Genomic DNA, 105627 nt, shown 5'->3' with positions numbered 1-105627 from the left:
CGGCGGACTCGCTGGCCAGCGGTGTCTCGGTGGCGTCCCAGACACAGACGGCGCCCCGCGCCTGGGCGTCGGTGAACGTCTCCAGCGGTGAGAGGTCGAGCAACTCGCATACGGAAGGCGGGATCTCATGGATGAGGGCGCTCATCAGCCCGCCTCTCGGGGCGGCTGGGCGATAACGCGGTGCATGTCGGCGCTCCTTCGCAGCGTTGTCCACACCCCGGGGCCGTTCACGGCCCGTGGGCACTCCGGGTGGTCATTTAGAGAGTTCCAGCGCCGGCACCCACCGTCACGGGCTGCCCTGACCAACTTTCATGGACACACACCAACTCGCTGAACAGGCACGACAATCACTTTTGGGCACGGCCGTGGGCGCCTGCGTACGCCGCGCTTCGGCAGCCATCACCCGGTTCATCGACACCGCGGCTACGGTAAGTTCACGCCACCGCGCAGGGAGCCTGCCCATGACCGCCCGCCCCAAGCCCGGTTCCAAAGCAGACCGGCAAGCCCTCCGCCACGACATGACCGACGCAGGGTGCACCATTGCGGACATCGCCATAGAAATGCGCGCCCGTTTCCGGATGCGCCCCCGCGAAGCATGGCGTCACGCCCACGGGTGGACCCTCCAGGAAGCCGCAGATCGATTCACCCAAGCGAGCGCCGCGCGGGACGCCCAGTTCGTAGCCGCCGACGCCTCCTTGGTGGGCAAATGGGAGAAGTGGCCCGGCCCTTCCTCCCGGCGCCCCACCCTGCCGGTACTGGTCGCCATGTCGGACGCCTTCGGGTGCCGCGTGGATGACCTCCTGGATCTGGAGGACCGACGCGAACTCCCTGAGTCCGACCGGCTCGTGCTCAGGCGCCCAGAGCCTGCCCGTGGTCCGACTCCTGCCGCGCCAGCGCCAGCTACGGCAGCACCGACCGGCCGCGAACTCGTGCGGTTGGCCGCAGACGAATCCGCGACGTGGGCACAGTGGGCGGAAGCCTCCAACGTCGGTGACATGGCCCTGGAGCAGATCCTGGCGGACACCCGCGCGCTCGCCTCCGACTATCTCACCGCGGACCCCGTCCCGCTGTTCGTGCGCACCCGCACCCTCCGGGACCAGGTGTTCGCACTGCTCGAAGGGCAGCAGTACCCACGCCAGTCCGCAGACCTGTATCAGGCGGCTGGATATCTGTGCGGACTGCTGGCATGGATGTCGTCCGACCTCGGGCATCTCCGTGATGCCGACACCCAGGGCCGAACGGCGTGGTTGTGCGCCGAGCTCTCCGGGCACAACGACCTGCGCGCCTGGGTCTTGTCCACCCGGTCCAAGGTCGCGTTCTGGGACGGGCGCCTGCGCGACGCCATCAACTACGCCCGGCACGGCGCCACATACCGGCCCACAGGGACGGTCTCCGTGCTCTTGGCCTGCCAGGAGGCCGACGCATGGTCCGGGCTCGGCGCCGAGGACGAGGCTCTGGCGGCACTCGCCCGCGCCCGCGATGCCCGCGACGCTTCGAGCGGTGTGGACCAGATCGGCGGCATCTTCGCCTGCGCGCCGGCTCGTCAGGAGAACTACGCGGCAGCGGTCTACCTACGCATCGGCCACTTATCTGATGCGCTGACCTCCGCCGTACACGCCAGGACTCTGCTCTCCTCGCAGCCGGTCCGGGCCTATGGAACGGAGGCGCAGATCCACATCAGCGAGGCCACCGCCCATCTCAGGGCCCGTGAGGTCGAAGGCGCCTTCGAGGCCCTCGCGCCCGTGCTCGCGTTGCCCCCCGACCAGCGACTCGCGCCGGTGATCCGGCGACTCGGCGAGCTGCCGCTCACCTCAGGGCACCCCTCTGACTCCCGATACGCCGCCACGCTGCGCGCTACCGTCGAAGACTTCTGCCTGGACTCAGCGCCCCGCCACCTCGCCCTCTCGTCAGGGGAAGGCAGGGCCTGATTTGATCTCGGGCATGACGACTCATCCCGAGACGATGCGGAACCACTGGTGGTGGCGGCCCGGTTGGAGTGCGGGCCGCCGCTTCTACACCTGGCATCTCACCTTCGAGGGCCAGGATGACGTGCACCGCCTGGCCGCCGAGTACCGAGCCGCGCTCGCCCCGCTCGGAGACAGCCTCACCCCCATCCCCGACGAGTGGCTGCATCTCACCATGCAAGGCATCGGCTTCGTGGGCGAGATCGAGGAAGCCGACGTCCGCGCGATCACCGATCGGGCGCGCACAAGTCTGTCGCAGTTGCCTGCACTGGACCTGGAGATCGGGCTGGCAGTGCTCGACCCTGAGGCCGTGCTCCTGCCCGTCCGCCCTGACGGCCCGGTGCGGGCAGTGCGGGCCGCCATCCGCGAAGCCATCGGCGATGTACTCAGCGAAGTACCGGAGAGAGCCGACGGGTTCACCCCCCATCTGTCCGTCGCCTACAGCGCGGGCGACGGCCCCGCGGCCCCCGTCATCCGCGCACTGGACACAGCCGACGTGACACCCGCCCGCGCCCGCATCACCGCAGCCGAACTCATCGTGATCAATCGCGACAACTACATGTACGAGTGGGAGTCTTTCGCCAAAGTGCTGCTCGGATAGCCCCACACCGGACAACGAAACGTCCTCCCGCCCGGAGGCGAGAGGAGTGAGTTACGCAGAGCTGCACCGCAAGCTCCCAGGCCACCACGCTGCCCGGTCAGCCAGCCGCCAGAAGCAACACCCGGTCCCGCCGATCAGCCCAGGTCGGCACAGGCCATGGCGACCGCGACCACCATGTCAGGGACACTGCTCAGGCAGAGCGCCACCGCCGTGATCACATCAGATACATCGCGCGCGCCTCGCGCGCACCGGCACACCAGTCACCACCGCAGAGTCTCGTCCGCAGCACGGGAACACCCCCGCGTACGCAGGGCCGACAGAACACCGTCAGGCCCTAGTTGCCGGGGCGCTCGGCCTCGCGGGTAGTCCACCTCTCGACGCGTCCGATCTCTGAGAATTCGGCCTGTCGATGCATCGACGCATCGACGTTTGCCCGGTCGACCCGCGTACGAAATCGGATCGGCCAGGTCTACCCGTACTCGGTAGGCCGGTCGGCGTCACGTACGGTCGGCGACGTGCCGAGCCGAATCCGTGAAGTGCTCTCCAGCTGAGGAGTTTCATGACCACGATCGCCGTGACGGGGCATATGGATCTCACCGACGCCAGCGTCCTCCTGGTGCGTGACGCGCTGCGCGAAGTGCTCAAGCCGTACGCCGACGAGCTCACCGGGATCTCGTGCATCGCCAAGGGGGCCGACTCGCTGTTCGCGGACGTTGTGCTGGAACTCGGCGGGCGCCTGGTGGCCGTCATCCCCTCGCAGGACTACCGGCAGACCAAGGTCAAGCCCGGCCACGTTGAAACCTTCGACCGCCTCACCGCCGCAGCCGACGAGACGCTCGTGCTCCCGCACGAGACCGCGAACCGGGGCGCCTACGCCGACGCCAACCGGACGCTGCTCCAACGGGCCGAGCGTCTCGTTGCCATCTGGGACGGCACGCCCCCGAGCGGCAAGGGCGGTGGTACCGCCGACACCGTTCTGGAAGCGCGGGACATTGGCGTACCCGTCGACGTTGTGTGGCCTCGGGGCGCGGTGCGAGGCCACGCTGTGTAGAGGCATTCGACTGCGCTACGGCGAGAACCGGCATGATGAAGCACTCCCTTGCACGGCCCGGGTGGGGCTGCGCAAGGAGCGTGGTGGTTCGGCGCGCGAGTGCCTGCCACACGGTCAGGCTGGTCAGGCCCAGCGCGCCAACGGCTGTGAGCGCGGTGACAGCCTGCCTCGCCCAACGACTCCGCTCCAGCACGCCGAGCCGCTGCTCGTGGTCGGCGAGCTGCTCGTCGCTCCGGTCACCGCGCTGCACCAGGAGCGCAGGCTGCCCGGCCTGACACTCGAATCCGACCTCCTCGCACCCGGTGCGCCCGACAGAGACCATCCCTGCGCAGGGGCCCACAGGAGCCGACCCGCAACCGGAACACCCCCGCATGCGCGGGGCCGACTCACTCGGCGACGGCGTCGCCGACCGGTGGCTCGGCAAGCGGGGCGTGGTGCACCTCGGCTTCGCCCCGGCACACCCGGGGCCGGGCCCGGATCGAGGTGAGGATCAACGTAGGGATCGGAGCCCGGATCAGGGCCCGGATCGAGGTGAGGAACGGCCTGCGCATCAGGGTGTCGCCCGCCCCGGGACGGGGGCCGCCCAGGATGCGCCCCCACCCGATCCATGGTCGACTGATCGCGTGAGTGTCACCCGACCAGGTGAGCCCTCCGCGGAAGCCGACCCGCGCCGCTGGTGGGGCCTGGTGATCATCGGTCTGGCCCAGCTGATGGTGGTCCTGGACGCGACCATCGTGAACATCGCGCTCCCCTCCGCACAGCAGGACCTGGGCATCTCGAACGGCAACCGGCAATGGGTGATCACCGCCTACACGCTCGCCTTCGGCGGACTGCTCCTGCTCGGTGGCCGGATCGCCGACCTGGTGGGCCGCAAACGCACCTTCATCATCGGCCTGATCGGCTTCGCCGCCGCCTCCGCGCTGGGCGGCGCGGCCACCAGTTCCGGGATGCTCTTCGGCGCCCGTGCCCTCCAGGGCGCCTTCGCCGCCGTACTGGCCCCCTCCGCGCTGTCCCTGCTGACCACGAACTTCACCGACCCCAGAGAACGCGGTAAAGCCTTCGGTATCTACGGCGCCATCGCGGGCAGCGGGTCGGCGATCGGCTTCATCGTCGGCGGGGTGCTCACCGAGTACCTCGACTGGCGCTGGTGCCTGTACGTCAACGTCCCGATCGCGATCATCGCGGTGTTCGGCGCGCTCTCCCTGCTGCACGACAGCGAACGGCACCCCGGCGCCCGCCTGGACATCCCCGGCGTCGTGCTGGGCTGCGGCGGCCTGGTCGCCCTCGTCTACGGCTTCAGCGAGGCGGAGTCGCGCGGCTGGACCGACTCGCTGGTCCTCGGCCTCTTCGCGTTCGGCGTCGCCCTGCTGGCGGCGTTCGTCTGGTGGCAGAACAGGGCCCCCCAGCCCCTGCTCCCGCTGCACATCATCAAGGACCGCAACCGCGCCGGCTGCTTCCTGACCATGGCCCTGGCCACCATCGGGCTGTTCGGCCTGTTCCTCTTCCTGACGTACTACCTCCAGGGCATCCTCGGCTACTCGCCCGTACGGACCGGCCTCGGCTTCCTGCCGCTGACCGTCGCCATCATCATCGGCTCGACCCAGATCTCGGCCCGGCTGCTCCAGCATGTCTCGCCGCGCACCCTGATGGTGCCCGGCATGCTGCTGGCGGCGGGCGGCATGCTGCTGCTGACCCGGATCACGATCCGCTCCGACTACGCCACCGAGGTCCTCCCGGCGCTGCTGCTGATGGGCCTCGGCATGGGCCTGACCTTCATGCCGGTGTTCGCCACCGCCACTGCGGGCGTCGCCCCGCAGGACTCCGGCGTGACCTCGGCGACCGTCAACACCTCACAGCAGGTGGGCGGCTCCATCGGCACGGCCCTGCTCAACACCATCGCCACGACCAGCACCGCCGCCTACCTCACGGCGAACCTCACCAACCCCGCCGACCGCGCCCGCGTCGTCGCCGAGGGCACCGTCCACGGCTACACCGTCGCCATCTGGTGGGCGGCCGGCGTCATGGTCCTGGGCGCCCTGGTGGCCGGCCTGATGGTCACGGCGAAGCCCCCGAACTACACGCCGAGGTCCAGCGGCCGGGTCGCGGAGTCGGTCGCCTCACCGGAGGGACGACGCCCGTAGCACGGCGAGACCGCGAAGGCGGGCGCCCCGGCCCCTGCCCCCTGCCCCCTGCCACCCTGTCCCCCTGTCCCCCTGCCCCCCGAAGGGCCCTAGCTCCGCCCCGCCACCCGGTCCGCCGCCCGCGCCAGCAGCGAGGACCGCGCCCCCGGTGCCGTGAACTCCCGCCGGTCGGCGGCCCGGTAGGTGGCGTACATCCCCTGGACGCCGAGCCAGCGCAGCGGCTCCGGCTCCCACTTGCGGACCTTGTGGCCGACCCACGGCAGCTCGGTCAGGTCGGTGCTCCCGCCCTGCCCGGAGTCCTGCTGGACCAGATCCCGCAGGGTGCGCGCGGCGAGGTTGGCGGTGGCGACGCCCGAACCGACGTAGCCGCCCGCCCAGCCGAGCCCCGTCGACCGGTCCAGGGTGACGGTCGCGCACCAGTCGCGGGGCACGCCCAGCACGCCCGACCAGGCGTGCGCGACCCGGACCGGCGCCAGCGCGGGGAACATCCGTACGAGGATCTCGCGCAGTGCCTCGACGGTCGCCGCCTGCGTACGGCCGTCGTTGTCGGTGCGCGAGCCGAAGCGGTACGGGACTCCGCGACCGCCGAGCGCGATCCGTCCGTCGGCTGTGCGCTGGGCGTACATATAGGCATGGGCCATGTCGCCGAGGGTCTCGCGCCCGGCCCAGCCGACGGCCTCCCACTGCTCGTCGGTGAGCGGCTCGGTGGCGATCATCGAGGAGTTCATGGGCAGCCAGGTGCGCCGCTGGCCCTTGAGGGAGGCGGTGAAGCCCTCGGTGCAGCGCAGGACGTAGGAGGCGCGGACGGTGCCGTACGGGGTGACCGCGTGCCGCGGGCGGATCTCGGTGACCGGCGTCGACTCGTGGACGGTCACGCCGAGCGCCTCGACGGCCGCCGCGAGCCCGGTCACCAGCTTCACCGGGTGGATCCGCGCCCCGTGCGGGGTCCAGGACGACCCGACGGCGTCGCTGACCCGGACCCGGGCGGCGGTCTCCCGGGCGCCGTACAGCTCCAGGCCCTTCCCGCCGTACGACGTCTCGTGCTCGTGCTCGGCCTTGAGGCGGGTGAGCTGGGCGGGGGTGCGGGCGACGGTCAGCACACCGCCCTTGTGGATGTCGGCGTCGATGCCCTCCACTCCGGCCGCCCGGATGACCTCGTCCACGGTGTCGTCCATGGCCCGCTGGAGCCGTACGGCGGCGTCCTTGCCGCGCAGCTTCGCGTACCGGTCCCGTCCCGCGATGCCGTTGTAGAGCCAGCCACCGTTACGCCCGGAGGCCCCGTACCCGCAGAACTTCTGCTCCAGCACCACGACCCGCAGAAACGGCGCGGCCTTCTTCAGGTAGTAGGCGGTCCACAGCCCCGTGTACCCGCCGCCGACGATCACCACGTCCGCGTCGGTGTCACCGGACAGGGGCTCCCGGGGCGTGGGAAAGCCGTCCTGCGCGTACCAGAAGGAGACACCGCCGTTCACGACACTGCTGCTCATGGGCCGGACGGTAACCCGTGGACACGCCCCCTGTCTCCTACGGATTCAGTGGTTCTGCACGACGAAAACCGAAGGGATCGAAGGAATCGAAGGGATTGACGGGGGCGAAGGGATTGACGGGGTCGAAGGGGGAATCGCGGGCAGGCACCGGTCGTACATCCGTAGGGTCCCCTGGTGATCGAGATCCCGAAGACGTTCGCGGCGGCCCAGGCGAAGTACAACGGCGAGAGCGGCCGGGCCTTCATCGCCCGACTGCCGACCCTGGTGGCTGACTTCCTGGACCGCTGGAGCCTGCGCCCCGACGGCCGTCCGATGAGCGGTACGGCCGCGCTGGTGGTCCCCGTCGTCCGCGCGGACGGCTCGGGCGCGGTCCTCAAACTCCAGCTCGTGGACGAGGAGACGGAGGGCGAACCGCCGGCCCTGCGCACCTGGAACGGCGACGGCGCGGTCCGCCTCCTGGACCACGACCCGGCCACCGGCACGATGCTCCTGGAACGCCTGGACCCCACCCGCATGCTCGCCCATCACCCCGACACCCACGAGGCGGTCCTGATCATCGCCCGCCTGCTGTCCCACCTCACGGCCACCCCCGCGCCGGACGGTCTACGGTCCCTGGGCCCGCTCGCCGCCGCCCTGGTCGACCGCACCCCCGAGGCCCTCCCCCACGTCCCCGACCCGGCGACCCGCCGTCTCCTCGCCGACTGCGCCGCCGCCGTACGCGAGGTCATGGACACCCCCGGCGACCGGCTCCTGCACTGGGACCTGCACTACGAGAACGTCCTCGCCGCCGACCGCGCCCCCTGGCTCGCCATCGACCCCAAGCCCCTCTCCGGCGACCCCGCCTTCGACCTCCTCCCCGCCCTCACCAACCGCTACGACCCCACCGACATCCAGTGGCGCTTCGACGCCCTGACCGACACCCTCGCCCTCGACCGCGACCGGTCCCGCGCGTGGACTCTCGCCCGCGTCCTCCAGAACTGCCTCTGGGACATCGAGGCGGGGAGGGGGGTGGGGGTGAAGGAGGTGGAGATCGGGTGGCGGGTGCGGGGGTGAGGCTGCTCGACGCCGGGACGGACCCGTCACCCGTCCGCCCCACCGGGAGCGACAGCGCACCGCCCGCCCACGGATGCTGAGTACCCGCGCAGAGGACAGCAGGGGACAGCAGGGGACGCACAGGACAGCAGAGTGACGGGTGGCCGCGTATGTCACACCACACCACGGTGACGCTGGAGCGCAGTTGGGCGGCCAGGTGCATGGGGGCCCTGCTGTGCCTGGCGGTGGCGGTCATCCATGTCGTGGACCAGGGCGGGGTCACGGCGACGCGGGATCCGCACTACGTCGGCGTCGCGTATCACGTCCTGGAGATCGCGGCCCTGGTCGCCGCCGTGCTGCTGCTCCTCGGCCTCGTGCGGGCGGGCTGGCTGCTGGCGGTGGGTGTCGCCGTCGGGCCGCTGCTGGGGTACGTCCTGTCCCGGGGGCCGGGGCTGCCCGACTACCACGACGACGTCGGCAACTGGACGGAGCCGCTCGGGCTGGTCAGCCTGGCCGTCGAGGCGGCCCTCTTGCTGCTGTCGCTGCCGCTCTTCCTACGGAGTGGGCGCCGCCGTCCCTGAGACCACGCCGGTCTGCGGGGCGGGGTGGTCGCGGACGCCCAGGCGCAGGTGTTCGACGTGGTAGAGGGCCTGGTCGAGGAGTTCGGCCACGTGGTTGTCGTAGAGGGCGTAGATGATCGAGCGGCCCCGGCGTTCACCGGCGACCAGACCGAGGTTGCGCAGGAGCCGGAGCTGGTGGGAGCAGGCGGAGGGTTCCATGCCGACGGCGGTGGCGAGTTCACCGACCGCGCACGGGCCCTCCTGGAGCCGGGCCAGGATGTGCAGGCGCGAGGGCGTGGCCAGGGCCTGGAGGGTGGCGGCGACATCGGAGGCGCCGACGGCGTCGAGGCGTTCGCGGGTGGTGGCGTTGCCGGCGGCGTCGTTTCCATGACCCATGGGGCCATCGTAGACAATTACATGTGAAGATATGTTCAGGTGTTCCTGTATGGTGGCTGGCGGTGGCGCCGGGTGGCTCGGTGCGCCTCTCCGCCTCTGCGTCTCAGTACCTGCGCGGCTGCGCTGCCGTGCTGCCATCCCGTCGCCGTCCGCCCGTGAAGGGTTGCCTGTCATGTCTTCTGTGCTGGAGGAGCGTTCGGCGTCGGACGTCGTCGGGGCGCGGTCCGGGCCGCCGCGTCGGCGGACCCGGGTGCTGGCAGTGCCGGAGGCCCGCTGGGCGCTCGCGGCGCTGACGCTGTTCCTGCTCGCGCTCCCGCTCCAGTTGTTCGGGCTCTCCGCCTGGCTGTGGGGTCCGCTGCTCGCGGCGACGTATGTCACCGGCGGCTGGGAGCCCGGCTGGGAGGGGCTGAGAGCCCTCAAGGACCGGACTCTCGACGTCGACCTGCTGATGGTGGTGGCCGCGCTCGGCGCCGCCGCGATCGGGCAGGTGCTCGACGGCGCGCTGCTCATCGTCATCTTCGCGACCTCCGGCGCGCTGGAGGCCATCGCCACCGCCCGTACCGCCGACTCCGTGCGCGGGCTGCTCGACCTGGCGCCGGAGACCGCGACCCGGCTGCGCCCCGACGGCGGCGAGGAGTCCGTGCCCGCCGCCCTGCTCACGGTCGGCGAGGTGATCCTCGTACGGCCGGGCGAGCGGATCGGTGCCGACGGCCGGGTGCTGCACGGCGCGAGCGACGTCGACCAGGCCACCATCACCGGCGAACCCCTCCCCGTGGCCCGGCGGACCGGCGACGAGGTCTTCGCGGGCACGCTCAACGGCACGGGCGTGCTGCGCGTCCGCGTCGAGCGGGACCCGGCCGAGTTGGTGATCGCCCGGATCGTGGCGATGGTGGAGGAGGCCGCCGCCACCAAGGCGCCCACGCAGCTCTTCATCGAGAAGGTGGAACAGCGCTACAGCCTGGGCATGGTCGCCGCCACCGTCCTGGTCTTCGCGCTCCCCCTGCTGCTCGGCTCCGACCTGCGGTCCGCGCTGCTGCGGGCCATGACGTTCATGATCGTGGCCTCGCCCTGCGCGGTGGTCCTGGCGACGATGCCGCCCCTGCTCTCGGCGATGGCCAACGCCGGGCGGCACGGCGTCCTGGTCAAGTCCGCGGTCGTCATGGAACGCCTCGGCCGGATCGACGCCGTCGCCCTCGACAAGACCGGCACCCTGACCGAAGGCACCCCGCAGGTCACCGACGTACACCCGCTGGACGGCTCCGGTCTCGACGCCGGGGCCCTGCTGCGGCTCGCGGCGGCGGCCGAGCATCCCAGCGAGCACCCGCTGGGCCGGGCGGTGGTGGACGCGGCCCGGGAGCGCGAGCTGGACCTGCCGCCCGTGACGGACTTCGGCTCCACCCCCGGTACGGGCGTGACGGCGACCGTGGAGGGCCGCACGGTGACGGTCGGCAGCCCCGCGCGGCTGCTCGGATCGGCCGAGGCGGATATCGCGGCGGAGTGGGCCGAGTGGGAGGAGTGGGCCGAGTGGGAGGCGGACGGCCGTACGGTCGTGGCGGTGCTGGTCGACGGGCGGCTCGCCGGAGTACTGGGCCTGTCCGACCGGCTCCGGCCCGAGGCCGCCGCCGCCACCCGCGCGCTGCACCGGCTGACCGGCCGGACCCCGGTCCTGCTGACCGGCGACAACCCGCGCGCCGCCGCCCGGCTCGCCGAGCGGGTCGGGATCACCGATGTCCGGGCCGGACTCCTGCCCCAGGACAAGGTCACCGCGGTCAAGGCCCTCCAGGCCACCGGCGCACACGTCCTGGTCGTCGGCGACGGCGTCAACGACGCCCCCGCCCTGGCCACCGCCCACACCGGCATCGCCATGGGCCGGGCCGGCTCGGACCTGACCCTGGAGAGCGCCGACGCGGTGGTCGTCCGCGACGAACTCGCCACCATCCCGACGGTCGTCAACCTGTCCCGGCGAGCCCGGAAGCTGGTCGTCCAGAACCTGGTCATCGCGGGTGTGTTCATCGCCGTACTCGCCGCCTGGGATCTGTTCGGCACCCTTCCGCTGCCGCTCGGCGTGGCCGGCCACGAGGGCTCGACGGTCCTCGTCGGCCTCAACGGGCTGCGGCTGCTGGCCGACCGGGCCTGGCGGGGGGCCCGTCCGGAGGAGATGGGGTGAGCCGACGCGTGTGCCTGGCGCCTTGCCGCCCGACTGGCTGCCCAGATAGCAACAGAGCCAGCTATCTGGCGGGCCAGCCTCGGTCCCTCCGAACGGCCCGTCGCCACCCGCTACTTCCCGCCTCCGTGACCCCCGCCGTGACCCGCCGCCTCGCGGATCTTCTCCACGACGACGTCCGGGTGGGACATCATCGCGACGTGTGAGGAGTCGATCTCGATGACGTGCGACTTGGCCCGCTTGGCCTCGAAGCGTTCCAGGTTCGGGGCGATGGCCTTGTCGTTCTTCGAGACGATGAACCACGAGGGGATCGTCTTCCAGGCCGCCTTGGTCGCGTTCTGCGCGAACCCGGCCTGGGCCACCGGCCGCTGAGCGACCGCCATCACCCGGGCCTGCGCCTTGGTGAGGTCCGCGGCGAACACCGAGTGGAACTTGTCTTCCTTGATGTACAGATCGGTGCCGGTGGCCGTGCCGTCGGAGTAGGGGACGGGGCGGATGGCGGGGCCCAGCTCACTGCCGGTGAACTTCCCGGACAGCGCGGCCGGGTTCTCGCCCACGTCCGGCATGAACGCCGCCACGTACACCAGGGCCTTCACGTTCGGGTTCCCGGCCGCGGCCTGGCTGATGACCGCGCCGCCGTAGGAGTGCCCGGCCAGCACGATCGGCCCCTTGACCGACTTGAGGACGCTGGCGACGTACGCGGAGTCGCTGAGCACCCCGCGCAGCGGGTTCGGCGGGGCCAGCACCGGATAGCCCTGGGCCTGGAGGCGGTCGACGACGGCGTTCCAGCCGGACGCGTCCGCGAAGGCGCCGTGCACGAGGACGACGGTCGGCTTCACCTTGCTCTTCGCCGACGCGGCGTTGTCCGCCCCGGACGAGTCGCCGCCCGCCACCGCGTAACCGGCGACGGCGACCACGGCCGTCGCCGCCAGCGACACCGCGCCCACCCGCACGAGGCGGTGACGTATCGGACCGGGAGTACGGGACGGGGTACGGGATGACACAGCCATGGGGGGTCTCATTTCCGGAGAAGGGGGGCTGTCGCTCCGAGCCTTCACCCGGCCTCCGCACCTCCGCCCGCCCAGCGGGGCGGGAGAGTGAACGGGTCCCACTCGTACGGGTGCGTCCGTCGTTTACGGGTACGTCCGCTGCCCGCGAGGGCGTCTGTGGCCCCCGGCGTCACCCGGCGGCATGGCTCTCGGCGGCGTACCCGCCGATGAAGTCCGGACAGTCCTGGACCCGCCCGATTCCGGTCGCGGAACTCGACGCCGGAGTGGCCACCCACCCGAACGGACCGCACATCACCACCCCCGGAACACAAGCTCCGGACACCGGGAGGTGAGCCCGTCGAGCAGCGGCGCGGGCCGGTCCCGCAGATGCAGGTCGAAGAAGGCACGAAAGCTCCGTTGTGTCGCCATGATGCGAGTCTGGTGACCGACGTACGCCCTCACCACTGCCGTCTGTCACCGGCATACCTGAGGGATGTCACGTACGTACTTCCACCTGGGCACGCGCCCGGTACCCGCACCGGAACTCACACCGCGGCGGAACGAGAAGAGCCCGCGGCGGAGCGGCGAAGCAGCGCCTCCAACTCCCGTGCGGCCGGGAGCGGGACGGCGGGCCGGGCCACGTGGATGGTCCGGCGCAGGGCCGGGTCGGTGAGGCGGCGCAGGACGATGTCGCCGGGAACCGCCCAGGCGGCCAGTGAGGGCACCAGTGCCACGCCGAGCCCGGCGGCCACGTAGCCGAACTTCCCGGTCCACTCGGCGATCCGGATGATCTTCCTGGGGGCACCGCCGACCCGGGCCCAGGCGTCGGCGAGCAGCGTGGGCCGGTCGCCGTACGCGTGCTGGAGCCATGCCTCGCCGCTGAGTTCGAGCAGGTCGACCGGCCCGCCCGAGGCGAGCCGGTGCCCGGCCGGGAGGGCGACGAGCAGTTCGTCGTCGCACAGCACGGCCGTCGTCACCCCGTCGGCGGAGGGCAGCCCGTACGGGTAGTCGCTGATGACGGCGAGATCCAGCGCCCCGTCCGCGAGGCGCTCCATCAGCCCGGCGCTCGGGGCCTCGACCACGACGGTCTCGACCTCCGGTCTGGCCTCCCCCAACGCCCGCAGGGCAGCGGGCAGCAGGGAGATATTGGCCGTGGCGAACGCCCCCACGTGCAGCAACCCGCCTTGCCCGGCATGGAGTACGGCGAGTTCCCGCTCGGCCCGCGCCAGCCGACCGAGCACCTCCAGGGCGTGCCGGTGCAGCACCCGCCCGGCCGGGCTGAGCCGCACGCCACGCGGCAGCCGCTCGAACAGCGCCCCGCCCGCCCGCTGTTCGAGGGCGGCGATACGCCGTGACACGGCGGACTGGGTGTAGTTGAGCCGGACGGCCGCTCTGGTGAACGACCCGGTATCGGCGACAGCCACCAGCACCCGCAAAGCCTCGGTCTCCATGGCCCCTCCCCACCCTCCCATCCCTCACCGCCCCATCGTGCCGCAACCCATGCTGCTGGCGCATGGATCCCATGCAATCCCTTCGCTGGTGACATGCCGGGGACGGCCCTACCGTCGTTGGGACGGCGACGGCACCCCCGCGACAAGCGGAACGCCCACCCCCTCCACCCCACCACCCCACGAGACCCCAGGGAAACGCATGTCCCGGACACCGAACCAACCACTGCGGGAAGTTGAGGAGCGATGAGCCGGAGTGGTGGGCCCTCACTGCCCACGATGCTGGCCGATCTGGAGGAACTGGTCGGCTGCGAATCCTTCTCCGCGGATCACGCGGCGCTGGCCCGTAGCGCCGAGGTGGTCGGGACCCTCGGCACCCGGCTGACCGGGGCCGGACCCGACCTGATCGTGCTCGACGGGGTGAGCCATCTGCGCTGGACCTTCGGCGCCCCGCGGGTACTGCTGCTTGGCCATCACGACACGGTGTGGCCGACCGGCTCACTGCGCACCCACCCCTGGTCGGTGACGGCGGGGGCCGCGCGGGGCCCCGGGGTGCTGGACATGAAGGCGGGCCTGGTGATGCTCTTCCACGCGCTGGCGTCCCTGCCCTCCCTGGACGGGGTGTGCGTGCTGATCAACGGGGACGAGGAGGTCGGCTCCCCGACCTCACGCCGGTTGATCGAGGACACCGCGCGGAGCTGCGCCGCCACCCTCGTACTGGAACCGGCCGCGGACGACCGGGGCACGCTCAAGACGGCCCGCAAGGGCGCCTCCCGCTACGACATCGAGATCCACGGCAGGGCAGCGCACGCGGGCCTGGAACCGCACCGCGGAATCAACGCGTCGGTGGAGGCGGCGCACCAGATCCTGGCCCTGGCCTCGATCAACGCCTCAGCACAAGCGGAGGCCGCCGACTCCGCGCTGGGCGCCACCACCGTGACCCCGACGCTGCTGTCGGCGGGCACCTCGCGCAATACGGTGCCGGCCCGCGCGAGGGTGTCGGTGGACGTACGCACACCGACCAGGTCCGCGCAGGACCGGATCGACACCCTCATAAGACAACTGACGCCGAAAACACCAGGCGCCCGCCTGCACATCACGGGCGGCGCCCGCCGACCCCCCATGGAGCCCAACTCCTCCGCCGCACTCTTCGCCCTGGCCACCGAAATCGCCGCGGAACTGGGCCAGGCCCCCCTGCACGGCCAGGCCGTGGGCGGCGCCTCGGACGGCAACCACACGGCGGCGACGGGCTGTCCGACCCTGGACGGCCTGGGCGCGGTGGGCGAGGGCGCACACGCGGACAACGAGTACGCGGACATCGACCAACTGATCCCACGCACCCGCCTCATCGCGGAACTCATCAAGCGGACAACATCATGACGAGTCGCCGAATACGAAGCCTCACCACCCGACACCACCGAAAGCAACCAGCCCCCGGCCCCGACGGCCATCCCGTGGTCGGCCTGCCAGGCGCCCTCACCCAATTCGCCCTGCGCTCCCTCACCCTCCTGGCCACCGCCCTGCTCACCGCGCTGGCCTTCCTCCGCCCCGAGGCGGCCCTCCTCAAGGCCACGCTGACCATCACCGTCGTACTGATCCCGTACGCCCTGCGCAGGGCATGGCGCGCTCTCCTGACCCGCCACGGAGGCGGCAGATGCATCGTCCACCCGGACGGCCTGACCATCACCACGATCTTCGGCGGAGTCCGGTCCACGGTGACCTGGCAGCACGCCCTCACCCTGAAACGCATGACCCACGTGTCCCTGCTCATGGCCATCCACCGAGTCGAAATCACCCGCCAGGGCCACCGCCCCCTGACCTTCATCGCCCTGGGCACACAGCCCCCACTGATCACGGAACTGGAGACGGAGGCGGCACGGAGGGGCTTGCGTTACTGAGAACGCCGAGGACACCGAGGACCCAGGGAAGAAACCGCAGGTCAGCAAGGGTATAAACGGAGCCCCCTGTCGGATTCGAACCGACGACCTTCGCTTTACAAGAGCGGCGCTCTGACCAGCTGAGCTAAGGAGGCGTGCGCGGGCGCGTGCCGCGCGTGTCCGTGCAGTGTACCCAGCTCCCCCGCCGGTCCCGTCGAAAATTTCCGCGAAGTTCACAGCCCCCGGGCTACTGACAGAACAGGTGAACGGAGGGTACCGTCCAGATTCGGTCCGCGTGTCGCGGATCTTTCCACCTTCCACAACGGATCGTCCGGCACGTTCCTGCCGGTAGAAGGGGGCCTCTCACCATGGCCACAGTTACGTTCGACAAGGCGACCCGGATCTACCCGGGTTCCACGAAGCCCGCCGTGGACGCGCTTGAGATCGCGATCGAGGACGGCGAGTTCCTCGTCCTCGTCGGCCCGTCCGGCTGCGGCAAGTCCACCTCGCTCCGCATGCTCGCGGGGCTCGAGGACGTCAACGGCGGCACCATCCGCATCGGCGACCGCGACGTCACCCACCTGCCGCCGAAGGACCGGGACATCGCCATGGTGTTCCAGAACTACGCGCTGTACCCGCACATGACCGTCGCCGACAACATGGGCTTCGCCCTGAAGATCGCCGGCGTCAACAAGGCGGAGATCCGGCAGAAGGTCGAAGAGGCCGCGAAGATCCTCGACCTCACCGACTACCTGGACCGCAAGCCGAAGGCGCTCTCCGGCGGTCAGCGCCAGCGCGTCGCCATGGGCCGCGCGATCGTCCGTGAGCCCCAGGTCTTCCTCATGGACGAGCCGCTGTCCAACCTGGACGCCAAGCTCCGCGTCTCCACCCGTACGCAGATCGCCTCCCTCCAGCGCCGCCTCGGCATCACCACGGTCTACGTCACCCACGACCAGGTCGAGGCCCTGACCATGGGCGACCGCGTCGCCGTCCTCAAGGACGGACTGCTCCAGCAGGTCGACACCCCGCGCAACATGTACGACAAGCCCGAGAACCTCTTCGTCGCCGGCTTCATCGGCTCCCCGGCCATGAACCTGGTCGAGGTCCCGATCACCGACGGCGGCGTGAAGTTCGGCAACAGCATCGTGCCGATCGACCGCGAGGCGCTCTCCGCCACCACCGACAAGACGGTCACCGTCGGCATCCGCCCCGAGCACTTCGACGTGGCCGGCCCCGACTCCGACAAGGGCCTCGCGGTCACCGTGAACGTCGTCGAGGAACTCGGCGCCGACGCCTACGTCTACGGCACCGCCCAGCTCGACGACACCTCCAAGGACCTCGTCGTCCGGGTCAACGGCCGTGAGGTCCCGGAGAAGGGCAGCCGCCTGCACGTCGTGCCCCGCGCCGGCGAGACCCACGTCTTCTCCACCTCGACCGGCGCCCGCCTGTCCGACTGATCCCGGCCCCCGGTCGGCTCCGGCCGGCCCCGCCGCGTGACCCGGCAACCCGGCGCCTCCCCGCCATCCGAACCGGTACCACCCCACGCGGCGTGTTCCACGGAAACGGCCCCGCGGCCCCGCACACCTTCGTGCGGGGCCGTTTCGCGTCAACCCCTTACCCAAAAAAAGGCACCACTTCGTCCCCCGAACAGGTGACTAAATGTCGCCAAATCATCACCGGGCGCTACCCTCACTCGCGTGAAGCACTCCGTGAAGCACTCCACCACAGAAGCGACGCGCCGCAGCCGGGGACCCGCCCGCCGGATCGGCCGCTCCCTCGCCCTTGTCCTGCCCGTCCTCCTGGTGCTCTCCGGGACACTCGCGGTCACCCGCGTCAGCTGGTCGGGCAGCCCCGACGGCTCGATGCTCACCGCCGCCGACACCGCCGTGTCCGACGCCAAGCCGGCCGCCCCCCGCGCCCCCCACGAGGTACTGCGCGACAAACTGCTCGCCGAGGTCCAGGACAAGGACCCGGGCGTCGCCCTCACCCACCTCCAGGAGGCGGTGAACGCCCGTCCGTCGCTCGCCGAGCACTGCACGTCCATCGCCCGCTCCCTCGGCCACGCCGCGGTCCGTATCTACGGCTCCACCCGCGCCCAGGCCTTCGCCCGCCCCGTCTGCGACACCTCGTACGCCACCGGCGTCGTCGCCGCCACCGGCTGACCCCGGGGACAGCCTCCGGTACGGGCCCCCGGTACGGGCCCCCGGTACGGGCCTCCGGTACGGCGTCACAGCCCCGTCGCTGTGACGCCTGCCCGTGCCCCAGCACCCCGCCACCGCCCGCCTGCCCGCGCCCAGGCGGCCCCGTACAGTGCGGGCATGACCGATCCGCACGCCGCCGCCTCCCGCCCTGTCCAGGCCGTCGTTCTCGCCGGGGGCCAGGGGTCCCGGCTGCGCCCCTACACCGACGACCGGCCCAAGCCGATGGTCGAGATCCCCGGCACGGGGACGCCGATCATCGGCCATCAGCTCACCTGGCTCGCCGAGGAGGGCGTCACCGATGTGGTGATCAGCTGCGGTCACCTCGCCGACGTCCTCCAGACCTGGCTGGAGAGCGCCGAACTGCCCGTCCGGGTCACCACCGCCGTGGAGACCGAGCCGCTCGGCCGCGGCGGCGGCCTGAAGTTCGCCGCCACCCGGCTCCCCCACCCCGACCGGCCCTGGTACGCCACCAACGGCGACATCTGGACCCGCTTCTCCCTGCGGGACATGGCCGACTTCCACGCCGAACGGGACGCCGTCGCCACCCTCGCGCTCGCCCGCCCGCGCATCCCCTGGGGCGCCGTACAGACCGACGGCTTCGGCCACATCACCGACTTCATCGAGGCGCCGCCCACCCAGTACGAGATCAATGCGGGCGTCTACGTCTTCGCGCCCGAGTTCGCCGGGTTGTTGCCGGAGCGGGGGGATCACGAGCGGACCACGTTTCCGCATCTCGCCCGGGAACGGCGGCTGGCCGGGTTCACCATTCCGCACGGGGCGTACTGGCGGGCCATCGACACGGCGAAGGATTTGAGCGAGGCCGCGAAGGAATTGGCGGCGCTGGGGCGTTGACGGCACGCCGGATCAGGGTTGCCGTCTTCGCCAACTGTCCTATCGGGCCGGGCAGTTCGGCGGCTTTCCCAGCGTTGTGGTTGCTCGCGCAGTTCCCCGCGCCCCTTTAGGGCATCGCCCAACCCTCACACGAAATCCCGCCCCCAAACCCACAATCCCCAACACGCAAGCCCACCCACACCATCCCCAAGCAAGAAAGCAGCCCCGCGCCCCCGCTACCAGCCGGGAATTCACGGGACTGACTTTTTCGCTCACGCCAAACAAACACCATCGCCATATTGGTCAGCCGGTGGGCGCGTTCAGCAGGTCGCCCACCGGCCCCTCTACCCCAACAGGCCGCCCACCAGTCCGGGCTGGCCGGACGAGGAAGAGCCGTTCTCGGGGGCGCCGCCGGGGGCGCCGTCGGAGCCGCCGGTCGAGCCGCCGGCCGGGTCGCTCGCGGGGCCGCCCGAGGCCGGGCCCGTGGTGGAGCTGGGCGCCTGCTGCTCCGGCACCGGCTGCTGCGGCGGAGCCTGTCCACCCCCCGTGCCCTGCGTCTGGCTCGGGGCGCCGCCCGTCACCGTCTCCGCCTCCTGCGTGGCACCCGGCGTCGTCGCCGCGCCCGCGGTGGGCGCCGCCGACGTGGCACCCTGCGTGGGCGCCGACGTGGACGCCGACGGCGAGCCGCTCGCCCGGCGTTCGTCGGGCTCCCCGGGCAGCGGGGAACCCGGCAGTTCGTTGCGCGGGGCCTCGCCGGGGCCGGGGACGACCACCCGGTCGGCGTCCCGGACCGCGCCGCCGAGCAGCGAGCCGATCAGCAGGGTGAGGCCGGTGACGATCACCGTGATCAGCGCGCCCCGCCGCAGCACATAGCGGCGCAGATCCCACAGGTCGGCGCGGGGACCGAGGCGGCGCCAGGCACTGCCCGCGAGCCGGCCGTCCACGGAGTAGACGGGCGCGCCCGCGATGATCAGCGGCGACCAGGCGGCGAGATAGATGATGTCGGGGGTGTCATAGGCGGGGACGGTCTTCCAGCTGACGGTGACGAGCAGCGCCGCGGAGAGCAGCGCGCCGACCACCGCGGCGACCCGCTGCCAGCAGCCCAGGACCGTGAGCACGCCCACGATGACCTGGAGGAAGGCGATCACCAGACCGGCGCCGACCGGGTGCTCCAGGGCGAACTGGCGCAGTGGCTCGGCGACTTCCCACGGGTGCAGGGTGTTGAGCCACTTCACCATGGAGCCGCGCTCGCCGCCGTCGAAGTACACGGGGTCGCAGAGCTTGCCCATCCCGGCGTAGATGGAGATGAAGCCGAGGAAGATGCGCAGCGGGAGCAGGACGACGCCGAGGTTCATCCGGCGGCCGGGGTAGTAGGCGTGCCGCGCGGGGTCGTCGCCGGTCCGCTTGGTGCGGGTGCCGGCGGTGGACCGCGGGTCGGTTCCGTCGTCCGTGAACTCCTCGTCGTCGTAGGGGGAGTGACGGTAGAGGCGGTCGTCGTAGGGGGATTCGTCGTCGACGCTGCCGACGGTGCGCATGTTCGGCAGCAACCGGGTGCCGTCGCCGTGGCTGCGCTGGGCGCCGACGACCGGCGTCTCGACGGTCTGCGTCAGCTCGTCCTCGCCGTAACCCTCGTAGCCCTCGTAGCCCACGTGGCCCACGTGGGTCTCGTAGCCCTCGCGTCCGGCCGGGGCCTGGACGCGTGGGATGACCTGGGTCGAGCCGGTGTCGGTGAGGGATTCGTCGGGGTGGCGGACGCCCGCGCTGCGCACGGCCTGGAGCAGACGGTGGGCGCCGGTGTCGTCGGGGGCCGAACGGCCGCTCCAGACGACCGGGCGGCGCCGGGCCGCGGCGCCCGCCTCGGCGGTTCCGCCCATGGCCGACGCGGCGTTCGCGGCATTCGCGGCGCTCATCCGGGCGGGGGCCTCACCGGCGGGCGAGTACCGTGCCGGGCGCGGCGGCTGGGAGCGCCGCGAGGAGGCGCCCAACTGCACCCGGAAGCTGGCGTGATTGACGATGACCTGCGCCGGATCGCTCGGCACCTTCACCATGCTCAACGCGGGAACGTCGTCGACCCCGGAGCCGAATCCGGGGCCGGTGCCGAATCCGGAGCTGAACCCCGACGCGCGGTCCCCCGTGGGTGTGCGGGGTGTTCTGGTGTCCACACTCATCTAACCGAGTGACGTGCGCTGAGGACACTGCTTTGACCTGCCGGATGTGTCCGGACCCCGTCAAGCTTGTCGCGGACGCCGGAATTAACCCGTACGGGTGGTCCGGCGCACGCACGTTCAGCTCCGGCGGCGTGCCGCCTCGTACAGCACGATCCCGGCCGCCACCCCGGCGTTGAGCGACTCCGCGCCGCCGGGCATCGGGATCCGCACCCGGACGTCGCAGGTCTCGCCGACCAGCCGCGACAGCCCCTTGCCCTCGCTGCCGATGACGATCACGACCGGCCCGCCCAGCGCCGCCACCTCGCCGATCTCCGCCTCACCGTCGGCGGCCAGCCCCACGACCACCATCCCGGCCTTCTTGTACGACTCCAGCGCGCGCGTCAGATTCGTGGCACGGGCGACGGGCGTACGGGCCGCCGCCCCCGCCGAGGTCTTCCACGCGCCGGCCGTCATCCCGGCCGCGCGCCGCTCGGGCACGACCACCCCGTGACCGCCGAAGGCCGACACGGACCGGACGACGGCACCGAGGTTGCGCGGGTCGGTCACCCCGTCGAGGGCGACGATCAGCGGGTCGTGGCCCTCCGCTGCGGCCTCGGCGGCGAGGTCCTCGGGGTGCGCGTATTCGTACGGCGGCACCTGGAGCACCAGGCCCTGGTGGTTGAGGCCGTTGGTCATCCGGTCCAGCTCGGGGCGCGGGGCCTCCATGAGGTTGATCCCGCCGCGCTCGGCGGCCAGCTGGAGCGCCTCGCGCACCCGCTCGTCGTTGTCGACGAACTGCTGGACGTACAGCGTCGACGCGGGCACGCCCTCGCGCAGCGCCTCGACCACGGAGTTGCGCCCGACGACCAGTTCGGAGGTGGTCCGGCCGCCGCCCTTGCGCTGCGGGGTACGGGTGGTGGTGCGCCGGGTCTTCGCCTGCGCGGCCCGCTGCTTGGCGTGCCCCTTGCGCATCTCGGCGGGCGGCGTCGGCCCCTTGCCCTCCAGACCCCGGCGTCGCTGGCCGCCACTGCCGACCTGCGCGCCCTTCTTGCCGGACATGCGGCGGTTGTTCGCGGCCATGATCTACCTGCCTAGGGGATTGAGTACTGCGTACGTCTGTGCAGTGTGCCGCCCGCGGGGGCGGACGGCACCTGCGGGGTACCGGGAGTTCCGGGTCGCTCGTGCGGGTCGGGTCGGGTCGGTCGTGCGGGTCAGCGCGGGCCGAGGCTCCAGCGTGGTCCCTGCGGGCTGTCCTCGATCGCCAGTCCCGCCTGTCCCAGCTGGTCCCGGATGGCATCGGCGGTGGCCCAGTCCTTACGGGCGCGCGCCGCCTCCCGCTGGTCCAGCACCAGCCGTACGAGACTGTCCACGACGCCGTGCAGATCCTCGCCCTGGTCGCCCTCCCCGGCCCACTGGGGGTCCAGCGGGTCCAGGCCGAGCACCCCGAGCATGGCGCGGACCTCGGAGAGCCGGGCGACCGCGCTCTCCTTGTCGTCGGCGGCCAGCGCGCTGTTGCCCTGACGGACCGTGTTGTGCACGACGGCCAGCGCCTGCGGCACGCCCAGGTCGTCGTCCATCGCCTCGGCGAACGCGGGCGGCACCTCGGCGGCGGGCTCGACCGGACCGCCGGACAGCTCCACCACGCGCTGCACGAAGCCCTCGATCCGCGCGAACGCGGACTCGGCCTCGCGCAGGGCCTCCTCGCTGTACTCGATGGTGGAGCGGTAGTGCGGGGTGCCCAGGTAGTAGCGGAGGATGATCGGGCGCCAGGCCTTGACCATCTCGCTCACCAGCACGGAGTTGCCGAGCGACTTCGACATCTTCTCGCCGCTCATGGTGACCCAGGCGTTGTGCACCCAGTAGGCGGCGAAGTCGTCGCCGTAGCCGCGGGCCTGGGCGATCTCGTTCTCGTGGTGCGGGAAGATCAGGTCGATGCCGCCGCCGTGGATGTCGAAGGCCGGGCCCAGGTATTTGTGGGCCATCGCCGAGCACTCCAGGTGCCAGCCGGGACGGCCCCGGCCCCACGGCGTCTCCCAGCTGGGCTCGCCCGGCTTGGCCGCCTTCCACATGGCGAAGTCGCGCGGGTCCCGCTTGCCGGTCTCGCCGTCCTCCGCGGGCTGGCGCAGTCCGTCCAGATCCTGCCGGGACAGGGAGAGATAGCCGGGCAGCGACCGTACGTCGAAGTAGACGTTGCCGTCGGCCTCGTAGGCGTGGCCGCGCTCGATCAGGCCGCGCATCATCTCGGTCATCTCGGTGATGTGGCCGGTGGCCCGGGGCTCGTACGTGGGCGGCAGGCAGCCGAGGGCGCGGTAGCCGTCGTTGAACGCGCGCTCGTTCTCGTACCCGATGGACCACCAGGGGCGGCGCTGCTCGGCGGCCTTCCGGATGATCTTGTCGTCGATGTCGGTGACGTTGCGGATGAACGTCACCTCATAGCCGCGGTACTCGAACCAGCGGCGCAGGATGTCGAAGTTCAGCCCCGATCGGATGTGGCCGATGTGCGGGGCCGCCTGCACGGTGGCACCGCACAGGTAGATCGAGACACAGCCCGGCGTGAGCGGGGTGAAGTCACGGATCTGCCGGGCGTTGGTGTCGTACAGGCGAATGGTCACGCGTCCAGGGTAGTGGGCGGTGGGATGTGCGGAGCGCCGTAGGGGGTTTTGCGCGGTGGGCCCGGTGGGTGCGGGTGGGGGGAGCGGTCGCGCCCGCGCGGCACGGGCGCGCATCGGTCCGTCCTCGCGCCCCTGCCGCCGGCTCCGGGACCCGAGTGCCGTCTACGAAGCCGGGCCGCTCGGCGGTCTCCGCACGACCAGGGCCGTCGCCATCGCCATCAGGCCCTCCTCCCGGCCGGGGAAGCCGAGACCGTCGGTCGTCGCACCCGACACCGACACCGGCGCTCCCGCCGCGTCCGACAGCACCTTCTGGGCCTCGTCCCGCCGCTTGCCGATCTTCGGACGGGGTCCCACCACCTGTACGGCGATGTTGCCGATGGTGAAGCCCGCCTCGCGGACGATCCGGGCGGCCTCGGTGAGCAGGGCGACGCCGGAGGCGCCGGACCACTCGGGGCGGCCGGTGCCGAAGTGCCGGCCCAGGTCACCGAGCCCGGCGGCGGAGAAGAGGGCGTTGCAGGCGGCGTGGGCGACGACGTCGGCGTCGGAGTGGCCGGCCAGACCCGGGCCCTCGCCCTCCCACTTCAGGCCGGCGCACCACAGCTCGCGGCCCTCCTCGAAGGCGTGGATGTCGGTGCCGATGCCGACCTGGGGCAGTACGGGCGGCTCAGAAGCCATCGTTGAGCCTCCTGCGGGCCAGGACCGCCTCGGCGAGGACCAGGTCCAGGGGACGGGTGACCTTGAACGCCTCCTCGTGGCCGGGGACGACCACGACCTTCAGGCCCAGCCGCTCGATCAGGCCGGCGTCGTCGGTGACGTCCCCGGTCACGGTCTCGTGGGCAAGGATCAGCGCGTCCCGGTCGAAGCCCTGCGGGGTCTGCACCGCGCGCAGCCGGGCCCGCTCGGGGGTGGCGACGACCGGCTCGGGCTCGCCGGGGGCCTGGGCGGGCACGACCTCCTTGACGGTGTCGGCCAGCGGCAGGGCGGGGACGACGGCGACCGCACCGGCGCGTACCGCCTCGATCACGGCGTCCACGGTGTCCACGGGGACCAGCGGGCGGGCGGCGTCATGGACGAGGACCACGTCGTAGCCGGGGGGCAGGGCGTCCAGGCCCCGCTTGACCGACTCCTGGCGGCTGGCACCGCCGGGGACCACGAGGAATTCCGTCCGCTCGGGCAGGGCGTGCGCGTCGAGCATCGACCTGACCTCGGCGGTGCCCTCGGGCGGGGCCACGACGACCACCAGGGCCACATGGCGGGACGCGGCCATCGCGCGCACCGCGTGGATCAGCATGGGCGTGCCGTTGAGTGCGCGGAGCGCCTTGGGGACACCCGGACCGAGCCGGACGCCCCGGCCGGCGGCCGGGATGACCGCGGCGGTACGGACTCCTGCGGGCGAAGGGCGCGAAACGTCAGACATCGGTTCCTGTCAGGTTTGTGTGCTCGGCCTACTTGGGTATGGCCACATCGTGCCGGGCACGTGCCCCTGACCGGACCCTTCCGTGACCCTGGTCGAGGCGGTTGCCCGAGCCCGGCACGCACAGTACCGGGGGAGATATTCCCCCGGCGTATGGCGCTGATCGGTTGGTCGATCTTGATGGATTTTTGATTGATGACCGACCTGATGACTGACTGATGATCGATCTGTACTGACTGATGATTGATCTGTAAGGTGATCATCGATCAGCGGATACTCGTCCGGGTACGGACATGCCGCAGCGCCCGGCGACGGCAAAGACGTCATCGGGCACCGCGGCATTTCAGTGTGAGGGCTGGCTGATCGGGTTCGGCGCCCGGGTCAGGAGGCGAGGACCTCGTCGAGCAGCGCCTCGGCCTTGTCCTCGTTGGTGTTCTCCGCGAGAGCCAGCTCGCTCACCAGGATCTGGCGGGCCTTGGCGAGCATGCGCTTCTCACCGGCGGACAGTCCACGCTCACGCTCACGACGCCACAGGTCACGCACGACTTCCGCGACCTTGATGACATCGCCGGAGGCGAGCTTCTCCAGGTTTGCCTTGTAACGACGGGACCAGTTCGTGGGCTCCTCGGCATACGGCGCGCGCAGCACCTCGAAGACCCGGTCCAGCCCGTCCTGACCGACCACATCACGTACGCCGACGAACTCCGCATTGTCCGCTGGCACACGTACCGTCAGGTCACCCTGGGCGACCTTCAGCACCAAGTAGGTCTTGTCCACGCCTTTGATCTGGCGAGTTTCGATGGCCTCGATCAGCGCGGCCCCGTGATGGGGATAGACCACGGTGTCGCCAACCTTGAACGTCATGTGACAGGTACCCCTTCCGTGGCTATCCAGGGTAACACGGAAACGGCGGGTTCTGAATGGCGTTTTCGCAGGTCAGGGCATATCTCGGGGCTTGACAACAGCGACCGGAACGTGCTTCGCCGGGCCTCGGGAACCAGGTAATCGCAGGTCGGAGCGGCTGTCCGGGGCGAGAGAAACGCGCACGTTACACACATCCGGCAGCCCCGCCAACCGGTTGAACGTCCATATATGTCCGCTTTCAAGTGCTCGACTTCCGCTACTCCGTTCGGCCCGGCGGGTCGCCCGCGAGACGAATCCGGAATTGATCACAGGACTCCGATCAAGACACTCCGTGATCAATTTTCGGCGTGATCCGTCAGTTGATCCGTTGGTTGATCTGTCCGTTGATCTTTCTGTTGATCCGCCGGGTGATCCACCGCGCGGCCCATCGCGTGATCCGTCGATATTCCTTCACCCGGAATTAGTGGGCGGGCCGCCCGATAATGCACTGCGGTATGCCCGGATGACTTATGTGAATGGCGGGGCCACGGGTCGCTCCGGGGCTCTCCTCCACGGGGGCGGGGTACCCCCTGCCGGGCGACCCGGGCCGGTTGGGGGAGGGTCGGGTGCGGCGGCGCGGGAACGGCTCGGTAACCTAAGGCCGCTGACAGATCCTTAGGGTGGCTTTGAAGAGGAATGCCGCCCCTGTGTTCAAGGAGTTGCCGCCGCCGTGAGCAGCAGCCTTCGACGCGGCGTCCTCGCCGCCTCCGCCCTCGCGTTCTCGATCGCCACGCTCGCCGCCTGCGGCGCCGGAAACAATGCGCAGACCTTGCAGATCGTGCCCGACAACGCCGCCACCACGGTCGGTGACATCAAGATCCAGAACGCGACCGTGATCACCCAGCCGGAGGCCGACGCCAGCGGCCCGGCCGCCGTCTCCGCGACGCTGTTCAACACCAGCCGGACGGCGCAGACCCTGGACTCCATCAACGTGGACGGGGTGGGCACCGCCAAGATCTCGCCGGCGGGCGGCAGCGGTCCGCTGACCGTGCCGGCCAATGGCACGGTGATCATCGGCGGCGAGGGCAACGCCTCCGCGGTGCTCGCCGACGGCCAGGGGGTGACCGACGGCGATGTCCAGAAGGTCACGTTCACTTTCAGCCGTACCGGTGCGGTGACCCTCCAGGCGTTCGTCTGGCCGGCCGAGAGCTACTTCAGCAGCTGGGGCCCGACCGCGGTGCCGTCGCCGTCCACCACGCCGAGCGGGGAGGCGAGCGGTACGGCGAGCGGTGAGCCCTCCGGGGAGGCGACCTCCACCGAGTCCGGCTCCACCGGCACCCCGACCGACGCCGCCTCGGGTTCCGCGACGCCCGGTGAGTAGGCGGCGCGGCGGGCGCTGGATGTCGTAGCAGCGGAGGAAGAACGTGCAGAGGGCGGGGCTCCCTGGTGGAGTCCCGCCCTCTCGCGTGTCCGGCCGGGTGGGTTTACGGCTCGAACTTGTAGCCGAGGCCGCGGACCGTGACCAGGTAGCGCGGGGCGCCCGGGTCCGGCTCGATCTTGGCGCGCAGGCGCTTGACGTGGACGTCGAGGGTCTTGGTGTCACCGACGTAGTCGGCGCCCCAGACGCGGTCGATGAGCTGCATCCGGGTCAGGACGCGGCCCGCGTTGCGCAGCAGCATCTCCAGGAGGTCGAACTCCTTGAGCGGGAGGTCGACCTTGGAGCCGGCGACGGTGACCACATGGCGGTCGACGTCCATCCGGACCGGGCCCGCCTCCAGGGCGGCCGGGGCCACCTCCTCCGGCTCACCGCGGCGGCGCAGGACGGCCCGGATACGGGCGACCAGTTCGCGCGAGGAGAACGGCTTGGTGACGTAGTCATCGGCTCCTATTTCGAGCCCGACCACCTTGTCGATCTCGCTGTCCTTGGCCGTCACCATGATGACGGGAACGTTGGATCGGCCGCGCAGCTGGCGGCAGACCTCGGTGCCGGGCAGGCCGGGCAGCATCAGGTCGAGGAGGACGAGGTCGGCGCCGTTGCGCTCGAACTCGTCGAGTCCGTCGGGGCCGGTGGTCGCGACGGCGACCTCGAAGCCCTCTTTGCGGAGCATGTACGACAGGGCGTCGGAGAAGGACTCCTCGTCCTCGACGACGAGCACTCGGGTCACGGAAGGACCTCCGGGGCGGAAAGCGTCTGGTACGCGGTTGAGTCGGGGGATGTGTGGGGCGTGTGGGATGTGTGGGGTGTGGGGTGTGGGTGGGATCGGGTGGCGGGGTGGGGCGAGCCCGTGGGCCGCGCCGCCGCCTCCTCCTCGGGAGCGGAGTGCCGGTGCTGCTGTGCCCGCTCCCGGGCGGCTCCCGCCTCCGGCAGCCGCAGGGTGAAGGTGGAGCCCTGTCCCTCGGAGCTCCACACCGTGACCTCCCCGCCGTGCGAGGCGGCCACGTGCTTGACGATCGCGAGTCCGAGGCCCGTGCCGCCCGTGGCACGGGAGCGGGCCGGATCGACGCGGTAGAAGCGTTCGAAAATACGCTCCTTGTCCTTGCCGGAGATGCCGATGCCCTGGTCGGTGACGGCGATCTCGATGGCATCGCCGCCGGAGGCGCTCACCCGGCGGGCGGCGATACCGACGCGGGTGCGGGCCGGTGAGTAGTTGACGGCGTTCTCGACCAGGTTGCCGAGGGCGGCGGCGAGCTGGCCGCGGTTGCCCCAGACATGCAGGTCGGCGGCGCCTGCGGCGGCCATGGTGATCTGCTTGGTGCCGGCCGCGTGGCGGCAGCGGTCGATGGCCTCGGCGACCAGTTCGTCCACGCGGACGGGTTCGGCGTCCTCCAGGGGGTCGTCGTTCTGTACCCGGGAGAGGTCGATCAGCTCCTGGACCAGGTTGGTCAGCCGGGTGGCCTCGATCTGCATGCGCCCGGCGAACCGCTGGACGGCCTCCGGGTCGTCGGAGGCGTCCATGACCGCCTCGGACAGCAGGGAGAGGGCGCCGACCGGGGTCTTCAGTTCATGGCTGACGTTGGCGACGAAATCGCGCCGGACCGCCTCTATGCGGCGGGCCTCGGTGAGGTCCTCGACCAGCAGCAGCACCAGGCGGGAGCCGAGCGGGGCGACGCGGGCGGAGACGGCGAGAGCCTCGCCGCGGCCGGTGCCACGACGAGGCAGGTCCAGTTCGACCTGGCGTATCTCGCCGTCGCGGCGGGTGTCCCGGGCCATCTGGAGCATGGGTTCGACGGCGAGTTTGCCGCCGCGCACCAGTCCGAGGGCGTAGGCCGCCGAACTGGCCTTGACCACGGCGTCGCCCTCGTCCAGGACGACGGCCGAGGAGCGGAGCACCGACAGGACGGTGTCGACGCCCGGTGGGAGCACCGGGTCGGTGTGCAGGGAGGTACGGGTGGGGCGTTTCAGGTCGCGCTCGCTCCAGCGGAACGCCAGCATGGCGATGACGCCGGTGAGCACACCGGCGATCGCTGCCGCTGCGGCGACCGCCGCGTTCACGTCCATGCACCCAGGTTAGGCATGGGACGCGTCGTGGCCACAGCCATCGGTGGGCGACCTCGAACACTCGTCGCCCAGAGTTCACCTTGGAGCCAGTATCGGTTCATTTGGGGTGGCGGATTTTGACGCGTACGGAGCTGAGGGTGACAGCGTGGGGTCCGCGGTGTCCGATGCGCCACAGAAACGGAACACGCGCCACGGGAACACGGCCGAGGACGCCCTCCCGGGCGGCTCCGCACGACCCCCAAACGACGTGGAACGACGTCGTAAGGCAAGGTCGGAACCCTGACCCTGAGCACCCTGGAACGACGTACGAGAGGGAACCCAGATGCGGGACGCGTACCACGAGGAACTCGACTCGATCAGTGACAGCCTGGTCGAGATGGCCCGGCTGGTCGGGTCGGCGATCGGACGCGCCACGACGGCGATCCTCGACGCCGATCTGAAGCTGGCCGAGAGCGTCATCGAGAACGACAAGAAGATCGACGAACTCCAGCACGACCTGGAGGCCCGCGCGATAGACCTGCTGGCGCGGCAGCAGCCGGTGGCGACGGATCTGCGGATCGTGGTGACCTCGCTGCGGATGTCCGCCGACCTGGAGCGCTCCGGCGACCTCGCCCAGCATGTGGCGAAGCTCACCCGGCTGCGGTTCCCGGAGCGGGCGATCCCGCACGACCTGCACGCCACCATCCTGGAGATGGGCCAGCTCGCGCAGCGGCTGATGGCCAAGGCGGCGGAGGTGATCATCACCAAGGACGTCGACCTGGCGATGCAGATGGAGACCGACGACGACGCGATGGACCTGCTCCACCGCACCCTCTTCCAGCACCTGATGGACGACCGCTGGAAGCACGGCATCGAGACCGCGGTCGACGTCACCCTGCTGGGCCGCTACTACGAGCGCTTCGCCGACCACGCCGTGGCCGTGGCCAAGCGGGTCGTCTTCCTGGTCACCGGCGAGCACGCGGACGAACTCCAGCCGGACGCGCAGGCGGTGCCGGGGGTGGAGGGCGCGTAGCGGCCCGGGACCCGGCATAGGCACCCGGCATCTCCCACCTTGCCGGGGGCGCGGATGAGCATCGATGCGCCGTTGATGCGACCTGTGGGCCGGGCATCCAATGGGCACAGGCACATGCCTAGAGGAGGGACCCATGGCTGTATCCCCCAGCACCCCCAGCACCCCCGACCCCACCCAGGACCGCCCGACCGAACAGCCCGCCCGGCCCCTGAGCCTCCCGCTGATCGCCGCCTGCGGCTGCGGCTCGGGCTGCACCTGCGGCTGTCAGCAGGGCAACCCCTGCCAGTGCGGCTGACAGCGCCGCCCGTACGTCACGAAGGGCCCCGTGCTCCGGAACTTCCGGTGCAGGGGCCCTTCGTGATGTACGCCTACTTCTTCTTGCCCTGGTTCCTGACCGCCTCGATCGCCGCCGCCGCCGCGTCCGGGTCGAGGTAGGTGCCGCCCGGGTTCAGGGGGCGGAAGTCGTGGTCCAGGTGGTAGGAGAGGGGGATGCCGGTCGGGATGTTGAGGCCCGCGATGTCGGCGTCGGAGATGTTGTCCAGGTGCTTGACCAGGGCGCGGAGGCTGTTCCCATGGGCCGCGACCAGGACCGTGCGGCCGGTCAGCAGGTCGGGGACGACGGCGTCGAACCAGTACGGGAGCATGCGGGCGACGACATCCTTCAGGCACTCCGTGCGCGGGCGCAGCTCCGGCGGGAGGGCCGCGTAGCAGTCGTCGGCGTACTGGGAGTACTCGGCGTCGACGGGCAGCGGCGGGGGCGGGGTGTCGTAGGAGCGGCGCCAGAGCATGAACTGCTCCTCGCCGTACTCGGCGAGGGTCTGGGCCTTGTCCTTGCCCTGGAGGGCGCCGTAGTGGCGCTCGTTCAGGCGCCAGCTGCGGTGGACCGGGATCCACAGACGGTCGGCGGCTTCGAGGGACAGCTGTGCCGTGCGGATCGCGCGCTTCTGGAGGGACGTGTGGACCACGTCGGGGAGCAGGTCGGCGTCTTTGAGCAGCTCCCCGCCGCGGACTGCCTCCTTCTCACCCTTCTCGGTGAGATTCACGTCCACCCAGCCGGTGAACAGGTTCTTCGCGTTCCACTCGCTCTCGCCATGGCGGAGGAGGATCAGCTTGTACGGTGCGTCGGCCATGGGGTCGAGCGTAGTAGAAGGGTTCGGTGGCCCGCGCGGGCCGCCCGCACCCCGGACAGTTGACGGGAATCGTTAACTGGCTCGATTGCGGCCACGGCGAATGCGTAAGGTCTGCCCGCCGCCAGTGACTCTTACAAGCTCCGCCGTGCCGACCGCCCGGACCGCCGACCGGTTGTCGCGGTCGTTGCCCGTCGTGAACAGGTCGGCCGTGAAGACGGCTCGCGGCAGCGCCCGGGACAGGGCCCGCGCGTGGGCCGTCCTGAGCGTCTCCCCGGTGGCCTCGAAGACCAGCACCGGCTGCCGGAACATCGGCAGGCAGCGGACCCCGTCGCCGTCCTCGTACGGCTCCCCGATCACCTCCGGGATCTCCGTGCCCAGGCCGCTGACCAGGAACGCGGTGACGTTGAGCCGCTGCCACGGCGCCAGGTCCGCGCGCAGCAGGACGGCGATCTTCGTGTCGAATTTCGTGCCGGACCTGGTGTCGGACTTGTTGTCGGACTTGTTGTCGAAGCGGGCGGGGGGCAGGGCGTCGGTGGCTGTCATGGGAGCAGGGTCGCCGTCCGGTCTCCGCCGGGTCTTGTACGTTCTTTGCATGGCTGCGTCGCGGCAGGACACCACCGTCTCCGCCTGGCGCCCCGCGATCCCGGGCGTCGTGGAGGTGTTCCACGCGCACTTCACCGAGTACGCCTATCCGATGCACGTCCATGAGTCCTGGACGCTGCTGATCGTGGACGCCGGGGCCGTACGGTACGACCTGGAGCGGCACCGGCACGGCACCCCGCACGACACCGTGTCCCTGCTGCCGCCGCACATCCCGCACAACGGCGCCCCGGCCACCCCGCACGGCTTCCGCAAACGCGTGCTGTACCTGGACTCCTCACGGCTGGCCCACGATCTGATCGGGGCCGCCGTCGACACCCCCGACCTGCGCGATCCGCTGCTGCGCCACCGCGTCGGGCAGCTGCACACCGCGCTCGCCCGGCCCGGCGAGGAGCTGGCGGCGGAGAGCCGGCTGACCTTCGTCGCCGAGCGGCTCGGCGCTCTGCTGCGCCCCCGGCTCACCGACGCCGCCCCACGCGTCGCCGACCCCGCACTGGCCCGCCGGCTGCGTGAGCTGCTCGACGCGCGGATGGTGGAAGGGGTGTCGCTGGAGGAGGCGGGGCGGCTGCTCGGCGCCCATCCCGCCCATCTCGTACGGGCGTTCAGCGCCGCCTACGACATCGCCCCGCACCAGTATCTGACCTCGCGGCGGGTCGCCCGCGCCCGTGCGCTGCTGCTCGCGGGGGCGCGCCCGGCCGAGGCGGCGGCCGGGACCGGCTTCTACGACCAGGCCCACCTCACCCGCCATTTCCGGCGGCTGGTGGGGGTGACGCCGGGGCGCTACCGATCGGGGGCGCGCTGAGCGTCGTACGGATGGAGCGGTGGTACGGCGTCCGTGGTGGCGGACGGCTCCGGGTGGGAACGGGGTCAGTCGGACGGGCGTTGGATCAGGTGGGTGAACGCGTCCAGGTTCCGGGTCGGCTCGCCGCGCTCCACCCGCCAGGCGTACTCCTTGCGGATGGCGGTGGCGAAGCCCAGTTCCAGGAGGGTGTTGAAGCCGCCGTCGGCGGCCTCCAGGACCTGGCCCAGGAGCAGGTCCGTGCTGTCCGGGGTGACGGCGGCGAGCGGCAGCCGGCCGGTGACGTAGATGTCGCCGAGCGGGTCGACGGCGTAACTCACGCCGTAGAGCTTGAGGTTGCGCTCCAGGAGCCAGCGGTGGACGGCGGGTTCGTTCTCGTCGGGGTGGCGGACGACGAAGGCGTTGAGGGATAGGGAGTGGCGGCCGACGATCAGGGAGAGCGTCGTGAACAGCTTGCGGGTGCCGGGCAGCTTGACCACGTAGTGGCCGGGCTCGGGGCACTCCCACTCGATGTCGTCGTCCCCCAGCACACCCTCGATGACCTGTGCCGCCTGCCGCTGCGCGTCCGCCATGGGGGGAGCGTACGACAGGGGGTTCAGGCGTGCCGGTCGCGGGCGCGGCGGCGGTGGGCGTGCACGGCGGCGGTGTAGACCTCGGCGGTGGCGGCAGCGGCGGCGTCCCAGCCGAAGGAGCGGGCGTGGCGTGCGGCGGCGTCGCCCATGCGGCCGGCGAGCGCGGGGTCGTCGGCGAACCGGGCGAGCAGCCGGGCGTATCCGGCGGGTTCGTGGCCCCGCACCAGGAAGCCGGTCTCGCCGTCGCGCACGGCCACCGGCAGCCCGCCCACCTCGGCGGCCAGTACGGGTGTCCCGGCGGCCTGCGCCTCTATGGCGACCAACCCGAAGGACTCGCTGTAGGAGGGCATGACCAGCACGGACGCGGCCCGGAACCAGTCGGCGAGCCGGTCCTGGCCGACGGGTGGCCGAAACCGTACGACATCGGCGATCCCGAGTCGCGCGGCGAGCTTCTGCAACCCCTCCGGCTTGGCGAGGCCGCTGCCGCTGGGGCCGCCGACCACCGGCACGACGATCCGGGAGCGCAGTTCGGGCCGCTCGTCCAGGAGCACGGCGACCGCGCGCAGCAGCACGTCCGGGGCCTTGAGGGGCTGGATGCGGCCCGCGAAGAGGGGGATCAGGGCGTCCTGGGGCAGGCCGAGACGGGCGCGGGCGGCGGCGCGGCCCGCGCCGGGGTGGAAGCGGGCGAGGTTGACGCCGGGGTGGACGACGGCGACCTTGCCGGGGTCGGCGCCGTAGTGCCGGACGAGTTCCTCGGCCTCCTCGGCGGTGTTGGCGATCAGGCGGTCGGCGGCGTCGACGATCTGGGTCTCGCCGATGACCCGGGCGGCGGGCTCGGGGGTGTCGCCGTCGGCGAGGTTGGCGTTCTTGACCTTGGCCATGGTGTGCATGGCGTGCACCAGGGGGACGCCCCAGCGCTGGGCGGCGAGCCAGCCGACGTGGCCGGAGAGCCAGTAGTGCGAGTGGACGAGGTCGTAGTGGCCGGGGCGGTGTTCGGCCCACGCCTGCATCACGCCGTGGGTGAAGGCGCAGAGCTGGGCGGGCAGCTCCTCCTTGGCGAGGCCCTCGTAGGGTCCGGCGTCGATGTGCCGGACGAGGACGCCGGGGGCGAGTTCGACGGTGGGCGGGAGGGCGGCGGAGGTGGCGCGGGTGAAGATCTCGACCTCGATGTCGATCGCGGCGAGGCGCTGGGCCAGCTCCACGATGTAGACGTTCATGCCGCCGGCGTCGCCGGTGCCGGGCTGGTGGAGGGGGGAGGTGTGCACGGAGAGCATCGCGACGCGGCGCGGCCTGCGGTGGCCGAGGCGGATGCCGCTCAAGCGGGAGGCCGTCGCCGGGGAGCGCCGACCGAGCCTGCCGACGTATTGGCTCACGTGCGGTTCCTCCCTGCCGCGGGCATGCCTGAGGAGGGCGTCCCGCGCCCTCCACGGGGGTGCAACGCCGGAAGGGGGTGCTCCATTTCCTTCGGGTTTCGGAGGGGGGTTTCTTTGCCTAATCATTACTGGGGGTCGGTCAACCGTTCGAGTGGGGGGGTGGGGGCCGCGTGGGTGGGGGTGCCGCGTGGGTGGGGGCGTGCGTGGGTGGGGGCGGGTGCCCGTGCGGGCGGATGCCTGGTGGGGGGCTGGGCCCGTGCGGGCGGGTGCTCGGCTGGGAGTGGGTGCCGGTACGGGCGGCGGATGCCCGGCCAGGAGTGGGTGCCGGTACGGGCGGCGGATGCCCGGCGGGGACCAGGGGTCCGGCGCGGGCCGCTTACCCTCGTAGCCATGGCATCCCGTGCGACCTCCCGCCCCGTGGGCACGGTCACGCGGGGGACCACCAACCCCAACCGGCTGCGCCGCATGGACCGCTGGATCGCGGCGACGCACGGCCGTGAGCTGCGCCGGGCCACCGATCCGGTGGCCGTCGACCTCGGGTACGGCGCCGCCCCCTGGACCGCCGTGGAACTCCTCGCCCGGCTCCGCGCGGTGGCGCCCCGCACCCGGGTGGTCGGGGTGGAGATCGACCCGGCGCGGGTCGCGGCGGCCCAGCCGTACGCGCGGGACGGGCTGGTCTTCCGGCACGGCGGCTTCGAGGTGCCGGTCCCCCGGCCGCCGCTGCTGATCCGGGCGGCGAACGTGCTGCGCCAGTACGACGAGGGGGAGGTCGGCGCGGTCTGGGAGCGCCTGTGCGCGCGGCTCGCGCCGGGGGACGCGGTGACCGGGTCGGCCGGGGGGCTGCTGGTCGAGGGGACGTGCGACGAGATCGGGCGGCGGCATGTGTGGGTCGCGCTCGGGCCGGAGGGGCCGCGCACGGTCACCTTCGCGGCCCGCCTCGCCGTCCTGGACCACCCCTCCGACCTGGCCGAACGCCTGCCGAAGGCGCTGATCCACCGCAATGTCCCCGGCGAGCCGGTGCACGCGTTCCTGCGCGACTTCGACCGCGCCTGGGCCGCCGCCGCGCCCTACGCCTCGTACGGCGCCCGGCAGCGCTGGATCCGCGCGGTGCGCGCGCTGGCCGCCGACTGGCCGGTCACCGACGGTCCGGGGCGCTGGCGGCAGGGCGAGATCACTGTCCGCTGGGACGCGTTGGCGCCCCGTACGTGACGGTTTTCCCCCTCGTTTCCCCGGCGGGCCGAACCGCACGGAACGATCTCAGTGAGTCGTTCGTCACCAAGTCGGGGAGATCGTCGTACGGCGCGTGCATCGGGGGGAGGGAGTCAGGGCCTCCGTCGGATCGCGCCGCGTCACGCGCGATGCCTCGGGCGCCGCGGGTTACTGACGGTCAATCGGTTGGGGGGCAGGGTTATGGCACCGGCAGCAGCACCATCGCCGGCACTGGTACGGGTATCGACACCGGGCAAGCGTGGGCTGATCGCGGCGGCGGTCTCCGTCGTCTGCGCGGTGACGATGCTGGCGGTGCCGGGCACGGCAGCCGCCGCGCCGACCCCGGAGCCGACCACGAGCACCCCGTCGGCCTCGGGCCCGGCCTCGAACTCGGGCCCGGCCACAACCGCGGAGCTGGAGATCGTACGCATACAGCTGGACGACCTCTACCACGACGCGGCGGTGGCCACGGACGCCTACAACGCGGCCGAGGAGCTGGCCGACCGCCAGTCCGCGGAGATCGTCGACCTGGCGGGGCGGATCGTGGCGGGCGAGGAGAAGCTCGCGGAGCTGAAGGCGCAGGCGGGCGCCGCGGCCCGCGCCCAGTACCGCACGGGCGGGCTGCCGCCCGAGGCGCAGCTGATGCTGAGCGACGATCCGCGCCAGTTCCTGGACGGCGCCGGGCGCATCCTCCAGGGCGAGCGGGCCACCGACCAGACCCTCGCCGAACTGGAGCAGACCCAGGACGACTTGGAGCTGTACGCCAAGGACGCCGCCGCCGGCTGGGAGCAGCTGGAGGCCAACCGCGAGGCCAAGGACAAGGCGAAGAAGGAGATCACGGAGCAGATCGCCGCCGCCGAGCAGCTCGAATCCCAGCTGGAGCAGGACGAGAAGGAGCGCCTCGCCGAGCTGGAGCGGCAGGCCGCCGCCCGCGCCCAGACGGCCTGGGTCGACACCGGGATACTCGACGAGATAGACGAAACAACCGGGACGGACGAGACGAGCGGGACAGCGGGCGGCACGACCACCGAGGGCGAGCAGGCGGTGGCGTGGGCGAAGGACCAATTGGGCAAGGCGTACGAATGGGGCGCGGAGGGCCCGGACACCTTCGACTGCTCCGGACTCACCTCCGAGGCATGGGCCGCGGCCGGTACGCCGATTCCGCGCACCTCTCAGGAACAGTGGCGCCAGCTGACCCGCGTCGACGTCGCGGACATGCGCCCCGGCGACCTGATCATCTACAACTCCGACGCCAGCCATGTGGCGATGTACGTGGGCGACGGCTCCATGGTGCACTCCCCGCGCCCCGGGCGGACGGTGACCATCGCCGGGGCCGGTTCGATGCCGATCCTGGGGGTTGTGCGGCCGGGGGCGTGAGCCAGGAGTGGGGCGGGGTGGGGCGGGGTGGGGGTGGCGGCACGCGTACTGGTGACGGTGCCGCCAGGCGAAGGCTGAGCGTGACAGGTGACAGGTGACGGGTGACGGGTCGCCCCATGTGGGGTGGCCGATGAGGGGCGTCATGTGACCCGGCACACGCCGTCTCGGGGCCAAACCCCGCACCGACGTGACCTTCGTCATTCCAGGCCAGGGGCGGGGTGCCCAACTGCGGTACGGATCGCGGCATATGACAATGGCCGCCTGCCTAGCGACCTGCCACGCCCCATTCCAATCGGGCGCCACCACCCGCTATGGTCCCGGTCGGTAGGCCGAGCACCCTCGGCCTGCCGTGCCCTCGGGGGGAGGGAAGGAACCCAGGACCATGCCCGTACCCGTACCGCGGCAGAGAGCGATCCCGGCCGTGGAGAGTGGTCAGGCGCACGCCACGTCCGCGTCGGCGCCCGGCGGCTCCGCCATGGGGTCAGACCCGGCGTCCATCGCCGAGTCGCTTGCCGAGCCGGTCACCGAGCCGACGGTGGGCTCCGTCATGGGGTCCACCATGAGATCCGCCATGAGATCCGCCGTGGGGTCGAGCGAGGGTGATCCGTCCGCGCCCCCGGTCAAGGATCCCGCCGCCGGTGGCGCGCTCACGCTGCTGCTGATCGAGGACGACCCCGGCGGCTCGGCGATCGTGCCGGAGCTGCTGGACTCCGCAGGACAGCCGATCCGGGTCCGTACGGCCCGCAATCTCACCGAGGCCGGACGGCTGCTCACCGACGATGTGCACTGCATCCTGCTGGACCTCGCGCTCTCGGCGCGCGGCGGATCCGGGAGTTCCGCCGCCGGTACGCCAGGTACGCCAGGTGCCTCCGGCACGTCAGGGACGCCAGGGACGTCCGGTACGTCAGGGACTCCCGGCACCCCGGGCCTGTCGGGCCCCTCCACCACCTCCACCACCTCCACCCCCTCCCCCACGGCCCCCGCCCCGGCCGACCCCGACGAGCTGGCCGTACTCCGCCACGTACTGGAGCTGGCGCCCCGGCACGCCGTGCTGGCGCTCACCGCGTCCGGGGACTCCGAGCGCGGCGCCGAGGCGGTACGGGTGGGCGCGCAGGACTATCTCTTCCGCGATGAGCTGGACGGCAGGCTGCTGAGCCGGGCGATCCGGTACGCCGTGGAGAGGAAACGTTCCGACAGCGCCGAGCGGCGGCTCGCCGAGGGCCGGCTGAGGGCGCAGGAGAACGCCCGTCTGGAACGCGGCCTGCTGCCGACGCCACTGCTGGAGGGCTCCTCGCTGCGGTTCGCCGCGCGGTACCGCCCCGGGCGCTCGCGCGCGCTGCTCGGCGGCGACTTCTACGACATCGTGCGCACGCCCGACGGCACGGTGCACGCCATGATCGGCGATGTGTGCGGCCATGGGCCGGACGAGGCCGCGCTGGGCGTGGAGCTGCGGATCGCGTGGCGGGCGCTGACCTTCGCCGGGCTGTGCGGGGACGAGCTGCTGGGGACCTTGCAGCAGGTGCTGGTGCATGAGCGGAACGACGACGAGATCTTCGCGACCCTGTGCACGGTCGACATCGCGCCGGACGCGCGCCGGGCGGGCCTGTGCCTGGCCGGGCATCCGGCCCCGCTGATCGCCCGCGCGGGACTCCCGGCGGCCCTGCTGCCGCAGGACAACAACGGCCCCGCGCTCGGCCTGCTCCCGGGCGCCCGCTGGCCACGGATGCAGGTCGAGCTGGGGCGGGAGTGGAGCCTGATGCTCTACACCGACGGGCTGATCGAGGGACGGATCGGCGCCGGGCGGGAACGGCTGGGCCAGGACGGGATGGTCACGATGGTCCGCCGCCAGCTGACGGAGGGCCTGCGCGGCGAGGCCCTGCTCCGGGCGGCCGTGAGCGAGGTACGGCAGCTCAACGGGGGCGAACTGACGGACGACGTGGCGGTGGTGCTGCTTGAGCGGGGCTGATGGGGGTGACGGGGGTCGAGGGGACGGAAGCGGCTGGACCGCGGGCCCTGGCGCGCACGGCCCTATCGCCCGCCGTCACGGAAACCGCCCCGCTCCGCCCCTCTCCGCCCCTCTCCGCCCCGCCTACCGCCCGCCGTTGTACGGACCGTAAGGACCGTCACTGCTGGAGCCGCCACGCTGGGGGCGACCGCCGCCCGGGAGACCGCGGAGGGCGGGCCGGACATCGACCATGTAGACGATGGTGGCGATGAGGCCGATGATCGGCAGGAACGACAGGACGCCGAAGATCAGATTCACCACCAGCGCGAGAGCGAGAATGATCAGCCAGAACGGCTTGGTCTTCTTGTCCGCCGCGCGATAGGCGTCCTCACGGCGCGTGGCCGCGTCGATCAGCGCGAAGGCACTGAACACGGTCAGCGCCAGGTTCAGCAGCCACAGAAATCCCGTGAACCCCTGCATCAGCACAACGTCCACCACCCGTATCGGATCGTCCCTACCCCGTCACCGTACCCGCAACGGCGTCCTCACTACGAGGAGAACGGGCCGGGCACCCGGGAAGTGCCCGGCCCCTGCCGGAGGCACGCCGCTCACTCGGCGGGCGGCGTGGTCTTCTTCGCGGCGGTCCTGCGGGCGGCCGGGGCCTTCTTGGCCGGAGCCTTCTTGGCAGGGGCGGCGGCCTTGGCCTCGCCGTCCTCCTTGACGTCGACCGGCTCGACCGGCTCGACCGGCGCCGCCTTCGGCTCGACGGCGACGGCGATCTCCTCGATCTCCTCGGCGGCCTCGCCGCGCCAGGTCTTGACGGTCTGCTCGCCGTGCTCGGCGACCTTCTCGTAGGTCTCGCGGGCCTTGACGACGTACTCGGCGGCGACGCCGACACTGCGCAGCGCGAGGTCCGTGGCGCTCTCGCCGAGCTTCTTGAGATCGGTGTCGAGGGTGGTGCCGAGCTTCTTGAGGTCTCCGTCGAGCCCGTTGATGAACTCGTTGACCTTGACCTGGAGGTTCTCCTGGGTCTCCTTGACCCGGGCGCCGGCCTCCTTGGCACGGGTGGCGGCCTTCTCCTGGACGGCCTTGGGGTCGGTGCCGCGCACGGCCTCGATACGTGAAGGTGCCTCGGCCCGCAGCTGCTCGACCAGCCCCGGCACCTTCTTGGCCTGCTGGTAGGCAAGGTCGGCGGTGCCGGCGGCGAAGTAGAGCGGGGTCGGGTCGCTGAAGGTCTTGCGCAGGTCGTCGGTGATGGCCATGGTGAGGGTCCTCCCGTATTCACATTCGGCTGAGGGTCGGTGGTGGTCCGCGGCGGTCTCCGGTGTCTCCCTGGTCAGGTTCACCCGGCACTCCGCCGCGGGCCGGCATCGCCGCGGTCATCAGGTACGGGACCGGTGCCGGGGCCCCGTACGTCGCCCACGAGGTCGTCGCCCCCAGCGGACACGTCCCCGTCCGCCCCGGGCGCCACGAACCCGTTCTCCTTGCGGAACGACTCGTACACCTGGAGCAGCACCTGCTTCTGCCGCTCGTTCAGCGTCGGGTCGGCCAGGATCACGGCCCGCGTCTCGACCTCGACCGGATCACGCTCCGCGTCGAGGATCCCGGCCCGCACGTACAGCGTCTCGGCGGAGATCCGCAGCGCCTTGGCGACCTGCTGCAACACCTCCGCGCTCGGCTTGCGCAGCCCGCGCTCGATCTGGCTCAGATACGGATTCGACACCCCGGCAGCCTCCGCGAGCTGCCGCAACGACAACTGCGCGTTGCGCCGCTGCTCGCGCAGATACTCACCGAGATTGCCGACGTTGAGCGATGCCATGCCTCCACCATGCCCCCCGCTGCTAACTTTTGCAAGCACCCGCTTGCAAAAGTGTGTCGCCAGCTGGGGGGGGTGGCGGGGGCCGTACCGGATTTCGCCGTACCGGATTTCCGCCGTAACGAGATGTCCGCCGCACCGGGCCTATGCCGCACTCGTACTCGACGTCCGCCGCACCCGCGCCCCGCAGCCTTCAGCCCTCGCCCCTCGCCCCGCACCCCGTACGCCCCACACACCCCGCGCTAGCCTCGATCGCATGATCGTATGGCTCAACGGCACCCATGGCGCGGGCAAGACGACGACCAGTGCGCTCGTGCAGCCACTGCTCCCGGACGCACGGGTGTTCGACGCCGAGAAGGTCGGCGAGACGCTCATGGACATCACGCCGGGGCTGCCCGCGACGGACAACTTCCAGCACTGGCCCCCGTGGCGACCGCTCGTGGTCGAGACCGCCCGCCACGTGCTCGACTACGCCGGCGGCACCCTGGTGATACCGATGACCGTCCTGGTCGAGCAGTACTGGCGCGAGATCAGCGCGGGCCTCGCCCGCCACTCCATTCCGGTCCGGCACTTCGTCCTCCACGCCGACCTGGAGACCCTGCGCGAGCGCATCGCGGGCGACACCGTGGTCGGCCCCGATTCCTGGTTCCGGCTCAAGTACCTCGACCCCTACGCCGAGGCGGCCCGCACCTGGCTGCACGCCGAGGCCGAGGTCGTCGACACCACCCGCCTCACCCCCGCCCAGGCCGCCCTGCGGATCGCGGAGGCCGTCAAGAGCTGAGGTCCGTCGGCCGGGGGAGACCTGTGAAAGTGACCTGAGTCACACCTACCCTCTCCCTGTCACAACCGCCGCCGCCCCCTCCGTCCTAACTGCGACACCCCGGCAGATCCGGGAACCGAGGAGGCACCGTGACTCAGCCCACGGAGAAGACCGAGAAGACCGACAACACCGAGGTCGTCGTCATCGGCGGCGGTTACGCGGGCGTCATGGCCGCCAATCGTCTGACGCAGCGCGACGACCTGACCGTGACCCTGATCAACCCGCGCCCCGACTTCGTCGAACGGATCCGGCTGCATCAGCTGATCGGCGGCACCGACGACGCGATCGTCGGCTTCCGCGAGGTCCTCGCCGAGCGCGTCCGGCTCGTCGTCGGCACCGTGACCCGTATCGACGCGGCCGGGCGCACCCTGTCCCTCGCGGACGGCGACCCCGTCGGCTACGACTACCTGGTCTACGCCGTCGGCAGCGGCACCGTGGACCAGCACGTGCCCGGCGCCACCGACTTCGCGTACCCGGTCGCCAGTCTGGAGGAGGCCCGGCGGCTGCGCCCGGTCCTCGACCGCGCGCCCGCCGCCCCGGTGACCGTGATCGGCGCCGGCCCGGCCGGGATCGAGACCGCCACCGAACTCGCGGAGGCCGGACGGCCGGTGACCCTGGTCTGCGGCGGGGTGCTGGGCCCGTATCTGCACCCGCGCGGGCGCCGCTCGGTCGCCCGCCGGATGGCCGCGCTCGGCGTCCACGTGATCGAGGGCCCCGGCACCCGGGTCACCGCCGTCACCCCGGCCGCCGTCCGGCTCGCCGACGGCCGCGAACTTCCCGCCGGGATCACCATCTGGACCACCGGCTTCGGCGTCCCGGACCTCGCCGTACGCAGCGGCCTGACCACCGACACCATCGGCCGGCTGGTCACCGACGAGACGCTGACCAGCGTGGACGACGTACGGATCATCGCCGCCGGCGACTCGGCCGCGCCCTCCGAACTCGCGTACCGGATGGGCTGCCAGTCGGCCGTGCAACTCGGCCCGCAGGCCGCCGAGACCGTCCTCAGCCGCATCGCGGGCAAGACCCCCGCACCGGCCACGGTCGGGTTCGCCGGGCAGTGCATCAGCCTGGGGCGCCGCTCCGGCATCTTCCAGTTCTCCCACCGCGACGACATCGCGCTACGGCTGTACGTCGGCGGCCGGCTGGGCGCCCGCCTCAAGGAACTGGTGTGCCGGAGCACGGTCAAGCAACTCGCCCACGAGGCCCGTAAGCCGGGCGCCCGCAAGTGGTGGGTGAAGGAGGGCAAGCGGGCCCGGCGGCTGAAGGCCGCGCAGGCCACGGAGGCTGCGGAGGCCGCACAGGACCGGACTCCGGCGGTGGCGGAGCGGGCCGCCCAGGCGTAGACAACTGGCGTCCGGCGAGCAGGCGAAAGGCGGCACGCGGCAGGGAGCAGGCGACCGGCCGGGCGGCGCGGCCCACGCGGTACGTCATCGCCCCGGGCCCGCCCCGGCCACACCCGACAGCCACACCCGACAACCACACCCGGTATCCACACCCCGTAGCCACCCCCGTAGCCACCCTCTCGCCCAGCCACCCCTCACCCCCCGACGCCCCTTGGGCAAAGATGGCCCCATGCCCCTCCCCGTGCCCTCCGCGCACTCCACGCCCCTGGAAGACCTCCGTTTCTATCTCCAGTCCGCCCGCGAGGCCCTGCTCTGGAAGCTCGAAGGGCTCTCGGAGTACGACATCCGTAGGCCCCTGACCCCGACCGGCACCAATCTGCTGGGGCTGGTGAAACACGTGGCCGGCGTCGAACTGGGCTACCTCTGCGACACCTTCGGCCGCGCACACGGCGAGGCGCTGCCCTGGCAGAGGGACGCGGGCGAGACCAACGCCGACATGTGGGCCACCGCCGATCAGTCGCGCGAGGACATCGTGGGGCTGTACCGCAGGGCCTGGGCCCACGCCGACGCCACGCTCGACGCCCTGCCGCTGGACACGGTCGGCAGGGTGCCGTGGTGGCCCGGCGACAGGAACAAGGCGACCCTGCACCACCTCACGGTCCGGGTGATCGCCGACACCGACCGCCACGCCGGCCACGCCGACATCCTCCGCGAACTCCTCGACGGCGCGGTCGGCATGAGCAAGACCAACACCAGCCTGGCCACCGACGACAAGGCATGGTGGGCGGAGTACCGGGACCAGGTGGAGCGGTCGGCCAGGGAGGCGGCGGACCGGTCGGAGGCGTAAGCCACATCCAGCCCGCCGGGGTTGGGAGGCGTAAGCCACCTCCCGCCCGCCGGGGGTGGGAGGCGCAAGGCCCCTCCCACCCGGCAGGCCCGACACCCCCACCTCACCCCACCCCGCCCCACCGACACCCACCTTTTTGTACGTACTTGGCATCCGCCCCCACCCGGGCGACGCTGGACGCGTGACGTGATCAGGACGCCGCGAGTCGCTCCAGGCGGCGGTGACCCCAGTCGGAGAGGGGGGCGAGGGCCTCGGACAGTTCCCGGCCGAATTCGGTCAGGGAGTAGACCGTCTTCGGCGGCAGGACGTCGTACACCTCCCGGTGTACCAGACCGTCCTGCGCCATCTCCCGCAGCGCCTGGGTCAGCACCTTCTCGCTGAGCCCGGGTGCCCGGCGGCGCAGTTCGGCGGGCCGCTTCGGGCCGGACTCCAGCAGCCACAGCAGCAACGTCTTCCACTTGCCGTCGATCACGGCGACCGCCGCGGTCACACCGCAGACATCCAGATCACGGGCACGGCCACGTGTCATACGGAACCCTGTTCCTCGTCGATGCACCTTTTATCCATATTTCAGGAGAGTTGACACATGCCCACGCCCCCACCCAGTCTGCCGGGACAACGAGCACGACCACGACCACGAGCACGGCAACGGCCATGACCGCGACCGAGACCATGCCCACGGCCATGACCGTGACCGTCCTCGGCCTTGGCCCCATGGGCCGCGCACTGGCCGGAGCCTTCCTCGCGGCCGGACTCCGTACGACCGTCTGGAACCGCTCCCCCGGCAAGGACACCGACCTCCTCGCCCGGGGCGCCCTCGCCGCCCCCTCCGCCGAGGCGGCCGTCGCCGCGAGTGACCTGATCGTCGTCTGCGTGGTGAACTACGACGCCGTGGACGCCGTCCTGCGCCGCCCCGAGGTCGCCACCGCCCTCAAGGGCCGTACGGTCGCCAACCTCACCGCCGACACCCCCGGACGCGCCCGTGACCTGGGCAGATGGGCGGACGAGCACGGCATCCGCTATCTGGACGGCGCCATCATGACCCCGACGACGACCATCGGCACCCCCGACGCCGTGTTCCTCCACAGCGGACCCGAGGATCTGTACGACGTCCACCGCCCCGCCCTCGGCACGCTCGGCGGCACCCACACCCACCTCGGCACGGACATCGGCCGGGCCTCCGCCTACGACATCGCGCTGCTCGACATCTTCTGGACGGCGATGTCCGGCTACGCGCACGCCCTCGCGGTGGCCCGCGCCGAGGGCATCACCGCCCGGGAACTGGCCCCGTTCGCCCAGGGCATCGGCGCGATCCTGCCGCCGCTGTTCGACCAGATGGCGACGGACGTGGACGACGGCAGCTACTCCGGCGAAACGAACCCGATCACCTCCGCCGCCTCCTCCCTCGCCCACATCATCCACACCTCCGAGTCGCACGGCATCGACGCGAGCGTCCTGCGCGCGACCGAGGGCCTGGCCCGCCGGGTCATCGCCCTGGGCCACGGCGAGGACGGCTTCCTCCGAGTGACGGACCTCCTCAGCCGCCGCTGAGAACCCACCCCCAGCCCCAGCCCCCTCCCCCAGTTCCTCCTCCCCCAGCCCCCTCGCCGAGCACCCTCACCCACCGCCCAGCCACTCCCGTACGACCCCGAAGTCCGCCTCCGTCAGCGCGCGCCGGTGATCCACCCGATGCAGCAGGGCCGGGCCGGGGTGGTGGGCGTCGACCCAGGCGCGGTCGGCGGCGGCGATCTCGTCGTCCAGCCAGACGAAGGCGCGGCCGGCCGCGTGCTCGACGAGTGGCCGGGTCTTCCAGTGCACGCCGCCGCTCGGCCGCGGCTGGTCGGGCCAGTCCAGCACCGGCAACGGGGGCAGCCCCAACCAGGGCGCGATCACATCATTGGCGTCGTCCAGCCAGGTCGAGGCCCACACCAGGACACAGTCCAGGTCCCGGAGCCGATCGCCCAGGCCGGGGTCGATCCGGGTGAGCAGCGGATGCGCGTCGGGGTCCGCGCCGCCGGACTCGTACACGGGATACGGGTCCGGCGCCCCGTACGGCAGCAGCGTGCCGTCGACGTCGAGAAACAGCAGTGGGCGCACGGAAACCACGTTGCCGTACCCGCCCGTCCGCCGCTAGCGTAGATCGTATGACTGCCGGGTTGGCGGCCTTGGGCCGCGAGCGAGTTGGGTGCCCGGCCTCTGAATGAGGCGGGTGCGGGCCAGAGGCCCGCCGTTTCCTCTCTTCACCCTCATCACCTGCACCACCCCAGGGATCATGGAGAGAAGGAGACGAAACCCCAGCATGCCCAATGATTTCAATCAGCAGGTCATCGACGAGTTCCGGGCCCGGCAGGGCCGCGTCGGCGGCTATTTCGAGGGTGCCCGGCTGATCCTGCTGACCACCACCGGGGCCCGCACGGGCGCCCGGCACACCACCCCCCTCGGCTTCCTCGCCGACGGCGACGGCCGGATCCTGGTCATCGCCAGCGCCGGCGGCTCGCCCCGGCACCCCGCCTGGTACCACAACGTCCTCGCGCATCCACGGGTGACCGTCGAGAGCGGTGTCTTCCGCTACGAGGCCGACGCCACCGTACTCACCGGCGAGGAGCGCGAACGGGCCTGGACGCGGGCCGTGGAAACGGACGAGGGCTGGGCGGAGTACCAGCGGAAGGCGGGCCGGGTGATTCCGGTGGTCGCCCTCCAGGAGGTGCCGGTCGACGGCCCGCCGCAGATCAACGCCGATTCCCCGGGCGAGGCACTCAAGGCCATCCACGACGGCTTCCGCTACGAACTCTCCCTGCTCCGCAAGGAACTGACCGAGCCCGACGACGGAACGGGGGACGAGAACGGGGGTGACACCGAGGAGGAGACCGGCACCGGCACCGGGAACGCGAACGCGAACGCGAACCGTACCGGGACGCCCCTCACCACCCAACTCCGCATCAACTGCCTCACCTTCTGCCACGGCCTGCACAACCACCACACCGGCGAGGATCTCGGCATCTTCCGCGCCCTGGCCCACCGCTATCCCGAGGCCGCCCCGACGCTGACCCGGCTGCGCGAGGAGCACGACCGGATCGCGGAGCTGGTGGCCGAGTTGGAGACGGTGGTCACGGGCGAGAGCCCGAAGGCGGCCGTACGCGCGGAGGTGGAGCGGCTGACGGCCGAGCTGGAGGCGCATCTGGCGTACGAGGAGGAGCAGTTGATACCGCTGCTCGGCTGAGCTGACCCGACGGGAGACCGCCGACCGCAACGCCTGGACCGGACCGGCGGCACAGCTGCGACGGCCGACGCGCCTGGGACCCCGAGCCCCCAGGGCCTTCAGAACCCCCAGACCGGCCAGAACAGGGCCAAAAAGGGGCCGGAGCGGCCAGAAGGGGGCCGGGAGGGGCCAGAACGGACCCGCCCGGGCCCAGACCAAGACCAGGACCAGACCAGGACCAGACCTCCTAAAACGGCAGCGGTCTCCCGTGCACCACCTCCAGCCCGGACACCGCCCGGGTCAGCACCACATACAGCCGGTGCAGCCCGCGCTCCTCCGCCGCCACGATGGCGGCGGGCTCGACGGCGACGACATGGTCGTACTCCAGCCCCTTCACCTCACCCGCCGCCACCACCGCCAGCCGCGCACCCACGGCCCCAGCCCCGGCCCCACCGACACCGACCCCGGCCGCACCCACCAAACCCACCCCCTCAGCTCTCTCACCCCTCTCAGCCCTCTCAGCCTCCTCCGCCCCCTCAGCCTCCTCCGCCCCCTCAAACCCCACCCCCGCCGCGCGGAGCGCCTCCCGCACCCACCCCACATCCGCGTCAGCCGCGACCACCCCCACCGACCCTTCCCTCTCCAGCGCGTCCCGCGCGGCGGCCACCACCGCCCCCGGCAGATCCCCGCCCGCCGCCCGGATCCGCAACTCGCCGTCCCCGCGCAGGGACCGCCCGGCCGGTACCGCCACGTCCAGCCGTGGCAGCAGCCGGTTGGCGAGCCCCAGGACCACGCCCGGCACCCGGAACCCCGTGGTCAGCGGTACGACGACGGCGTCCGGCTTGCCCAGATGGCGCAGGCTCGTCGCCCAGGAGCGGGCGGCCCACGGGGTGGTGCCCTGGGCGAGATCACCGAGCACGGTCAGCGAACCGAACCGGGCCCGGCGGGCGATCGCCCGGCACTCCATGGGGGACAGATCCTGTGCCTCGTCGATGACGACATGGCCGTACCCCTCGGGATGGGCGATCAGCCCCGCCACCTCGTCCAGCAGCACCAGATCGGCGGCCGACCAGCGCGCCGACCTCCACGACCGGGGCGGACGCGCCCACCGCAGGATGTCCCGCTCCCCTTCCTCCAGCAGCCCGTCCGACGCCCGCGCCAGCGCGTCGGGGTCCCCGAGCAGCCCGGCGACCACCTCCTCGGGCCGCACGCGGGGCCATACGGCGTCGACACCCGGCCCGAGCAGCCGGGACACTCTCCGCACCCAGGCCGGCGAACGCGGCCCGGCCCGCCGCTCGGCCCGCAGCCGTACACGCTCCACCAGCCGGGTCCGCACCCGCTCCCGCCCCACGGCGTAGGGCGGGCCCTCGCCCAGCACGCCCGCGACGACCTCGGCCACCTCCTCCCGCCCGACCCGCCACCGATAGGACCCGTCCACCACGACGACCGCCTCGCCCCCACCGGGGTCCACCCGCTCGTACAGACCCCGGCGCAGCACCTCGGCCATCCGGATGTCGTGCTTGAGGCGAGCGGCCTGGGAACCGTCCTCCCCGGACCGGCCCCCGGTGGCCAGCTCGTCCCGCAGGGTGGACTGCCGTACGCCGCTCTCCCCGAGGGCGGGCAGCACAGCGGCGATGTACCGGAGGAAGACCCGGTTGGGCCCGAGAATGAGCAGCCCACCGCGCCGCATCCGCTCCGGATGGCTGTACAGCAGATAGGCGGCCCGATGCAGCCCCACGGCGGTCTTTCCGGTCCCCGGGGCGCCCTGCACACACACCGACTCGGCGAGACCGGCTCGTACGAGATCGTCCTGGTCGGGCTGGATGGTCGCCGCGATGTCCCGCATGGGGCCGATCCGGGGCCGCTCGATCTCACGGGCGACGATCGCACTGGCCCGGGACTCACCGCGCGCGAGCCACTCGTCCTCCAGCGAGGTCAGGTCGGCGGAGTCCCCCCGGCTGCCGGGCGCCCATCCGAAGCGGCGGCGCACGGCGATCCCTTGCGGATCGGCGGGACCGGCCTGGTAGAACGCCCGGGACACGGGGGCGCGCCAGTCCACGACGAGCGGCGGAGCGGCCGGATGCTCACCGACCCGCAGCCGCCCGATGTGCAACGCGGACTGCCCGCCGCCCGCCGGCTCACCACCCCCATCGCCACCGGCCGTGAAATCCAGCCGCCCGAAGAACAACGGCCCCTCGGGCAGCTCCCGCAGCGCCTTCGCCCGACTGCGCAACCCATACCCGAGCACCTCGGCGTCCGCCCCGGACGCGGAGGCGTTCTCCCCGATCACCACCTGTTCATCGGCCCCGTCGACCATCGCGGCGAGGGCGGCACGGCAGCGGTCGTGATGGGCACGCTCATGGAGAAGGGCCTGGCGGGAAGGGTCGGGCGCGTTCATGCCTCCAAGATACCCAAAAAAGTAACCGAGTTAAATTATTAACCCAGTCACGTCACTCGATCGTGTCACTCACCCCGCCACCCCACCCCGCACCCTCAGCCCGGCCAACCCACCCTCAAGCCGGCCGAACGCCCGCTCCGCGGCGGCCACGGCATCCCCCCGCACCACCTCCACCGCCTCCCCACCGGCCACCCGCCGCCAGTTCTCCTGCGCCAGAATCCGCTGAACGGCGATGATCTGCCCGGCCGCGAGCCGCGCGTCCAGGTCTCCGCCGAGCGCCTCGGCGAGCGCGGCCTCGGACCGTTCCACATACTCGGAGGCGCGGGCGACGAGCGACGGAGTCCCGTAGAGCAGGGTGTGGAAGGCGAGCACCTGCGGATGGGCATTGAGCCCGGTCACCGGGTCCCCCCGCTCCAGCCCCGCCAGAAAATGCCGCCGCAGCGCCGCGATCGGCGTCGGCCCCTCCGCCACCACCCGCGCCGCCTCACCCTCGTGATCGGCGATCCGGTGCAGCACGAGATCCTCTTTGGCGGGGAAGTACCGGAACAGCGTCGGCTTGGAGATCTCCGCCGCGGCGGCCACCTCCGCCACGGACACCGCGTCGAACCCCTTCTCCAGAAACAGCCCGATCGCGGTCTCCGACACCACCTCGTACATCCGGCGCTTCTTCCGCTCCCGCAGACCACCGGTACCGCTGTCGCTCATGGGGAGAGCCTACGCATCCCGCCCCAGCGGTCCCTTGGCCCAGTGGGCCCGGCGGCCCGGCGGCCCGGCGACCCGGGGCGGCTCAGCGACCCGGCTACCCGGCGACTCGGTTGCCCAGCAGCTCCACGGCCCTCGACTCCACGGCCCTCGTTTCCACACCCGTTCGTCCCGGTCCGGCGTCCACGTCCGCGTCCGCGTCCGCGTCGACATCCAGGTCCACGTCCACGTCAACACCGCGCGGCCGGTCGGCGGCGGGGCACCAGCCAGGGCCCGAGGGAGCGACGGGCGTCCGGGTCGCCAGGTCACGCGCGTGCCACTCACGCAGGGCCCGTACCGCCTCGGCAAGGCCGGCGGGGGCACCGGCGTTCTCCAGTTGCCCCCACGCCCGCTCCAGCGCCCGGCACACCCGGCCCGCCGCGTCGGTGTAGTGCTCGGCGCCGGCGTCGTCGGGCAGGGCGAGCGCGGCGCGCATGACATCGGGGAACACCGACTGGACGTACTCGAAGCCCACATAGGTGCCGAGATCGGGACTCAGGCCGACGGTCAGCTCCGGGCGTTTCGCCTGGCGCATCGCGTCTTCCCACCGGTCCTGGGCGAGCTTGCGCTCCCCCGCGTCGTAGTTCATCCGGACCAGATGGGTCGCCAGGTCGTGCAGGGGATCGCCGTACAGGCTGAGTTCCCAGTCCAGGAGGGTGAGCCGCTCGCCGCCCGGGGCCGGGGTCACGATCACGTTCGCCCGGTGGACATCGGTGTGCAGCAGGATGAAGGGGCGTGCGGTGAGGCTCGGGCGGGAGCCGAGGAAGTCGTCGACGAGCGTGGGCCGGATCCCCAGAGCCTCGAAGAGGAGCCGGAAGCGGGGGAGGTTGCGGTCGTGGACCCGATGCTTCGTGAAATCCGCCAGCCCGCGCAGAAAGCCCTGGCTGTCGCCGCTCTCCGGCCAGTCGGCGGGCAGCGCGGGCAGCTCCTCGGCCGGTACGGCGGCCAGCGCGGCGAAGACCCCGGCCAGCTCCCCGATGCGCGCCTCCCCTAGCGGCCGGTCGGCCGGCTCCTCGGACAGCGGATGACCTGCCACAAAGGCGTGCAGAGACCATTCGCCGAAGTCCCACAGACAGCGCGGGACATCGTCCAGCCGCTCGCTCACCACACGCAGCACCTCGGACTCCCGCCAGATCCGGGGCACGACCTCGACCGTCTCGAACGGCACCCGGAACTTGGCCCGTACCTGGCCGGAATCCATCCCCAGCAGATAGGCCAGCGGCTGGCCCAGCTCAAGGATGTGGTTGCTGTTGTGGTGGCCGACCACCACGTCCCCGGCGGCCCTGGCGCGGCGACGCCCGGCGAAGTACCGCACCAGTGCGTGGTGCGCCGGATGGGGCGGGTGGTGCTGCATGGATGCAGAGCGTACCCGGGGTGGTGATCGTTCTCACGTTTGGCCCGGGGATCCGGGGAGATCGACGCCCTGCAAGGCCACGACCAGGGCACCCCTGTGCGCACCTCGCTCGGTCACGGCCCTTTCAATGCCTCCTCACGGCCGTCAGCAACGGTTCGAGGGAGGGCAGGATGTCCCTTTCCGGCACCCCCGTGTCCCGCATCCGCCGGGTCGCCGAGTCGCTGCTCGCGTAGCCCAGAAAGGGGACCCCGGCGGTGCGCGCGGCGGCGTGGTCGGTGGAGCTGTCACCGATCATCAGGGTGTCCCCGGGCGCCGCTCCCATCGCCCGCAGGGCACGTTGGAGCATGTCCGGATGCGGCTTGAGGAGATGCAGTTCGCCGGTACGGCCATAGATGTGGGGGGCGAAACAGGACAGCAGGCCGCGGCCCTTGAGGTACTCCTCGGCCGTGCGGGCCGAGTTGTTGGTCACGATGGCCAGCTGGGCGCCGACGGCCACCCAGGTCCGGATCAGCGCGTCGGCGTACGGAGTCGGCCAGGCACCCCGGGCGGCCTGCAACTCGCACTGAGTGAGGTGCTCTTCGAGGTCCAGGACGAGATCGGTGCCCGGCTGCCGGGCGGCGAGGGAGCTGAGCACCCCGTGCGGATCGGGGCTGCGCAGCTCCGCTTCGGTGAGCAGATCGGCCCGGCCGTGCGCCCGCAGCCACTCCACCTGGGCCCGGGCTATGTGGGAGGCGGGGAATCCGGCGAACAGCCGGCAGATCGGCCCGTCGAAGTCGAAGAGGACATACCGCGTGCCCTCGACCAGTTCGCCGAGTTCCTCAGCCGCCAGCGCCACCAGGTCCGTCCGTCCAGTCTCAGGAGTCACCAGCTGAGTGTCTGCCGCACTCAGCTCGATTCCCAGAGGGCATCGAAGCAATTCTGGATGTCCTCGACGATCGCCGCGTCCTGGCCTCCCCGATCCCGCCGGAACTCGAACAGCGAGGAGTTGAACCCGCTCACGTCGAGGACGTCGAAGGGCTCGACATCCGGCAGATCCCGGTGCGGGGATCTGCTCACCCGGTAGTTGCCCTGAAGCGCGAGGGTGCCGTTGAGCACGTACTGCTTCACAGAGGGCACGAACGGCAGCGGCCTGAAGGTGACCCTCGCGTCGACCCCGTATCCCCCCAGGACCGATGTCACATAGAGGTCCATCACCTTCATCTGATCCTTGATCTGCTGCCTCAGAAGGCGCTGTAGCTGCTCCGCCCGCCCCGCATCCCCATCCACCGGCACCGGATAGGGCAACCCCACCTCCGGCCCCGGCAGCAGGCACCGCACCTCCACCGACTGCGGGCGGACCTCGCCGCGTCCCACGGCCGTGCACATCTGGCCGATCGCCCACAGGAGGGTCTCGGCGGTGAAGCAGAGGGCGTCGACGCGGACCCGGGGGGCGCGGAAGGCTTCGGCGAGGTAGGAGATGAGGACCACTCGGGCGGCGCGGGAGCGGTCGGGGTCGGTGCGGTGTTCGGCGACGCGGGGCGGACTGCCCTTGCTGACGTGGGTGAGGAGGCCGTCCTCCCTGAGTGCGTGCAGGGCCTGGCGGATGGCGCCGCGCTCCACACCGAACTCCTCGACGAGTTCCGCCTGGGTGGGCAGCCGGTCGCCGGCCTTCAGCTCGCCGACACGGATCCGCTCACGGAGAACGTCGGCGATCTCCTGCGGGGATCGCCTGGTGTCGTTCCCCGAGGATTCCTGGGTGGCGTGGGTGACTTGGGTGTCCTGGGTGGCGTGGGTGGCGTGGGTGGCGTGGTGCTCCTGGGCATCGCGGAGATCGGCATTCTCGGAGTTGCCGGCGTTGTCGGCACTATCGACACTGTCGGCATTGTCGGTGTCGTCGTGGTTGTCGGGGTGGTCGTTCACTGCCACGCACTCCTGGTAGCCGGGATCAGCCGAGGGTCAGATCTGTGGTGATGGTTTCCCAGAGTGCGTCGAACCACTTCTGGGACTCGTCGACGAACGCCCCGTCACGGTGGCTCGCCTGTGCCAGGAAGGAGAAGAGGACCGAGTCGTTGCCCCCGGCGTCGTACAGCTCCGGGATCGCGCCCTCGGCCTCGCGCCGGGTGACCGTGTAGTACGACATCAGCGCCTCCTCCCCGTTGAGCAGGAACAGCTTGAGCGGCGGGGTGAAGGGCAGGGCGCGGAAGCGGACGGTGACGTCGATGCCGTGCGAGCCGCGCAGGGCGCGCAGGTTGTGGCGCAGGACATGGCCCTGGGCGTTGCGCTGGGCCAGCCAGCGCTGGTGCACGGTGTCGTCCTCGCCGGTGACCGGCGTCGGGAAGGCCAGGTCGATATGGCGCGAGGGCAGCAGCAGCCGTACGTCGATGGACTCGGGGCGCAGTTCGCCGGAGTGGATGCGCAGCAGCGGTTCGCCCAGGGCAAGCATCAGGATCTCGGCGGTCAGGCAGACGGCGTCGACCCGGACCCGGGGCGCGGCGAACGCCTCCATCAGCCGTGGCGCCAGCCCGACCGCAGTCAGCTGGGGTTCGTCACCGGGTGCCGCCGGGCGGGCGATCCTCGGCGGGCTGCCCTTGCTCACATTGCTGAGCAGCCCGTCGTCCTGGAGCGCGCGCAGGGCCTGGCGGATGGTGCCGCGCTCCACACCGAACTCCTCGGCGAGTTCGGCCTGGGTGGGCAGCCGGTCGCCGGCCCTCAGCTCGCCGCGATGGATGCGCTCGCGCAGGATGCCGGCGATCTCCTGCGCTGTGTGCCTACTGCTGCCGTTCACTGCCACGTTCTCCTGGGTCACAACCAAACGCTACAACTCGGATCGGGATGGTGGGAGTTGAAGGAAAGTTGTTTATAAGTAGCCACCAAGTGGGGACAACCATTGCAGAGTTGGTAACCAACTTACGGCAGTTGGCGGAAGCTTTGCCTCCCATGCCGAACCGCCCCGGCTGTCCGAAGGGGGACTCACCATGCCTGTCCTCGCCCTCCTCTCCGCCGTCTTCATCGTCGGTTTCCAGCAGCTGGTCCAGTGGAAGTACGGCGCCGCAGGCATCGTCGGCCTGCTTCTGCTGTCCATCGGCGTCAAGGCCAAGAGCCCGGCCATCACCTCCGCGGGCACGGTCCTGCTGGCCCTGCTGCTCACCGGCCCGGCGATGTGACCGCGTACAACCTCCCGGGAGCCGGTCAGTTCACCAGCGTCAGCTCCGAACTGATCGTCTCCCACAGCGCGTTGAACCAGTCGTACGACTGCGTCACAAAGGTGGTGTCCCGCAGGTCGTCGCCCTGGTCGAAGGCGAACAGCATCGACCGCGTGCCCTCCGCGTCGTACATCTCCAGCTGCTCGTGCCCGACCTCTTCCTCGCGGCGCGTCAGCGTGTAGTACGCGAACAGCGCCTCCCGCCCGTTGATCAGATACAGCTTCACCGGCGGGGTGAAGGGCAGCGCGCGGAACGAGACCCGTACCTCGACGCCATGCGTGGAGCGCAGCGCGAGCAGATTGTGCTGGAGCACCTGCCCCTGGGCGTTGCGGTGCGCCAGCCAGCGCGGATGCACCGGATCGTCCGGACCCCGGGCCGCCACCTGGCGCGGAAAGGCGAGGTCGATGTCGCGCGAGGGCAACAGCACCCGCACCTCGACCTTGGCCGGTTTCAGCTCCCCGGCGTGGATCCTGCGCAGCGGCTCGCCGATCGCCAGAGTCAAGGAGGCCGAGGTCAGACACAGCGCGTCGATCCGGACATGCGGGGTGGCGAACGCGTCCGCGATCCGCGGGGCCAGCGCCACCGTGGTCGGCTGCGGTGAGGCGAACGGACCGGCCGGCACCCGGCCCAGGTCGAGGGCGACGGTCGCCGGGCTCCCCTTGGAGACATTCGTCAGCAGCCGTTCCGCCTGAAGCGTCCGCAGGGCCTGGCGCACGGCACCCCGCTCGACCCCGAACTCTTCGGCCAGCCGCGCCTGCGTGGGCATGCGCTGCCCCGGCCGCAGCGCCCCGGACCTGATCCGGGCGCGCAGCTCCTCGGCGACCTCTCGGTGGGTCCGGTCAGACCGCGCGGACCGCAGAGGCCGTTTGCTCCCCTTGACGGAGGCGTTTTCCGGGTCCACAACCAAACACTACAACTTCCCGCCATCTTCAGACAGTTCAAGGAGAGATGGTTATGAGCCGATCCAAGCGGAGATAAGTACAGTGAAGTTGGTGACCAACTTCTACAACATGGTCAAGCTTTCCGGAGGTTGGCCATCAGGGGGATCGGGCTCCCTTCCGGAGGGGAGCCGGGAGTCCGGTCGCTACGGATGCACAGCCACAACCGCATACACGAGGCACAACCGCATACACGAGCACAACCACGTACACGAGCACAGCCACAACTCCATGCACAGCCACAACTGAAGAGCACGCTACGGATGCGTGAGTCCACCGTCACCGACAGAGGAGAGAAAGGAGAGAGGAGAGAGGAGATCAGAACATGTCCGGGCACCAAGGCCGCCTGGACGTACGCAGCAGGGCGTCGGCCTTTGGGGCGGCGCCCGCTCGTTCTTCCCGGACCCGGCCGAGCGCGGCCAGCCGCACCGCCGACCCGTCCCCGAGCCACAGCTCGCTCAGCGCGGAGATGTCGAGCGCGAGATCGGCGCCGTCGCCCGTCGGCGTGCACGACACCCCCGCCGCACCGGCGTCGAGCCGGAACCGCCCGCCGCTGAGCCCGGCGGCGTCGGCGACCTCGAGCACGAGCGTCCCCTCCCCGCCGTAGGTCCGCGCCTCCAGTGCGGCCACGACATCGAGGATCCGCACCCACAGCCAGTCCGCCTCCCCGGTGAGCTGCGCGGCGCGCGGGTCGGGGAGCAGATCGGGCACCAGGTCGTCCGCGGCCCGGTAGCCGGTCCTGACCCGGGTGACCCAGTCGACGGAGCAGACAAAGCGCCACAGCGCGCGCTCGGCGGCGGGGGTGACGGCGATCAGGTCCCGCACGGTCGCCGTGTTCTGCGGCTGCTTGCGGTCCCCCCAGTGGTCGTCGACGGCGTAGGCCGCGTACCCCTCGATCTCCCCGTCCGCCGAGCGGTAGACGGCGTAGAAGGGCTCGGTCCAGGGGGCCGCGTCCCGCCGTACGACGCCCGTCGTCACGTTCCACCAGCGCTCGCCCCGGTCGACGGCGCCGTGCTGGCGGGCGCGGAGCCGTTCATGCAGCTCGGGCCCGGTCTTGCGGACCTCCTCGCCGTCGACCAGGTCGATCCGCCCGCCGTCGTCGGGGACCGGCAGCCGCGGGTCGAGACCGGCGCGCGGCACCTCGATGGTCCACTCGGCGGTCCTGACGGCCGGGCCGAAGCCGTACCGCCCGTAGATCGGGTACTCGGCGGCGATGAGCGTCGCGACGACATCGCCGCGCTCCCGGGCCGCCGCCAGGTCCTGGGCCATCATCCGGGTCAGGATGCCGCGGCGGCGGTGGGTGGCGGTGACGGTGACATTGGAGATGGCGTCGGCGGGGACGGACCGCCCGCCGACGGCGGTGAGCGACTGGGCGAAGGACCGGAACGTCCCCACACAGCGCCCGCCGTCGAACGCGCCGAGCGTACGGCCCGGTTCCACGTACGAGGCCCGGTCCGCGGCCTCCGCCTCGGAGATCTCGGGGCTGCGCAGAAACCCGATGTTCAGCGCGCGGCTCCACTCGGGGATCTCGGCGGGGTCGATCGGACGTACGGCGATCTCGGCGACCTCGGCGGTCCCGGCGGTCCCGGCGATGGCGTCACTGCGGCTCATGAGATCACGGTAGGGGGAGGGTGCACGGGTGTCGCGGGGTTTTCCCGACACCCCCGCCCGCCCGCACGCCCCTCCCCCTCGCACCGCGGCTCACGGCGACTCACCGCGATCCACGGCACCTCACGACACCTTTCGGCACCTTTCGGCACCTCACACCAGCAGATCGTCCACCTGGGCCTCCCCGTCCCGGTACCGGCGGGCGATCTCCGCGCTGCACTCGTCGGTCGTGCGTTGCAGGGTCTGGCGGCGGCGGGAGACCTGTTGCTCGTAGCGGACCAGGCGGACCATCGCCGAGGTCAGCTCCAGGTCCGTCCGGGCGTCCAGGGCCGACAGTTCCACCTCGCCGAGCATCTCGGCGGCCAGCCGCCGGTACTCCTCGCTCTGCGGGGTGCCCAGGGTGACATGGCGGGCGGAGGAACGCTGGCGGGCGGGCGCGTCCGTGAGGATCTCCGGGAGGCGGTCCATCAGCGCCTCGCCGGGCGCCACGAGGGACGCGGTGCCGCGCCGGGCCAGTTCCGCGCGCAGGATGTCGATACGGCCCTGGAGCAGCCGTCGTACGTAACTCAGGTCGGCCTCGTCCCGCTGGGCGTCCCGGCGCAGGGTGCGCAGTTCGGGCAGGTTCAGCGTGGTCAGATCGTGCTCGGGCGCGGCCGGCGGCAGCGCTGGACTGCCGGTGCGCTGCGCGGGCGGCTGTGCCCCGCGTGTCAGCGAGACCGGGCTGGGCGGCTGCCCCGTACTCGGTGTGCTCATGTGCCTCAACCGTCCCCTCGACGGGTGTGTGGGCAGCATCGTGCCACCCCAAGTGGCCGCTATGTGACCGAGTGCCCCCGATCGGCCCCAGATGGGGGGTTGGCGGGTGCGGTCCGCGGGCCCGGCATGATGGTCGTATGCGAGCCGTGGTGCAGAGGGTGGACGGTGCGAGCGTCGTCGTGGACGGCGAGACCGTCGGGGAGATCAGTGGTGAGGGGCTGTGCGTGCTGGTCGGTGTCACGCACGACGACACGAAGGAGCAGGCGGCCCGGCTGGCGCGCAAGCTGTGGTCGATCCGGATGCTGCACGACGAGCGGTCGTGCAGCGACGCGGACGCCCCGCTGCTGGTGATCAGCCAGTTCACGCTGTACGGGGACGCCCGCAAGGGCCGCCGCCCCACGTGGAACGCGGCGGCGCCGGGCGAGCTGGCCGAGCCGCTGGTCGAGGAGGTCGTGGCCCAGCTGAGGGGGCTGGGGGCGACGGTGGCGACGGGCCGTTTCGGGGCGGGCATGCGGGTGTCCCTGACGAACGACGGACCGTTCACGGTGCTGCTGGAGATGTGAGCGCCCCAGCCCCCGACCCCGGACCCGGCACCGGCACCGGCACCGGCCCCCGACAGCGGACCCAGCACGGCGGCACGGCAGCGCTACGGCGCTATGGCGCTACGGCGTGACCACGACCTCCTGAGCCGCCGCCGTCTCCCCGGCCAGCAACCGCGCGTCCACCGGCACATTCCGCTTGACCAGCGCGAGGGCCACCGGCCCCAGCTCGTGATGGCGGACGGAGGTGGTGATGAAGCCGATCTTGCGGCCCTCGCCACCGTCGGTGCCGTCGTCCGCGACCCGGATCTCCGTGCCGTGGGGCGGCAGATGCACATCGCTGCCGTCGAGGTGCAGAAAGACCAGCCGACGCGGCGGCTTGCCCAGATTCTGCACCCGGGCGACCGTCTCCTGACCGCGATAGCAGCCCTTCTGGAGGTGCACGGCCGTCCCGATCCAGCCCAGCTCGTGCGGGATGGTCCGGTGGTCGGTCTCGAAGCCGAGCCGCGGCTGGTGATGCTCGACGCGCAGCGCCTCGTACGCCAGCAGCCCGGCCGGCGGCCCCGCCTTCCCCGCGTACGACTCCAGGTCGGCACGGGGGACGAACAGATCACGGCCGTACGGCGTCTCCCGCACGGCCCCGCCCTCGGGGACCTCGGCGATGGAACCGGCGGGGAGGTACACGACGGCGATGTCGGCGGTGCGGTCCTCGACCTCGACGCGGTAGAAGAACTTCATCGACTCCAGGTACGCGATCAGGGCGTCCTGGGTGCCCGGCTCGACATGGGCCCAGACCGTCGTACCGTCGTCGACCAGATACAGCGCGTGCTCGATATGGCCGTTGGCGGACAGGACCAGCGCCTCGGTGGCCTCGCCGGGCGGCAGCTCGCTGACGTGCTGGGTGAGCAGCAGATGCAGCCAGCTCAGCCGGTCGTCGCCGGTGACGGTGACGACCCCGCGGTGCGAGAGGTCGACGAAGCCGGTGCCGTCGGCGAGTGCGCGCTGTTCACGGAAGAGGTCGCCGTAATGGGCGGCCACGCCTTCGTCCACACCCTCGGCGGCAACGGCGCCGGGAAGGCTCAGCAGGGGGCTCTTCATACGCCAAGCCTACGACTCGGTAGTTGAAGCTTTGCCAGAAGTACTGTCGGCAGCAGCGCCGGAAGCGGCGGCCACCGCCTTGGCGGCACACTCCCGGCACCGCCCGAAGATCGCGAAGTGCTTCATATCGGTGTCGAAACCGAACTGCTCCCGCAGTTTCGCCGTGAAATCCGCGGCGACGGCCACATCGGCCTCGATCACATTCGTGCAGTCCCGGCACACCAGATGGAGATGGTGATGCCGGTCGGCCAGGTGGTACGTCGGCGCCCCGTGCCCCAGATGCGCGTGGCTGACCAGCCCCAGCTCCTCCAGCAGCTCCAGCGTCCGGTAGACGGTGGAGATGTTGATCCCCGACGCCGTCTTGCGGACTTCGCCGAGGATGTCGTCCGGGGTCGCGTGCTCCAGGGTGTCCACGGCTTCGAGCACGAGTTGCCGCTGCGGTGTCAGCCGGTAACCGCGCTGCCGCAGATCGCTCTTCCAATCGGTGCTCACCACACCAAGAGTCTAGAACTACTTGAAGAAAGCGATCCCGTCGTCCGGCATGTCGTCCGGCAGGGCCTTCGCCCAGCGCTCCACGTCCTCGGGCGTGACGACCTTCTTCAGGTGCGCCGACATGTACGGACGCAGCTCGACGTCGGGGGTCTGCTTCTCGCCGACCCACATCAGATCGCTCTTGACATACCCGTACAGCCGCTTGCCGCCGGAGTAGGGGCGGGAGCCGGGGGTGCGGGCGACCGCGTCCGTGACCAGGTCGATCTGGGGTTTCTGGTGGGCCAGCTCGCCGTACCAGATCTCGATGACACCGTCGTCGCGGGTCATCGTCACCTCGACCTTGCGGGTGTCCTCGATCCGCCAGAAGCCGTGCTCGCTCTCCAGCGGACGGACCTTGTTGCCGTCGTTGTCCAGCACCCAGGTGTGGGACTGGTACTCCAGGAAGTCACGGCCGTCATGGGTGAAGGAGACCTCCTGCCCGAAGTTGCACTTCTCGGAGCCGGGGAAGTCGTGCACACCCGCGCCCGCCCAGTTGCCGAGCAGGAAGACGAGCGGGACAAGGTCCTTGTGGAGGTCGGACGGGATCTCGATCATGAGCTGTGGTTCCTCGGAGACGGGGCAGCCGGACAGGGAAAGGTCAGCGCTGGCCCTGATACAGCTTCTTCACGGCCAGCCCGGTGAACGCGAGAACGCCGACGCAGACCAGGACGAGCAGAGCTTCGAAGAAAAAGACCACGGAAATGCTCCTCGGTGAGCGGATACGGCATGCACTGGGCCGCGCCCCAGCTTACGCGTCCGGGCCCCGGCCCTCTTTGCGAGGTAGCCCCGCCGGGGGCACCCCCATGGGCGCCCCCGACACCCTGGCGGAGTGCCGGGCGGTACGGGGCTACCCTGCGGGCATGGCGAAGAAGCTCGTGATCAAGGTGACCGCGGGGGCCGATGCCCCCGAGCGCTGCTCGCAGGCGTTCACCGTCGCCGCGGTGGCCGTGGCCAGCGGGGTGGATGTGTCCGTGTGGCTGACCGGTGAGTCGGCGTGGTTCGCGCTGCCGGGGCGGGCCGCGGAGTTCGAGCTGCCGCACGCGGCGCCGCTGCCCGATCTGATCGAGTCGGTCCTCGCGGCGGGCCGTCTCACCCTGTGCACCCAGTGCGCGGCCCGCCGTGAGATCACCGAGAAGGACGTCATCGAGGGCGTCCGGATCGCCGGGGCCCAGGTCTTCGTACAGGAGGCACTGGCCGACGACACGCAGGCGCTCGTCTACTGACCCCTCAGGGCCCCGCCCTCTCGGTCCACAGGCAGAAGGGGTGGCCCGCCGGGTCGAACAGGACGCGTACGTCGTCCTGGGGCTGGTGGTCGGCCTGCCGGGCTCCCGCAGCGACCGCCCGGGCCGTCTCGGCGGCCAGGTCGTCCACCTGGATGTCGAGGTGCAGCATCATCTGCTGCGCGCCGGGTGCGCGGGAGGGCCAGACCGGGGGGACGTACTCCGGTTCGGTCTGGAAGGAGAGGGCCAGGCCCGGGGTGCCCTCGGGCGGGCCGGTGAGCACCCAGTCGGGCTCCTCGCGGCGTACGACGTAGCCGAGCAGCCGCTGGTAGAAGCCGGCGAGCGCGTGGGCGTCGGGGGCGTCGAGCACGACCGTGGACAGTCTGGTGGGCGACATACGGTCTTCCTACCAGGGCGGGATTCGGGATTCCTACCAGGGCGGGATTCCTACCGGGGCGGTTTCTTGCCGTCCAGTTCGTCCCACCACTCGTCGGACTTGGGGTCCCCGGAGGGGGCGTCCCACCAGCGGTCCTCGGGGCCCCGGCGGTTCGCGACGATCGCGGCCACGGGCGGGATCACCATCGCGACGACGCACAGCGCGACCGCCGCCGGGATCGACCAGAGACGGACGACCCCCCACGCCAGGACGAAGAGGCCGATGCACGTCCCCATCATGGCGAAGTAGACATGGCGCCTGCGCGCGTACATACATCCAGCTTAGGCCCGGACAGGCGGAAGGGCCGCGCCCCGGGAGTCCAACCCGTGGGACGCGGCCCCTGTGTCGCGGTGCGCGATCAGACGGCGATCGCGACCTCCGCGAGACCGCCCTGCTGGGCGACGACCGTGCGGTCGGCGGTGCCGCCGGGTACGAGGGCGCGGACGGTCCAGGTGCCCTCGGCCGCGTAGAACCGGAACTGGCCCGTGGCGGACGTGGGGACCTCGGCGGTGAACTCGCCGGTCGAGTCCAGCAGCCGTACATAGCCCACGACGGGCTCGCCGTCGCGGGTCACCTGGCCCTGGATGGTGGTCTCACCGGGCTTGATCGTCGAGGCGTCGGGGCCGCCGGCCTTCGCTCCACACATGCTGTCTCTCCAGAAGGGTCGGTCGGGGTGGATCTGGTGTCGATCGACAGGGGATCGCTCTTGGTACGTGGCTTACTTGTTGGCGCCCAGCTCGATCGGCACGCCGACCAGGGAGCCGTACTCGGTCCAGGAACCGTCGTAGTTCTTGACGTTGTCGACGCCGAGCAGCTCGTGCAGCACGAACCAGGTCAGGGCCGAGCGCTCACCGATGCGGCAGTAGGCGATGGTGTCCTTCGCCAGGTCGACCTGCTCGTCGGTGTACAGCTCCTTCAGCTCGTCGTCCGACTTGAAGGTGCCGTCGTCGTTGGCGTTCTTCGACCACGGGATATTGCGGGCGCTGGGCACGTGGCCGGGGCGCTGCGACTGCTCCTGCGGCAGGTGGGCCGGGGCGAGCAGCTTGCCCGAGAACTCGTCGGGCGAGCGTACGTCGACCAGGTTCTGCGCGCCGATGGCGGCCACCACGTCGTCGCGGAAGGCGCGGATCGAGGTGTCCTGGGCCTTCGCCCTGTACTCGGTCGCCGCGCGCTCGGGCACCTCGGTGCCGTCCACCAGCTCGCGGGCGTCCAGCTCCCACTTCTTGCGGCCGCCGTCGAGCAGCTTGACGCCGTCGTGGCCGTACAGCTTGAAGTACCAGTACGCGTAGGACGCGAACCAGTTGTTGTTCCCGCCGTAGAGGATCACCGTCTGGTCGTTGGCGATGCCCTTCTCCGACAGCAGCTTCTCGAAGCCGGCCTGGTCGATGAAGTCACGGCGGACCGGGTCCTGGAGGTCCTTGGTCCAGTCGATCCGGATCGCGTTCTTGATGTGGTTCTTGTCGTACGCGGACGTGTCCTCGTCCACCTCGACGATCACCAGAGACGGGTCGTCCAGGTGGTCCTGAAGCCAGTCGGCGTCAACCAGGACGTCGCTGCGGCTCATGCGCTTTCTCCTCCGGGGCAGTTGCGGCGGGGCGTGCGAAGTAGCTGAAAAGTCTTCGAAGACGGTGCGCTCGCGCTCGGGGCGGGCGCACGCGGGCCCTGAGCAGGGCCGTGCGGGGGGGGAAGCGGAAGAAGAAGGCTTCCGCTGATCAGAACGGGCGACAGAGCATGGCGGCAACGCGGCACAGGTCCACTGCCCGCCGCTTGGTGAGATCCGCCTGTCGCTTCATGGGCTCGATCGTAAGGACGGACAGGTCGGCATGTCACCGCCGTGTCGCATACTGAGACACGATCGTCCGCGATGTGGGATGCGGGTCGGGTCCGGGATGTCGGCACCCCGCTCCCGGACACCCGTGCGCCCGATCGCACCTGCTGGGCGGACGCCTCGTCTCACCCACCGGACGACGATCGGCCGCCGCCGGTTCACGGCCTACCCGGCCAGCACCACGTTCGAACCCGTCACCGAGATCTCCACACCATTGCTCGCGGCCTGCACCTTGTCCAGCCGGATGCCGCCCGGGAGATCGTCGATGGCCTGCTGGAAGTCGGTGATCTGGCGGATCGCGTCCTCGGCCAGATCGACGCCGGCCAGGTCGGGCAGCGAGTCCGTGCGCACCTCGACGTTGTCGCCCTCGACACCGACCGTGCTGAGCACGGACATCTCCTGGGTGCCGATGACCGGCGCCTCGACCTCCACGGCGACCTTGATCTTGCCGTTGCCGCCGTCGGAGAGGCCGGTCACCCGGGCGGTGACGCCGGGGGCGACCTCGACGGGCTCGGACCGCGCGGCCTTGAGCAGTTCGTCGTAGGCGATGACCGCGGTGCCGGTCGCACCGGCCGCGGTCGCGGAGCTGAAGTCGCCGGAGAAGTCGACGCCCGTCATGTTCGCCTTGAGGTCGTCGATCCGGATCTGCTCACCGTCGCCGGTGGGCGCCTCGTAGGTGTCGATCCCGACCTCGACGTCGTCCAGCGTGCCGCCGACGAGCTGGGTGAGGAACGGGAAGCCCTTGATCGACACGTCCGGTTTCTGCGCGAGGCCCTCGGTGCTCTGGAGTCTGCCCGCGGCCTCGCCCTCCGCGAAGTTCACCGCCAGCCGGTCCACGGCGACGAACAGCCCGCCCAGGATCACCACGACGATCAGAAGTATTCGCAGCGCGCGCATGTTCCCCACCTCGGGCGGTCTCGACAGACGGCAGTCACCGTAACCCCCGAGGAAAGCCCCGCCCGCGAATTGTCGATCACCTGTGACAACGGACAGCCGGGTCGAGGGGCCGAAGGGTCGAGGGGCCTAAGAGTCGAGAGGCCGAAGAGTCGGGGGGCCGAAAGGTCGGGGGCAGTTCGGCGCCCCCTCCCCTCCCCCCGGTCTCAGCCGATCGCCCGCCCCAGCACCCACACCGCCGGCGCCGCCGCGGCCAGCGGCAGGGCCACCCCGGCGGTGAAGTGCACGAACCGGGACGGATAGTCGTAGGCGGCGACCCGGTGCCCGATCAGGGCGCACGCCGCGGCCCCGGCGCCGAGCAGCGCGCCCCCGGCCCCGAGGTCGGTGGCCCCGCCCACCGCGATGCCCGCACCGGCGGCGGCGAGCAGCGCCACCACGACGGAGGCGGGCGTCGGCAGCGGCAGCGCGCGGGCGAGCAGCGCGACGGCGACGGCGGCGGCCCCGGCGCTCACCGCGGCGGGCTCGGCCGCGAGATACCCGGCCGCGACGATCGCCAGCGCGGCGGAGACCACCGTCGCCATCAGCCCGTACATCCGCTCGTCGGGGTCGGCGTGCGAGCGGAGCTGGAGGACCAGCGTGAGCAGCACCCAGACCCCGAGGGTCCCGAGGATCGCGGCGGGCCCGTGGTCCCGGCCGACCGCGAGCAGTACGGCATCGGCCGCGAGCGCCCCCGCGAAGGCCAGCGCGATGCCCTGCCGGGCCGGCCACATCCCGTTCAGCCGGAACCATCCGGCGGCGGTGACGCCCTGGAGCGCGACGAGGGGGACGAGCAGCGCGTACGACCCGAAGGGCGCGGCGGCGGCGAGCAGCACCCCGAGCAGCGCGGTGAGCGCGGCGGGCTGCCCGCCGGGCTCGATGATCGGTGACCGGCCTTCGAGCCGGGCGCGCTGGGCGTCGGTGACGCGGGCGTTCCCGGCGAGGGTGGCGGGACCGTAGCCGGGGCCCTGCTCGGCGGCCCCGGCCCCGGCCTCAGCGGGCGGGGGCCGGTGACTCTGCGGAGGCGGAGGCGGAGAAGGCGAGGGGACGGGAGCGGGAGCGGGCGCGGGCGTGGGCGGCAGATATGAGGTCTGTTCCGCCGCGTTCACCGGGGGGTGTGTCTGGGTCTCCCAGGTCTGCCCCTCCCACTGCTGGGTGTACTGCTGCTGGGCCTGCGGGTCCTCGTAACCCTGCTGCCAGTTGGGGTCGTGCGCCTGCGGGTACGGCTGTTGCGGATACCCCTGCTCGTATCCCTGCTGGTACGGGTGCTGCCCCTGCTGTTCCTGATACGGCGGATTCGGCTGCTGCGCTTGATAGGGGCCCTGATACGGACCCTGTCCCTCATACGGCTGGTAGCTCATCCGTCGTCATCCTCCTGCGAACGGCGGGAGCACCTCGACCGTGCCGCCCTCGGCCAGCCGTACCGTCTCATGCGCGCGGGTCCCGACGGGGTCGCCGTCGATGAGGAAGGAGCAGCGGCGCAGTACGCGGTCCAGTTCCCCGGGGTGCCGCTCGCGCACTGCGGTGAGCAGCGCGGCGAGGTCGGCCGCGTCGTACGGCTCCTCGGCGACCCCGGCGGCGGCCTTCGCGGCGGCCCAGTAGCGCACCGTGACCTTTGCCATCTCGTCCCTCTGTCGGTCCTTCTGCCGGTCCTTCTGCCGGTCCTGTGTCGGACCGGTTCGGCGGTGAACAGGGTCAGGCTAGCCCGCCCGGCGCAGGGCCCAGTGCCCGATGCGGGCGAGGAGTTCGTCGGCGGCGGCGTGCTCGGCGTGCCCCATGCCGCCTTCCAGCCAGAGTTCGGCGTGGTCACCGGCCGCGGCGGCCAGCATGTGCGGGTGGTCGACGGGAAAGTAGCCGTCGCGGTCGCCGTGGACGATGAGCAGCGGGGTCGGGGCGATCCTCGGCACCGCCTCGACGGGGGAGACGGGGACGGGGTCCCAGCCACTGCTCCGGATGCGGGTGCGCAGGCCGTACCGGCTGACAAGGCGGCCCTCGGGCCGGGTCACCAGCCAGTGCACGCGGCGCATCGGGGCGGTGCCCCGGTAGTACCAGCGGGCCGGGGCGCTCACCGAGACGACGGCCGCGCTCTCGCGGGCGTACAGCGCCCCGTGCCGCAGCACCACGGAGCCGCCCATGGAGAAGCCGACGGTGACCACGCGCGCGTGCCCCTGTTCCCGCGCCCAGGCGACGGCCGCCGCCAGATCGAGGACCTCGCGGTCGCCGACGGTGGAGTGCCCGCCGGAGGCGCCGTGACCACGGAAGGAGAACGTGACGACGGCACCGTACCGGCGGAGCGCCCGGGCGATGCGTCGCACGTGCGGCTTGTCCACGTCGCCGGTGAAGCCATGCGCCACGACGAACGCCAGCTGGCCGGGGGGTGACGTCAAAGTGTCGTATACAACGTGACCCCGCTCGTATACGGCGTCGATGCGCACACCGTCCGCCGTCTGCAAAAACGTCCGTGAGGGCGCTGAGCTGGCCGTCTCAGGCGTCTCACTCTGCGGACGGACGGTAGTGGATCGGGCCACATGACCTGCCGGACCGTTGCTCATGTGGGTATTCTGCTGGGCAGAGGACTCGGGCAACGTAGCCCCCGAGTCCTTTTGTGCTTTCGAACGCGTTGTATACGAAACGGAAAACCCCAGGTGAACCGGGCGACCGTGGCTGTGTACGGGCCGACGGGATCGCAGCGCAGCGACGCACCGCAGTGACGCACCGCACACGTCCTCGCAGGGACCGAGGAGGAACCAGACATATGAGTTCTCTGCTGCTCCTGACCAACGCCCTCCAGCCGTCGACGGAGGTGCTCCCCGCGCTCGGCCTGCTGCTGCACAACGTGCGGGTGGCCCCCGCCGAGGGCCCCGCCCTCGTCGACACCCCCGGTGCCGACGTCATCCTGATCGACGGCCGCCGCGATCTGCCGCAGGTCCGCAGCCTGTGTCAGCTGTTGCGCTCCACCGGCCCCGGCTGTCCGCTCATCCTGGTCGTGACCGAGGGCGGCCTGGCCGCCGTCACCGCCGACTGGGGTATCGACGATGTCCTGCTCGACACGGCCGGTCCGGCCGAGGTCGAGGCCCGGCTGCGGCTGGCCACCGGCCGTCAGCAGCTGGTCAACGACGACTCGCCCATGGAGATCCGCAACGGCGATCTCTCCGTGGACGAGGCCACCTACAGCGCCAAGCTCAAGGGCCGGGTCCTGGACCTGACCTTCAAGGAGTTCGAGCTGCTGAAGTACCTGGCCCAGCACCCGGGCCGGGTCTTCACCCGCGCCCAGCTGCTCCAGGAGGTCTGGGGGTACGACTACTTCGGCGGCACCCGGACCGTGGATGTGCACGTACGGCGGCTGCGGGCCAAGCTGGGCCCCGAGCACGAGTCGCTGATCGGGACCGTACGCAACGTCGGCTATCGGTTCGTCACGCCGGAGAAGGTGGAGCGGGCCGCCGACGAGGCCAAGGCGAAGGCCGCGCGGCCGCAGCCGGACAGTGCCGAGAGTGCTGTGAACGCCGGGAATGCTGTGAATGCTGTGAATGCCGACAGCGTGGTCGCCTCGGCGGCCGTGGAGGTCCCGGCCGAGACCTGACGGGCGGGGGCCGGGTGGTGACCCGGCCCCGACCCGGTTTCGGCCAGGCGTTGCTCCCGCACAGAATGCCCACAGCCGGTACCGCTCTCTCCCTGCCCAGGGCGGATCAATCCGCGTAGACTCCGCGCGTGGCCAAGGTGACTAGAGATGACGTGGCGCGGCTGGCGGGAACGTCCACAGCCGTCGTCAGTTACGTCATCAACAACGGACCCCGGCCGGTTGCCCCGGCCACGCGCGAACGCGTGCTCGCCGCCATCAAGGAGCTGGGCTATCGCCCGGACCGGGTGGCACAGGCCATGGCGTCCCGGCGTACCGATCTCATAGGTCTGATCGTGCCGGACGCACGCCAGCCGTTCTTCGCGGAGATGGCGCACGCGGTCGAGCAGGCCGCGTCCGAGCGCGGGAAAATGGTGCTGGTCGGGAACTCCGACTACGTGGGCGAGCGCGAGGTCCACTATCTGCGCGCCTTCCTGGGGATGCGGGTCTCCGGCCTGATCCTGGTCAGCCACGCGCTGAACGACCTGGCGGCGGCGGAGATCGACGCGTGGGACGCCCGTGTGGTCCTGCTCCACGAGCGCCCCGAGGCGATCGACGACGTGGCGGTCGTCCTGGACGACGTGTCCGGCGCCCGCGCGGCCGTCGCGCATTTGCTGGAGCACGGCTATGCGTACGTGGCCTGTGTCGGCGGCACCGCGGACACCCCGGCGGTGGGTGACCCGGTCTCCGACCATGTCGAGGGCTGGCGTCTGGCGATGACCGACGCCGGGCTCCCGACCGAGGGCCGGGTCTTCGAGGCCCCGTACAACCGCTACGACGCCTATCGCATCGGCCTGGACATCCTCTCCGGCCCGGACCGCCCGCCCGCCGTCTTCTGCTCCACCGACGACCAGGCCATCGGCCTGCTGCGGGCGGCCCGCGAGCTGCGCATCGACGTCCCCGGTGAGCTGGGGGTGGCCGGCTTCGACGACATCAAGGAAGCGGCCCTGACCGACCCGCCCATGACGACGGTCGCCTCGGACCGCTCCGGCATGGCCCGCGCGGCGGTGGACCTCGTCCTGGACGACGGCCTGCGCGTCGCCGGCTCGCGCCGGGAACGGGTGAAGGTCTTCCCGACCAGCCTGGTCACCCGGAGATCCTGCGGCTGCGAGTAGCTGCCGCCCGGAGACACGGAGACACGGGCCGGTCCTAGCGGCGTTCATTCTCGATGAGCAATTCGGCCCAGACGACTTTCCCCGCGCCTTTGTGCGCACAGCCCCAGTCCCGCGCGAGCGCGTCGACAAGGAACATGCCTCGTCCTGTCGTGGCGTCGGCGTCGCTGATGGTGGGCCACTGCGGAGGCGTCGCGGTCTCGGTGTCCCGCACGGAGATCGCGAGGATGCTTCCGTGAAGCTCCAGGGTCACGGAGTACGAGCCCGAGGAGCTGGCGTGGCACACCGCGTTGCCCGCCAGTTCGCTCGCGACGAGAACGGCGTTCTGCGCGCTCTCGTTGCCGTGCGGGTCGATACCCCGCGATGCCAGTAACTCCCTTACCTGTGCGCGGACTTGGGCGACGGATTCGGGCCTGGTGGGATACTGGCGACGCGTGGACTGTTCGGGCATGGCGCACCCCTATGACGACCAGTGCGTACGGATGGCCCGCGTTCGGTTACGGAGCGCGAGTAGTTGCAAGTCTGCGAATGCCATGCCTTGCGTGCAAGCTTGCAAATCGATGTTCCCTCGTACGAGGGACGCTCGCTTGCCCTGGCCGGCACCGCGGTTGGACCCTCTGGGCATGTCACACAACGGATGGGGGACCCGCAATGGCTAGCCAGCCGCGTGAACCAACGGCGCGTCAGGTCCGGCTGGGGCGCGTCCTCAAGGCGCTGCGGGTGGAGGGAGGGCACGGCTCCCAGGACTCGATCGCCGACGCGCTGGGCTGGTCCGAGAGCAAGGTCAGCCGCATCGAGAGCGCCAAGATCGGGATCACGGACCATGACCTGACCCGCTTGCTCGACCTGTACCAGCTGGACAACGAGGACCAGCGGGCGTACATCTGGCAGCTCAAACGCGGTGGAAATCAACCGGGTTGGGAAAGCAAGGTGCGCCGCACGGTTCCTTCCGGGTACGCCGATTACATCGGGTACGAGGACTATGCGGTGGAGGCGTACAACGTCGAAACCGTCCTGGTCCCGGGGTTGTTGCAGACACGGGAATACGCGGCGGCGATTCTCGACCACCACCTGCCGGACCTCGCCAAGGACGAGAGGGAGGCTCGGCTGACCATTCGCGAGCGCCGCCAGGCCGTTTTCTCCCGCCCGACCCCCTTGATTTTTTGGGGAGTTGTTTCGGAGTCCGCGTTCCGACATCTGATCGGCTCTCGCGAGACCATGGCGGCCCAGCTGGAACACCTGGTCGCCGCCTGCGAGAAACACCCGCACACGATCAACCTGCTGGTACTGCCGGAGGCAGCGGCAAGCCACGCGGCCCTCTTCGGCGGGTCTTTCGTGATACTGAGCTTCCCGGAGCGGTGGGAACCCGACATCGTCTATGTCGAAGGTCTCACCTCCACCCGGTTCATCGAGGATTCCACCGAGGTACGGGAGTACGGGCAACTCTTCAGACGGCTCATGGCGGACTCCCTACGCGGCTCCGAGTCCGCCGCACTGATCCGGAAGTACAGGGACTCCTACAGCAAGGGATAGGTTCCATGACTGATCACGTCATCGATGACGCCTCGGCACTGGACGTCCAATGGCAGCGTGCCGAAGCCTCCGGAGGCAACGGGAACTGCTTTGAATTCGCCTCCATGGACGGCAAGGTCGCCGTCCGTCACAGCAAAGCCCCGCAGGGACCCGCGCTCCTCTTCACCACCTCCGAACTCGCCGCCATGCTCGACGGGGCCCGCAACGGCGAATTCGACCACCTCACCCAGCCATAGCCCGGGCGTGGTTCAGGTGCCGGGCGGTGGCACTCACGTCTCCGTCCGGTACATCAGATCCGTCTCGTACGTCGTGAAGCCCAGCCGTTCGTACACCGTCACCGCCGCCTTGTTGTCCGCGTCGACGTAGAGCATCGCCGTCGGGACGCCCTGGGCCGCGAGGTGGCGGAGGCCGATCGTGGTGAGGGACCTGCCTAGGCCGCCGCCCTGGGCGGTGGGGGACACGCCGACGACGTACACCTCACCCAGCTGCTCCTCGGCGTGGACCTTGGTCCAGTGGAAGCCGATGACCGTGCCCGCGCGCTCGGCGAGGAAGAAGCCCGCCGGGTCGAACCACGGCTCGGACATGCGGTCGTCCAGGTCGCGCTGGGTCAAGGAGCCCTGCTCGGGGTGGTGCGCGAAGGCCGCGGAGTTCACCGCCAGCCATGACGCGTCGTCCTGGCCGGGGACGAAGGTGCGGACGCTCACGCCGGGCGCAAGGACCGGGTCGGGGAGTTCCAGGCCGGTCAACGGGCGGCGCATCTGACGCAGTTCGCGGAACAGGGTGAGGCCCAGGACCTGGGCCAGATGACGGGCCGCCGCGTGTCCGCCGTGCGCCCAGACCCGCAGCCGCTTGCCGGACGCGGCCAGCAGGGCGGCGCCCAGCGCGCGGCCATGGCCCCGGCCCCGGTGCTCGGGGTGCACGACCAGTTCGGCGGCCGGCGCCTCCACCGGGTCGGTGTCCTCCAGCTGCGCGTATCCCACGAGTTCGTCCGCCAGCGTGAGCAGGAGATGGGAGACGCCCGGACGCGATCCGCCCCGCAACTGGAGCCGGCCCTGCTCCGACACCGCCTGCTGGCCGTCGTGGCGCGCGGCCTCCGCGAGCAGGTCGAGGACGGCCTCGATCTGCTCCGGGGCCAGCGCGGCATGGGTCTCGATGGTCCGGGCCTGGCCCTGGCGTGCGCTGTCGTCGCTGGTCATGCCTACGAGGGTACGGGGCCGTCCGCGCGATCGGGGAGCGTGCCAGCGGGGGCGGCGGAAACCAAGAAGTAACCCTGTACCCCCTGTCGCGCTACGCGCGTTGACCCTAGGCTGCCGCCCGGACGGGGCCTCTACCTCAGCGGGCCCCGGGCCTACCGGCAGATCCACGCACGCAGACCCACAGGGGGGCGCATGCCACTCACCACCCATCAGCCCGACCGCCGCGCCAGACGCGGCCGGACCCGGCTGCTCGTCGCCGTCGCCGGCCTGACCACCGCGGGCGCGCTCGCCGCCGCCGCGCTCCCCGGCACCGCCAGCGCCGGAGAGTCCCAGCAGAAGCAGGGCCGCTACCAGGACGTGCAACTGCTGTCCTTCAACGACCTGCACGGCAACCTGGAGCCGCCCGCCGGATCCTCCGGCCGGGTCACCGAGGTCCAGCCCGACGGCACCACGCAGACCATCGACGCGGGCGGTGTCGAGTACCTCGCCACGCATCTGCGCGAAGCCCGGGAGGGCGAGAAGTACTCCATCACGGCGGCCGGCGGCGACCTGGTCGGCGCCTCCCCGCTGATCTCCGGTCTCTTCCACGACGAGCCCACCATCGAGGCGCTGAACAAGCTCGACCTCGATGTCACCTCGGTCGGCAACCACGAGTTCGACGAGGGCGTCCAGGAACTGACCCGGCTCCAGGACGGCGGCTGCCACCCCACCGCGGGCTGCTACACCGACAAGAAGTTCAAGGGCGCCGACTTCCCCTACCTCGCCGCCAACGTCCTCGACGAGAAGACCAAGAAGCCGGTCCTCGATCCCTACTGGGTCTGGAAGCAGAACGGCGTCAAGGTCGGCTTCATCGGCGTCACCCTGGAGGCCACGCCCGACATCGTCTCCGCCGAGGGCGTCCAGGGCCTCACCTTCAAGGACGAGGTCGAGACCATCAACAAGTACGCCCAGGAGCTTCAGCGCCAGGGTGTCAAGTCCATCGTCGCCCTCGTCCACGAAGGCGGCTTCCCGGCCTCGTCGTCGTACAACTACGACTGTGACTCCCCGGGCGCAGGCGACGGCATCTCCGGCCCCATCGCCGAGATCGCCGAGAACGTCTCCCCGCAGGTCGACGCGCTGGTCACCGGCCACACCCACGCCGCGTACGTGTGCACCGTCCCGGACCCGGCGGGCAACCCCCGTATGGTCACCTCGGCCTCGTCCTTCGGCCGCCTCTACACCGACACCACGCTGACCTACGACCGGTGGACCGGGGACATCGCCCGTACGGCGGTCACCTCCGCCAACCACGTCGTCAGCCGTGACGTGGAGAAGGCGCCCGACATGACGTCCCTGATCGGCAAGTGGAACACCCTCGCCGCCCCCATCGGCAACCGCGCCATCGGCTATGTCTCCGCCGACATCAGCAACTCGGGCACCGAGTCCCCGCTCGGCGACCTCATCGCCGACGCCCAGCTCGCCCACGGCAAGGGCCTGGATCCGGAGACCGATGTCGCCCTGATGAATCCCGGCGGCATCCGCGCGCCCCTGACCTACGCGGCCACGGCGGGCGAGGGTGCCGGCGTGGTGACATACGCGGAGGGCTTCACGGTCCAGCCGTTCGCCAACACCGTCAATCTCCAGGATCTCACCGGCGCCCAGCTGATCCAGGTGCTGAAGGAGCAGGTCAGCGGGGCCAACGCGGCCGTCCCGAAGATCCTCCAGCCGTCCGCCGGACTGACGTACACACTGGATCTGACCAAGGCGGGCGCGGACCGGGTGGTCACCGACTCGATCAGGCTGGGCGGCTCCCCGGTCGATCCCTCGGCCGTCTACCGCGTCGCCACCAACAACTTCCTCGCGGGCGGCGGCGACGGCTTCCCGACCCTCGCCCTCGGCACCAACGACCTGGTCGGCTCGGACGACCTGGCCGCGCTGGAGCAGTATCTGACGGCGAACTCATCGGCCGCCGACCCGATCGCGCCGCCCGCGGCGGACCGGATCACCGTCGTGCGCTAGCCGTAGCCGTAGCCGTGTCGGTTGAGAAGTGTTGAGAAGTGACGTACGAGGCGGGGTCCGGGTCACCGGGTCCCGCCTCTCGTCCGTTCTCCGGCCGTGCTGCGGCTGAGCTACGGCCGTGCTGCGGCTACGGCTGTGCTGCGGTTGTTCCAACGAAGGTGCTACAGCATCTCCGATGTCTCCGGCGTTTCCGGCGGGGGCATCGGCGCCCCCGGCAGCCGTACCGTCGCCACCGTGCCGCCGCCCTCCGCGTGGGCCAGGGTGACCTCGCCGCCCGCCTCGTGGACCGTACGGACCACGATGGACAGGCCCAGGCCCGAGCCGGGGAGCGCGCGGGCGCTCGGGGAGCGCCAGAAGCGGTCGAAGACGTGCGGGAGTTCCTCGTCGGGGATGCCGGGGCCGTGGTCGCGGACGGTGAGGATGCCACTGCCCAGCACGACCTCGATGGCGCCGCCCTCGGGGCTGAACTTCACCGCGTTGTCCAGGATGTTGACGACCGCCCGCTCCAGCGCGGCGGGCTCCGCGCGGACGTACCAGGGGTGGAGGTCGGCGGTGATCGTCAACTCCGGGCCGCGCAGCCGGGCCCGGCGCAGGGCGCTCTCGACGGTGTCCTCGAACGACACCACCTGCACCCGCTCACCGCGCTGGCCCTCCGAGCGGGACAGCTCCTGGAGATCGCCTATCAGCGCGGCCAGCTCGGTCATCTGCGCCTTGACGGAGGCGAGCAGCGCCTTGCGGTCGGCCTCCGGGAGCGGGCGGCCGGTCTCCTCGCTGCGGGTGAGGAGTTCGATGTTGGTACGGAGGGAGGTGAGGGGGGTGCGCAGTTCGTGCCCCGCGTCCGCGATGAGCTGTTGCTGGAGTTCGCGGGATCTGGCCAGCGCGGAGTTCATGGAGTTGAAGGACCGGGAGAGCCGGGCGACCTCGTCCTCGCTGTCCTGGTCGACGGGGATCCGGACGGTGAGGTCTTCCGTGCGGGCCACGTGTTCGACGGCTTCCGTCAGCTTGTCGACGGGGCGCAGTCCGGCGCGGGCCACGGCGAGCCCGGCGGCGCCCGCGCCGAGGACGCCCACGCCGGAGGCGAAGAGCAGGACCAGCGCGAGTTCGTTGAGGGTGTTGTAGGTCTCCTTCAGCGGCACCCCGACCTGGAGGGCGACATCGGGGACGGGCTGGGAGACGGGGCCGATGCGCAAGGTGATCGGCGAGGTCTTCACCCGTACCTCGTTGCCCTCGGTGTCCGTGGTGTTGTGGAAGACGGGATTGCGCTCGGGGTTGGCCGCCACCTCCTGGTCCTGGGACATGACGTCGAGGACACCCGTCGAGTTGCTGAAGACGCAGGCCGTGCCGTCCACCTTGGTGACCTGTATGTAGTAGTCCCTGGGTTGCAGGTCCCCGGGGGTGTCCGCCACCTCCTGCGGACACGCGTTCAGCAGCGCCGACAGCTGTGCCTCGCTCAGTTGCAGATTGGCCGAGTCGAGCTGCGTGTCCACCTGCTGGTACAGCTTCTGCTGCACCACGAACCAGGCGGTCACCGACACGGCCGCCACCGCGAACGCCACCGCCGCCGCCACCAGCAGGGCCAGCCGGGACCGGATCGGCAGGGACCGCAGGCGGCGGGCGACCTTGTTCACTCGGCGCCGCCCTGGCGCAGGACATACCCCACGCCCCGCACGGTGTGCACGAGACGCGGCTCGCCGCCCGCCTCGGTCTTGCGGCGCAGATACATGACGTACACATCGAGGGAGTTGGAGGACGGCTCGAAGTCGAAGCCCCAGACCGCCTTCAGGATCTGCTCACGGGTGAGCACCTGGCGCGGGTGTGCCATGAACATCTCCAGCAGGGTGAACTCGGTACGGGTCAGCTCGACCTGCCGCACGCCGCGCGTCACCTCCCGCGTCGCCAGATCCATCCGCAGATCGCCGAAGGAGAGCGCCTCGTCGTCGGGCACGTTGCCGTTCGCCGACGCGTAGGTGCTGCGGCGCAGCAGCGCGCGGATCCGGGCGAACAGTTCGTCCAGCTCGAAGGGCTTGACCAGGTAGTCGTCCGCCCCGGCGTCCAGGCCGGTGACCCGGTCACCCACGGTGTCCCGGGCCGTCAGCATCAGGATCGGGGTGGTGTCGCCCGCCCCGCGGATCCGGCGGGCGGCGGTCAGGCCGTCCATGCGGGGCATCTGGATATCGAGGACCACCAGGTCGGGCCGGTAGGCGCCGGCCTTCTCCAGCGCGTCGGCGCCGTCGACCGCGACCTGGGTGTCGTAGCCCTCGAAGGCAAGGCTGCGCTGGAGCGCTTCGCGCACGGCGGGCTCGTCGTCGACGATCAGGATGCGCTGGGGGTCGCGGTCGCCATCGGCGGGGCTCATGCTCATGTCCTCGGGTGCGGTGGGAAGGGGCCGGTCCGACGTTCTCAGCATTCAGCCTCGCACGTCAGCCGGTCGTGCCGGAATGTCGTCGTCGTACGGCACCGCGGTGGATCTCAGCCGCGCAGGGCTCGTCGGCGCCGGGCCGGGGCGCGGTGGGTGCCGGTGGGGCTGCCCGCGGGCGCCAGCTCGGGGGCCCTGGTGACCGGCCCGTGCAGTCGGCCGGCCACCTCCAGGGCGAGGGCGAATCCGGCCGGGTCATGGCCGGGGGTGCTGTGCTCGACCCGCTGAACCCTGTCGATCTGGTAGCGCATGTCGTACTCCTAGCTGGTCGTACTGGTCGTACTGGTCGTGCTCCTGGCTGCTGGTGCTGCCGTCGTTGTGGTGCCGGTGCTGCCGCCGTCGTGGTGCCGGTGCTGCCGCTGATCTCCGTGTGCGGCGGCCGTCACCGCGGCGGCTAGCTGCCGCTGCCGCCCGCCCGCAGGGTGTCCAGGTCGCTCTTCACGGTGTTGATCGGGATGGCGAAGCCGAGGCCCACGCTGCCCGCGGTGGAGGAGGAACCGGCCGCCGAGTACATGGCCGAGTTGATCCCGATGATGTTGCCGTTCATGTCGATCAGCGCGCCGCCGGAGTTGCCCGGGTTGAGCGAGGCATCGGTCTGGAGGGCCTTGTACGTCGTCGTCGACGACCCGGTGTCGCCGTTGAACTGCTGGCCGCCGAACTCGAACGGCCAGCCGCCGCCCTGCTGCTGGGGCTGCTGTTCCTCGCTGGTGGAGACGGTCACATCGCGGTCGAGCGCGGAGACGATACCGCTGGTCACCGTGCCGGTCAGGCCCTCGGGCGAGCCGATCGCCACGACCTCGTCACCGACCTGGACACCGTCGGAGTCGCCGAGGGTGGCCGCCTTGAGGCCGGAGGCGTCGTCCAGCTTGATCAGGGCGAGGTCCTTGGCCGGGTCGGTGCCGACGACCGTCGCGCTGTACTGCTTGCCGTCGTCGGTGACGACCTGGATCTGGGAGGCGCCGGTGATCACGTGGTTGTTGGTGATGATCTCGCCGTCGCTGGTGATGATCACGCCCGAGCCGGTGGAGGAGCCGGCGTTGGAGGTGGCGTTGATCTCGACGATGCTCGGGCTGACCGCCGAGGCGACCCCCGCGACCGTGCCCTGCTGGCTGGACGGCACCACACTGGTGCTGGAGGAGGAGCTGGCGACGGTGTCGTTGCCGCCGGTCAGCTCCTGGATGCCGTACGCGGTGCCGCCGCCGATCATCGCCGCCACTATCGCCACGGCCGCGATCAGCGCCACCGGACCCCGGCCGCGCCCCCGCCGGGCGGAACGGGCGACCGGCTCGTTCAGCAGTGCGGTGCCCCCGGTGCCGGGCTCCGGCTGTCCGGTCATCGGCTGGTACGGGGGCGGCGGGGGCCACTCCGGGTTCACGGGAGACGTCGCCGATGCCTGCGAGAAGGTCTCGGAGGGGGTGTCCGACGCGGAGGGGGCCGAGGGTGAGGAGGACGAGTCCTGCGCGGCCCCCTGGTACGGGTCCGCGGCCTGGTAGGGGTCCCCGGGCGACTCCCCGGGCGAGGAAGCGTGCTGCTGGGCGCCCTGGTGAGGGTTCGTGTACTCGCTGTCGTACTCGCCGTCGCGGCGGAAGCTCTCGGTCATGTCCATGAGCTTGTCCGCCGCCCATGAGAGCTTCCTGAGCGCTCGCTGAGAAGCCCGGCAGAACCTTGTTTGCCCGATATAAGGCCGCTTCTCGCGGTCCACGGGGGCCTCTCAGGAAAGCCTCATAGAGCCCGGTCACGGCGAGGAGGCCCTAGGCCGGGCGATTGTGGGACGTATGTTCGGGGAGGTACGGAAAGAGCGCGGCCACGCTGCGGAGATCCCCTGCGAGCCGCCCCCCGCTATCCCGCACGTCATGTCTCCGTAACCGTTGATTCAGACGGTCTTGCGACGCTCAGCGAATGAACCCCGCCGTGCCCGAGCCGTCGCCGCCGCCCGAGGCGATCGTCGTCGCGCTCCCGCCCGCGCCGCTCCCGCCCGCGCGCTCCGACGCGCCCATTGGCGTCCGCGCGCGGAACAATGGGTCCATGAGCCAGCAAACCACCCCCGACGCAGAGATCCAGCACCCGCAGCCCTCCGTGGGCTCCATCGCGGCCCACCGCACGAACACGGTCGCCGCCACGGTCTCCGATCTGGAGCCCGACATCGACGCCGACCTCGACGCGTACGAGGAGTCCGGCGAGGGGGACCAGCTGCCGCAGGGCCGCTTCCTGGACCGGGAGCGCAGCTGGCTCGCCTTCAACGAGCGCGTCCTGGAACTCGCCGAGGACCCGAACACCCCGCTCCTGGAGCGCGCCAACTTCCTCGCGATCTTCGCCAGCAACCTGGACGAGTTCTTCATGGTCCGGGTGGCCGGACTGAAGCGCCGCATCGCCACCGGCGTCGCCACCCGCTCCGCCTCCGGCCTCCAGCCCACCCAGGTGCTGGAGATGATCTGGGCCCGCTCCCGCGAGCTGATGGCCCGGCACGCCGCCTGCTTCCACGAGGACGTCGCCCCGGCCCTCGCCGAGGAAGGCATCCACCTGGTCCGCTGGAACGAACTCACCGAGAAGGAGCAGGCCCGCCTGTTCACTCTCTTCCGGCACCAGATCTTCCCGGTCCTCACCCCGCTCGCCGTCGACCCGGCCCACCCCTTCCCCTACATCTCCGGCCTCTCCCTGAACCTGGCCGTCGTCGTCCGCAACCCGGTCAGCGGCCACCGGCACTTCGCCCGGGTGAAGGTCCCGCCGCTGCTCTCCCGCTTCCTGGAAAGCTCCCCCGGCCGGTCCGTCCCCATCGAGGACGTCATAGCCGCCCACCTGGAGGAACTGTTCCCGGGCATGGAGGTGCTGGAGCACCACGCCTTCCGGATCACCCGCAACGAAGATCTTGAGGTCGAGGAGGACGACGCCGAGAACCTGCTCCAGGCCCTGGAGAAGGAGCTGATGCGGCGCCGCTTCGGGCCGCCGGTCCGCCTGGAGGTCGAGGAGTCCATCCACCGCGAGGTGCTCGACCTGCTGGTGCGCGAGCTGAAGATCACCGAGGCCGAGGTCTATCCGCTGCCCGGCCCGCTCGACCTCACCGGCCTGTTCCGCATCCACGGCCTGGACCGGCCCGAGCTGAAGTACCGCAAGTTCATCGCGGGCACCCACCGCGACCTGGCCGAGGTCGAGTCGGCCTCCGCGCCCGACATCTTCGGCGCCCTGCGCCAGCGCGACGTCCTGCTGCACCACCCGTACGACAGCTTCTCCACCTCCGTCCAGGCGTTCCTGGAGCAGGCGGCCAAGGACCCCGACGTCCTCGCCATCAAGCAGACCCTGTACCGCACCTCCGGCGACTCCCCCATCGTGGACGCGCTGATAGAGGCCGCGGAGGCGGGCAAGCAGGTCCTGGTCCTGGTGGAGATCAAGGCCCGCTTCGACGAGCACGCCAATATCGAGTGGGCCCGCAAGCTGGAGGAGGCCGGCTGCCATGTCGTCTACGGCCTGGTCGGCCTCAAGACCCACTGCAAGCTGTCCCTGGTGGTCCGCCAGGAGGGCGAGACACTGCGCCGGTACTGCCATGTCGGCACCGGCAACTACCACCCCAAGACCGCCCGGCTGTACGAGGACCTCGGTCTGCTGACCGCCGACCCACAGGTCGGCGCGGACCTGTCCGACCTGTTCAACCGGCTCTCCGGCTACTCCCGCCGGGAGACCTACCGCCGGCTGCTGGTCGCCCCCCGCTCCTTGCGGGACGGCCTGATCTCACGGATCAACAAGGAGGTCCAGCACCACCGTGCCGGACGTCCCGCGTATGTCCGTATCAAGGTCAACTCGATCGTCGACGAAGCCCTCATCGACGCCCTGTACCGGGCGTCGCAGGCGGGCGTGCCGATCGATGTCTGGGTGCGCGGCATCTGCGCGCTGCGCCCCGGAGTGACGGGGCTGTCGGAGAACATCCGGGTCCGCTCGATCCTCGGCCGCTTCCTGGAACACTCCCGGGTCTTCGGCTTCGGCAACGGCGGCGAACCCGAGGTGTGGCTCGGCAGCGCCGACATGATGCACCGCAACCTCGACCGCCGCATCGAGGCCCTCGTGCGGGTCGTGGACCCGGCCCACCGCGCCGCCCTCAACCGGCTGCTGGAGACGGGTATGTCCGACGCCACCGCGTCCTGGCACCTGGGCCCGGACGGCGAGTGGACCCGGCACGCGACCGACGCCGACGGCGGGCCCCTGCGGAACATCCAGGAGATGCTCATAGACGCCCGGAGGCGCCGGCGTGGCACAGCAACACCTTGATCCGACGGACCCGATGGCCGGGGCGGTGACCGGGGAGGCCCTCGCGGGCTATCTGCGCGCCCAGGCCATGGAGTTCCTCCGCGCCCTGCGGCTCCACCGGGAGACCGGCACGGGGGCGCACGGCAACGGCACGGAGGAGTCCGTCGACGCGGCGCGCGCCCTGCGCCGCTCGGCCCGCCGCATCAGCGGCAGCCTGCACACCTTCCGCCCCTTCCTCGACCCCGACTGGTCGGAAGGCATGCGCCCCGAACTGGCCTGGCTCTCCGGCACCCTCGCCCTGGAACACGCCTACGTGTCCCGCCTGGACCGCCTGCTCAACGCCCTCCACCGCCTGTCGGGCTCCGCCCTCCCACCCCAGCCCGCACCGGCAAAGCCCAGCACCCCGGACCCTGACCTGCCGACGGGGGGCCGCGCCACGGATGGGGCTGGGGCTGCGGGCGGTCGCGCCCCGGACGTGCCCGCGGGCAGTCGCGCCGCCCACCTGGCCGCGGGCAGCCGCATCCCCCACGTAGCTGCGGGCAGTCGTGCCGCTGGGGCGGCACGGGTGGGCGGTGGGGGTGCCCCCGCGCGAGCGAAGCCGAGCGTGGGGGAGGCACCCGCGACGGGCGGAACTTCCACCCCCGACCGCACCACCCCCACCCCCACCCCCGACCGCGGCAACCTCACCGTGGGCGCCGCCAAAGCAGGCGCCCTCCTCGACCGCCAGCTCACCCTTGCCCGCACCCGCGCCCACTCCACCGCCCTCCAGGCCCTCGGCAGCAGCCGCTTCCACGCCGTCGCCGACAAGGTCGCCGTCCTGGCCAGCGAGGTCCCCCTCACCCCCACCGCCCCCGCCACGGACCTCCGCCAGCCCGCCCTCGCCGCCCAGGAACGCCTCACGGACGCCATCGCCGCCCTCCCCCTGGTCACCGCCGGCCACCCCTACAACGCGGAGGCCCTCGTCCACGGCCTCTCCCCCGACCCCTCCCCCCACCCCCAGGACGCCCCCTGGCACCAGGTCCGCCTCCTGCTGCGCCTGCACCGCTACGCCCTGGAGGTGCTGCACGGCCCCGCCGGCACCCCCGTGGACATCCGCCTCCTGGAGTCCGGCCGGGCGCTCAACCGGCACCGCGACGCCTCCGAGGCCGCCGCGGCCGCCGCACAGGCGGCGCGCACCCCGCGCATCGCCCCGGCGACGGCGTACGCCCTCGGGGTGCTGCACGCCGATCAGCGTCACGAGGTCGAGGCGGCCCGGTTCGCGTTCCAGCAGGCGTGGCAGAAGGAGACCGTACGAACACCCTGACCCGGTATGAACACTCTGATCCGGTACTCGCGAGGACGGTGAGCGGAGAGTGACCACCCTGCACGACACCCCGGTCCTGGCGGCCGGCTGCGTCCTGTGGCGCCGCTCGCCGTCCGACGGCGAACTGCGCGTCTGCCTCGTCCATCGCCCGAAATACGACGATTGGTCGCATCCGAAAGGCAAGCTGAAGCGCGGCGAGGACGCCCTGACCGGCGCACTGCGGGAGGTGGCGGAGGAGACCGGGTACACGGCCGCGCCCGGCACCGAGCTGCCCACCCTGCGCTATCTCGTGGCCGGCCGCCCCAAGGAGGTCCGCTACTGGGCCGCCGAGGCGGTCACCGGCGCCTTCGTCCCCAACCGCGAGGTCGACCGGATCCTGTGGCTCACCCCCGCCGAGGCCCGCACCCGTCTGACCCAGCCCCGGGACGCGGACCTGGTGGACGACGTCGTACGGGCCCTGGAACGCGCCTAGGGCCCGGCCCCGGTCCTCAGCCGTCCCCGCGATGCGTCCGCGCATCCGTCCGGGCCAGGCTGCGCGCCCGCCGCGCGGGGCTGCGCCAGCCGCAACTGCACCGGGCCACGCAGAACGGGCCCTGCTCGACCATGCTGATGCTGTGTTCCGGATCGTCCTGTGGGGCGACGGACCGGTCCTGGGGGGTCACGTCGTCCACCGTACCGAGACGGGGTGAAGAGTGCGTAGGGCGGGCGTCAGGCCGGTGTCAGGCCCCTTGTGCGCCCCGGCGCACGGTCCCCCCGGGTCGCGCGGGCGTGACGGCCCCCGCCTGCCCGTCGTTATCCGGAACGACCGGAACGACACGGCGAGGTCCGGCGGATGGCTGGGGGCAGCGGGATGGAGCGGCGGCAGCGGCACGGCAGGGCGGGCGGGACGGTCGTCGCGGGACTCATGGTCAGTGTCTGCCTGGCCGCCACGGGCTGCGCGGGCGAGCGCCCCGCAGCCGACGACCCCCGTCCCGCCGCCGACCCCGTCCCGGTGCTGCACAGGGCGGCCGACGCCCTGCTCGCCGCGGGCAGCTCCAAGGCCCGTACGTCGATGGAGATGGCCACCGGCGGCACCCGCGTCACCATCCGCGGCGAGGGCGTCTACGACTACACCCGCCAGCTCGGCGAGCTGCGGGTCCGGCTGCCCGAGGACCCGGCGGGCAACGACGGGCGCCGCCCGATCACCGAACTCCTCGCGCCGGGCGCCCTCTTCATGAAGAACCGGGGCGCCGGCGTGCCCGCCGACAAATGGGTCCGGGTGGAGACGGCGACCCTGTCCGACGGCAATCTCGTCACCGGCGGCGCCACCGACCCGTTCGCCGCCGCCGAGGTGCTGCGCGGGACGCGTACGGCGTCCTACGTCGGCCGGACCGAGGTCGAGGGCACGGCGGTACGGCACTACCGGGGCACCGCCGATCTGGCGCTGGCCGCGAAGGGCGCCTCCGAGGGCGGCCGGGACGCGCTGCACGCGGCGGCGAAAGGGTTCGCCACCCCCGAGGTGCCGTTCGAGGTGTTCCTCGACGACGCCGGGCGCATCCGCAAGGTCGAGCACCGCTTCAGCTTCGCGGGCGGACGCGCCACGGGCACGGTCGCGGTCGCCTCGACGACGGTGCTGTACGACTTCGGCACCCCCGTCGACGTACGCCTGCCGAAGAGCGCGGACATCTACGCGGGCAAGATCGCCGAGGACTAGGGTCCGGCCAGGCCGGGCCCTCTAGCGCACGCACGCGCCGGGCGTAAGGGGCGCACAGGGGCGCAAGAACTAGCCCTTCCGTGCCATGCGCGTTGTGTAGACCTGTCCCTACTCTAGGAAGTCGGTGACGGCAGGGACGAGGTGACGCACGTGGCTCCGGTCGGCGGTACGGCAGTTCAGGACCACGTGGCACTCGCCGAGATCGAGCTGTGCGGGGAGCTGATCATCGCCGCCTCGGCGGCGCACGAGGACCGGCTCAGCCTGGAGAGCATCGACGAGGTGCTGCGGGTGGCGGAGGAGCGGGGCGCACAGGGCGACTGAGCCCGCGCGCCGACGAGCCCCTGCGGGCACCGGCTGAGCCCCCTGGAGCCCCCGCGGGCGCCCCGGCACAGCGAGACGGGCGGTCGCTCGCGCGCACCGCCCGCCATTTTCAGCCACACGCCGATCTCGGGATGTCCAGGACATATACGTCACGTCTACGTCAGGTCCACGCCACCCACGTCACTCACATCTCACCGATCACTCAGGTGCGCAGCAGCCGGCCGATCGCCTTCGTCGCCTCCTCGACCTTCGCGTCGATCTCGCCGCCGCCCTTGACGGCCGCGTCGGCCACACAGTGGCGCAGATGCTCCTCCAGCAGTTGCAGCGCGAAGGACTGCAACGCCTTGGTGGAGGCCGAGACCTGGGTGAGTATGTCGATGCAGTAGACGTCCTCGTCGACCATCCGTTGCAGACCGCGGATCTGGCCCTCGATCCGGCGCAGCCGCTTGAGGTGTTCGTCCTTCTGTTTGTGGTAGCCGTGCACCCCGCGGTCGTGGTCCGTGACCGCGACCGCCGCGTCCGCCACGTCCTCCGTGACGGGGACGGAGGGCGCTCCCGCGCCGGCCTCTGTGGTCGTCATCGCGTCCTCCCGCTCCAGACACATACCCCTACTGGGTATATGGTACCGAATTCTCCTGGGTATAGGTGCCTTGGCCAACGCCGTACGGAACACCGCACAGCAGGGCCGGTCCCACCCCTCGTAGCGCCCCCGTGAGGACAAGTCTGCTTTATGGGCGACACTGGGGGACGGCCCATTAGCCGTGGCCGGATGATGCGCCTAGCATCACCCTGACCGAAACCGAAGCACATAGAGGACCCCACGTGCGCTTTCGTCTTACCCCCAGGGAGACGAGCTTCTACGACATGTTCGCCGCTTCTGCGGACAACATCGTCACGGGCTCGAAACTCCTGATGGAACTGCTCGGGGCGGACGCGTCTGCCCGGGCCGAGATCGCGGAGCGCATGCGGGCAGCCGAACACGCCGGTGACGATGCCACACACGCGATCTTCCACCAATTGAACTCCTCGTTCATCACGCCCTTCGACCGCGAGGACATCTACTCCCTCGCGTCTTCCCTCGACGACATCATGGACTTCATGGAGGAGGCAGTCGACCTCGTCGTCCTCTACAACGTCGAGGAACTGCCGAAGGGTGTCGAGCAGCAGATCGAGGTGCTGGCACGGGCCGCGGAACTGACCGCCGAGGCGATGCCCCATCTGCGCACGATGGAAAACCTCACCGAATACTGGATCGAGGTCAACCGCCTGGAGAACCAGGCCGACCAGATCCACCGGAAGCTTCTCGCCCATCTCTTCAACGGCAAGTACGACGCCATCGAGGTGCTCAAGCTGAAGCAGATCGTGGATGTGCTGGAAGAGGCGGCCGACGCCTTCGAGCACGTGGCGAACACGGTGGAGACCATCGCGGTCAAGGAGTCCTGAACCCGGCCATGGACACCTTTGCCCTGGTCGTGACCATTCTGGTCGCGCTGTTCTTCACCTATACCAACGGTTTCCACGACTCGGCGAACGCCATCGCCACCTCCGTCTCCACCCGGGCGCTGACCCCCAAGGCCGCGCTGCTGATGGCCGCGGTGATGAATCTGGCCGGCGCGTTCCTGGGCAGCGGTATCGCCAAGACCGTCTCCGAGGGCCTGATCGAGACGCCCGAGGGCTCGACGGGCATGGGCATCCTGTTCGCCGCGCTGCTCGGCGCGATCACCTGGAACCTGATCACCTGGTACTACGGCCTGCCCTCGTCCTCCTCGCACGCCCTGTTCGGCGGCCTGGTGGGCGCCGCGCTCGCGGGCGGGACGCAGGTGTACTGGAACGGGGTGGTCGACAAGATCATCATCCCCATGTTCATCTCGCCGGTGGTGGGTCTGGTCGTCGGCTATCTGGTGATGACGGCGATCATGTGGATATTCCGGCGTGCCAATCCGCACAAGGCCAAGCGCGGTTTCCGGATCGCCCAGACCGTCTCGGCCGCCGCGATGGCTCTCGGTCATGGCCTCCAGGACGCCCAGAAGACCATGGGCATCGTGGTGATGGCCCTGGTCATCGCCGATGTCGAGGACCAGGGCGACCCGATTCCGATCTGGGTGAAGATCGCCTGCGCGGTGACGCTCTCGCTGGGTACGTACGCCGGTGGCTGGCGGATCATGCGCACACTGGGCCGGAAGATCATCGAACTCGACCCGCCGCAGGGATTCGCCGCCGAGACCACGGGCGCGGCGATCATGTTCACCACGGCGTTCATCTTCAAGGCGCCGATTTCCACGACGCATGTGATCACGTCGGCGATCATGGGCGTCGGCGCGACAAAGCGGGTGAACGCGGTGCGGTGGGGTGTCGCCAAGAACATTGTGCTGGGGTGGTTCATCACGATGCCGGCCGCCGCGCTGGTCGCTGCCGCGAGCTTCGGAATTGTGAAACTGGCGTTCTTGTAGGGGCGGTTGCACGAGTCTCCTACGCGCGGCCTCCGTCGTGGTTACTCGCGCAGTTCCCCGCGCCCCTAAAAGAAACCCGCTGGGGAACCCCTGCTTTTTTGGGGGCGCGGGGAACTGCGCAACCAGCCACAACGCACCCGCACCCGAAGCTCTTAGGGGCGCGGGGAACTGCGCGACCAGCCACGACGCACCCGCACCCGCACCCGCACCCGGCCTGACACCACCCACCTCCTAGGGGCGCGGGGAACTGCGCGACCAGCCACAACGCACCCGCACTCGCCAGACCACCACACCCCCCGCCCCCCTGGGCGCAACGAAACGGGCCCGCCCCCCGCAGGGGACGGGCCCTCTTCGACCTCACGGTGGCACCGCCATGCAGCACCGCGAGGGGCCTGGATCAGCCAAAGCGCCCGGAGATGTAGTCCTCGGTCGCCTGGACGGACGGATTGGAGAAGATCCGCTCGGTGTCGTCTATCTCGATGAGCTTGCCGGGCTGCCCCACCGCCGACAGATTGAAGAACGCCGTCCGGTCGGACACCCGCGCCGCCTGCTGCATGTTGTGCGTCACGATGACAATCGTGAACCGCTCCTTCAGTTCACCGATCAGGTCCTCGATGGCGAGGGTCGAGATCGGGTCGAGAGCCGAGCAGGGCTCGTCCATCAGCAGCACATTGGGCTCGACAGCAATCGCACGGGCGATGCACAGCCGCTGCTGCTGACCACCGGACAGCCCCGAACCCGGCTTGTTCAGCCGGTCCTTGACCTCGTTCCAGAGGTTCGCGCCCTTGAGGGACTTCTCCACGATGCCGTCCAGCTCGGCCTTCTTGTACGAGCCGTTGAGCCGCAGGCCCGCCGCCACGTTGTCGTACACCGACATCGTGGGGAACGGGTTGGGCCGCTGGAAGACCATGCCGACCTCGCGCCGCACGGCCACCGGGTCGATCCCGGCACCGTACAGATTCTCGTCGTCGAGCATGACCTTGCCCTCGACCCGGCCGCCGGATGTCACCTCGTGCATCCGGTTGAGCGTGCGCAGGAACGTGGACTTGCCGCAGCCGGACGGGCCGATGAAGGCCGTGACGGAGCGGGGTTCGACGGTCATCGAGATGTCCTCGATGGCCCGGAAGGAGCCGTAGTAGGCGCTGAGGCCGCTGACATCGATGCGCTTGGCCATGGAAATCACTGCTTCTTTCGGAGATCGGTCGCTTCGTGGCCGCGTCAGCGACCGGTCTTCGGGGCCTTCCAGCGGGCGATGCCGCGGGCCAGCAGGTTCAGGATCATCACGAACGCGATGAGGGTCAGCGAGGCCGCCCAGGCACGGTCGTACGCCGCCTCCGAACCCGCACTGTTCGCGTACTGCTGGTAGATGAACAGCGGCAGCGACGCCTGTGCGCCTTCGAACGGGTTGGCGTTGATGAAGGGATTGCCGAACACCAGCAGCAGCACCGGGGCGGTCTCGCCCGCGATACGGGCGACCGACAGCATGATGCCGGTGGTGATACCGCCGATGGCGGTGGGCAGGACCACCTTCAGGATGGTGCGCCACTTGGGCACGCCCAGCGCCAGCGAGGCCTCGCGCAGCTCGTTGGGTACGAGCTTGAGCATCTCCTCGGTGGAGCGGACGACCACGGGCATCATCAGGATGGCCAGGGCGAGCGAGCCGGCGAAACCGAACGGCTGCATGTCGAAGATCAGCATGATGCTGAGGATGAACAGACCGGCGACGATCGACGGGATGCCCGTCATGACGTCGACGAAGAAGGTGATGGACTTGGCCAGCTTGCCGCGCCCGTACTCCACCAGGTAGATCGCGGTGAAGACACCGATCGGGGCGCCGATCAGGGTGGCGAGGCCGACCTGTTCCAGGCTGCCGAGGATGGCGGCGTACGCACCGCCGCCCACCTCGGTGTCGGCGACCACGCCCATGGAGTGGGTCAGGAAGTAGACGTCGAGGACCTTGACGCCGCGCTTGACGGTCTCCCACACCAGGGAGGCCAGCGGTACCACGGCGAGCAGGAAGGCGACCCAGACCAGCGCGGTCGCGATCCGGTCCTTGGCCTGGCGCCTGCCCTCGACCTTGGTGGCGAGGGCGAAGGTGAGGACGAGGAACAGGATCGCGGCGATCAGGCCCCACTGGATCCGGCTGTCCAGGCCGGCGATCAGCCCGATGCCGATGCCGAGCACCACGGAGGCGCCGGCGATGGCCCAGGGGGACCACTTGGGCAGGCTGCCACCGTGCAGTGAGCCGGGCTTCTTGGCGGTGACGACGGCTGCGTGGCTCATGCGTTGGCCCCCGAGTACTCCTTGCGGCGGGCGATGATCGCGCGGGCCGCGCCGTTGACCAGCAGGGTGATGACGAACAGGACCAGGCCGGAGGCGATCAGCGCGTCCCGGCCGAACGGCGTGGCCTCGCTGAACTTGCTGGCGATGTTCTGGGCGAAGGTGCCGCCGCCCGGGTCGAGCAGGCTGGCCCCGATGGTGAAGCTCGGGGAGAGCACGGTCGCCACGGCCATGGTCTCGCCGAGCGCGCGGCCGAGGCCGAGCATCGACGCGGAGATCACACCGGAGCGGCCGAAGGGCAGCACGGCCATGCGGATGACCTCCCAGCGCGTGGCGCCGAGGGCCAGGGCCGCCTCCTCGTGCATCTGCGGGACCTGCCGGAAGACCTCGCGGCTCACGTTGGTGATGATCGGCAGGATCATGATGGCGAGCAGGATGCCGACGGTGAGCATCGAGCGCGGGGCACCGCCCTGCCACTCGAAGATGCCGGTCCAGCCGAAGAACTGGTCCAGCCAGCCGAACAGGCCGTCCATGTACGGCACCAGGACCAGGGCGCCCCACAGGCCGTACACGATGGACGGCACGGCGGCGAGCAGGTCGATCACATACGCGATGGGGCCGCTCAGCTTGCGCGGGGCGTAGTGGGTGAGGAACAGCGCGATGGCGACGGCGACCGGGACCGCGATGGCCATGGCGATGACCGACGACACCACGGTGCCGAAGGCCAGCACCGCGATACCGAAGACCGGCGGCTGGAGGTTGGCGTTCCACTCGAAGGTGGTGAGGAAGTTGCCCTCGTCCTGGCTGATCGCGATGGACGCGCGCCAGGCGAGGAAGCCGGCGATGGCGGCCATGACGGCGAGCAGCAGAATGCCCGACCCGCGGGTGAGGGCCAGGAAGATGCGGTCCCCGGGGCGGGTGGCGCCGCGGGCGTTGCGTTTCTGCTCGGTGAGGGTGGGCGGTGGGGTGGGGGGAGGCGCGTCGGTGTTCTTCGTCGTTATGTCCATCGGGTTCTCCGGTCTGCGGAACCGTCCCTGATGGGCGGCTCGATGAAGCCGCGATCAGTGAGCGGCTCCGGGCGGCGGTGCACCGGACGGTGCGGCCCGGCCCCGTGGACGGGGGCCGGACCGCACGCTGGGTCAGCTCAGTTCGGAAACGGTGGTACGGACCTTGGCGATGATGTCGGCCGGCATCGGGGCGTAGTCGTTCTCGGCGAGGACCTGCTGGCCCTCCTCGCTCGCGATGTAGGTCAGGAATGCCTTGGTGGCGGGCAGCGTGTCGGCGTTGTTGCCCGCGTCGCAGACGATCTCGTAGGTGACCAGGGTGATCGGGTAGGCGCCGTCGGCCTGGGTGGCGTAGTTCAGCTCCAGGGCCAGGTCCTTGCCGGTGCCGACGACCTTGGCGTCGGCGATGGCCTTGGTGGCACCGTCGACGGAGGCCGGGACCGGGGCGGCGGCACCCGTGTCGACGGAGACGACGGACAGGTCCTTGGCGTAGGACAGCTCCATGTAGCCGATGGCACCGGAGTTCTGCTTCACCTGCTGGGCCATGCCGGACGAACCGGATGCCGCCTGGCCGCCCTCGGCCTGCCAGGCCTTGCCGCCCTCGTACTTCCAGTTGTCGGGGGTGGTCTCGATCAGGTACTTGGTGAAGTTGTCCGTGGTGCCGGAGTCCTCGGAGCGGTGGAACGCCTGGATCTTCAGGTCGGGCAGCGTCGCGTCGGGGTTGAGCTTCGCGATGGCCTCGTCGTTCCAGTTGGTGATCTTGTTGTCGAAGATCTGGGCGAGGGTCGGGGCGTCCAGCACCAGGTTGTCGACACCCGGCACGTTGTAGCCGACCGCGATCGGGCCGCCGACCATCGGCAGGTCGATGCCCTGGCCGCCGGAGCAGACCTCCTTGGACGCCTCGATCTCCTCGGGCGCCAGCGCGGAGTCCGAACCGGCGAAGGCGACGGTGCCCTGGGTGAACGCGGTCACACCGGCGCCGGAGCCACCGCCCTTGTAGTTGATCTGCACACCGGTGCAGGCCTGGGTGAAGTTCTTCACCCAGGCGTCGATGGCGTTCTTCTGCGCGGACGAGCCGTCGGCGAGAATCTGGCCCGAGGCGTCGTCACACTGGATGCTGCCGGCCGCCGCGGCCGACGACGAGCTGCTGTCGCCGCCGCTGCTACCGGTGTCGTCCGTGCCGCACGCCGTGAGGGCCAGGGCGCCGGAGACGGCGAGAGCACCGAGGGAGAGGGCCCGCCGGTTCATGCGCTGAAGCTTCACTTTCGGGAGTTCCTTCCAGGAGCCGCCGTCCTGAATCGGCGGCGTGCGAAGTCTTGGCGATGCGGACGCGAGTTCGAGAGCACCTCACATCGGTAAGGCCGAAATTAGGCAGATCAGGTGAAGGCGCCTATGGCCAGAAGTGAACGGGGAGTGAACCCATATAGACGTTGTGGTTAGGTCACGGAATGCTCACGGGGAGAGCACGTGACGGTTCCGTCCCCCGGGCACCACGACGAAGCAGCGGGCGAAGGGGGAGGTGAGGAGAAAGAGAGGAGAAAGCGGGGAGAAGATGTGAGCGCACATGGCAGTCAAAAGGGACAAATAGCACAGCCCTCGCCGACGCTACACCAGCCCCCACCCCTTGCGATCAGGCGGCGGCGCCCATCCCCCTAAGCGGCGGCGCCCATCCCCCTAAAGGGGCGCGGGGAACTGCGCGGGCAACCACGACGCACCCGCACCAGCCCCCCGCCAACAACCCGAACGGCGCCCCTCACACCCAGGCAAGGCCCTACGCCGCGAGATCCTTCTCCTTGGCCTGCGCATCCGCGTCGGCGTCCCCACCCCGGGACCCCGGAATCACCGTCTCGACCCCCGAGACCCGCCGCCGCACCAGGAACCCCACCCGGGGCGACGCCTCGACCGCCCGCACCACCGGCGTCAGCAGCGCGGTGGCCACCGGCGACAGCAGCAGCGCCACGGCCGTGCCCAGCGCCAGTCCGCCCACCACGTCGGTCGGGTAGTGCACCCCCATGTACACCCGGCAGAACCCCTCGACCAGGGCGACCCCGATCGCGGCCAGCCCGAACCGCCGGTGCGCGACGAAGATCCCCACGGCCAGCGCCATCGCGATCGTCGCGTGATCGCTCACGAACGAGAAGTCGGTCTTGCCGGTGACCAGCACTTCGAGCCCCTGATGGTCCAGGAACGGCCGGCGCCGCTCCACGAACCCCCGTATCGGCACATTGACCAGCACCGCGACCCCGGCCGCGAGCGGCGCCCAGATCAGGGCGGCGACCCCGGAGACCGCCTCCTCCGCGCTCGCCGACCGCCGCCGGAGAGACCACCAGCACCCGAGTCCCAGCAGCACCAACGCGAGCAGGAGTCCGTACTCACCGACATACGCCATGACCTGGTCGAACCAGTGCGGGGCGGACTTGGCCAGGCCATTGATGTCGTACAGCAGCTCGACGTCGGGGTTCGACCCGGATTGCGCGAGTCCAGCCATGTGCAGCGGCCCCTTCGTCGTCTTCTTCGATTTCTCGGTCTTCTACGTTCATCGCAGCGCACGCGCTCCGGCCGCGAGCCGGATACGCACCGCTGTTCCACCCCCGTGGTGTCAGGAACGCACGACCGTTGTCCGTACGTTCCGCCCTCCACCGAATGATCACCCAGACGTTATCGAAGAGAGATACATCATCGCAGCTCAGGGGACAGGTTGACGCTCAGTGCCAACCCGTCAGATCACGGTGGGATCGTGATCGGATCTCCGTCAGATGTCCGTCGGCAGGGCTTCCGCGCCGTCCGCCGTGACCCGGGTCGCCCCGAAGTAGTCCGGGGTGTCGATCGGGTCGAAGCGGATCAGCGCGCCCGTGCGCGGGGCGTCGATCATGTACCCGCCGCCCACATAGATCCCGACATGGCGGATCGCCCGGGAGTCGGTGAGGTCGTCCGAGAAGAACACCAGGTCACCGGGGAGCAGTTCGTCGCGCGACGGATGCGGCCCCGCATTGTACTGGTCATTGGCCACCCGGGGCAGCGTGATCCCGACACTGTCGTACGCCGCCTGCGTCAGCCCCGAGCAGTCGAACCGCCCGTCCTGCGCCGCCGTACCGGTGCCGCCCCACAGATAAGGGGTGCCGATCTTCCCCTGGGCGTAGTGGATGGCCCCGGCCGCCTGCTCGGAAGGATCGACCCGCGTGGTGGGCGCCGCGAAGCTCTCCTCCAGGGAGGTGATGACCTTCACGTAGTTCTCGGTCTCGTCGTACGGCGGGACGCCCCCGTATCTGATGACGGCGTACGCGCCCGCGTTGTAGGCGGCGAGCATGTTGTGGGTGGCGTTGCCCGGCACGTCCTCCACATAACCGGCCAGCGTGCAGTCGTAGGTGGCGGCCGAGGGGATCGCGTCCTGCGGGTCCCACACATCGCGGTCGCCGTCGCCGTCCCCGTCGATCCCGTGGGTGGCCCAGGTGCCGGGGATGAACTGCGCTATCCCCTGCGCCTGCGCCGGGGACTGCGCGGTGGGGTCGAAGCCGCTCTCCTGGTAGAGCTGCGCGGCGAGCAGGGCCGGGTTGATCGCGGGACAGAGATTGCCCCACTGCTGCACCAGCGCCTCGTACGCGGCCGGCACCGAGCCCTTGGCCAGCGCCTTGCCGCTACTGCCGACGCCGCCCGCGACGGTCCCGGCGATCAGATACACGCCGATGACGAGCACCATCATGAAGCTCAGCCCGGCCGCGACCGCGATCCCGCCGCCGATCCACCATTTCCGCACGCCTCAACCCTGCCCCATCCCGGCTCCGTTCAAGGCCCGTTCCGCCCGAGTCGCCGTCGAGTCGCCGTCGAGTCGCCCATTATCCCGGCCTCTTCGCGCCCGCCACAGGGGCCGCGGCCGAGGGACCGTACGAGCACGGCGCGCTCCGGCGCACGGACCCGCGCACAGACCCGCTCACGGAGCACGCACGGACCACGCACGGACCACGCACCGCCCGTGCGCCCACCGTGCGCCCACCGCGCGCAAAGGGTTCGCCATCGAGAACGACCGTCCGCGCGGCCGGCGCACCCCCAACACCCGGCCCCGGTCGCCTTCTGACGCCCCGGCACCGGGCCGACCCACACAATCCAGCCGTTTTTTCAAGGCGGCTCGCCGCACCCGCGATCACCACCGGCGCCCCCCGGATCCCACCCGCATCCCTGACCCCGCGTCATCACACCCCACCCGCCCGGCGATAGCCTGCACCCGCCAGAACATGGGCGCGACCCCTCACCCGGCCGACCGTCACGAACAGTCGCGGACCGTAAAAGGGCTCAACGACGGCACCACACGACAGGTTCCGCTCCCACTTCGTTGCCCGGCGTGACCTGCCGTGATACACAGAGTGACGATACGTGGTATTCGTACGAAACCCGCCAACCGATGACGCCAAGTCGACATACGAGAGCGTCATCGTCGGCGAGAATGATGCCTGAACTCTGCACTCCGCAGGGGAAAGCAGAACAACCCACCAGGGGCGGTGACTTACATGCTCTTTGCGGCCGAAACCGGAGACATCAACACCATCATCGGCGGGATCGCTCCGGACTGGGGCCCCTTCGGCACCCTGGGCAACGAGGCCAGGGTGATGATCGAGGTGGTGATGGCGGTCGCCATCCTCATCTGTCTGGGCATCGCCATCTGGGGCGCGGCCAAGCAGCGCATCGGCGCCACGGCCCTGCGCGACACCTTCAGCGCCGAACAGGGCAAAGGCCTGATCATCGCCGGCCTCACCGGCGTCTTCATCATCGGTTCCCTGGGCACCTTGTTCACGATCGTGTACGGCATGGCCGTGTAGCCCCGCCACCGCGGGGCCCCGCACCCGCAACCCCCCGCGGCACCCGGCCCCACCCGACGCACAGCCAGTCCCCAGGTCCCGTCCGGGCACGCCCGGCCCCCTCCACCCCACCCACCCGTCGTGCCCACCGGCTGAGGTTGCGTTTCCCTGATGTCGAGTCACCACACCGCGCCCGCGCGGCGACCCGCCCGGCTACCGTCGTATCCGGAGCCGTGTCTCCAGCGTCTTCGGCGTCTTCGGCGCATCCGGCACGGCTTCCTCAACCACGGCTTCTTCAACCACGACAACCACGACGGTGACGGCGACCGAGTCGAGGGGGCACACGCGACATGAGCCTCGGGGATGACCAGGGCGGCTACGGCGACTCCACACGCCAGGACGCCTCCGACCAGTACGGCGGCAGCGGCTCCACCCGCACCCGGCTGCCCGAGTCCGGACCCTACGGCGGCGCCCGGCGCACCGGCCGCTCCTCCTCCAGAAGCCTCGTCACCGTCGTCGGCGTGGTCGTCCTGCTGATCGCCGCGATCGCCTTCGCGAACCGTGGAAGCAGCGATTCCACCGACTCCGCCGACAGCGCCGCCCCACCCGACACCGCGGCCACCGCCCCGAGCGGCGCCGACCCGGTCCGGTCCGAGACCAACGGCGTCCCCACCGGCTACGCCCGCAGCGAGCAGGGGGCGCAGAGCGCGGCGGCGAACTTCGCGGTGGCACTGGGGTCGACCAGCATGTTCCACACGGACAGCCGCCACGCCCTGGTCGACGCGCTGTTCACCCCGGAGGCCGCGGCCCGCCTCAAGGGCCCGATGGACCAGGCGTACTCCGCCGGCTTCCTCGGCTCCATGGGCCTCGACGAGAACGGCGATCCGCCCGAGGGCTCCACCTTCGTCTCCCGCGTGGTCCCGATCGGCACCACCACCGAGGAGTACACGGACACCGCCGCCGAGGTCGCCGTCTGGTACCTCGCCCTGACCGGCATGTCCGGCGAGCGCTCCACCGACCCCGTGACCTCCACCTGGCAGACCTGGACCTTCGACCTGCGCTGGACCGGCGGCGACTGGAAGATCACCGAGCACACCCAGACCGACGGCCCCGCCCCGGTCCCCGGCGACGACCGAGCCGCCACCTCCGACGAGATCAGCAAGGCCATCGAGGAGTACGGAGGGTTCACGTATGCGCGGTAACCCGCAGCGCGCGCTCAGGCTCGCCGGCGTCGTGGCGGCCGTACAGACCGCACTGGTCCTGACCGCCACCCGGGCCATGGCCGCACCGCCCACCCCGCCGAACCCGACCACCGACCCCTCCGGCTCGCCCAGCCCCTCCCCGTCCCCCTCGGGCAGCGCGACGGACTGCGACCTGATCTCCGGCGAGGCCCGCGAGTACTGCGAACGCGGCACCGGCACCGACACCACCAGCACCACCCCCGACGCCACCCTCGACCCCCTCACGTCCCTCGCCCAGGGCTGCGCCGACGCCGCCTCCTGGACGGTGAACAAACTCAGCGAGGCCGTGCAGGACACGGCCAACGTGGACTTCACCAACGCCCAGTTCCTCCAGCAGTACGCCGTGGTCTTCGCCGCGTCCACGATCCTCACCCTGCTGCTGTGGCTGCTGGCCGTCGCCAAGCGCGCGGTGCGCGGCGTGCCGTTCGCCACCGCCGTCGGCGAGGCCATCGGGTTCCTGTGGCTGACCGTGCTGGCCTCCGCCTTCACCCCGCTGATCCTCTACACCGTGGTCTCCGCGACCGACGGCATCAGCGAGGTCATGGCCGGCGCCACCGGCGACCAGACCGACGTCTTCTTCGGCAACTTCGCCTCCGCCCTGGAGAAGGGCGAGGACATCGGCGGCGGCCCGATCATGCTGATCGTCGTCTCCATGGTGTCGATCGTCGCCGCCGGAGTGCTCTGGCTGGAGCTGGTCCTGCGCGCCGCCCTGCTCTACGTCGGAGCCCTGCTCGGCACGGTCGTCTACGCCGGACTCGTCGACAAGAACCTGTGGAGCCACGTCCGCCGCTGGGCCGGCATCATGATCGCCGTCATCCTGGTGAAACCGGTCATCGTGATCGTCCTGGGCCTGGCCGGCGCGCTCTCCGCCGACGACGGGCCCGACGCCTTCTCCGCCGTCGTCTCCGGCCTCGCCATCATCCTGCTCGCCATCTTCGCGTCCGCGATGATCTACCGCTTCGTGCCCGGCTTCGGCGACGAACTCGCCGGCTCCCGCAACAACCGGATCATGCAGGGCGCCGAAGGCAAGGCCGCCGCCGTGATCAGCTCCCCGGCCACCCTGGTCGCCCAGGGCATCAAGACCCACAGCACCCGCGCCGACCAGGGCGGCGGCCAGTCCGGCGGCAGCGCCCCCCGTCCGGCCAACCAGGCCGCCGGCGGAGTCGCCGCGCACAGCACCCGGACCCCCTCGGGCGGCGGACCGGCCCCCGCCGCCCCGGCCCCGCGCTCGTCCAACCCGGTGAACTCACCTCACGCAGGCAACACCCGCAACAGCAGCAACAACCGCACGGGAGGTGAAGGGCGTTGACGACCGAGTCCCATCTGTCCCATCCGATGACGCCCCGCCGTACGTATCTCATCGGCCGCGCCCGGCCGAACGCGATCGTCGGCCGCAATCGCGAGACCGGAGAGATCGCGCTGATCATCGCGGGCGCGTTCCTCGGCATGATGTGCGGGCTCCTGGTCCCCGTGCTCTCCCTGCGGATCGTGCTGCTCACGGGCCTGCCCATGATCGCGCTCGCCGTGGTCTACGTGCCCTACAAGCGCCGCACCTTCTACAAGTGGTTCGAGATCAACCGCAGCTACAAACGCAGCCTGCGCGCGGGCACCGCCTACCGCTCCGGCGTGATCGAGGCCGGCACCCGCGTCGACGGCCGCGAGATCGAGATCGGCCCGCCCCCCGGCATCGGCCGCATCACCTGGCTCGCCGCCCCGTTCGGCCCGGACGAGATCGCCGTCCTGCTGCACGCCGACCGCAAGACCGTCACCGCCGCCATCGAGATCGAGGGCCCCGGCGTCGGCCTGCGCGACAGCGAGGACCAGGAAGCCCTCGTCGACCGCTTCGGCACCCTCCTCAAGCACGTGGCCAACGGCGACGGCTTCGTCACCCGCCTCCAGATGCTCGCCCGCACCCTGCCCGCCGACCCCGACGCCCACGCCAAGGACGTCTCCGTACGCGGCGACGAGAAGTCGCCGATCTGGCTCCAGGAGTCCTACGAACAGCTCAGCTCCATGGTCTCCACCAGCAGCGAGCAGCACCGCGCCTACCTCGTGGCCTGTATGCACTACTCCCGCGAACTCGCCGCCGAGGCCCAGGCCATGGCCCGCGCGGCCCGCCCGCGCGGCGGCAAGGCCGACCGCGACGCCGGACTCGCCGTCGTCATGGCCCGTGAGCTGACCGACATCTGCTCCCGGCTCCAGGAGGCCGACATCCGGGTCCGCCAGCCGCTCGGCCAGGGCCGGCTCGCCTCCCTCGTGCACTCCATGTACGACCCGGACCACCCCATCGACCACATCCAGGCCATGACCAAGCGCAACGCCTGGCCGGCCGAGCTGGACGCCATGGAGCCGACCTACCTCCAGGCCAAGACCCGCGAGTCCAGCACCCGCGAGCCCTGGTGCCACGCCACGGCCTGGGTGAAGGAGTGGCCGATGACCCCCGTCGGCGTCAACTTCCTCGCCCCCCTCCTCGTCCACACCCCGGACGTGATCCGCACCGTCGCCGTCACCATGGACCTCGAACCCACCGAGGTCGCCATCGAGCGAATGCTCACCGAGAAGACCAACGACGTCGCCGAGGCATCCCGCGCCGCCAAGATGAACCGCACCGTCGACCCCCGCGACATCGCCGCCCACGACCGGCTCGACCAGCGCGGCGACGACCTCGCCAGCGGCGCTGCCGGCGTCAACCTGGTCGGCTACATCACGGTCTCCTCCCGCTCCCCGGAGGCCCTCAACCGCGACAAGCGGACGATAAGGGCCTCGGCCGGAAAGTCGTATCTGAAGCTGGAGTGGTGCGACCGCGAGCACCACCGGGCCTTTGTGAACACCCTCCCGTTCGCCACCGGCATCCGAAGGTAGGCCCACAGATGCGGGACCCGCTGTCCGTCCTCACCGACGCCTTCACGTCCTTCCTCTTCGGGAAGGTCGAGACCACCCGGCTCCCGGTGCGCACGTCCACGGGCCAGGCCCAGGCGGTCTATCTGCCGACCGCCGCGCCCGGCCTCGGCGACTCCGGCGTGATCATCGGCCGCGAGGTGTACTCCGGCAAGGGCTATATCTACGACCCCTTCCAGCTCTACGGCCAGCAGCTCCCCGCCCCCCACTGGCTGGTCCTGGGCGAGTCCGGCAACGGCAAGTCGGCGCTGGAGAAGACGTACGTCCTGCGCCAGCTCCGCTTCCGGGACCGCCAGGTCGTCGTCCTGGACGCCCAGGGCGAGGACGGCGTCGGCGAATGGAACCTCATCGCCCAGGAGCTGGGAATAACACCCATCCGCCTGGACCCGACAGCCGCCCTGGACATGGGGATCCGCCTCAACCCCCTCGACCCCGCCATCACCACCACCGGCCAGCTCGCCCTGCTCCGCACGATCATCGAGGTGGCCATGGGCCACGGCCTGGACGAACGCTCCGGCTTCGCCCTCAAGGTCGCCCACGCCTACGTCAACGAGACGATCGTGGAACGCCAGCCGGTCCTCACCGACATCGTGGAACAGCTGCGCCACCCCGAACCGGAGTCCGCCGAGGCGATGAACGTCGACATAGACGACGTACGCGCCTGGGGCCTGGACGTCGCCCTGGTGCTGGACCGGCTGGTGGACGGCGACCTGCGCGGCATGTTCGACGGCCCGACCACGGTCGGCATCGACCTCGACGCGCCCCTGATCGTCTTCGACCTCTCCCACATCGACCGCAACTCCATCGCCATGCCCATCCTGATGGCGATCGTCGGCGTGTGGCTGGAGCACACCTGGATCCGCCCCGACCGCAAGAAGCGCATCTTCCTGGTCGAGGAAGCCTGGCACATCATCAACAGCCCGTTCGTGGCGCAGCTCTTCCAGCGCCTGCTGAAGTTCGGGCGCCGCCTCGGTCTGTCCTTCGTCGCCGTGGTCCACCATCTCTCCGACGTGGTGGACGGGGCGGCGGCCAAGGAGGCGGCGGCGATCCTCAAAATGGCGTCCACCCGGACCGTCTACGCCCAGAAAGCGGACGAGGCCCGCGCCACCGGCAAGGTCCTGGGACTCCCCCGCTGGGCCGTGGAGATCATCCCCACCCTCACCCCGGGCATCGCCGTCTGGGACGTCAACGGCAATGTCCAGGTCGTCAAGCATCTGATCAGCGAGAGCGAACGCCCGCTGGTCTTCACCGACCGCGCGATGACCCAGTCCTCCGCCGACTTCGCCGACGACGCCCTGCGCGCCGCCGAACTGGAGGCCGAGGAGCGGGCGGCGGCCTTCGTGGAACAGCACCTCGGCGACTCCGAGTCGACAGTGGCGTAGAGGCAACCGGCAAGGCACGGGCAGGGCACAGGGCAAGGAGGGCGGCGGCGTGCGACGCGACGATCACCGTCAGGACGGCCGGGACGGCCAGGGCGGCATCCCGGACGGCCTGCTGGTCGGCCTGCTCGCGTTCCTGCTCGGCATGACCGTGCTGGTGTGGACGGCGACCGGCCTGGCCGGCCTCTTCACCCACGGCGCCTGGCCCCAGGGCGTGACCTTCGGCCGTACGCCGCTCGCCATACGCCAACTCGTCGCCGAGCCGCACGACATCGCGGGCGCCTGGCCAGACACCCCGGCGGCCCAGCTGACCGGGTACGGCCTGTTCTGGGGCCTGTTCATCGGCCAGCTGATGGTGCTGGTCGTCCTGACCGTGTTCGTCCTCGGCACGACGGCCCGCTGGAAGGCGGGCCGCGACCACAGACGCGCGGACGCACGAGCGGCGGCTACGAAGAAGGCGGCGCCTCCGGCCGAACAGCGCACGTACGACGTCCCCACCCCCAGACCGGCCCCGGAACCGGCACCGGCACCGGCACCGACCCCACCGCTTCATCCCACCCCGACCGGCCCCTCCTTGGACAAGTCCCCCACGGACCATCCGACCGTTGCCGAGCCCACGGTGGACCAGCCGGCCATGGACAAGTCCCTCTGGGAGCAGCCCGTCCGGGACGCCCTCCTCTTCGAACCCCCCGAGCGCCGTCGCACCACCGCCGCCCAGGCCGTCCGCGACGCCGAGGGCGCGGCACTGGTCGTCACCTCCGACCCGGCCCTCTGGCAGGCCACCAAGGACGCCCGCGCCAAACTCGGCCCGGTCCTCCTCTACGACCCCACCCACCGCTGCGACACCCCGGCCCGCCTCCACTGGTCCCCCACCGCGGGCTGCGAGGACAAGGCGACGGCGGCCGAGCGGGCCACCGCGCTGCTCGCGCCGGTCAGACCGACCGCCAAGCTGGACCAGGCCGTCGCCGACACCGCCGAGACCCTGCTGCGCAGTTGTCTGCACGCCGCCGCCCTGGACGGCCGTACGGTCCGCCATGTCCACCGCTGGGCGCAGGGCAACCAGATCCAGGACGCGGTACGCACCCTCCGTACCCACCCGAAGGCGGCGCCCGGCGCGGCGGGCGAACTGGAAGCCGCGCTCACCTCGCACCCCGAACGCCGTGACATAGCTCAGGAGTTGGCGGGACGCGCGCTGTCGTCCCTGTTCACGGTGAATGTCCGGGAGGCGTGCACACCGAATCGAGCCGATGCCCTCGCCCTGGATTCCTTTGTGCACGAAGGGGGCACGCTCTATGTGGTCGGTGAATCCATCGAGGACCCCAGGGCCAATCCCGCCGCGATGCCCCTGCTGACGGCCCTCGTCTCCAGCGTGGTCGAGCGCGGCCGGCACATGGCCGAACGGTCATCCTCCGGTCGCCTCGACCCACCACTGACCCTGGTCCTGGACGACATCGCCGCCGTCGCCCCCATCCCGGGCCTGCCCGCCCTCCTCACCCACGGCACGGACCGCGGCCTGCCCACCCTCGCCCTCCTCCGCTCCCGCGAACAGGCCCGGTCACGCTGGCCGGGGGAGGAACTCCCCGTCCGGTAGAGGCAGTTGCCTCAGGTACGGGGCGGCGGGGCCGGGTTGACGGTGTTGTGATCGCCGGTGATCGCGGTGTGGACGGTGTGCGCGGCGATGGCACGGGTGCCGTCAGCGGTGACCGAGGTGGAAGCGGCCGGCTTCGCGGGCTCCGCCGGGTCCGGCACCTCGGAAGAGCCATCGCCCGACGACACCACCTTGTTGCCATCGCCCACCACGACATGCCCACCAACGCTGCCGCCGATACGGACGGTGTACCGGCCGCCGGAGTTCGATCCCATCGCTTACCCCTCACTCCTCCTCATACGGAAGTCATACGGAGGTCATCCGGTGGAGACCCGGGACCAGGTCTCCGTGGTGCAGCTGAGACAGTCACCCTGCCCCTGTGCGTCGTAGAACTCCGCACCCGAGAGCGAGTAGACGGCGCTCTGCCCGCCGGGCATCAGCTCCACCTCGACGGTCGCGGTGCCGAGCACACTCGCGCAGTCCGCGGCGTCGACGTCGTACAGATTCGCGGTGCCGGTGTAGGTGTCCCCGTAGCCGCTCAGGCCGATGGTCTCGCAACCGGTGCTGAAGCCGTACTCCCCGGTGCCCAGGGCGACGATCTGCACATCCCCACCGGGTGTCGACCAGATGCCGGCCAGGTCGGTGGGGTCGGGTTCCGGCTCGGCGCCGCTGTCGTCGTAGAAGGGCGGCGCCGAGTACGACGGCGTGGGGGCCGCCTGGGAGTCCCCGGTGGCGTCGTCGATGGCGGAGGCCAGACGGGGGCCGAAGACGGCGACGCCGATGACGGCCAGGACGGCCAGGACGGCGAGGGCGATCCCACCGGCACCGGCACCGGCGGTGGTCGTGGCGGCGGCGGTCGTGACGGTGCCTGCAGCGCCGGAACCCGCCGAGGCCGCGGTCGAGCCGTGCGCGGCCGACGTGGCGGCGGAGGCGGGGTCGGGCACCACCGCACCGAGGGCGGCCGGATCGGCCGGGGCGGCGGGCGGCGGCGGAGAAGCCACGGACGCCGAGACGCTTCCCGCGTCCGGGGGCGGCGAGACGACCTGGGCGGCGGTGTCGGGGGCTGGGGGCGCCGGGGACGCTGAGCCCGAAGGCACCAGGTCGGGAGCCACTCCATCCGAAGGCACCACGTCCGGCTGGACTCGGTCCGACCACCCCCCATCAGGCGACATCGCGCCCGAGTCCCCCACCTCCCCCACATCACCCGCCACCCCACCCCCCTGCTCGGGTACCGGCGGCAACGCCTGCTGCAACGCCTCCGCCTGCCCCAGCGCCTCGGTGTCCCCCAGCTCCCGCCAGATCAGTACGGCCTGGTAGAGCAGCGCGGCGGCCAGGACCCGGCGTCCGATGAGGAGGTTGCGGATGGCCTGTTCGCGTGTGAAGTACGCCTCGGCGTCCCGGTCCCCGGCGGCCCGGGAGGTGTCCCGCCCCCGGTCGAGCAGTCGCCCCCAGGCGCCGAAGCGCAGGGAGCGTGCCATGGCCGGGGCGGCGGCACGGGTGACGGCCACCGCCAGTTCGGGGTGTCCGGCCTGCTGGAGCAGGGCCGCGGCACGTTCCAGGGCCTCGCTCACCCGGGCGACGTCGGCCGGGGTGGTGTCGGGCCGGCCCAGCCAGGTGATGAAGTGCCGGGCGATCCGGGTGACGGGCAGGGGCGTCGGCGGCTGCCGCCGGATCTCGGCGACGACCTCGGCGGTACAGCGGTAGGCGCCGTCGTCGGTACCGGTCAGCAGCCCCCGCTCGGCCAGCTCCCGGCAGCGGTCGGCGGCCGAACCGCCGGTGTCGGTGATCGAGCCGATGTGGCCGGGGGCCAGCCCCGCGTCGCCGAACGCGGCGAGCAGTCGTACGACCCTCGTCGACGGGGTGTCCAGGCGACGCAGCAGCACGGGCACGAGCCCGGCGATCTCACCGGGCCGGGGCAGCCGCTGGGCGGCGCCGGACAGCGCGGCGGCGGCAGCCTGGACCAGGCGCAGCGGGATGCCGTCGGTGGCCCGCCAGAGGTCGGCGGCGAGGGGCCGTTCCTCATCCGTCAGCGGGCGCCGCAGGGCACGGGAGAGCAGGTCGAGGGCGGCCTCCTGGCCGAGCCCCCGCACTTCGAGGTGCCCGCCGTCACCGGGGAGCAGGGTGCGCCCGGTCCCGGCCAGCACGAAGACCGCGTCGGGGGCGGTCTCCAGCAGGGCGAGGATCTGGTCACGGCCGAAGTCGGCGTGGTCGAGGTAGACGGTGATCTCCACACCGGCCATCAGGCGGCGCAGATCGGTGTCGCTGGGGGCATAGCCCTGGGTGTCGTAGCCGGCCTCGAAAAGCATCTGGGGCAGATCTCGGGGGTCGCGGCCGACGGCGTCGATGAAGACCACGCCGTCCCGGCCGGGCGGCAGGTGGCGGGCGGCGTGCCGGAGCAGTGCGCTGGTGCCGCTGCCGGGAGGTCCATAGATCTGGACGACGCGGTGCGTGGCGAGGTGGCTCTCCAGCGCGGCGAGTTCGGCGTCCCGGCCGAGCGGTTCCTGCTGGCGGCGGGGCAGCAGCGCGGTGCGCGTACGACGCTCGGGGCGCGGCTGCGCGCCGGGCACGACGACAGTGACCGTGGAGCCGTCGTGGGCGTCCACGACAAGGTTCTGATTGCCGACGACGACATGTCCATGGGCGTCGCCGCCGATGTGGGCCGCGTTGTCGGCCCCCGCGTCGTCGGGTCGGTCTGGTGGGCTCACGGTGGTGTCCCCCGGGTCCGTCAGGCTGGGTGCGTGGAGGATCCTAGGGCCCGAACTCCGGCTCATTCCCAGGTATTCGAAGGACCTCCCCGGAGTCGTGACCCGCCCGTGACACGGGAAGGGGCCCAGAGATGCCGCACCCGCACCTGCGATCCCGGCCCGGAACCCGCCCCGTCAGGGGCGCGGGGAACTACGCGACCAGCCCCCACCCACCCTCACCCGGCGAAAAAAGGCAGCCCCCACCCCAAGCCAGACCCCACTCAGGGCCGCTCCAGCACATACTCCAGCTCAGCCTCCCCCGCTCTCCCCACCACCGGCACCGTCACCCCACTGGGCACGAACCCCACCCGCCGGTACAACGCCCGAGCCCGCCCGTTCTCCTCGTGGACGATCAACCGCACCCGCTCCAGCGCCTGCCGCCAGGCCCAGCTCAGCGCCTCGTCGAAGAGCAGCTCGGTCAGCCCGCACCCACGATGCTCGGGCCGCATGAACACCCCGACCAGATGCCCTTGCCGCCGCTCGACCGGGAACCCGGCCCAGTCCATGGTCCCCGCCTCCTCGATCAGCACGGTCACTGAGCCGACCCATTCCCCGTCCGGCCCCTGCGCGATCACCTGCCGGGCCCCGTCGGCACCCTCGGCCGCGCGCTCCGCCCGCTGCCGCCAGAACGACTCGGGCCGGGCGACAGCCTGCTCGTATGTCTCCAGGAAGGCGAGGTGCGCCACCGGATCCCGCAGCGCGGCCAACCGCAGCTCCTTCAGCGCGGGCCACTCGTCGGCCCGGATGGCCCGGACGACGTACCGCTCTTCGCTGTCGGTCCGCTGATCGGTGTCGGTGCTCATACGGGCCACGGTAGTACCCGGCCACTACGCCCCTCACCTGGAATACTGCCGGCACCTCCGAAACAACCCCGTAAACGCAGAAAACCCCGCATCCGAAGATGCGGGGTTTTCCCAATATTTGTTCGGCGGCGTCCTACTCTCCCACAGGGTCCCCCCTGCAGTACCATC

General features: G+C 71.1%; 105 protein-coding genes and 1 tRNA gene. 45 read left to right on the top strand and 61 right to left on the bottom strand.

Features of this window, described 5'->3' with window-relative positions; genetic code table 11:
• The first annotated feature begins 929 nt into the window (after positions 1-929).
• The 3 genes from ACFRFC_RS31575 (at position 930) to ACFRFC_RS31565 (ending at position 3616) form a co-directional block, all read left to right on the top strand.
• Entirely contained in the window at positions 930-1928 is a 999-nt protein-coding gene (locus ACFRFC_RS31575; RefSeq protein ID WP_382684484.1) for an XRE family transcriptional regulator, read from the top strand.
• A gap of 13 nt (positions 1929-1941) precedes the next feature.
• On the top strand, positions 1942-2565 hold the full coding sequence (locus ACFRFC_RS31570) for a 2'-5' RNA ligase family protein (RefSeq protein WP_382684015.1): 624 nt from the start codon (positions 1942-1944) through the stop codon (positions 2563-2565).
• A 559-nt stretch (positions 2566-3124) separates the two neighbouring features.
• Entirely contained in the window at positions 3125-3616 is a 492-nt protein-coding gene (locus tag ACFRFC_RS31565) for a hypothetical protein (RefSeq protein WP_382684013.1), read from the top strand.
• 386 nt (positions 3617-4002) lie between these two features.
• On the opposite strand, the gene ACFRFC_RS31560 is transcribed toward ACFRFC_RS31565, so the two are convergent.
• Positions 4003-4167 (bottom strand): hypothetical protein, encoded by a 165-nt coding sequence (locus ACFRFC_RS31560; RefSeq protein WP_383112671.1) that lies wholly within the window; start codon positions 4165-4167, stop codon positions 4003-4005.
• 72 nt (positions 4168-4239) lie between these two features.
• Between ACFRFC_RS31560 and ACFRFC_RS31555 the strand changes: the two genes are divergently transcribed.
• The gene (locus ACFRFC_RS31555) at positions 4240-5757 is read left to right on the top strand and encodes an MFS transporter (RefSeq protein WP_382684011.1); all 1518 of its coding nucleotides are present in this window, start codon (positions 4240-4242) and stop codon (positions 5755-5757) included.
• An 89-nt stretch (positions 5758-5846) separates the two neighbouring features.
• On the opposite strand, the gene ACFRFC_RS31550 is transcribed toward ACFRFC_RS31555, so the two are convergent.
• A complete protein-coding gene (locus ACFRFC_RS31550) occupies positions 5847-7244 on the bottom strand; it encodes an NAD(P)/FAD-dependent oxidoreductase (protein ID WP_382684008.1) in 1398 nt (465 codons plus the stop codon).
• Between the two features lie 174 nt (positions 7245-7418).
• On the opposite strand from ACFRFC_RS31550, the gene ACFRFC_RS31545 reads away from it, so the two are divergent.
• The gene (locus ACFRFC_RS31545; protein WP_382684005.1) at positions 7419-8297 is read left to right on the top strand and encodes an aminoglycoside phosphotransferase family protein; all 879 of its coding nucleotides are present in this window, start codon (positions 7419-7421) and stop codon (positions 8295-8297) included.
• A 149-nt stretch (positions 8298-8446) separates the two neighbouring features.
• Positions 8447-8857, top strand: a complete 411-nt coding sequence (locus tag ACFRFC_RS31540; protein WP_382684003.1) for a hypothetical protein — start codon at positions 8447-8449, stop codon at positions 8855-8857.
• On the opposite strand, the gene ACFRFC_RS31535 is transcribed toward ACFRFC_RS31540, so the two are convergent.
• A complete protein-coding gene (locus ACFRFC_RS31535) occupies positions 8831-9232 on the bottom strand; it encodes an ArsR/SmtB family transcription factor (protein WP_382684001.1) in 402 nt (133 codons plus the stop codon). The two genes, ACFRFC_RS31540 and ACFRFC_RS31535, sit on opposite strands and share 27 nt — an antisense overlap.
• Before the next feature lie 172 nt (positions 9233-9404).
• Here ACFRFC_RS31535 and ACFRFC_RS31530 point away from each other — a divergent pair, with 172 nt between their 5' ends.
• A complete protein-coding gene (locus tag ACFRFC_RS31530; RefSeq protein WP_382683998.1) occupies positions 9405-11399 on the top strand; it encodes a heavy metal translocating P-type ATPase in 1995 nt (664 codons plus the stop codon).
• Between the two features lie 110 nt (positions 11400-11509).
• Here the strand turns inward: ACFRFC_RS31530 and ACFRFC_RS31525 are convergent, their stop codons facing one another.
• Together ACFRFC_RS31525 and ACFRFC_RS31520 are read right to left on the bottom strand one after the other, a co-directional pair.
• Positions 11510-12406, bottom strand: a complete 897-nt coding sequence (locus tag ACFRFC_RS31525; RefSeq protein ID WP_382683997.1) for an alpha/beta hydrolase — start codon at positions 12404-12406, stop codon at positions 11510-11512.
• A 524-nt stretch (positions 12407-12930) separates the two neighbouring features.
• Positions 12931-13836 carry a LysR family transcriptional regulator gene (locus ACFRFC_RS31520; protein ID WP_382683994.1) on the bottom strand — a complete coding sequence of 302 codons (906 nt, stop codon included), beginning with the start codon at positions 13834-13836 and terminating at the stop codon, positions 12931-12933.
• Between the two features lie 243 nt (positions 13837-14079).
• Between ACFRFC_RS31520 and ACFRFC_RS31515 the strand changes: the two genes are divergently transcribed.
• Together ACFRFC_RS31515 and ACFRFC_RS31510 are read left to right on the top strand one after the other, a co-directional pair.
• On the top strand, positions 14080-15213 hold the full coding sequence (locus tag ACFRFC_RS31515) for a M20 family metallopeptidase (RefSeq protein WP_382683991.1): 1134 nt from the start codon (positions 14080-14082) through the stop codon (positions 15211-15213).
• Positions 15214-15287: 74 nt separating this feature from the next.
• A complete protein-coding gene (locus tag ACFRFC_RS31510; protein ID WP_382683989.1) occupies positions 15288-15731 on the top strand; it encodes a hypothetical protein in 444 nt (147 codons plus the stop codon).
• Positions 15732-15791: 60 nt separating this feature from the next.
• On the opposite strand, the gene ACFRFC_RS31505 is transcribed toward ACFRFC_RS31510, so the two are convergent.
• Positions 15792-15865 (bottom strand) — tRNA-Thr (locus ACFRFC_RS31505).
• A 213-nt stretch (positions 15866-16078) separates the two neighbouring features.
• On the opposite strand from ACFRFC_RS31505, the gene ACFRFC_RS31500 reads away from it, so the two are divergent.
• From ACFRFC_RS31500 to ACFRFC_RS31490, 3 genes are all read left to right on the top strand, one after another.
• Positions 16079-17167 carry an ABC transporter ATP-binding protein gene (locus tag ACFRFC_RS31500; RefSeq protein ID WP_382683986.1) on the top strand — a complete coding sequence of 363 codons (1089 nt, stop codon included), beginning with the start codon at positions 16079-16081 and terminating at the stop codon, positions 17165-17167.
• Between the two features lie 252 nt (positions 17168-17419).
• Positions 17420-17872 carry a hypothetical protein gene (locus ACFRFC_RS31495; protein WP_382684481.1) on the top strand — a complete coding sequence of 151 codons (453 nt, stop codon included), beginning with the start codon at positions 17420-17422 and terminating at the stop codon, positions 17870-17872.
• A gap of 156 nt (positions 17873-18028) precedes the next feature.
• Positions 18029-18763 carry an NDP-sugar synthase gene (locus ACFRFC_RS31490; RefSeq protein ID WP_382683984.1) on the top strand — a complete coding sequence of 245 codons (735 nt, stop codon included), beginning with the start codon at positions 18029-18031 and terminating at the stop codon, positions 18761-18763.
• A 323-nt stretch (positions 18764-19086) separates the two neighbouring features.
• On the opposite strand, the gene ACFRFC_RS31485 is transcribed toward ACFRFC_RS31490, so the two are convergent.
• The 6 genes from ACFRFC_RS31485 to ACFRFC_RS31460 all read right to left on the bottom strand — a co-directional run bounded on the left by ACFRFC_RS31485 (position 19087) and on the right by ACFRFC_RS31460 (position 25779).
• Positions 19087-20910 carry a DoxX family membrane protein gene (locus ACFRFC_RS31485; protein ID WP_382683981.1) on the bottom strand — a complete coding sequence of 608 codons (1824 nt, stop codon included), beginning with the start codon at positions 20908-20910 and terminating at the stop codon, positions 19087-19089.
• 117 nt (positions 20911-21027) lie between these two features.
• A complete protein-coding gene (gene rlmB, locus ACFRFC_RS31480) occupies positions 21028-21969 on the bottom strand; it encodes a 23S rRNA (guanosine(2251)-2'-O)-methyltransferase RlmB (protein ID WP_382683979.1) in 942 nt (313 codons plus the stop codon).
• A 131-nt stretch (positions 21970-22100) separates the two neighbouring features.
• Positions 22101-23501, bottom strand: a complete 1401-nt coding sequence (gene cysS / locus ACFRFC_RS31475) for a cysteine--tRNA ligase (protein ID WP_382683976.1) — start codon at positions 23499-23501, stop codon at positions 22101-22103.
• Positions 23502-23663: 162 nt separating this feature from the next.
• Entirely contained in the window at positions 23664-24176 is a 513-nt protein-coding gene (gene ispF / locus ACFRFC_RS31470; RefSeq protein WP_382683974.1) for a 2-C-methyl-D-erythritol 2,4-cyclodiphosphate synthase, read from the bottom strand.
• Complete coding sequence (gene ispD / locus ACFRFC_RS31465; protein WP_382683971.1) at positions 24166-24918, bottom strand: 2-C-methyl-D-erythritol 4-phosphate cytidylyltransferase; 753 nt, start codon at positions 24916-24918, stop codon at positions 24166-24168. The genes ispF and ispD overlap by 11 nt, the downstream gene beginning before the upstream one ends.
• A 378-nt stretch (positions 24919-25296) precedes the next feature.
• Positions 25297-25779, bottom strand: a complete 483-nt coding sequence (locus ACFRFC_RS31460) for a CarD family transcriptional regulator (protein WP_003953493.1) — start codon at positions 25777-25779, stop codon at positions 25297-25299.
• Positions 25780-26488: 709 nt separating this feature from the next.
• Between ACFRFC_RS31460 and ACFRFC_RS31455 the strand changes: the two genes are divergently transcribed.
• The gene (locus ACFRFC_RS31455; RefSeq protein ID WP_382683969.1) at positions 26489-27139 is read left to right on the top strand and encodes a DUF461 domain-containing protein; all 651 of its coding nucleotides are present in this window, start codon (positions 26489-26491) and stop codon (positions 27137-27139) included.
• A 103-nt stretch (positions 27140-27242) separates the two neighbouring features.
• Here ACFRFC_RS31455 and ACFRFC_RS31450 read toward each other — a convergent pair whose 3' ends face one another.
• Both ACFRFC_RS31450 and ACFRFC_RS31445 read right to left on the bottom strand, forming a co-directional pair.
• The gene (locus tag ACFRFC_RS31450; protein ID WP_362754850.1) at positions 27243-27923 is read right to left on the bottom strand and encodes a response regulator transcription factor; all 681 of its coding nucleotides are present in this window, start codon (positions 27921-27923) and stop codon (positions 27243-27245) included.
• A complete protein-coding gene (locus ACFRFC_RS31445) occupies positions 27920-29257 on the bottom strand; it encodes a sensor histidine kinase (protein WP_382683966.1) in 1338 nt (445 codons plus the stop codon). The genes ACFRFC_RS31450 and ACFRFC_RS31445 overlap by 4 nt, the downstream gene beginning before the upstream one ends.
• A gap of 322 nt (positions 29258-29579) precedes the next feature.
• Here ACFRFC_RS31445 and phoU point away from each other — a divergent pair, with 322 nt between their 5' ends.
• On the top strand, positions 29580-30269 hold the full coding sequence (gene phoU / locus ACFRFC_RS31440) for a phosphate signaling complex protein PhoU (RefSeq protein ID WP_382683963.1): 690 nt from the start codon (positions 29580-29582) through the stop codon (positions 30267-30269).
• 133 nt (positions 30270-30402) lie between these two features.
• Positions 30403-30564, top strand: coding sequence for a hypothetical protein (locus ACFRFC_RS31435; protein WP_382683960.1), 162 nt, complete (start codon positions 30403-30405; stop codon positions 30562-30564).
• Between the two features lie 73 nt (positions 30565-30637).
• Here the strand turns inward: ACFRFC_RS31435 and ACFRFC_RS31430 are convergent, their stop codons facing one another.
• Together ACFRFC_RS31430 and ACFRFC_RS31425 are read right to left on the bottom strand one after the other, a co-directional pair.
• Positions 30638-31399 carry a phosphoglyceromutase gene (locus ACFRFC_RS31430; protein ID WP_382683958.1) on the bottom strand — a complete coding sequence of 254 codons (762 nt, stop codon included), beginning with the start codon at positions 31397-31399 and terminating at the stop codon, positions 30638-30640.
• Positions 31400-31471: 72 nt separating this feature from the next.
• On the bottom strand, positions 31472-31993 hold the full coding sequence (locus ACFRFC_RS31425) for a DUF2000 family protein (RefSeq protein WP_382683956.1): 522 nt from the start codon (positions 31991-31993) through the stop codon (positions 31472-31474).
• On the opposite strand from ACFRFC_RS31425, the gene ACFRFC_RS31420 reads away from it, so the two are divergent.
• Positions 31992-32801 (top strand): AraC family transcriptional regulator, encoded by an 810-nt coding sequence (locus ACFRFC_RS31420; RefSeq protein WP_382683953.1) that lies wholly within the window; start codon positions 31992-31994, stop codon positions 32799-32801. The two genes, ACFRFC_RS31425 and ACFRFC_RS31420, sit on opposite strands and share 2 nt — an antisense overlap.
• Positions 32802-32866: 65 nt before the next feature.
• Here the strand turns inward: ACFRFC_RS31420 and ACFRFC_RS31415 are convergent, their stop codons facing one another.
• Positions 32867-33370 (bottom strand): YbjN domain-containing protein, encoded by a 504-nt coding sequence (locus ACFRFC_RS31415; protein WP_382683950.1) that lies wholly within the window; start codon positions 33368-33370, stop codon positions 32867-32869.
• Between the two features lie 23 nt (positions 33371-33393).
• Positions 33394-34743, bottom strand: a complete 1350-nt coding sequence (gene mshA, locus ACFRFC_RS31410; protein WP_382683947.1) for a D-inositol-3-phosphate glycosyltransferase — start codon at positions 34741-34743, stop codon at positions 33394-33396.
• 390 nt (positions 34744-35133) lie between these two features.
• Here mshA and ACFRFC_RS31405 point away from each other — a divergent pair, with 390 nt between their 5' ends.
• The 3 genes from ACFRFC_RS31405 to ACFRFC_RS31395 all read left to right on the top strand — a co-directional run bounded on the left by ACFRFC_RS31405 (position 35134) and on the right by ACFRFC_RS31395 (position 39295).
• Positions 35134-35952 carry a class I SAM-dependent methyltransferase gene (locus tag ACFRFC_RS31405; protein ID WP_382683944.1) on the top strand — a complete coding sequence of 273 codons (819 nt, stop codon included), beginning with the start codon at positions 35134-35136 and terminating at the stop codon, positions 35950-35952.
• A 201-nt stretch (positions 35953-36153) separates the two neighbouring features.
• On the top strand, positions 36154-37329 hold the full coding sequence (locus ACFRFC_RS31400; RefSeq protein WP_382683942.1) for an NlpC/P60 family protein: 1176 nt from the start codon (positions 36154-36156) through the stop codon (positions 37327-37329).
• Between the two features lie 547 nt (positions 37330-37876).
• Complete coding sequence (locus tag ACFRFC_RS31395; RefSeq protein ID WP_382683939.1) at positions 37877-39295, top strand: PP2C family protein-serine/threonine phosphatase; 1419 nt, start codon at positions 37877-37879, stop codon at positions 39293-39295.
• A 123-nt stretch (positions 39296-39418) separates the two neighbouring features.
• Here ACFRFC_RS31395 and ACFRFC_RS31390 read toward each other — a convergent pair whose 3' ends face one another.
• The 3 genes from ACFRFC_RS31390 to ACFRFC_RS31380 all read right to left on the bottom strand — a co-directional run bounded on the left by ACFRFC_RS31390 (position 39419) and on the right by ACFRFC_RS31380 (position 41093).
• Entirely contained in the window at positions 39419-39754 is a 336-nt protein-coding gene (locus ACFRFC_RS31390) for a DUF2516 family protein (protein WP_382684478.1), read from the bottom strand.
• A 128-nt stretch (positions 39755-39882) separates the two neighbouring features.
• Complete coding sequence (locus ACFRFC_RS31385; protein WP_382683936.1) at positions 39883-40536, bottom strand: hypothetical protein; 654 nt, start codon at positions 40534-40536, stop codon at positions 39883-39885.
• Positions 40537-40616: 80 nt separating this feature from the next.
• Positions 40617-41093, bottom strand: coding sequence for a helix-turn-helix domain-containing protein (locus ACFRFC_RS31380; RefSeq protein ID WP_382683934.1), 477 nt, complete (start codon positions 41091-41093; stop codon positions 40617-40619).
• Positions 41094-41346: 253 nt separating this feature from the next.
• On the opposite strand from ACFRFC_RS31380, the gene ACFRFC_RS31375 reads away from it, so the two are divergent.
• The 3 genes from ACFRFC_RS31375 to ACFRFC_RS31365 all read left to right on the top strand — a co-directional run bounded on the left by ACFRFC_RS31375 (position 41347) and on the right by ACFRFC_RS31365 (position 44103).
• Positions 41347-41871: an AAA family ATPase gene (locus ACFRFC_RS31375; protein ID WP_382683932.1), complete on the top strand. Its 525-nt coding sequence runs from the start codon at positions 41347-41349 to the stop codon at positions 41869-41871.
• Positions 41872-42077: 206 nt separating this feature from the next.
• On the top strand, positions 42078-43256 hold the full coding sequence (locus tag ACFRFC_RS31370; RefSeq protein ID WP_382684476.1) for an NAD(P)/FAD-dependent oxidoreductase: 1179 nt from the start codon (positions 42078-42080) through the stop codon (positions 43254-43256).
• Positions 43257-43485: 229 nt separating this feature from the next.
• On the top strand, positions 43486-44103 hold the full coding sequence (locus ACFRFC_RS31365; RefSeq protein WP_382683930.1) for a DinB family protein: 618 nt from the start codon (positions 43486-43488) through the stop codon (positions 44101-44103).
• A 190-nt stretch (positions 44104-44293) separates the two neighbouring features.
• Here ACFRFC_RS31365 and ACFRFC_RS31360 read toward each other — a convergent pair whose 3' ends face one another.
• Complete coding sequence (locus ACFRFC_RS31360; protein WP_382683927.1) at positions 44294-44632, bottom strand: winged helix-turn-helix transcriptional regulator; 339 nt, start codon at positions 44630-44632, stop codon at positions 44294-44296.
• A 125-nt stretch (positions 44633-44757) separates the two neighbouring features.
• Between ACFRFC_RS31360 and ACFRFC_RS31355 the strand changes: the two genes are divergently transcribed.
• Positions 44758-45654: an NAD(P)-dependent oxidoreductase gene (locus ACFRFC_RS31355; protein ID WP_382683925.1), complete on the top strand. Its 897-nt coding sequence runs from the start codon at positions 44758-44760 to the stop codon at positions 45652-45654.
• 66 nt (positions 45655-45720) lie between these two features.
• Here the strand turns inward: ACFRFC_RS31355 and ACFRFC_RS31350 are convergent, their stop codons facing one another.
• Complete coding sequence (locus tag ACFRFC_RS31350; RefSeq protein ID WP_382683923.1) at positions 45721-46200, bottom strand: HAD domain-containing protein; 480 nt, start codon at positions 46198-46200, stop codon at positions 45721-45723.
• Between the two features lie 202 nt (positions 46201-46402).
• On the opposite strand from ACFRFC_RS31350, the gene ACFRFC_RS31345 reads away from it, so the two are divergent.
• A complete protein-coding gene (locus ACFRFC_RS31345) occupies positions 46403-47323 on the top strand; it encodes a nitroreductase/quinone reductase family protein (protein WP_382683920.1) in 921 nt (306 codons plus the stop codon).
• Positions 47324-47549: 226 nt separating this feature from the next.
• On the opposite strand, the gene ACFRFC_RS31340 is transcribed toward ACFRFC_RS31345, so the two are convergent.
• The 6 genes from ACFRFC_RS31340 to ACFRFC_RS31315 all read right to left on the bottom strand — a co-directional run bounded on the left by ACFRFC_RS31340 (position 47550) and on the right by ACFRFC_RS31315 (position 54586).
• Entirely contained in the window at positions 47550-49700 is a 2151-nt protein-coding gene (locus tag ACFRFC_RS31340; RefSeq protein ID WP_382683918.1) for a HelD family protein, read from the bottom strand.
• Between the two features lie 69 nt (positions 49701-49769).
• Positions 49770-50405, bottom strand: a complete 636-nt coding sequence (locus ACFRFC_RS31335; RefSeq protein WP_382683917.1) for a TetR/AcrR family transcriptional regulator — start codon at positions 50403-50405, stop codon at positions 49770-49772.
• A gap of 94 nt (positions 50406-50499) precedes the next feature.
• The gene (locus tag ACFRFC_RS31330) at positions 50500-51795 is read right to left on the bottom strand and encodes a phosphotransferase family protein (protein WP_382683915.1); all 1296 of its coding nucleotides are present in this window, start codon (positions 51793-51795) and stop codon (positions 50500-50502) included.
• A 124-nt stretch (positions 51796-51919) separates the two neighbouring features.
• Positions 51920-52660 carry an HAD family hydrolase gene (locus tag ACFRFC_RS31325; RefSeq protein ID WP_382683912.1) on the bottom strand — a complete coding sequence of 247 codons (741 nt, stop codon included), beginning with the start codon at positions 52658-52660 and terminating at the stop codon, positions 51920-51922.
• A gap of 20 nt (positions 52661-52680) precedes the next feature.
• On the bottom strand, positions 52681-53700 hold the full coding sequence (locus tag ACFRFC_RS31320) for a GntR family transcriptional regulator (RefSeq protein ID WP_382683910.1): 1020 nt from the start codon (positions 53698-53700) through the stop codon (positions 52681-52683).
• A 19-nt stretch (positions 53701-53719) separates the two neighbouring features.
• Entirely contained in the window at positions 53720-54586 is an 867-nt protein-coding gene (locus ACFRFC_RS31315) for a GntR family transcriptional regulator (RefSeq protein ID WP_382683907.1), read from the bottom strand.
• Between the two features lie 163 nt (positions 54587-54749).
• Between ACFRFC_RS31315 and ACFRFC_RS31310 the strand changes: the two genes are divergently transcribed.
• Positions 54750-54938 carry a hypothetical protein gene (locus ACFRFC_RS31310; protein ID WP_382683905.1) on the top strand — a complete coding sequence of 63 codons (189 nt, stop codon included), beginning with the start codon at positions 54750-54752 and terminating at the stop codon, positions 54936-54938.
• A gap of 25 nt (positions 54939-54963) precedes the next feature.
• Here ACFRFC_RS31310 and ACFRFC_RS31305 read toward each other — a convergent pair whose 3' ends face one another.
• The 3 genes from ACFRFC_RS31305 to ACFRFC_RS31295 form a co-directional block, all read right to left on the bottom strand.
• Positions 54964-55884, bottom strand: a complete 921-nt coding sequence (locus ACFRFC_RS31305) for a GntR family transcriptional regulator (protein ID WP_382683903.1) — start codon at positions 55882-55884, stop codon at positions 54964-54966.
• 349 nt (positions 55885-56233) lie between these two features.
• A complete protein-coding gene (locus tag ACFRFC_RS31300) occupies positions 56234-57526 on the bottom strand; it encodes a GNAT family N-acetyltransferase (protein ID WP_382683900.1) in 1293 nt (430 codons plus the stop codon).
• 150 nt (positions 57527-57676) lie between these two features.
• Positions 57677-58276 (bottom strand): aerial mycelium formation protein, encoded by a 600-nt coding sequence (locus ACFRFC_RS31295; protein ID WP_382683898.1) that lies wholly within the window; start codon positions 58274-58276, stop codon positions 57677-57679.
• Positions 58277-58413: 137 nt separating this feature from the next.
• Between ACFRFC_RS31295 and dtd the strand changes: the two genes are divergently transcribed.
• The gene (dtd, locus tag ACFRFC_RS31290; RefSeq protein ID WP_382683895.1) at positions 58414-58839 is read left to right on the top strand and encodes a D-aminoacyl-tRNA deacylase; all 426 of its coding nucleotides are present in this window, start codon (positions 58414-58416) and stop codon (positions 58837-58839) included.
• 99 nt (positions 58840-58938) lie between these two features.
• Here the strand turns inward: dtd and ACFRFC_RS31285 are convergent, their stop codons facing one another.
• Genes ACFRFC_RS31285 through ACFRFC_RS31275 form a run of 3 tightly spaced genes read right to left on the bottom strand, consistent with a single transcriptional unit; the run spans position 58939 to position 60999 of the window.
• Positions 58939-59913 (bottom strand): YgfZ/GcvT domain-containing protein, encoded by a 975-nt coding sequence (locus ACFRFC_RS31285; RefSeq protein ID WP_382683892.1) that lies wholly within the window; start codon positions 59911-59913, stop codon positions 58939-58941.
• 9 nt (positions 59914-59922) lie between these two features.
• Positions 59923-60408: a Fur family transcriptional regulator gene (locus tag ACFRFC_RS31280; RefSeq protein ID WP_382683890.1), complete on the bottom strand. Its 486-nt coding sequence runs from the start codon at positions 60406-60408 to the stop codon at positions 59923-59925.
• A gap of 15 nt (positions 60409-60423) precedes the next feature.
• On the bottom strand, positions 60424-60999 hold the full coding sequence (locus ACFRFC_RS31275) for an FABP family protein (protein ID WP_382683887.1): 576 nt from the start codon (positions 60997-60999) through the stop codon (positions 60424-60426).
• A gap of 305 nt (positions 61000-61304) precedes the next feature.
• Between ACFRFC_RS31275 and ACFRFC_RS31270 the strand changes: the two genes are divergently transcribed.
• Positions 61305-61667, top strand: coding sequence for a DsrE family protein (locus ACFRFC_RS31270; protein WP_382683884.1), 363 nt, complete (start codon positions 61305-61307; stop codon positions 61665-61667).
• Positions 61668-61671: 4 nt separating this feature from the next.
• On the opposite strand, the gene ACFRFC_RS31265 is transcribed toward ACFRFC_RS31270, so the two are convergent.
• The 9 genes from ACFRFC_RS31265 to ACFRFC_RS31225 all read right to left on the bottom strand — a co-directional run bounded on the left by ACFRFC_RS31265 (position 61672) and on the right by ACFRFC_RS31225 (position 67410).
• Positions 61672-62061, bottom strand: a complete 390-nt coding sequence (locus ACFRFC_RS31265) for a VOC family protein (protein WP_382683881.1) — start codon at positions 62059-62061, stop codon at positions 61672-61674.
• Between the two features lie 50 nt (positions 62062-62111).
• Entirely contained in the window at positions 62112-62372 is a 261-nt protein-coding gene (locus tag ACFRFC_RS31260; protein WP_382683879.1) for a DUF3099 domain-containing protein, read from the bottom strand.
• Positions 62373-62458: 86 nt separating this feature from the next.
• On the bottom strand, positions 62459-62746 hold the full coding sequence (locus ACFRFC_RS31255; protein ID WP_007382995.1) for a DUF1416 domain-containing protein: 288 nt from the start codon (positions 62744-62746) through the stop codon (positions 62459-62461).
• Between the two features lie 72 nt (positions 62747-62818).
• The gene (locus ACFRFC_RS31250) at positions 62819-63664 is read right to left on the bottom strand and encodes a sulfurtransferase (RefSeq protein ID WP_382683876.1); all 846 of its coding nucleotides are present in this window, start codon (positions 63662-63664) and stop codon (positions 62819-62821) included.
• Positions 63665-63812: 148 nt separating this feature from the next.
• Positions 63813-63893, bottom strand: a complete 81-nt coding sequence (locus tag ACFRFC_RS31245; protein WP_350751515.1) for an Ms5788A family Cys-rich leader peptide — start codon at positions 63891-63893, stop codon at positions 63813-63815.
• A gap of 200 nt (positions 63894-64093) precedes the next feature.
• The gene (locus ACFRFC_RS31240) at positions 64094-64825 is read right to left on the bottom strand and encodes a DUF2993 domain-containing protein (RefSeq protein ID WP_382683873.1); all 732 of its coding nucleotides are present in this window, start codon (positions 64823-64825) and stop codon (positions 64094-64096) included.
• Positions 64826-65028: 203 nt separating this feature from the next.
• Positions 65029-66219 (bottom strand): hypothetical protein, encoded by a 1191-nt coding sequence (locus ACFRFC_RS31235; protein WP_382683871.1) that lies wholly within the window; start codon positions 66217-66219, stop codon positions 65029-65031.
• 6 nt (positions 66220-66225) lie between these two features.
• The gene (locus ACFRFC_RS31230; RefSeq protein WP_382683869.1) at positions 66226-66480 is read right to left on the bottom strand and encodes a MoaD/ThiS family protein; all 255 of its coding nucleotides are present in this window, start codon (positions 66478-66480) and stop codon (positions 66226-66228) included.
• Between the two features lie 78 nt (positions 66481-66558).
• The gene (locus ACFRFC_RS31225) at positions 66559-67410 is read right to left on the bottom strand and encodes an alpha/beta hydrolase (protein ID WP_382683866.1); all 852 of its coding nucleotides are present in this window, start codon (positions 67408-67410) and stop codon (positions 66559-66561) included.
• Positions 67411-67613: 203 nt separating this feature from the next.
• Between ACFRFC_RS31225 and ACFRFC_RS31220 the strand changes: the two genes are divergently transcribed.
• Both ACFRFC_RS31220 and ACFRFC_RS31215 read left to right on the top strand, forming a co-directional pair.
• On the top strand, positions 67614-68438 hold the full coding sequence (locus tag ACFRFC_RS31220) for a winged helix-turn-helix domain-containing protein (protein WP_382683864.1): 825 nt from the start codon (positions 67614-67616) through the stop codon (positions 68436-68438).
• A 128-nt stretch (positions 68439-68566) separates the two neighbouring features.
• On the top strand, positions 68567-69589 hold the full coding sequence (locus tag ACFRFC_RS31215; RefSeq protein ID WP_382683861.1) for a LacI family DNA-binding transcriptional regulator: 1023 nt from the start codon (positions 68567-68569) through the stop codon (positions 69587-69589).
• A gap of 34 nt (positions 69590-69623) precedes the next feature.
• Here ACFRFC_RS31215 and ACFRFC_RS31210 read toward each other — a convergent pair whose 3' ends face one another.
• Positions 69624-70037: an ATP-binding protein gene (locus ACFRFC_RS31210; protein ID WP_382683859.1), complete on the bottom strand. Its 414-nt coding sequence runs from the start codon at positions 70035-70037 to the stop codon at positions 69624-69626.
• 200 nt (positions 70038-70237) lie between these two features.
• On the opposite strand from ACFRFC_RS31210, the gene ACFRFC_RS31205 reads away from it, so the two are divergent.
• Positions 70238-71119, top strand: a complete 882-nt coding sequence (locus ACFRFC_RS31205; protein ID WP_382683857.1) for a helix-turn-helix domain-containing protein — start codon at positions 70238-70240, stop codon at positions 71117-71119.
• 5 nt (positions 71120-71124) lie between these two features.
• Positions 71125-71355 (top strand): DUF397 domain-containing protein, encoded by a 231-nt coding sequence (locus ACFRFC_RS31200; RefSeq protein ID WP_382683854.1) that lies wholly within the window; start codon positions 71125-71127, stop codon positions 71353-71355.
• Positions 71356-71388: 33 nt separating this feature from the next.
• Here the strand turns inward: ACFRFC_RS31200 and mshD are convergent, their stop codons facing one another.
• Complete coding sequence (mshD, locus tag ACFRFC_RS31195) at positions 71389-72315, bottom strand: mycothiol synthase (RefSeq protein ID WP_382683852.1); 927 nt, start codon at positions 72313-72315, stop codon at positions 71389-71391.
• Between the two features lie 192 nt (positions 72316-72507).
• On the opposite strand from mshD, the gene ACFRFC_RS31190 reads away from it, so the two are divergent.
• Entirely contained in the window at positions 72508-74313 is a 1806-nt protein-coding gene (locus tag ACFRFC_RS31190) for a bifunctional metallophosphatase/5'-nucleotidase (RefSeq protein WP_382683849.1), read from the top strand.
• A gap of 161 nt (positions 74314-74474) precedes the next feature.
• On the opposite strand, the gene ACFRFC_RS31185 is transcribed toward ACFRFC_RS31190, so the two are convergent.
• From ACFRFC_RS31185 to ACFRFC_RS31170, 4 genes are all read right to left on the bottom strand, one after another.
• Positions 74475-75941 carry a sensor histidine kinase gene (locus ACFRFC_RS31185; protein WP_382683847.1) on the bottom strand — a complete coding sequence of 489 codons (1467 nt, stop codon included), beginning with the start codon at positions 75939-75941 and terminating at the stop codon, positions 74475-74477.
• On the bottom strand, positions 75938-76669 hold the full coding sequence (locus ACFRFC_RS31180; protein WP_382683844.1) for a response regulator transcription factor: 732 nt from the start codon (positions 76667-76669) through the stop codon (positions 75938-75940). Before ACFRFC_RS31180 ends, ACFRFC_RS31185 begins: the two co-directional genes overlap by 4 nt.
• Before the next feature lie 113 nt (positions 76670-76782).
• Positions 76783-76980, bottom strand: a complete 198-nt coding sequence (locus tag ACFRFC_RS31175; protein ID WP_382683841.1) for a hypothetical protein — start codon at positions 76978-76980, stop codon at positions 76783-76785.
• Between the two features lie 143 nt (positions 76981-77123).
• On the bottom strand, positions 77124-78329 hold the full coding sequence (locus ACFRFC_RS31170; protein ID WP_382683839.1) for a S1C family serine protease: 1206 nt from the start codon (positions 78327-78329) through the stop codon (positions 77124-77126).
• Between the two features lie 299 nt (positions 78330-78628).
• Here ACFRFC_RS31170 and ACFRFC_RS31165 point away from each other — a divergent pair, with 299 nt between their 5' ends.
• Genes ACFRFC_RS31165 through ACFRFC_RS31155 form a run of 3 tightly spaced genes read left to right on the top strand, consistent with a single transcriptional unit; the run spans position 78629 to position 82740 of the window.
• On the top strand, positions 78629-80986 hold the full coding sequence (locus ACFRFC_RS31165) for an RNA degradosome polyphosphate kinase (protein ID WP_382683836.1): 2358 nt from the start codon (positions 78629-78631) through the stop codon (positions 80984-80986).
• Positions 80967-82268 carry a CHAD domain-containing protein gene (locus ACFRFC_RS31160; RefSeq protein ID WP_382683833.1) on the top strand — a complete coding sequence of 434 codons (1302 nt, stop codon included), beginning with the start codon at positions 80967-80969 and terminating at the stop codon, positions 82266-82268. The genes ACFRFC_RS31165 and ACFRFC_RS31160 overlap by 20 nt, the downstream gene beginning before the upstream one ends.
• Before the next feature lie 49 nt (positions 82269-82317).
• Positions 82318-82740, top strand: a complete 423-nt coding sequence (locus tag ACFRFC_RS31155; RefSeq protein ID WP_382683831.1) for an NUDIX hydrolase — start codon at positions 82318-82320, stop codon at positions 82738-82740.
• Positions 82741-82756: 16 nt separating this feature from the next.
• Here ACFRFC_RS31155 and ACFRFC_RS31150 read toward each other — a convergent pair whose 3' ends face one another.
• A complete protein-coding gene (locus ACFRFC_RS31150; protein ID WP_382683828.1) occupies positions 82757-82930 on the bottom strand; it encodes a hypothetical protein in 174 nt (57 codons plus the stop codon).
• Positions 82931-83100: 170 nt separating this feature from the next.
• Between ACFRFC_RS31150 and ACFRFC_RS31145 the strand changes: the two genes are divergently transcribed.
• A complete protein-coding gene (locus ACFRFC_RS31145; protein WP_382683825.1) occupies positions 83101-83961 on the top strand; it encodes a hypothetical protein in 861 nt (286 codons plus the stop codon).
• Positions 83962-84102: 141 nt separating this feature from the next.
• A complete protein-coding gene (locus tag ACFRFC_RS31140) occupies positions 84103-84282 on the top strand; it encodes a hypothetical protein (RefSeq protein ID WP_382683823.1) in 180 nt (59 codons plus the stop codon).
• A 202-nt stretch (positions 84283-84484) separates the two neighbouring features.
• Here ACFRFC_RS31140 and ACFRFC_RS31135 read toward each other — a convergent pair whose 3' ends face one another.
• Positions 84485-84862: a metal-sensitive transcriptional regulator gene (locus ACFRFC_RS31135; RefSeq protein ID WP_382683820.1), complete on the bottom strand. Its 378-nt coding sequence runs from the start codon at positions 84860-84862 to the stop codon at positions 84485-84487.
• A 242-nt stretch (positions 84863-85104) separates the two neighbouring features.
• On the opposite strand from ACFRFC_RS31135, the gene ACFRFC_RS31130 reads away from it, so the two are divergent.
• Positions 85105-85725: a DUF47 domain-containing protein gene (locus ACFRFC_RS31130; protein ID WP_020269925.1), complete on the top strand. Its 621-nt coding sequence runs from the start codon at positions 85105-85107 to the stop codon at positions 85723-85725.
• Between the two features lie 8 nt (positions 85726-85733).
• A complete protein-coding gene (locus ACFRFC_RS31125; protein ID WP_382683818.1) occupies positions 85734-86732 on the top strand; it encodes an anion permease in 999 nt (332 codons plus the stop codon).
• 397 nt (positions 86733-87129) lie between these two features.
• Here the strand turns inward: ACFRFC_RS31125 and pstB are convergent, their stop codons facing one another.
• The 6 genes from pstB to ACFRFC_RS31095 all read right to left on the bottom strand — a co-directional run bounded on the left by pstB (position 87130) and on the right by ACFRFC_RS31095 (position 93716).
• The gene (gene pstB, locus ACFRFC_RS31120; protein ID WP_382683815.1) at positions 87130-87906 is read right to left on the bottom strand and encodes a phosphate ABC transporter ATP-binding protein PstB; all 777 of its coding nucleotides are present in this window, start codon (positions 87904-87906) and stop codon (positions 87130-87132) included.
• Between the two features lie 44 nt (positions 87907-87950).
• Entirely contained in the window at positions 87951-89015 is a 1065-nt protein-coding gene (gene pstA, locus ACFRFC_RS31115) for a phosphate ABC transporter permease PstA (RefSeq protein ID WP_382683812.1), read from the bottom strand.
• Positions 89012-90019 (bottom strand): phosphate ABC transporter permease subunit PstC, encoded by a 1008-nt coding sequence (pstC, locus tag ACFRFC_RS31110; RefSeq protein WP_382683811.1) that lies wholly within the window; start codon positions 90017-90019, stop codon positions 89012-89014. Before pstC ends, pstA begins: the two co-directional genes overlap by 4 nt.
• A gap of 132 nt (positions 90020-90151) precedes the next feature.
• Complete coding sequence (pstS, locus tag ACFRFC_RS31105; protein ID WP_382683808.1) at positions 90152-91279, bottom strand: phosphate ABC transporter substrate-binding protein PstS; 1128 nt, start codon at positions 91277-91279, stop codon at positions 90152-90154.
• A 508-nt stretch (positions 91280-91787) separates the two neighbouring features.
• Positions 91788-92504: a phosphatase PAP2 family protein gene (locus ACFRFC_RS31100; protein WP_382683805.1), complete on the bottom strand. Its 717-nt coding sequence runs from the start codon at positions 92502-92504 to the stop codon at positions 91788-91790.
• Positions 92505-92768: 264 nt separating this feature from the next.
• Positions 92769-93716 carry an NlpC/P60 family protein gene (locus ACFRFC_RS31095; RefSeq protein ID WP_382684473.1) on the bottom strand — a complete coding sequence of 316 codons (948 nt, stop codon included), beginning with the start codon at positions 93714-93716 and terminating at the stop codon, positions 92769-92771.
• Positions 93717-94518: 802 nt separating this feature from the next.
• Here ACFRFC_RS31095 and ACFRFC_RS31090 point away from each other — a divergent pair.
• From ACFRFC_RS31090 to ACFRFC_RS31065, 6 genes are all read left to right on the top strand, one after another.
• Complete coding sequence (locus tag ACFRFC_RS31090) at positions 94519-94827, top strand: hypothetical protein (protein ID WP_382683802.1); 309 nt, start codon at positions 94519-94521, stop codon at positions 94825-94827.
• Positions 94828-95156: 329 nt separating this feature from the next.
• Positions 95157-96008, top strand: a complete 852-nt coding sequence (locus tag ACFRFC_RS31085; protein WP_382683800.1) for a hypothetical protein — start codon at positions 95157-95159, stop codon at positions 96006-96008.
• The gene (locus tag ACFRFC_RS31080; RefSeq protein WP_382683797.1) at positions 95998-97356 is read left to right on the top strand and encodes a hypothetical protein; all 1359 of its coding nucleotides are present in this window, start codon (positions 95998-96000) and stop codon (positions 97354-97356) included. Before ACFRFC_RS31085 ends, ACFRFC_RS31080 begins: the two co-directional genes overlap by 11 nt.
• On the top strand, positions 97353-98909 hold the full coding sequence (locus ACFRFC_RS31075) for an SCO6880 family protein (RefSeq protein ID WP_382683795.1): 1557 nt from the start codon (positions 97353-97355) through the stop codon (positions 98907-98909). The genes ACFRFC_RS31080 and ACFRFC_RS31075 overlap by 4 nt, the downstream gene beginning before the upstream one ends.
• A gap of 8 nt (positions 98910-98917) precedes the next feature.
• Positions 98918-100327: an ATP-binding protein gene (locus ACFRFC_RS31070; RefSeq protein WP_382683793.1), complete on the top strand. Its 1410-nt coding sequence runs from the start codon at positions 98918-98920 to the stop codon at positions 100325-100327.
• A 49-nt stretch (positions 100328-100376) separates the two neighbouring features.
• Positions 100377-101915, top strand: a complete 1539-nt coding sequence (locus ACFRFC_RS31065; protein WP_382683791.1) for a type IV secretory system conjugative DNA transfer family protein — start codon at positions 100377-100379, stop codon at positions 101913-101915.
• Between the two features lie 11 nt (positions 101916-101926).
• On the opposite strand, the gene ACFRFC_RS31060 is transcribed toward ACFRFC_RS31065, so the two are convergent.
• From ACFRFC_RS31060 to ACFRFC_RS31050, 3 genes are all read right to left on the bottom strand, one after another.
• Complete coding sequence (locus ACFRFC_RS31060; RefSeq protein WP_382683788.1) at positions 101927-102187, bottom strand: hypothetical protein; 261 nt, start codon at positions 102185-102187, stop codon at positions 101927-101929.
• A 42-nt stretch (positions 102188-102229) separates the two neighbouring features.
• The gene (locus ACFRFC_RS31055; RefSeq protein WP_382683785.1) at positions 102230-104617 is read right to left on the bottom strand and encodes an ATP-binding protein; all 2388 of its coding nucleotides are present in this window, start codon (positions 104615-104617) and stop codon (positions 102230-102232) included.
• A 260-nt stretch (positions 104618-104877) separates the two neighbouring features.
• Complete coding sequence (locus tag ACFRFC_RS31050; protein ID WP_382683782.1) at positions 104878-105459, bottom strand: GNAT family N-acetyltransferase; 582 nt, start codon at positions 105457-105459, stop codon at positions 104878-104880.
• Between the last annotated feature and the right edge of the window lie 168 nt (positions 105460-105627).

The sequence above is a fragment of the Streptomyces sp. NPDC056734 genome (assembly GCF_042790455.1).
In the GTDB taxonomy this organism is placed as follows: Bacteria; Actinomycetota; Actinomycetes; order Streptomycetales; family Streptomycetaceae; genus Streptomyces.
This window is presented reverse-complemented; position numbering and strand designations above follow the sequence as displayed.

What these genes read in the sequence shown, in the direction of transcription:
- ACFRFC_RS31570 (WP_382684015.1), top strand. Translation starts at nt 1,942, where the DNA reads ATGACGACTCATCCCGAGACGATGCGGAACCACTGGTGGTGGCGGCCC.
- ACFRFC_RS31565 (WP_382684013.1), top strand. Translation starts at nt 3,125, where the DNA reads ATGACCACGATCGCCGTGACGGGGCATATGGATCTCACCGACGCCAGC.
- ACFRFC_RS31560 (WP_383112671.1), bottom strand. Translation starts at nt 4,167, where the DNA reads ATGCGCAGGCCGTTCCTCACCTCGATCCGGGCCCTGATCCGGGCTCCG.
- ACFRFC_RS31550 (WP_382684008.1), bottom strand. Translation starts at nt 7,244, where the DNA reads ATGAGCAGCAGTGTCGTGAACGGCGGTGTCTCCTTCTGGTACGCGCAG.
- ACFRFC_RS31540 (WP_382684003.1), top strand. Translation starts at nt 8,447, where the DNA reads ATGTCACACCACACCACGGTGACGCTGGAGCGCAGTTGGGCGGCCAGG.
- ACFRFC_RS31535 (WP_382684001.1), bottom strand. Translation starts at nt 9,232, where the DNA reads ATGGGTCATGGAAACGACGCCGCCGGCAACGCCACCACCCGCGAACGC.
- ACFRFC_RS31530 (WP_382683998.1), top strand. Translation starts at nt 9,405, where the DNA reads ATGTCTTCTGTGCTGGAGGAGCGTTCGGCGTCGGACGTCGTCGGGGCG.
- ACFRFC_RS31525 (WP_382683997.1), bottom strand. Translation starts at nt 12,406, where the DNA reads ATGGCTGTGTCATCCCGTACCCCGTCCCGTACTCCCGGTCCGATACGT.
- ACFRFC_RS31520 (WP_382683994.1), bottom strand. Translation starts at nt 13,836, where the DNA reads ATGGAGACCGAGGCTTTGCGGGTGCTGGTGGCTGTCGCCGATACCGGG.
- ACFRFC_RS31515 (WP_382683991.1), top strand. Translation starts at nt 14,080, where the DNA reads ATGAGCCGGAGTGGTGGGCCCTCACTGCCCACGATGCTGGCCGATCTG.
- ACFRFC_RS31500 (WP_382683986.1), top strand. Translation starts at nt 16,079, where the DNA reads ATGGCCACAGTTACGTTCGACAAGGCGACCCGGATCTACCCGGGTTCC.
- ACFRFC_RS31490 (WP_382683984.1), top strand. Translation starts at nt 18,029, where the DNA reads ATGACCGATCCGCACGCCGCCGCCTCCCGCCCTGTCCAGGCCGTCGTT.
- ACFRFC_RS31485 (WP_382683981.1), bottom strand. Translation starts at nt 20,910, where the DNA reads ATGAGTGTGGACACCAGAACACCCCGCACACCCACGGGGGACCGCGCG.
- rlmB (WP_382683979.1), bottom strand. Translation starts at nt 21,969, where the DNA reads ATGGCCGCGAACAACCGCCGCATGTCCGGCAAGAAGGGCGCGCAGGTC.
- ispF (WP_382683974.1), bottom strand. Translation starts at nt 24,176, where the DNA reads ATGGCTTCTGAGCCGCCCGTACTGCCCCAGGTCGGCATCGGCACCGAC.
- ispD (WP_382683971.1), bottom strand. Translation starts at nt 24,918, where the DNA reads ATGTCTGACGTTTCGCGCCCTTCGCCCGCAGGAGTCCGTACCGCCGCG.
- ACFRFC_RS31460 (WP_003953493.1), bottom strand. Translation starts at nt 25,779, where the DNA reads ATGACGTTCAAGGTTGGCGACACCGTGGTCTATCCCCATCACGGGGCC.
- ACFRFC_RS31445 (WP_382683966.1), bottom strand. Translation starts at nt 29,257, where the DNA reads ATGGACGTGAACGCGGCGGTCGCCGCAGCGGCAGCGATCGCCGGTGTG.
- phoU (WP_382683963.1), top strand. Translation starts at nt 29,580, where the DNA reads ATGCGGGACGCGTACCACGAGGAACTCGACTCGATCAGTGACAGCCTG.
- ACFRFC_RS31435 (WP_382683960.1), top strand. Translation starts at nt 30,403, where the DNA reads ATGGCTGTATCCCCCAGCACCCCCAGCACCCCCGACCCCACCCAGGAC.
- ACFRFC_RS31430 (WP_382683958.1), bottom strand. Translation starts at nt 31,399, where the DNA reads ATGGCCGACGCACCGTACAAGCTGATCCTCCTCCGCCATGGCGAGAGC.
- ACFRFC_RS31420 (WP_382683953.1), top strand. Translation starts at nt 31,992, where the DNA reads ATGGCTGCGTCGCGGCAGGACACCACCGTCTCCGCCTGGCGCCCCGCG.
- ACFRFC_RS31425 (WP_382683956.1), bottom strand. Translation starts at nt 31,993, where the DNA reads ATGCAAAGAACGTACAAGACCCGGCGGAGACCGGACGGCGACCCTGCT.
- ACFRFC_RS31415 (WP_382683950.1), bottom strand. Translation starts at nt 33,370, where the DNA reads ATGGCGGACGCGCAGCGGCAGGCGGCACAGGTCATCGAGGGTGTGCTG.
- ACFRFC_RS31405 (WP_382683944.1), top strand. Translation starts at nt 35,134, where the DNA reads ATGGCATCCCGTGCGACCTCCCGCCCCGTGGGCACGGTCACGCGGGGG.
- ACFRFC_RS31400 (WP_382683942.1), top strand. Translation starts at nt 36,154, where the DNA reads ATGGCACCGGCAGCAGCACCATCGCCGGCACTGGTACGGGTATCGACA.
- ACFRFC_RS31395 (WP_382683939.1), top strand. Translation starts at nt 37,877, where the DNA reads ATGGGGTCCACCATGAGATCCGCCATGAGATCCGCCGTGGGGTCGAGC.
- ACFRFC_RS31390 (WP_382684478.1), bottom strand. Translation starts at nt 39,754, where the DNA reads ATGCAGGGGTTCACGGGATTTCTGTGGCTGCTGAACCTGGCGCTGACC.
- ACFRFC_RS31385 (WP_382683936.1), bottom strand. Translation starts at nt 40,536, where the DNA reads ATGGCCATCACCGACGACCTGCGCAAGACCTTCAGCGACCCGACCCCG.
- ACFRFC_RS31380 (WP_382683934.1), bottom strand. Translation starts at nt 41,093, where the DNA reads ATGGCATCGCTCAACGTCGGCAATCTCGGTGAGTATCTGCGCGAGCAG.
- ACFRFC_RS31375 (WP_382683932.1), top strand. Translation starts at nt 41,347, where the DNA reads ATGATCGTATGGCTCAACGGCACCCATGGCGCGGGCAAGACGACGACC.
- ACFRFC_RS31370 (WP_382684476.1), top strand. Translation starts at nt 42,078, where the DNA reads ATGGCCGCCAATCGTCTGACGCAGCGCGACGACCTGACCGTGACCCTG.
- ACFRFC_RS31365 (WP_382683930.1), top strand. Translation starts at nt 43,486, where the DNA reads ATGCCCCTCCCCGTGCCCTCCGCGCACTCCACGCCCCTGGAAGACCTC.
- ACFRFC_RS31360 (WP_382683927.1), bottom strand. Translation starts at nt 44,632, where the DNA reads ATGACACGTGGCCGTGCCCGTGATCTGGATGTCTGCGGTGTGACCGCG.
- ACFRFC_RS31355 (WP_382683925.1), top strand. Translation starts at nt 44,758, where the DNA reads ATGACCGCGACCGAGACCATGCCCACGGCCATGACCGTGACCGTCCTC.
- ACFRFC_RS31345 (WP_382683920.1), top strand. Translation starts at nt 46,403, where the DNA reads ATGCCCAATGATTTCAATCAGCAGGTCATCGACGAGTTCCGGGCCCGG.
- ACFRFC_RS31340 (WP_382683918.1), bottom strand. Translation starts at nt 49,700, where the DNA reads ATGAACGCGCCCGACCCTTCCCGCCAGGCCCTTCTCCATGAGCGTGCC.
- ACFRFC_RS31335 (WP_382683917.1), bottom strand. Translation starts at nt 50,405, where the DNA reads ATGAGCGACAGCGGTACCGGTGGTCTGCGGGAGCGGAAGAAGCGCCGG.
- ACFRFC_RS31330 (WP_382683915.1), bottom strand. Translation starts at nt 51,795, where the DNA reads ATGCAGCACCACCCGCCCCATCCGGCGCACCACGCACTGGTGCGGTAC.
- ACFRFC_RS31310 (WP_382683905.1), top strand. Translation starts at nt 54,750, where the DNA reads ATGCCTGTCCTCGCCCTCCTCTCCGCCGTCTTCATCGTCGGTTTCCAG.
- ACFRFC_RS31300 (WP_382683900.1), bottom strand. Translation starts at nt 57,526, where the DNA reads ATGAGCCGCAGTGACGCCATCGCCGGGACCGCCGGGACCGCCGAGGTC.
- ACFRFC_RS31295 (WP_382683898.1), bottom strand. Translation starts at nt 58,276, where the DNA reads ATGAGCACACCGAGTACGGGGCAGCCGCCCAGCCCGGTCTCGCTGACA.
- dtd (WP_382683895.1), top strand. Translation starts at nt 58,414, where the DNA reads ATGCGAGCCGTGGTGCAGAGGGTGGACGGTGCGAGCGTCGTCGTGGAC.
- ACFRFC_RS31285 (WP_382683892.1), bottom strand. Translation starts at nt 59,913, where the DNA reads ATGAAGAGCCCCCTGCTGAGCCTTCCCGGCGCCGTTGCCGCCGAGGGT.
- ACFRFC_RS31275 (WP_382683887.1), bottom strand. Translation starts at nt 60,999, where the DNA reads ATGATCGAGATCCCGTCCGACCTCCACAAGGACCTTGTCCCGCTCGTC.
- ACFRFC_RS31270 (WP_382683884.1), top strand. Translation starts at nt 61,305, where the DNA reads ATGGCGAAGAAGCTCGTGATCAAGGTGACCGCGGGGGCCGATGCCCCC.
- ACFRFC_RS31265 (WP_382683881.1), bottom strand. Translation starts at nt 62,061, where the DNA reads ATGTCGCCCACCAGACTGTCCACGGTCGTGCTCGACGCCCCCGACGCC.
- ACFRFC_RS31260 (WP_382683879.1), bottom strand. Translation starts at nt 62,372, where the DNA reads ATGTACGCGCGCAGGCGCCATGTCTACTTCGCCATGATGGGGACGTGC.
- ACFRFC_RS31255 (WP_007382995.1), bottom strand. Translation starts at nt 62,746, where the DNA reads ATGTGTGGAGCGAAGGCCGGCGGCCCCGACGCCTCGACGATCAAGCCC.
- ACFRFC_RS31250 (WP_382683876.1), bottom strand. Translation starts at nt 63,664, where the DNA reads ATGAGCCGCAGCGACGTCCTGGTTGACGCCGACTGGCTTCAGGACCAC.
- ACFRFC_RS31245 (WP_350751515.1), bottom strand. Translation starts at nt 63,893, where the DNA reads ATGAAGCGACAGGCGGATCTCACCAAGCGGCGGGCAGTGGACCTGTGC.
- ACFRFC_RS31240 (WP_382683873.1), bottom strand. Translation starts at nt 64,825, where the DNA reads ATGCGCGCGCTGCGAATACTTCTGATCGTCGTGGTGATCCTGGGCGGG.
- ACFRFC_RS31235 (WP_382683871.1), bottom strand. Translation starts at nt 66,219, where the DNA reads ATGAGCTACCAGCCGTATGAGGGACAGGGTCCGTATCAGGGCCCCTAT.
- ACFRFC_RS31230 (WP_382683869.1), bottom strand. Translation starts at nt 66,480, where the DNA reads ATGGCAAAGGTCACGGTGCGCTACTGGGCCGCCGCGAAGGCCGCCGCC.
- ACFRFC_RS31225 (WP_382683866.1), bottom strand. Translation starts at nt 67,410, where the DNA reads ATGAGCAACGGTCCGGCAGGTCATGTGGCCCGATCCACTACCGTCCGT.
- ACFRFC_RS31220 (WP_382683864.1), top strand. Translation starts at nt 67,614, where the DNA reads ATGAGTTCTCTGCTGCTCCTGACCAACGCCCTCCAGCCGTCGACGGAG.
- ACFRFC_RS31210 (WP_382683859.1), bottom strand. Translation starts at nt 70,037, where the DNA reads ATGCCCGAACAGTCCACGCGTCGCCAGTATCCCACCAGGCCCGAATCC.
- ACFRFC_RS31205 (WP_382683857.1), top strand. Translation starts at nt 70,238, where the DNA reads ATGGCTAGCCAGCCGCGTGAACCAACGGCGCGTCAGGTCCGGCTGGGG.
- ACFRFC_RS31200 (WP_382683854.1), top strand. Translation starts at nt 71,125, where the DNA reads ATGACTGATCACGTCATCGATGACGCCTCGGCACTGGACGTCCAATGG.
- mshD (WP_382683852.1), bottom strand. Translation starts at nt 72,315, where the DNA reads ATGACCAGCGACGACAGCGCACGCCAGGGCCAGGCCCGGACCATCGAG.
- ACFRFC_RS31190 (WP_382683849.1), top strand. Translation starts at nt 72,508, where the DNA reads ATGCCACTCACCACCCATCAGCCCGACCGCCGCGCCAGACGCGGCCGG.
- ACFRFC_RS31180 (WP_382683844.1), bottom strand. Translation starts at nt 76,669, where the DNA reads ATGAGCCCCGCCGATGGCGACCGCGACCCCCAGCGCATCCTGATCGTC.
- ACFRFC_RS31175 (WP_382683841.1), bottom strand. Translation starts at nt 76,980, where the DNA reads ATGCGCTACCAGATCGACAGGGTTCAGCGGGTCGAGCACAGCACCCCC.
- ACFRFC_RS31170 (WP_382683839.1), bottom strand. Translation starts at nt 78,329, where the DNA reads ATGACCGAGAGCTTCCGCCGCGACGGCGAGTACGACAGCGAGTACACG.
- ACFRFC_RS31165 (WP_382683836.1), top strand. Translation starts at nt 78,629, where the DNA reads ATGAACCCCGCCGTGCCCGAGCCGTCGCCGCCGCCCGAGGCGATCGTC.
- ACFRFC_RS31145 (WP_382683825.1), top strand. Translation starts at nt 83,101, where the DNA reads ATGGCTGGGGGCAGCGGGATGGAGCGGCGGCAGCGGCACGGCAGGGCG.
- ACFRFC_RS31135 (WP_382683820.1), bottom strand. Translation starts at nt 84,862, where the DNA reads ATGACGACCACAGAGGCCGGCGCGGGAGCGCCCTCCGTCCCCGTCACG.
- ACFRFC_RS31125 (WP_382683818.1), top strand. Translation starts at nt 85,734, where the DNA reads ATGGACACCTTTGCCCTGGTCGTGACCATTCTGGTCGCGCTGTTCTTC.
- pstB (WP_382683815.1), bottom strand. Translation starts at nt 87,906, where the DNA reads ATGGCCAAGCGCATCGATGTCAGCGGCCTCAGCGCCTACTACGGCTCC.
- pstA (WP_382683812.1), bottom strand. Translation starts at nt 89,015, where the DNA reads ATGAGCCACGCAGCCGTCGTCACCGCCAAGAAGCCCGGCTCACTGCAC.
- pstC (WP_382683811.1), bottom strand. Translation starts at nt 90,019, where the DNA reads ATGGACATAACGACGAAGAACACCGACGCGCCTCCCCCCACCCCACCG.
- ACFRFC_RS31100 (WP_382683805.1), bottom strand. Translation starts at nt 92,504, where the DNA reads ATGGCTGGACTCGCGCAATCCGGGTCGAACCCCGACGTCGAGCTGCTG.
- ACFRFC_RS31095 (WP_382684473.1), bottom strand. Translation starts at nt 93,716, where the DNA reads ATGATGGTGCTCGTCATCGGCGTGTATCTGATCGCCGGGACCGTCGCG.
- ACFRFC_RS31090 (WP_382683802.1), top strand. Translation starts at nt 94,519, where the DNA reads ATGCTCTTTGCGGCCGAAACCGGAGACATCAACACCATCATCGGCGGG.
- ACFRFC_RS31085 (WP_382683800.1), top strand. Translation starts at nt 95,157, where the DNA reads ATGAGCCTCGGGGATGACCAGGGCGGCTACGGCGACTCCACACGCCAG.
- ACFRFC_RS31080 (WP_382683797.1), top strand. Translation starts at nt 95,998, where the DNA reads ATGCGCGGTAACCCGCAGCGCGCGCTCAGGCTCGCCGGCGTCGTGGCG.
- ACFRFC_RS31070 (WP_382683793.1), top strand. Translation starts at nt 98,918, where the DNA reads ATGCGGGACCCGCTGTCCGTCCTCACCGACGCCTTCACGTCCTTCCTC.
- ACFRFC_RS31060 (WP_382683788.1), bottom strand. Translation starts at nt 102,187, where the DNA reads ATGGGATCGAACTCCGGCGGCCGGTACACCGTCCGTATCGGCGGCAGC.
- ACFRFC_RS31050 (WP_382683782.1), bottom strand. Translation starts at nt 105,459, where the DNA reads ATGAGCACCGACACCGATCAGCGGACCGACAGCGAAGAGCGGTACGTC.